The sequence below is a fragment of the Vibrio sp. 1-Bac 57 genome, from assembly GCF_037546855.1.
Classification (GTDB): Bacteria; Pseudomonadota; Gammaproteobacteria; order Enterobacterales; family Psychromonadaceae; genus Psychromonas.
Genome location: NZ_JALAAC010000014.1, coordinates 1 through 112627 on the forward strand (window position 1 = coordinate 1; position 112627 = coordinate 112627).

94 protein-coding genes, 1 other RNA gene and 1 pseudogene are annotated in these 112627 nt (G+C 38.2%); 67 read left to right on the forward strand and 29 right to left on the reverse strand.

Annotated features, from left to right (window positions below):
* Positions 1-455 precede the first annotated feature (455 nt).
* The 5 genes from MT391_RS10625 to MT391_RS10645 all read right to left on the reverse strand — a co-directional run bounded on the left by MT391_RS10625 (position 456) and on the right by MT391_RS10645 (position 5735).
* Positions 456-956 (reverse strand): TIGR00645 family protein, encoded by a 501-nt coding sequence (locus tag MT391_RS10625; protein WP_299663926.1) that lies wholly within the window; start codon positions 954-956, stop codon positions 456-458.
* Between the two features lie 410 nt (positions 957-1366).
* The gene (locus MT391_RS10630) at positions 1367-2815 is read right to left on the reverse strand and encodes a DUF3360 family protein (RefSeq protein ID WP_499498041.1); all 1449 of its coding nucleotides are present in this window, start codon (positions 2813-2815) and stop codon (positions 1367-1369) included.
* Positions 2816-3307: 492 nt separating this feature from the next.
* Entirely contained in the window at positions 3308-3895 is a 588-nt protein-coding gene (locus tag MT391_RS10635) for a GNAT family N-acetyltransferase (RefSeq protein WP_499497954.1), read from the reverse strand.
* 57 nt (positions 3896-3952) lie between these two features.
* On the reverse strand, positions 3953-4465 hold the full coding sequence (locus MT391_RS10640; protein WP_499497956.1) for a DinB family protein: 513 nt from the start codon (positions 4463-4465) through the stop codon (positions 3953-3955).
* A 157-nt stretch (positions 4466-4622) separates the two neighbouring features.
* A complete protein-coding gene (locus MT391_RS10645) occupies positions 4623-5735 on the reverse strand; it encodes a PQQ-dependent sugar dehydrogenase (RefSeq protein WP_499497958.1) in 1113 nt (370 codons plus the stop codon).
* 480 nt (positions 5736-6215) lie between these two features.
* Here MT391_RS10645 and MT391_RS10650 point away from each other — a divergent pair, with 480 nt between their 5' ends.
* Positions 6216-7394, forward strand: coding sequence for a hypothetical protein (locus MT391_RS10650; RefSeq protein WP_499497960.1), 1179 nt, complete (start codon positions 6216-6218; stop codon positions 7392-7394).
* Between the two features lie 143 nt (positions 7395-7537).
* Here MT391_RS10650 and MT391_RS10655 read toward each other — a convergent pair whose 3' ends face one another.
* A complete protein-coding gene (locus tag MT391_RS10655; protein WP_499497962.1) occupies positions 7538-8437 on the reverse strand; it encodes a bile acid:sodium symporter family protein in 900 nt (299 codons plus the stop codon).
* 145 nt (positions 8438-8582) lie between these two features.
* On the reverse strand, positions 8583-8981 hold the full coding sequence (locus MT391_RS10660) for a DUF2061 domain-containing protein (protein ID WP_366944157.1): 399 nt from the start codon (positions 8979-8981) through the stop codon (positions 8583-8585).
* Positions 8982-9340: 359 nt separating this feature from the next.
* Here MT391_RS10660 and MT391_RS10665 point away from each other — a divergent pair, with 359 nt between their 5' ends.
* The 5 genes from MT391_RS10665 to MT391_RS10685 all read left to right on the forward strand — a co-directional run bounded on the left by MT391_RS10665 (position 9341) and on the right by MT391_RS10685 (position 15620).
* Positions 9341-9679 carry a hypothetical protein gene (locus MT391_RS10665; protein WP_499497963.1) on the forward strand — a complete coding sequence of 113 codons (339 nt, stop codon included), beginning with the start codon at positions 9341-9343 and terminating at the stop codon, positions 9677-9679.
* 281 nt (positions 9680-9960) lie between these two features.
* Positions 9961-11784, forward strand: coding sequence for a protein adenylyltransferase SelO (locus MT391_RS10670; protein ID WP_499497964.1), 1824 nt, complete (start codon positions 9961-9963; stop codon positions 11782-11784).
* Between the two features lie 794 nt (positions 11785-12578).
* On the forward strand, positions 12579-13571 hold the full coding sequence (locus MT391_RS10675; RefSeq protein WP_499497965.1) for a DUF1852 domain-containing protein: 993 nt from the start codon (positions 12579-12581) through the stop codon (positions 13569-13571).
* Positions 13572-13702: 131 nt separating this feature from the next.
* The gene (locus MT391_RS10680) at positions 13703-14731 is read left to right on the forward strand and encodes a methionine synthase (protein ID WP_499497966.1); all 1029 of its coding nucleotides are present in this window, start codon (positions 13703-13705) and stop codon (positions 14729-14731) included.
* A 277-nt stretch (positions 14732-15008) separates the two neighbouring features.
* Positions 15009-15620 (forward strand): Fic/DOC family protein, encoded by a 612-nt coding sequence (locus MT391_RS10685; protein ID WP_499497967.1) that lies wholly within the window; start codon positions 15009-15011, stop codon positions 15618-15620.
* Here the strand turns inward: MT391_RS10685 and MT391_RS10690 are convergent.
* Together MT391_RS10690 and MT391_RS10695 are read right to left on the reverse strand one after the other, a co-directional pair.
* Complete coding sequence (locus MT391_RS10690) at positions 15609-15761, reverse strand: hypothetical protein (RefSeq protein WP_499497968.1); 153 nt, start codon at positions 15759-15761, stop codon at positions 15609-15611. The genes MT391_RS10685 and MT391_RS10690 overlap by 12 nt on opposite strands.
* A gap of 366 nt (positions 15762-16127) precedes the next feature.
* Positions 16128-16961, reverse strand: a complete 834-nt coding sequence (locus MT391_RS10695; protein ID WP_499497969.1) for an enoyl-CoA hydratase/isomerase family protein — start codon at positions 16959-16961, stop codon at positions 16128-16130.
* Positions 16962-18030: 1069 nt separating this feature from the next.
* On the opposite strand from MT391_RS10695, the gene MT391_RS10700 reads away from it, so the two are divergent.
* Complete coding sequence (locus tag MT391_RS10700) at positions 18031-20748, forward strand: TrlF family AAA-like ATPase (RefSeq protein WP_499497971.1); 2718 nt, start codon at positions 18031-18033, stop codon at positions 20746-20748.
* A gap of 360 nt (positions 20749-21108) precedes the next feature.
* Here the strand turns inward: MT391_RS10700 and ubiG are convergent, their stop codons facing one another.
* Positions 21109-21813 carry a bifunctional 2-polyprenyl-6-hydroxyphenol methylase/3-demethylubiquinol 3-O-methyltransferase UbiG gene (gene ubiG, locus MT391_RS10705; protein ID WP_499498042.1) on the reverse strand — a complete coding sequence of 235 codons (705 nt, stop codon included), beginning with the start codon at positions 21811-21813 and terminating at the stop codon, positions 21109-21111.
* A 476-nt stretch (positions 21814-22289) separates the two neighbouring features.
* On the opposite strand from ubiG, the gene gyrA reads away from it, so the two are divergent.
* The 12 genes from gyrA (at position 22290) to tldD (ending at position 40732) form a co-directional block, all read left to right on the forward strand.
* Positions 22290-25025, forward strand: a complete 2736-nt coding sequence (gene gyrA / locus MT391_RS10710; protein WP_499497972.1) for a DNA topoisomerase (ATP-hydrolyzing) subunit A — start codon at positions 22290-22292, stop codon at positions 25023-25025.
* A gap of 77 nt (positions 25026-25102) precedes the next feature.
* On the forward strand, positions 25103-26191 hold the full coding sequence (gene serC, locus MT391_RS10715) for a 3-phosphoserine/phosphohydroxythreonine transaminase (RefSeq protein ID WP_499497974.1): 1089 nt from the start codon (positions 25103-25105) through the stop codon (positions 26189-26191).
* 175 nt (positions 26192-26366) lie between these two features.
* Positions 26367-27488, forward strand: a complete 1122-nt coding sequence (gene hisC, locus MT391_RS10720; RefSeq protein WP_499497976.1) for a histidinol-phosphate transaminase — start codon at positions 26367-26369, stop codon at positions 27486-27488.
* A 13-nt stretch (positions 27489-27501) separates the two neighbouring features.
* A complete protein-coding gene (gene aroA / locus MT391_RS10725; RefSeq protein ID WP_499497978.1) occupies positions 27502-28794 on the forward strand; it encodes a 3-phosphoshikimate 1-carboxyvinyltransferase in 1293 nt (430 codons plus the stop codon).
* Between the two features lie 598 nt (positions 28795-29392).
* A complete protein-coding gene (locus MT391_RS10730) occupies positions 29393-30430 on the forward strand; it encodes a rod shape-determining protein (protein ID WP_166369702.1) in 1038 nt (345 codons plus the stop codon).
* Positions 30431-30479: 49 nt separating this feature from the next.
* Positions 30480-31361 carry a rod shape-determining protein MreC gene (mreC, locus tag MT391_RS10735; RefSeq protein WP_166369704.1) on the forward strand — a complete coding sequence of 294 codons (882 nt, stop codon included), beginning with the start codon at positions 30480-30482 and terminating at the stop codon, positions 31359-31361.
* On the forward strand, positions 31345-31827 hold the full coding sequence (gene mreD, locus MT391_RS10740) for a rod shape-determining protein MreD (RefSeq protein WP_499497980.1): 483 nt from the start codon (positions 31345-31347) through the stop codon (positions 31825-31827). The genes mreC and mreD overlap by 17 nt, the downstream gene beginning before the upstream one ends.
* A gap of 2 nt (positions 31828-31829) precedes the next feature.
* The gene (locus MT391_RS10745; RefSeq protein WP_499441479.1) at positions 31830-32390 is read left to right on the forward strand and encodes a Maf family protein; all 561 of its coding nucleotides are present in this window, start codon (positions 31830-31832) and stop codon (positions 32388-32390) included.
* A gap of 4 nt (positions 32391-32394) precedes the next feature.
* On the forward strand, positions 32395-33867 hold the full coding sequence (gene rng / locus MT391_RS10750; RefSeq protein ID WP_166369710.1) for a ribonuclease G: 1473 nt from the start codon (positions 32395-32397) through the stop codon (positions 33865-33867).
* Between the two features lie 95 nt (positions 33868-33962).
* Positions 33963-38051: a YhdP family protein gene (locus MT391_RS10755; protein ID WP_499497981.1), complete on the forward strand. Its 4089-nt coding sequence runs from the start codon at positions 33963-33965 to the stop codon at positions 38049-38051.
* Positions 38052-38389: 338 nt separating this feature from the next.
* The gene (locus MT391_RS10760; protein ID WP_499497983.1) at positions 38390-39268 is read left to right on the forward strand and encodes a carbon-nitrogen hydrolase family protein; all 879 of its coding nucleotides are present in this window, start codon (positions 38390-38392) and stop codon (positions 39266-39268) included.
* Positions 39269-39286: 18 nt separating this feature from the next.
* Positions 39287-40732: a metalloprotease TldD gene (gene tldD, locus MT391_RS10765; RefSeq protein ID WP_166369716.1), complete on the forward strand. Its 1446-nt coding sequence runs from the start codon at positions 39287-39289 to the stop codon at positions 40730-40732.
* Between the two features lie 114 nt (positions 40733-40846).
* Here tldD and yjgA read toward each other — a convergent pair whose 3' ends face one another.
* Complete coding sequence (yjgA, locus tag MT391_RS10770; RefSeq protein WP_299663979.1) at positions 40847-41356, reverse strand: ribosome biogenesis factor YjgA; 510 nt, start codon at positions 41354-41356, stop codon at positions 40847-40849.
* A 126-nt stretch (positions 41357-41482) separates the two neighbouring features.
* On the opposite strand from yjgA, the gene pmbA reads away from it, so the two are divergent.
* Positions 41483-42808, forward strand: coding sequence for a metalloprotease PmbA (gene pmbA, locus MT391_RS10775; RefSeq protein WP_499497984.1), 1326 nt, complete (start codon positions 41483-41485; stop codon positions 42806-42808).
* A gap of 76 nt (positions 42809-42884) precedes the next feature.
* Here pmbA and punR read toward each other — a convergent pair whose 3' ends face one another.
* Entirely contained in the window at positions 42885-43790 is a 906-nt protein-coding gene (punR, locus tag MT391_RS10780) for a DNA-binding transcriptional activator PunR (RefSeq protein ID WP_499497986.1), read from the reverse strand.
* 99 nt (positions 43791-43889) lie between these two features.
* Here punR and punC point away from each other — a divergent pair, with 99 nt between their 5' ends.
* Positions 43890-45107 (forward strand): purine nucleoside transporter PunC, encoded by a 1218-nt coding sequence (punC, locus tag MT391_RS10785; RefSeq protein WP_499497988.1) that lies wholly within the window; start codon positions 43890-43892, stop codon positions 45105-45107.
* A 295-nt stretch (positions 45108-45402) separates the two neighbouring features.
* On the opposite strand, the gene MT391_RS10790 is transcribed toward punC, so the two are convergent.
* The gene (locus MT391_RS10790) at positions 45403-46449 is read right to left on the reverse strand and encodes an alkene reductase (RefSeq protein WP_499497989.1); all 1047 of its coding nucleotides are present in this window, start codon (positions 46447-46449) and stop codon (positions 45403-45405) included.
* A 567-nt stretch (positions 46450-47016) separates the two neighbouring features.
* Between MT391_RS10790 and MT391_RS10795 the strand changes: the two genes are divergently transcribed.
* On the forward strand, positions 47017-48771 hold the full coding sequence (locus MT391_RS10795) for a methyl-accepting chemotaxis protein (RefSeq protein WP_299663989.1): 1755 nt from the start codon (positions 47017-47019) through the stop codon (positions 48769-48771).
* A gap of 280 nt (positions 48772-49051) precedes the next feature.
* On the opposite strand, the gene MT391_RS10800 is transcribed toward MT391_RS10795, so the two are convergent.
* The 5 genes from MT391_RS10800 to rsfS are packed head-to-tail and all read right to left on the reverse strand — an operon-like array spanning position 49052 to position 53642.
* Positions 49052-49843, reverse strand: coding sequence for a septal ring lytic transglycosylase RlpA family protein (locus MT391_RS10800; RefSeq protein ID WP_166369730.1), 792 nt, complete (start codon positions 49841-49843; stop codon positions 49052-49054).
* Positions 49844-49850: 7 nt separating this feature from the next.
* Entirely contained in the window at positions 49851-50954 is a 1104-nt protein-coding gene (gene rodA / locus MT391_RS10805) for a rod shape-determining protein RodA (RefSeq protein WP_499497991.1), read from the reverse strand.
* A 2-nt stretch (positions 50955-50956) separates the two neighbouring features.
* Entirely contained in the window at positions 50957-52843 is a 1887-nt protein-coding gene (gene mrdA, locus MT391_RS10810) for a penicillin-binding protein 2 (protein WP_499497993.1), read from the reverse strand.
* 2 nt (positions 52844-52845) lie between these two features.
* Positions 52846-53316 carry a 23S rRNA (pseudouridine(1915)-N(3))-methyltransferase RlmH gene (gene rlmH / locus MT391_RS10815; RefSeq protein ID WP_028869769.1) on the reverse strand — a complete coding sequence of 157 codons (471 nt, stop codon included), beginning with the start codon at positions 53314-53316 and terminating at the stop codon, positions 52846-52848.
* Positions 53316-53642 (reverse strand): ribosome silencing factor, encoded by a 327-nt coding sequence (rsfS, locus tag MT391_RS10820; RefSeq protein ID WP_137297296.1) that lies wholly within the window; start codon positions 53640-53642, stop codon positions 53316-53318. The genes rlmH and rsfS overlap by 1 nt, the downstream gene beginning before the upstream one ends.
* 299 nt (positions 53643-53941) lie before the next feature.
* Between rsfS and mraZ the strand changes: the two genes are divergently transcribed.
* The 16 genes from mraZ (at position 53942) to lpxC (ending at position 72309) form a co-directional block, all read left to right on the forward strand.
* Complete coding sequence (gene mraZ / locus MT391_RS10825) at positions 53942-54403, forward strand: division/cell wall cluster transcriptional repressor MraZ (RefSeq protein WP_028869771.1); 462 nt, start codon at positions 53942-53944, stop codon at positions 54401-54403.
* Complete coding sequence (gene rsmH, locus MT391_RS10830) at positions 54404-55351, forward strand: 16S rRNA (cytosine(1402)-N(4))-methyltransferase RsmH (RefSeq protein ID WP_499497995.1); 948 nt, start codon at positions 54404-54406, stop codon at positions 55349-55351.
* A complete protein-coding gene (ftsL, locus tag MT391_RS10835; protein WP_028869773.1) occupies positions 55352-55666 on the forward strand; it encodes a cell division protein FtsL in 315 nt (104 codons plus the stop codon).
* Entirely contained in the window at positions 55663-57492 is a 1830-nt protein-coding gene (locus MT391_RS10840; protein ID WP_499497997.1) for a peptidoglycan D,D-transpeptidase FtsI family protein, read from the forward strand. The genes ftsL and MT391_RS10840 overlap by 4 nt, the downstream gene beginning before the upstream one ends.
* On the forward strand, positions 57492-59063 hold the full coding sequence (gene murE / locus MT391_RS10845) for a UDP-N-acetylmuramoyl-L-alanyl-D-glutamate--2,6-diaminopimelate ligase (RefSeq protein ID WP_499497999.1): 1572 nt from the start codon (positions 57492-57494) through the stop codon (positions 59061-59063). Before MT391_RS10840 ends, murE begins: the two co-directional genes overlap by 1 nt.
* Positions 59060-60652: a UDP-N-acetylmuramoyl-tripeptide--D-alanyl-D-alanine ligase gene (locus tag MT391_RS10850; RefSeq protein WP_499498001.1), complete on the forward strand. Its 1593-nt coding sequence runs from the start codon at positions 59060-59062 to the stop codon at positions 60650-60652. The genes murE and MT391_RS10850 overlap by 4 nt, the downstream gene beginning before the upstream one ends.
* Before the next feature lie 48 nt (positions 60653-60700).
* Positions 60701-61783 carry a phospho-N-acetylmuramoyl-pentapeptide-transferase gene (mraY, locus tag MT391_RS10855; RefSeq protein WP_299664008.1) on the forward strand — a complete coding sequence of 361 codons (1083 nt, stop codon included), beginning with the start codon at positions 60701-60703 and terminating at the stop codon, positions 61781-61783.
* A 1-nt stretch (position 61784) separates the two neighbouring features.
* The gene (murD, locus tag MT391_RS10860) at positions 61785-63110 is read left to right on the forward strand and encodes a UDP-N-acetylmuramoyl-L-alanine--D-glutamate ligase (protein WP_499441462.1); all 1326 of its coding nucleotides are present in this window, start codon (positions 61785-61787) and stop codon (positions 63108-63110) included.
* 2 nt (positions 63111-63112) lie between these two features.
* The gene (gene ftsW, locus MT391_RS10865; RefSeq protein WP_499498003.1) at positions 63113-64492 is read left to right on the forward strand and encodes a putative lipid II flippase FtsW; all 1380 of its coding nucleotides are present in this window, start codon (positions 63113-63115) and stop codon (positions 64490-64492) included.
* Between the two features lies 1 nt (position 64493).
* Positions 64494-65567, forward strand: coding sequence for an undecaprenyldiphospho-muramoylpentapeptide beta-N-acetylglucosaminyltransferase (gene murG, locus MT391_RS10870; RefSeq protein WP_499498004.1), 1074 nt, complete (start codon positions 64494-64496; stop codon positions 65565-65567).
* Between the two features lie 15 nt (positions 65568-65582).
* A complete protein-coding gene (gene murC / locus MT391_RS10875; RefSeq protein WP_166369752.1) occupies positions 65583-67043 on the forward strand; it encodes a UDP-N-acetylmuramate--L-alanine ligase in 1461 nt (486 codons plus the stop codon).
* Complete coding sequence (locus MT391_RS10880) at positions 67043-67963, forward strand: D-alanine--D-alanine ligase (RefSeq protein WP_499441458.1); 921 nt, start codon at positions 67043-67045, stop codon at positions 67961-67963. Before murC ends, MT391_RS10880 begins: the two co-directional genes overlap by 1 nt.
* A gap of 3 nt (positions 67964-67966) precedes the next feature.
* Positions 67967-68710: a cell division protein FtsQ/DivIB gene (locus MT391_RS10885; RefSeq protein ID WP_166369756.1), complete on the forward strand. Its 744-nt coding sequence runs from the start codon at positions 67967-67969 to the stop codon at positions 68708-68710.
* Between the two features lie 68 nt (positions 68711-68778).
* Positions 68779-70023 carry a cell division protein FtsA gene (gene ftsA / locus MT391_RS10890; protein WP_166369758.1) on the forward strand — a complete coding sequence of 415 codons (1245 nt, stop codon included), beginning with the start codon at positions 68779-68781 and terminating at the stop codon, positions 70021-70023.
* A gap of 70 nt (positions 70024-70093) precedes the next feature.
* Positions 70094-71293 (forward strand): cell division protein FtsZ, encoded by a 1200-nt coding sequence (gene ftsZ / locus MT391_RS10895; protein WP_499498044.1) that lies wholly within the window; start codon positions 70094-70096, stop codon positions 71291-71293.
* An 86-nt stretch (positions 71294-71379) separates the two neighbouring features.
* Positions 71380-72309 (forward strand): UDP-3-O-acyl-N-acetylglucosamine deacetylase, encoded by a 930-nt coding sequence (gene lpxC, locus MT391_RS10900; RefSeq protein ID WP_166369760.1) that lies wholly within the window; start codon positions 71380-71382, stop codon positions 72307-72309.
* 208 nt (positions 72310-72517) lie between these two features.
* On the opposite strand, the gene MT391_RS10905 is transcribed toward lpxC, so the two are convergent.
* Entirely contained in the window at positions 72518-73051 is a 534-nt protein-coding gene (locus tag MT391_RS10905; RefSeq protein ID WP_240923559.1) for a DciA family protein, read from the reverse strand.
* 60 nt (positions 73052-73111) lie between these two features.
* On the opposite strand from MT391_RS10905, the gene MT391_RS10910 reads away from it, so the two are divergent.
* The 3 genes from MT391_RS10910 (at position 73112) to mutT (ending at position 77415) form a co-directional block, all read left to right on the forward strand.
* Positions 73112-74137, forward strand: coding sequence for a M23 family metallopeptidase (locus MT391_RS10910; protein WP_166369762.1), 1026 nt, complete (start codon positions 73112-73114; stop codon positions 74135-74137).
* A 41-nt stretch (positions 74138-74178) separates the two neighbouring features.
* On the forward strand, positions 74179-76902 hold the full coding sequence (secA, locus tag MT391_RS10915) for a preprotein translocase subunit SecA (protein WP_499441453.1): 2724 nt from the start codon (positions 74179-74181) through the stop codon (positions 76900-76902).
* A gap of 126 nt (positions 76903-77028) precedes the next feature.
* Positions 77029-77415: an 8-oxo-dGTP diphosphatase MutT gene (gene mutT / locus MT391_RS10920; protein WP_166369766.1), complete on the forward strand. Its 387-nt coding sequence runs from the start codon at positions 77029-77031 to the stop codon at positions 77413-77415.
* Here the strand turns inward: mutT and MT391_RS10925 are convergent.
* Both MT391_RS10925 and nadC read right to left on the reverse strand, forming a co-directional pair.
* Positions 77399-78334: a DNA ligase gene (locus MT391_RS10925; protein ID WP_499498007.1), complete on the reverse strand. Its 936-nt coding sequence runs from the start codon at positions 78332-78334 to the stop codon at positions 77399-77401. The genes mutT and MT391_RS10925 overlap by 17 nt on opposite strands.
* A gap of 72 nt (positions 78335-78406) precedes the next feature.
* Positions 78407-79261, reverse strand: a complete 855-nt coding sequence (gene nadC, locus MT391_RS10930) for a carboxylating nicotinate-nucleotide diphosphorylase (RefSeq protein WP_499441449.1) — start codon at positions 79259-79261, stop codon at positions 78407-78409.
* Positions 79262-79382: 121 nt separating this feature from the next.
* On the opposite strand from nadC, the gene coaE reads away from it, so the two are divergent.
* The 7 genes and pseudogenes from coaE to MT391_RS10965 all read left to right on the forward strand — a co-directional run bounded on the left by coaE (position 79383) and on the right by MT391_RS10965 (position 83441).
* Positions 79383-79997: a dephospho-CoA kinase gene (gene coaE, locus MT391_RS10935; protein ID WP_499498008.1), complete on the forward strand. Its 615-nt coding sequence runs from the start codon at positions 79383-79385 to the stop codon at positions 79995-79997.
* A gap of 54 nt (positions 79998-80051) precedes the next feature.
* Positions 80052-80783, forward strand: a complete 732-nt coding sequence (gene zapD / locus MT391_RS10940) for a cell division protein ZapD (protein WP_166369774.1) — start codon at positions 80052-80054, stop codon at positions 80781-80783.
* Positions 80784-80833: 50 nt separating this feature from the next.
* Positions 80834-81028 carry a DNA gyrase inhibitor YacG gene (gene yacG / locus MT391_RS10945; protein ID WP_499498011.1) on the forward strand — a complete coding sequence of 65 codons (195 nt, stop codon included), beginning with the start codon at positions 80834-80836 and terminating at the stop codon, positions 81026-81028.
* Positions 81029-81364: 336 nt separating this feature from the next.
* Complete coding sequence (locus tag MT391_RS10950) at positions 81365-81904, forward strand: hypothetical protein (protein WP_499498013.1); 540 nt, start codon at positions 81365-81367, stop codon at positions 81902-81904.
* Positions 81880-82104: a hypothetical protein gene (locus tag MT391_RS10955; RefSeq protein WP_499498015.1), complete on the forward strand. Its 225-nt coding sequence runs from the start codon at positions 81880-81882 to the stop codon at positions 82102-82104. The genes MT391_RS10950 and MT391_RS10955 overlap by 25 nt, the downstream gene beginning before the upstream one ends.
* 271 nt (positions 82105-82375) lie before the next feature.
* Positions 82376-82863, forward strand: a pseudogene (locus MT391_RS10960) (GGDEF domain-containing protein).
* 233 nt (positions 82864-83096) lie between these two features.
* On the forward strand, positions 83097-83441 hold the full coding sequence (locus tag MT391_RS10965; protein ID WP_299664045.1) for a HopJ type III effector protein: 345 nt from the start codon (positions 83097-83099) through the stop codon (positions 83439-83441).
* A gap of 119 nt (positions 83442-83560) precedes the next feature.
* Here the strand turns inward: MT391_RS10965 and yciH are convergent, their stop codons facing one another.
* Positions 83561-83887, reverse strand: coding sequence for a stress response translation initiation inhibitor YciH (gene yciH / locus MT391_RS10970; protein ID WP_166369782.1), 327 nt, complete (start codon positions 83885-83887; stop codon positions 83561-83563).
* Between the two features lie 230 nt (positions 83888-84117).
* Here yciH and MT391_RS10975 point away from each other — a divergent pair, with 230 nt between their 5' ends.
* From MT391_RS10975 to MT391_RS11030, 12 genes are all read left to right on the forward strand, one after another.
* Positions 84118-84342: a FeoA family protein gene (locus tag MT391_RS10975; RefSeq protein ID WP_166369784.1), complete on the forward strand. Its 225-nt coding sequence runs from the start codon at positions 84118-84120 to the stop codon at positions 84340-84342.
* Between the two features lies 1 nt (position 84343).
* Positions 84344-86635, forward strand: coding sequence for a Fe(2+) transporter permease subunit FeoB (gene feoB, locus MT391_RS10980; protein ID WP_499498017.1), 2292 nt, complete (start codon positions 84344-84346; stop codon positions 86633-86635).
* A gap of 11 nt (positions 86636-86646) precedes the next feature.
* Positions 86647-86877: a FeoC-like transcriptional regulator gene (locus MT391_RS10985; RefSeq protein WP_166369788.1), complete on the forward strand. Its 231-nt coding sequence runs from the start codon at positions 86647-86649 to the stop codon at positions 86875-86877.
* A gap of 228 nt (positions 86878-87105) precedes the next feature.
* A complete protein-coding gene (gene rlmN / locus MT391_RS10990) occupies positions 87106-88224 on the forward strand; it encodes a dual-specificity RNA methyltransferase RlmN (protein ID WP_166369790.1) in 1119 nt (372 codons plus the stop codon).
* A 144-nt stretch (positions 88225-88368) separates the two neighbouring features.
* On the forward strand, positions 88369-89151 hold the full coding sequence (pilW, locus tag MT391_RS10995) for a type IV pilus biogenesis/stability protein PilW (protein WP_166369792.1): 783 nt from the start codon (positions 88369-88371) through the stop codon (positions 89149-89151).
* Entirely contained in the window at positions 89144-89731 is a 588-nt protein-coding gene (locus MT391_RS11000; protein WP_499498019.1) for a helix-turn-helix domain-containing protein, read from the forward strand. Before pilW ends, MT391_RS11000 begins: the two co-directional genes overlap by 8 nt.
* A gap of 290 nt (positions 89732-90021) precedes the next feature.
* Positions 90022-91131: a flavodoxin-dependent (E)-4-hydroxy-3-methylbut-2-enyl-diphosphate synthase gene (ispG, locus tag MT391_RS11005; RefSeq protein ID WP_166369796.1), complete on the forward strand. Its 1110-nt coding sequence runs from the start codon at positions 90022-90024 to the stop codon at positions 91129-91131.
* A 228-nt stretch (positions 91132-91359) separates the two neighbouring features.
* The gene (hisS, locus tag MT391_RS11010) at positions 91360-92637 is read left to right on the forward strand and encodes a histidine--tRNA ligase (protein ID WP_499498020.1); all 1278 of its coding nucleotides are present in this window, start codon (positions 91360-91362) and stop codon (positions 92635-92637) included.
* Positions 92638-92672: 35 nt separating this feature from the next.
* Positions 92673-93353: a YfgM family protein gene (locus MT391_RS11015; protein ID WP_299664061.1), complete on the forward strand. Its 681-nt coding sequence runs from the start codon at positions 92673-92675 to the stop codon at positions 93351-93353.
* Positions 93354-93367: 14 nt separating this feature from the next.
* Positions 93368-94567, forward strand: a complete 1200-nt coding sequence (bamB, locus tag MT391_RS11020; RefSeq protein WP_299664063.1) for an outer membrane protein assembly factor BamB — start codon at positions 93368-93370, stop codon at positions 94565-94567.
* Between the two features lie 76 nt (positions 94568-94643).
* Positions 94644-96119 carry a ribosome biogenesis GTPase Der gene (der, locus tag MT391_RS11025; protein ID WP_499498022.1) on the forward strand — a complete coding sequence of 492 codons (1476 nt, stop codon included), beginning with the start codon at positions 94644-94646 and terminating at the stop codon, positions 96117-96119.
* Position 96120: 1 nt separating this feature from the next.
* On the forward strand, positions 96121-96348 hold the full coding sequence (locus MT391_RS11030; RefSeq protein WP_166369806.1) for a zinc ribbon domain-containing protein: 228 nt from the start codon (positions 96121-96123) through the stop codon (positions 96346-96348).
* Between the two features lie 203 nt (positions 96349-96551).
* On the opposite strand, the gene MT391_RS11035 is transcribed toward MT391_RS11030, so the two are convergent.
* The 4 genes from MT391_RS11035 to MT391_RS11050 form a co-directional block, all read right to left on the reverse strand.
* Complete coding sequence (locus MT391_RS11035) at positions 96552-97136, reverse strand: BON domain-containing protein (RefSeq protein ID WP_499498023.1); 585 nt, start codon at positions 97134-97136, stop codon at positions 96552-96554.
* Between the two features lie 260 nt (positions 97137-97396).
* Positions 97397-97984: a D-sedoheptulose-7-phosphate isomerase gene (locus MT391_RS11040; protein WP_182690220.1), complete on the reverse strand. Its 588-nt coding sequence runs from the start codon at positions 97982-97984 to the stop codon at positions 97397-97399.
* 8 nt (positions 97985-97992) lie between these two features.
* Entirely contained in the window at positions 97993-98361 is a 369-nt protein-coding gene (locus MT391_RS11045) for a YraN family protein (RefSeq protein WP_166369810.1), read from the reverse strand.
* Positions 98330-100411: a penicillin-binding protein activator gene (locus MT391_RS11050; RefSeq protein WP_499498024.1), complete on the reverse strand. Its 2082-nt coding sequence runs from the start codon at positions 100409-100411 to the stop codon at positions 98330-98332. The genes MT391_RS11045 and MT391_RS11050 overlap by 32 nt, the downstream gene beginning before the upstream one ends.
* A 120-nt stretch (positions 100412-100531) precedes the next feature.
* Between MT391_RS11050 and rsmI the strand changes: the two genes are divergently transcribed.
* The 6 genes from rsmI to MT391_RS11080 all read left to right on the forward strand — a co-directional run bounded on the left by rsmI (position 100532) and on the right by MT391_RS11080 (position 108049).
* The gene (rsmI, locus tag MT391_RS11055; RefSeq protein WP_499441426.1) at positions 100532-101392 is read left to right on the forward strand and encodes a 16S rRNA (cytidine(1402)-2'-O)-methyltransferase; all 861 of its coding nucleotides are present in this window, start codon (positions 100532-100534) and stop codon (positions 101390-101392) included.
* 313 nt (positions 101393-101705) lie between these two features.
* Positions 101706-102079, forward strand: an RNA gene (gene rnpB, locus MT391_RS11060) — RNase P RNA component class A.
* 37 nt (positions 102080-102116) lie between these two features.
* The gene (locus MT391_RS11065; RefSeq protein WP_499498026.1) at positions 102117-103634 is read left to right on the forward strand and encodes a DUF6538 domain-containing protein; all 1518 of its coding nucleotides are present in this window, start codon (positions 102117-102119) and stop codon (positions 103632-103634) included.
* A gap of 310 nt (positions 103635-103944) precedes the next feature.
* Positions 103945-105447 (forward strand): GIY-YIG nuclease family protein, encoded by a 1503-nt coding sequence (locus MT391_RS11070; RefSeq protein ID WP_499498028.1) that lies wholly within the window; start codon positions 103945-103947, stop codon positions 105445-105447.
* A gap of 323 nt (positions 105448-105770) precedes the next feature.
* Entirely contained in the window at positions 105771-106109 is a 339-nt protein-coding gene (locus MT391_RS11075; protein WP_499498030.1) for a hypothetical protein, read from the forward strand.
* Positions 106109-108049, forward strand: a complete 1941-nt coding sequence (locus MT391_RS11080; RefSeq protein WP_499498031.1) for a tetratricopeptide repeat protein — start codon at positions 106109-106111, stop codon at positions 108047-108049. Before MT391_RS11075 ends, MT391_RS11080 begins: the two co-directional genes overlap by 1 nt.
* A 353-nt stretch (positions 108050-108402) precedes the next feature.
* Here the strand turns inward: MT391_RS11080 and MT391_RS11085 are convergent, their stop codons facing one another.
* The 3 genes from MT391_RS11085 to MT391_RS11095 all read right to left on the reverse strand — a co-directional run bounded on the left by MT391_RS11085 (position 108403) and on the right by MT391_RS11095 (position 111302).
* Entirely contained in the window at positions 108403-109077 is a 675-nt protein-coding gene (locus MT391_RS11085; protein ID WP_499498033.1) for a hypothetical protein, read from the reverse strand.
* 451 nt (positions 109078-109528) lie between these two features.
* A complete protein-coding gene (locus tag MT391_RS11090; protein WP_499498035.1) occupies positions 109529-110587 on the reverse strand; it encodes a hypothetical protein in 1059 nt (352 codons plus the stop codon).
* An 88-nt stretch (positions 110588-110675) separates the two neighbouring features.
* Entirely contained in the window at positions 110676-111302 is a 627-nt protein-coding gene (locus MT391_RS11095) for a recombinase family protein (RefSeq protein WP_499498037.1), read from the reverse strand.
* Positions 111303-111674: 372 nt separating this feature from the next.
* Here MT391_RS11095 and MT391_RS11100 point away from each other — a divergent pair, with 372 nt between their 5' ends.
* Positions 111675-112418 (forward strand): endonuclease, encoded by a 744-nt coding sequence (locus MT391_RS11100; protein WP_499498039.1) that lies wholly within the window; start codon positions 111675-111677, stop codon positions 112416-112418.
* The last annotated feature ends 209 nt before the right edge of the window (positions 112419-112627 follow it).

Sequence of the window (112627 nt, forward strand, 5' to 3'; positions counted from 1 at the left end):
TATGAAAGAAGCAGCATAAAAATTAGCTAATGAGTGCCAACTGTCTTGAAAAACACCGGCTTCACGAAGGACACGAAGAAAAAATTTATAAAATTTTATCTTTTGACCTAACCTTCTTTTAACTTCGTGCCTTCGTGGTTAATCGCTTTTGACCTTATCTTTTATCAACTTAGTAACTTCATAGTTAATCGCTTTGGATCTTATGCTTTTTCAACTCAGTAACTTCGTGGTTAATTGCTTTTGATCTTATCTTTTATCAACTTAGTAACTTCATGGTTAATTGCTTTTAACCTTATTTTTTATCAACTTAGTAACTTCATAGTTAATCGCTTTGGATCTTATGTTTTCTCAACTCGGTAACTTGGTGCTAAAAAAACTAGGTAATAAAAAAGGCCTTGGTTTTAACATCAAGGCCTTTTCTAAATAAATTTAAAATTTCACGTCTTAATCATTCATTAATATTTTTTATTCTTCTGCGATACGCTATCCAAATATCCCATTACAAAAGCAGAAAGCACAAATGTTAAGTGGATTATTACAAACCACATCAGCTTATCATTGGCAATATTTTGCGCATCCATAAAAACACGTAAAAGGTGGATTGATGAAATAGCAACAATTGCTGCTGCAACCTTATTTTTCAGTGAGCCAGAATCGATAGTCCCTAACCAAGCAAGTTTCTCTTTATTCTCGTCAATATCCAATTTAGAAACGAAATTTTCATAACCTGCAAACATTACCATCACAAGTAATCCGCCTACTAATGTCATATCAATCAGTGATAACAATAATAAAATAAGGTCATTTTCAGTCACGCTTAAAATATTAGGCAATAAATGAATTAATTCCTGAAAAAATTTAATTGTTAAAGCTAATAAACCCAATGATAATCCCGCATATATAGGGGCCAATAGCCAGCGAGAAGAGTAGATAAGGTTTTCAATAAAACGTTCCATAAAGCCCAACTTAGTAAAGTAAAAAAAGATGACAATATATACACCTATTGAAAAGATGCAATGATAAAAGAGGTTAGATATAGCAATAATTGGATAGGAAAATAGGTTGCTTTGAGATCATCATTGGTAAGTGATTTGTTATTGATTAAAGGCGTGAAAGCTTAATAGGCGATATTGTTGCTTTAGCCCTGAATGATGACATAAAGCTGATGGCAGCCTTGAGCTGATGATAGAGAAGAGCGGAGGATAGTGCAGAGTGGAAAAATGTAAAATGGGTGAGGAGATGTCAGTAAAGCCAGTGTAAAATTAAATATCGTCAATTTCTTGATCGTTTTAACTTTACACTGACGTTTATGACTCTTTATTAACGTTTCTAAAGAGTCGTTATTCTATGTTGAATAATCCTTAGATCATTGACGGAAGCTTGATATTAAAGCTGGAATACCAGGCAACATACCTACTGCCGCCATCACCGTTGTTAACACCACAAACATAATTCCCGGTATGATCCACCGATTCATCTTACTCAATTCAGAGCTACGCTCTTTACAACCAATCAAACCAAGGTTATCAAGTAACATAGTAATCGACCAACCAAAAGCAGGGTTCACTAATGCAGAAGCAAAAACAACAATCGCTGCTGATTGAGTTGTTTTACCTTCGCGTGTCATCTCCATTCCAGCTTCAAGTAATGGAATAAAAACCCCTACGATTAATGCAACGCATAACACTGGCTGCCAGATGGCTAAATCCATTGGATAACCCCATATTGCTGCTATTACACAAAATAGTGCAGTTAATAAAGCACCAGCGGGAATAGGGCGCTTAGCGATAGCTGCAGGTATTAAATAAGTCCCCCATGATGAAGTGAAGTTAGAACCACCTAAAAGAGAACCAAACACTTGACGAATAGAGGCCGTGGTCATCGTATCGTCTATATTCATTTGTACTTTTTCAGTACGCTCTGGGTAACTGATCTTTTGAAATACTTGATGCCCCAAGAAATCTGGTGACCACATTGCCACCGCTAAGATGGCAAAAGGTAATACGACTACAAAATTTTCTATTGTAGGCATACCTAACATCCACCCCGTATCCTCTCCCCACCAATACATCGGATTCAAGTTAGGTAAACCAGGGCTAGTCATAAACTCAAAAGGGGCACCCATAGCAAAAGCCAACGAACCACCTAACAAACAACTCAAAGGAACAGCCAACCAACGTTTCCGCCAATGCTCAAGTAAAGCGTACAATATAATGGTGCTAATAATAACGATAAAAGGAATGTGCGACATACCAATGTCGTCTCCCCAAGCAAGCAATTTTTTAACTTGTGAAATAGTGCCTACAAAACCGAGATACAGTAATAACCCACCACAAACCCCTTTACTGGTCAGGTTAGCTAATCGACTTCCTCCTTTACTAATAGCCAAAATCAAACCAAATGCACCAATCAATAACCCAAATGCCATTGGATGCCCGCCTGCTGCCACTACAATAGGAATAAGCGGAATCAGTGGCCCGTGAGTACCCGCTAAGTTAGCCGTGGGCAGTAGAAAGCCGGAAAAAAGAACAATAAAAATGGAAACGATTAATAACTCATAGCGTACGTTTTCTAAAATAAAGCCATCATCAAGTCCGAGTGGTCCTGCAAAAGTTGCAGCTATTGCTCCGACCATTACGATTTTACCAATTGTGGCTGCCATCGCAGGTATGGTGTCTTCTATCTCAAATCGATAATCTTTGAAGGGTAAATTGGGGCGCCAACGTTTAGGCGCCATGATTTGTAATTCGTGCTCTAAGTATTCTTCTCGTGTATCAAATTCTGAGCTCGGCTTATGTTTTTGTGCATAATTCATTTTATCTAGACTTTTTTGAGATGTTGAATCTTGTTCAGGTGCGGCGTTAGAAGCATTGTGCATTATTAGTCCCTATGGTCACTATTAAAAAATAACTAAGAATTTCAATGCTGTAAACTAACTCAAGGTGATGCTTATTACTAACAACGATATACAAGCATTAGCACTAGCTCATGTTTTTAATTAATTTATCGTTATCTTTTTAATACTATTTTTTTATCAAGTTGGCCATGAAGTTAATCGTTTAGAGGGGAGAAGTTTCAATCTAGAGCCAGTTATTCTAATTCAGAGCCAGCTATTTCAATTTATAGACAGTTATGTTTTATTTTAGGGAAATAACAACAGGAGAGGTCACTTACAGTGGATAAACTACTTTATAAAGAATGATTAGATTAACAATGCATTTTTGTTTATCTAATCATACAAGTTTATAGGTGCACGTATTTTTGTTTCGCTGTAATACTTTTAATACTTTTAATACTTTTAATACTTTTAATATTTTTCCATCTTAAATATCAAATTCTTTTTAACCGCTACCCATTCAATGTTGATGATAGAAAATACCACTGTATCTCTGTAAGCACCATCGGGCATTTTTTGATGATTCCTTAATATACCGTCTTGCTTTGCACCCAAACGTGCAATTGCCGCACGTGACTTTTGATTGTGCCAATGCGTTCTAAACTCTACGGCAATGACATCAAGGACTTCGAATGCATGCTGTAATAGCATGAGTTTACATTCGCTATTTATTGATGAGCGTTGATAGCTTTTTGAATACCAAGTGTAACCTATCTCGAGACGACGATTGACAGGATCGGCATTACAAAAACGTGTTGAACCAATGATTTTACCGCTGTGTTTAGCAACAATAACAAAGGGTAACGAGAGTCCTTTTTCTTGTTGTGCTAAGGCCGTGGAGATATAATCATTAATAGACGCTGAAGAAGGAACTGAAGTGAACCAGAGATCCCAAAGGTTACCATCTGATGCTGCCTCGACCAAAGCGTCGGCATGTTCGCGACGTAATGGCATTAACGTTACGGAATGAGATGCTAACTCGATTTCTTTTAAAAACATGTTTTACCCTTTACCCATTGCGCTTAATGAAGTTAGTCAAATTATTTAACGTCTATATTAAATGGCATTACGCTCTATAGCCTGTGGCAACCAAATTAGATCTGTCACACCGTAATCCTTACCACATTGATTTAATAATGTGCTTAATTGACCACGATGGTGTGTTTGATGGTTGAAAAAATGTGTAACTGCAAACCAATATTCGTATTGTCTAGGTTCGGGGTTAACAATGCTTGTGTAAATCAATTGTCCCGATAACACCTGATCGGAGAGTGAGTTTATCCACGCTAAAATTGCTTCATCGGTTTCTTTGCGTGCAAGAGTTAACTGGTTAAAATCTTGATAGAGCTCCTGATCAAGTCCATCTATTAGAAAAGGGGTACCTAAGAATCGACCAAGCCAGAGTTTATCGGCCAGCAATAGATGATTAAGCGTGCCATGGATTGATTTAAAAAATGCCCCTTTATCACTTCGCCTCTCGGCATCAGGTATATCTGCACAAACTGAATAGATGCGTTCATTCATCCATTGATTATATAGCGCCATATCTTTAGCTTGTTTCAGATGCATCTTCTTTCCTGTTATAAATGGATATAAAGTTTCTATTTAACGGGTGATATCTTCACCTTATGCCTGAATAGAAAGTAAGTAAATAGAGTTAGTTCATCACGAATTAGAAGCTGCACAGGTAGTAGTAATTGCTTGTCATTATTTGCAATTAGCTGTTTTAAGGTATTAATCTTAGGATCCCTTTTCCATCAATACCCAAGTAAATATACCCATCACTACCTTGAATCACATTTCTGACTCTACCGATACCAACCAACAACTTAGTTTGTTTGACAACGCTTTCGTTGTTTAACTCTAATAACACTAAATACCCAAACTTCATTGAACCAAGTAATATTTTACCTTGCCATTGAGGGTATTTATTACTGCTAATATAGGCCATGCCAGAAGGCGCAATTGAAGGATCCCAGTACAGTTTAGGTTGCTCCATCCCGCTCTTTTCAGTGATGTCAGTATAATTAGTACCAATATAATTAACACCATAGCCGATAACTGGCCAACCATAATTTTTACCCGATTCAATCAGATTAACTTCATCGCCGCCTCTTGGACCATGTTCGTGTGACCAAACTTGGTTGCGATCAGGCAGATTAATTAGCCCCTGAGGGTTCCTATGCCCATAGGAGTAAATTGCTTTTTTAGCGTTAGCTTGTTGATAAAAAGGGTTGGAGGTTGGGATGCTACCATCAAGATTTAATCGATAAATTTTACCACCATCCAATGATAAATTTTGAGGGTTTTTATCACGTTGTCCGCGGTCACCGATTGAAAAGTAAATAAACTCATCAGTGATGGCAATACGGCTACCGTAATGCTGGCCCTTATTTGAGTCACCTGTAGCAAGGTATAAATTTTTCTTCTCAATTAACTGATTATTCTTAGGATCTAACTTAGCTCGCATTAAAGCTGTATTGCTGCCCGCCGCATTTTTATTGGAATAGGTGAAAAAGATAAGCTGATTTTTTGCAAAGTCTGGATGCAATGCAATATCAAGTAAACCACCTTGCCCATTGCCATGTATTTTGGGCAAACCTGTAATCTCAATTGACGATTTTCCTTCAGTTAATAGCCATAATTTGCCTGAACGTTCCGTTGCTAACATTTTTCCATTAGGTAACTGAACCATTCCCCAAGGAATTTTTATATCAGACCAGATCGTTTCTGTTTTGTATTGGGTTTTATCTTCAATGATTGAGAGTGGTTGCATAGCCTGTGATGAAGTCGCTATAAGGCTTAGATAAATGAACAGTAGTCGATACCAATACTTCATATTTTCTCCTTCATAGATGGGAGTAAGCGCTTACTAAAATAGTGATTGATGCTGGTGGTTGAATTTTAGTCACTTCACTATACGAATCTAGCATGAAGTTTACAAGGTTGGTTTTAAAAGTCCGGAAAGGTTAAAATTCTGAGCTTTAGATAATACGAGCCTCTTTTTTAACCTATCTATATTCAATTCTATGCTAAAAAATATCTTTTTAATTATGCCTATAAATTTTCATTGACTTTTTGTTTGATATAAAAATTATATTTTTGACATGTGACTCAGTATCTATTGAAGTAATTGTTTATCTTTTGAATCGGTATGTGTTTTAGTTTGTATGAGGCATTATTTTAGTGCCTTTTAAAATTTAATTCTTCTAGGGAGCAGCTAATTTACAGGCTTAAAGGGATAAGCTTATGAAAGTAATAGATCTATTAACTTTGTACACTAAAAATATAAAATTTTCTAAATTAAAAGGAGATCGTTATGAAAAACATTTATCTTTTATTATTAGGGGCAACATTATCTTTAACGGGTTGTAATAGCAGTAATAATGACTCGAAGACAAATGAAGGCAATTTTTTAGACAGTGCTGTAATAAATATAGGTTATAAAACAGATACATTAGAAGGTGTAACAGATGCTTTTGGTAAGTTCGATTATGTAGAAGGAGAGTCAGTAATATTCTTTATTGGTGATCTAGAATTCCCCCCTGTACTAGCATCCCCCACAATCACTCCATTAGATATCGCTGCTTCTAACGATACATCAGATCCTAAGGTTGTTAATATTTTACGCTTGCTTCAGACAATCGATGAGGATGGAGATCCAAGTAATGGTATTACGATTACTGAAACAGCAAAAGAAGTTGCAACTCCCGTCAACTTCAATCTACCCGTAGATGAGTTTGCGTCCTCTGAAAGTGTAATTGGATTAGTTAATAATTCAGGTTCGAAAAAAACTATTTTAGTTTCTCAAAGTGAGGCCATCGCACATTTTGAAACAACATTACTTGATGAAGGTGTAGAGTTTATTGCTAATTCCACAATTGTCGGTACTTGGAGAGCAACTGACAATGTAAATGATTTATTATTATTTATTTTCTTTGATGATGGCACATATATTCACGCAGAAGTTTATACAACAGAACTCGATGAAGACAGCGGAATGGAATGGGGAACCTACACCCTAGATAGTGAAACCGGTCTTATCACTTCGACTCAAAATTTTGATTCAAATGATGATGGTGGACTTAGTGATGTCGAAACAATAACAGCACAAGTTTCAGGTAACCAATTAACACTTATTGCAAGTGATGTTAGTGAGCCCATTGAGTTTGAACGTATTACATCAGAAGGTATATTAGGTACTTGGGTTGCAGATGTAGGTGATGACCATTTGTTATCTTTTGTATATTTAGATGATGGGTCATATGTCCATTTAGAAGTAATAGATCAATTCGCTGGAGTGGAGTGGGCTAATTATTCACTAAATAGTGAAACAGGCGAATTTAATATTACAAATCTTATCTTTGATGAAAACGGAGAAGCAGGTTTAACTGATATCGATTCTTTGGTTATCGATGTTACAGAGGATGTTATGACCTATGAAGTCACTGAACCAGGAGAATCAGATAGTCACACTATAGAGTTTGAGCGTAAATAATGATTTTATATTAATTATTTATTCTAATAAAAAACTATTGCATTAATTGCTTATTATATTCATAGCTACCTTTCATTAATGATATCGAGTCTTAATGTAAGGTAGCTATTTTGTTAGCTGACTACTTATTTTTATTATTGATTCTAAGGAGTTACCTTGATCGGCATAATCACTTTCTCTTTGTTTAGAAGCAAATATACAAAAATGAACGCAGGTATATTCATTAACAGTCCATACATTAAAGGGATCGTCGCTAGTGCGGGTTGATGCATGATAGTGAAGGCAATCATCATCGCGGTGCCCGCATTTTGAACGCCCACTTCTATGGCAATGGTTTTTCTATCGGTGTCGTTAACATTCAACTTTCCTGCAATAAAATAAGCAATGATTAGCGCTAGGCTACACAAAGTTATCACCGCAAAACCCTGTAAAGAAAGCATCGCAGGAATGATTTTTAAGTTTGTTAAAACAAGCGCAGTAACCACTAATAACATGGCAATTGTTGAAACCTTTTTCATAAAAGGAATAACAGACTGTGACCATTGATCTGCGAAATAACGAATGCACATACCAATCACTATTGGTAGCAAGGTGACGACGGTAAGTTGTTTGATGGCAGGTAATAAAGGTAAGTTAAAATGTTGGTTATCTGCGCTACCGCTATAATGAATAAAGCCAACAAAGGCGATAGGGATAATAAATGGCGATAACATACTCATGACACTGGTTAAGCAGACACTTAAGGCGAGGTTACCTTTGGCAATAAATGAAAATAAGTTTGATGTCGCACCACCGGGACATAAAGCCAACAAAAAAAGTCCGGCTGCCGCTGTTTGATTAAGGGAAAAAGCTTTAATAATAAACAATGCTAATATTGGTAGTAAAAGTAATTGCAATAAAAAACCAATGATGGCGACTTTAGGCGCTTTTAATACCGCTTTAAAATCTTTTACTTGTAAACTTAATCCCATCCCTAACATCACAATACCCAATACAATAGGTAACATAACTTGAGAAACAGTTTTAGCGATAATTGGATCCATAACACCCCTTAATTTACGTAGTTTAGGAACGACTCAATGACGTTAATATTACTGGATGTTTTGGTTTTTCATTTTGATATGGCGCATTCTTTATTGTTTTTCTAAAAGGTATTTCTACACTTTTACTTGTATTTTGGGTATTTCATTAAGCACGCAGAGGATGTTCAATGTTGTGCTCCGCATTTTTCTTTTTGAAAACCCAGGCTTTTTCATGAAAGAAATAAGCAAAAGAGTTGATCGTTGGTTCAATAGTTGCCATTAGTCCACCTAAGAAAGCGTCGCCAGTTAAAAGGTAAGTGACAATGAAAGCAACATTAAAGTGAATAATTGCAAAGCTCACTGTTTTGACTTTTGTCATTGATTCTCTCTTTTTAAGGAACGGTGTATGTTGCCAAACTTTTTCATGAAAATAGAAGGCGACAGTATTAACCGCAGGTTCGATAATCGCGATCAAACTACCTAATAAAAAATCGCCTGTTAAAGCAAAAGCAACTAAGGTTGCGATGCTGAAATGGATCACTGCAAAAGTCATTGTTTTAATCATTGTGTATCCCTCATGGTCTATTTTCTTTCTCTGTAAACATTATTGATAATCATTATCATTTAGTCAAGGTGAAAATTCCTATATTATTGATAGGTTTTACTGTTTCTTTTGGATTTTTTAATCGAAAATTTTATTTTTTAACGGTAACCAATTGAATAATTTGCATTATTGATGCTGGCTAGCTAGATAATCGATGGCGTTTGTAAGGAATGGATATTGTTAGGCCCAATTTGTGGATGTTCCACACTTGATTCGTACTTAGTTATTGCAGGCAATGTTAATAGTTAATGGAATTATTGTTTTCCTGTTAGGGTTAAATATAATGATTCACCTAATCAATCCAAATTGAAGTTAATAATATGATACCCATGGGAAGTGTTGTTACTGCGTGTATGTTCGCAGGTTTAATCGTTGCCGTACCACCAATGGCAAAAGTATGTCCTCGCCCGATCCGTCTTAGCATTGGCGTTATTTTACTCTCCGCAGGGTTATGGAATATATTGTGGTATGCGAGCCAACATTTCAGAGAGTTTTGGGGGCTTGCTGCCTTCTGTTCTGGTGTGTTAATGGTGCTGACTTCACTCTATATTGTTAAAGCAAGCTGGCTACCGTTGTTTTTGCGTCGTGCAAAACCAGTTGTGTTATTAATGCTATTGGGTTTTGCGGCACTCTATGCAATAACTATATATCGATTATAAACTTAAACCTCTGTGAGGAGGTTTTGTCTCTTACCTTAAACATACGTGTATGAGCTTCACCATGAAACGATTTATGCAACAGCGAATAAAAATCAAACAGCCTTCACCAGCCTAGAGGGGGCAACATAACTATGGTTTTCTGAAACATTTTGAACAAGTAGAGAACTCTATAAAATAACAGGTTAAGATAGTAAGCATTAATACTTATTTCTATGAACCTTTATTTCTATGCACCTTTATCTCTATTAACCCTTATCTCTTTAACGCAGGTATAAAAAATTATGACAAATCGACTGCCTCAGAAAAACAACTCGACTGTATCTGCTATACCTACTAAAGATATTAGATCTACTACTCCAACGCCTGCTATTTCTACATTCGATGATCTGGCTAAACAGGCAAATTATTCCCTGATGGATACACTCAATTGCGATCCTGATGCGACAGAAAACGGCAATGATCATAGCGCACGACAAGTATTCTCAGGTCACTATGTTCCTGTTAATCCAACACCTATTAAAAAACCTGAATATGTTGCGCACAGTAATACTTTTTTTGCCGAACTTGGCTTAGCTGACTCGATGGCAGAGTCTGCTGATTTCATGCGCATGTTTTCCGGTGACATTTCTCAAGTGCCAGAGCCGATGCGCAAGGTTGGTTGGGCGACGGGATACGCACTTTCTATTTACGGTATCGAATACACTCATCAATGTCCGTTCCAAACTGGCAATGGTTATGGGGACGGGCGTGCAATTTCTGTACTTGAAGCTGTCATTAACGGTCAACGCTGGGAAATGCAGCTAAAAGGCGGTGGCCCAACACCTTATTGTCGCGGTGCGGATGGTCGTGCTGTTTTACGGTCTAGTATTCGTGAGTTCTTGGCGCAGGAACACATGCATGCTCTTGGTGTTCCTACTTCACGATCTTTGAGTTTGTACGTATCAAAAACGGAAAAGGTAAAGCGTCCGTGGTACTCGGAAGGTTCGCGTTTGGAAAATCCGGACATGATGGTGTCTGAAGCCGTCGCCATTTCGACACGTGTTGCACCGTCATTCATTCGTGTTGGCCAACTCGAACTTTTCGCTCGCCGTACTCGTGAAGATGATCTGCTCGATGAACAACTTCATGCGATGCAAGAACTCGAAAAAATGGTGTTGCATTTGATTGACCGTGAATACGCAGATGTTGTCGATAGTCAGCTACCTATGCCAGAAAAAGTGCTGTTGTTGGCGCGCGAATTTCGTAGCCGCCTGACGTCGCTGATAGCGAATTGGATCCGTGTTGGCTTCTGCCAAGGTAACTTTAACAGTGATAATTGCGCAGCTGGTGGCTTTACACTTGATTATGGTCCCTTCGGATTTTGCGATGTGTTCAACCCGTATTATCAACCTTGGACGGGCGGTGGTAATCACTACTCCTTCATGAATCAACCTAAAGCAGCGCAAAGCAACTTCGAGATGTTTTGTTCGGCGTTACGTCCGTTACTGGCATCAGTTCAAGACGACTTGCTAGTACTTGATGAGATTCAAAGTGAATTCTCGACAATCATGCATTCAAAAATGCAAGATATGTGGGCTGCCAAGTTAGGCCTTAGCACGCTAGAACCCACTGCACACAAAGCATTACTTAACGAATTACAAATGTTAATGATGCAAACGCCTATCGATTATACTATTTTCTTTCGAGAGCTATCGTTGATACCCAAGGATATTCGTCCACTCAAAAAAAGCTTTTATAATAGTTCAAGTGATCTAAACGACTCAGACTCCCACCAAACGGACACACGTTGGATGGAGTGGTTTGTTAAATGGAAAACACTCCTCAATCGTGACTGTGATGCAAATGCGATTGCGCCGAGAACACTTGAACAAGTCTCTAGTCAGATGAAGCTAGTTAATCCAAAATACATTTTACGAGAGTGGTTCGTTAAGCCTGCTTACCAGCAAGCAGCGGTCGGGAATTACGCTTTAATTCGAGAATTACAAGAGGTGATGACACAGCCCTATGCAGAACAATCGCAGGAAGTAGAAGATAAGTACTATCGATTGAAGCCGCTTGAGTTCTTTAAACTAGGAGGCGTATCTCATCTTAGTTGCTCGTCGTAAACCTTTAGGTTTATAGCAAAACCTGACCTACAGATCTTGTTGTAGGTTGGGGGATTTAGCGGCTGGACTAGCGAGCTACTGTGTTAACTCGTCTGAGCTCGTCCAGTCACTTGGATGTTAATTTGCTTTGGGTATCGCCCTGTCGGCGGACAAACTTTTTTATCAGAAAAGACTTTTTACCCACAACGTGCAAAGAAACTGACACCGACTCGCTTTCTGATCCAAATAATAAATTGCTTTTTTAACGCACCAGCTGTTACTGGCCATCCTTGGTCAGAACGAGCCTAAGCCAAACATCCTGTTTGGATTTGCTAAAAGCAATTGATGATTTGGGAAAGCTCAACGGTGGAGAGTTGTCGTCGCATTGCGTCTCGACATTTCCAATCACTCATTGATATACCTATTTTAATTGTATGTGGGACAGCACGGAGATGTTCAAAACAATGAACAAATAGGCCCGACGAGTACAGACGCGTCAACCAAAGCCAACCCAACACCAATCCTAAGCTAATCCAACTTCAATCTTCATAAACCGTCCAAGCTTATCGCTAATTTTATCCTGCACTATTCACAACCAAAATATTTATATTAGTTTTATTCATGTTTATTTGAAAATCAATCATTTTTATTCATGATTGATTTGACGTATAAAATACACACTGCTTTGAATGCTAGGCGATATTACCGTGAGTTTTTAATTTAGCGTCGTAAAAATCGGTAAGGTTGTTGACTAGAAAATCCTGAGTGAACAGGGAATGTGCAGATTTTATGATAGAAAATTGGAGCTAAAGACGATGAAGACAGATTTTACATTTACGATTAAGAGCACTTGTTTAAATGAACATTATCAGCCAACTGACAATACACGTGCGACGACTAACTTTGCCAATTTAGCGCGCGGCAAAAACCGCCAACATAATCTTCGTAATGCGTTAACAATGATCGACAATCGATTTAATGCTTTAGCTAATTGGGATAACCCACAGGGTGACCGTTATGCAGTGGAGCTTGAGATTATTTCTGTTGAAATAGACATTGAGAATAGCGGACAAACATTTCCATCCATTGAAGTTTTAAAAACTAATATTGTGGATCATCAAACCAACCAACGTATTGAAGGCATTGTTGGCAATAACTTTTCATCGTACGTGCGAGATTATGACTTTAGTATTTTGTTGTCTGAGCATAACAAGAATCTATCTTCATTTAGTGTTCCAGATGATTTTGGTGAACTGCATGGCAAATTATTTCAGTCCTTCTTAAATTCAGCGATTTATAAAGCGCATTTTAATAAACCGCCTGTTATCTGTTTAAGTGTGGCGGAAACTAAAACTTATCAGCGAACTGAAAATCAACATCCTGTGTTAGGTGTTGAATTTCAGCCTAATGCATCTTCTTTAACGGAGCAATATTTCAAAAAGATGGGCTTACAGGTGCGTTACTTTATGCCTCCCAATAGTGCTGCGCCGTTAGCTTTTTATTTTGTTGGTGATTTGTTGAATGATTATACAAACCTTGAATTGATAAGCACTATCAGCACCATGGAGACGTTCCAGAAAATATATCGTCCTGAAATTTATAATGCCAATGCGGTGGCTGGGCAAACTTATCAACCGAATCTAAAGAACTTAGATTATTCATTAACACATATTGTTTATGACCGAGAAGAACGCAACCGATTAGGCATTGCGCAGGGCAAGTTTGCTGAAGCGCACTTCATCAAACCGAATAAAAATGTACTTGAGCAGTGGTCTGCAAGTTATAGCCAGCAACCATGTGTAGCTTAATGAAACGACAAAGCTAAATAACCAAAGCTAAATAGCCAAAGCTAAATAATAAAAACTAAGCAACAAAAGTTAAATAATAAAAAGCTAAGTAATAAAAGCGCTAAATACCGAATATAGGAAAAATATTGATTATGAAAAAATTATTACCAACGTCTACCGCAGGCAGCTTGCCTAAACCCTCTTGGCTTGCAGAATCTGAAACATTATGGTCTCCATGGAAACTACAGGATCAAGCATTAGTAGATGGTAAAAAAGACGCGTTATGTGTGTCATTACACGAGCAACAACAAGCAGGCATAGATATAGTCAGCGATGGTGAACAAACCCGTCAACACTTTGTGACCACTTTTATTGAGCACCTTAATGGCGTTGATTTCGAAAACCGTAAAATCGTTAAAATTCGTGATCGTTATGATGCAAGTGTACCCACGGTAGTTGGCCCTGTGAGTCGACAAAAACCAGTGTTTGTTGAAGATGCTAAGTTTTTACGTCAACAAACTGATCAGCCAATAAAATGGGCGCTGCCAGGTCCAATGACTATGATCGATACGCTGTATGACGATCATTATAAAAGCCGTGAGAAACTCGCTTGGGAATTTGCGATCATTCTTAATCAAGAGGCCAAAGAGTTAGAGGCCGCTGGCGTTGATATTATTCAATTTGATGAGCCAGCTTTTAATGTGTTTTTTGATGATGTTAATGAGTGGGGCATTGCTTGCTTAGAAAGAGCGATTGAAGGGCTTAAGTGTGAAACCGCTGTCCATATTTGTTACGGCTATGGCATTAAAGCCAATACCGATTGGAAAAAAACCTTAGGTAACGAGTGGCGTCAATATGAGCAAGCTTTTCCTAAGTTACAAGCATCCAATATCGATATTATCTCGTTAGAATGTCATAACTCTCATGTGCCGATGGATCTACTTGAGCTTATTCGCGGTAAAAAAGTAATGGTAGGTGCTATTGATGTAGCAAGCAATACGATCGAAACGCCAGAAGAAGTGGCGGCCACGTTACGAGAAGCTCTTAAGTATGTTGATGCAGATAAACTTTATCCTTGTACTAACTGTGGCATGGCACCGTTATCGCGTGAAGTAGCAAGAGGCAAGTTAAAAGCCCTCAGCGCGGGTGCTGCCATTGTTCGAAAAGAGCTTTCTGTCTAACTTTTTAAGCGGTAACGTTTTGGACGTGCATCCATACGCTAGCCTCAACTAAGCCAAACGTTCTGTTTGGCTTTACTAAAATGAATTGGTTGATTGGAAAAGGTTTAACGGTGGAGAGTTGTCGCCGCATTGAGTATCGACATTTCCCATCACTCTTTGATATCCCTAGTTTCATTGTATGGGGCCAACACTTTTCTTTTATGTGTAATTTACTATGTTGCTTAATATAACTATTAACTTATAGTGTTATTAATTGTGCAAGAGACTTTTAAATTAAATGTCGAAATATGAGTTAGATGATAAAATTTTAGGTTACCAACCAAACTCTAATGAAAAGGTTTTATTAAATAAGCATTGCATTACCGACGAAGAAGAAATCAATAACATTGAAACTTTTTTGTTGCTTAAGCTTTATGAAAAAGAGTTTGCTTCAATTGTTCCGTCTCACTTAACATTTATGAACATCCTCAACTGGCATCGACAATGGTTAGGAAATGTTTATGAATGGGCTGGAAAGCTTAGGTATTACAGAATGTGGAAAGGGGACTTTGAGTTTACACTGCCTCTTCAAATTGAAGCTGATATTGCTGTTTTCGAAACTAAATACTTGTCAAATTTGCATAAAATCAAACATTTTGATTACGATGATTTAGTGAGGTTTTTATCGGAAAGTCATGTTGATTTCATATTATTACATCCATTTAGAGAAGGTAACGGTAGAATTAGCAGGCTATTAATGGACTATATGTGTGATGTTGCGGGTATAGGTCTGCTTGATTATAGTCTATGGGATGAAAACAAAGATTTTTATGTTAAATCTATACAAGCAGGATATGCAGGAAATTACCAACACATGGAAAGATTAGTTCGTGGTATTCTAAAAGGCTAATGTATACTTACTGTATTTAGCTTGTTGTTTTTTCAGCTTTTTTTCAATTTCTATAATTGATTCACCAGTTTCTAAAGCCGTTGAACTTGCTACTGATCTATAAATCATTTTTTTTGTAACTAATTTTCTAGTTGTATTCATACAACCTCCTGTAAAATTCTCTTTGATTATAATTAAATTGTCATTAACACGCAATTAGCATCAATCTTTTTACCCGTTTAAATCATTTCTTATTTATCTAAGATTACGTGAGTAATCGATAATCATTTTTATAGCTAGTGATCGAATCATTATTCATTAAAGCAGATGTAACAAACTCCTCTATTCAGGTTGGCTCAAATAACGTTATTGCTTCAGCCTGCTAAAGGCAATCATTGATATAGAAAAACTCAACGGAGGGAATGGATATAGCCAAACTGAGCACGATTTTTTCATTAACTCATTGATGTTGTTAATTTCAATGTTTGGGTGCAGCACTTCGTATTTCCCGTTCAGTCTAATGCAATCTTACTTTCCATTTTTTTGCTTTTCTATAAACGTTGCAATAGCTGCATGTATATCGGGGGAAGTTGCAAGTTGATCAAAGGTAAGTTGATCATTGATAAGTGCCTCTTTAAACGTCTCGCTAGAAGAAAGCGCCATACGTTTTTTAAACTGTGCAAGGGCTTTCTTATCTAGGTTGTCATTTAATTGCTGGGCTAAACTAACCGCTTTTAAAACCACCTCAGAATCAGGAACCACTGTTGTAACTAAGCCAATAGAGAGTGCTTCAACAGCTCCGACATAGCGACCTGTTAGCATTATTTCCATAGCGCGACTTTGCCCAACTAAGCGCGGAAGCCTTTGCATTCCACCAAAACCAGGAATCAATCCCGCTTGGAGTTCGTGTTGGCGGAACTGAGCACTTTTACCTGCGATTCGAATATCGCAAGACATAGCAAGCTCATTACCACCGCCTGCACTTATACCTGAAATTGCGGCGATCACTGGCTTTGGAAAGCTCTCAATGCGGTTATAAACTTTATGTGCAATGGCTGCATGCGTTATCTCACCTTTATCTACACCTTTGAGGCTTTCACCACCCGCTCCAGCGGAGAAAACTTTATTTGTTCCTGTAATAACAACCGCGCCAATATTTTCATCATTTTCAGCTAAATTAAGGGCTGCATTGATCTCCGTTAGTACGGCTTTTGAAACTGTATTACGGGGAGGTACGTTGATACTCAGTAATAAAACATTGTGTTGTTTAGTTACTTCAATATTTTCAAATGTAGTTTCGGCTACTTGGGCAGTAACGGCTGAACTCATTGTAAATAGTAATATAATCAATAGCTTTTTCATCACTTTCCCTTTGATATTTAATAAAATTTATCTTTCTTTCTATTTCAGTGGCTACGGGACACTACACTCAGTGCAACGTTTAATAATCGATGCTTTTCATGTTTTTAATATTGAGCATTGTTGATTGCTAACATTATTGATGATGAATGATAGGCGAAAAATAAAGTAAGGGGTAAGGAGAAACAACCCAATAACAATGGGCTATTTTACCCACAATGATATGTGCTTGCTTAGATTTTTGAGGTGTGTTGGAGGCGTTTTCGAGTGAGCTATCTTAGTTGAAAATTTGTTTCCTTTTTGATCGCACTATTGATTACCTTTTTAGGTAAAAATGAAAAAGTAGATAAACCAAGTTATTAAATGAAAAAAAGAGCCGAAAATTAAATGAAAAAAAGAGCCGAAAATTAAATTGAGTTAAATCTTATTGTAACCATCTGATATTAATTATTTAAATGTGTGGGTGCCCAGTGTTTTGTTTTTTCCAGCACTTTGTTTTTCCTCGTCTGTGCTCGTCGGGGCAGTTTTGTATTTATTAGCTTTGTTTTCGCCCTGTCGGCGACCAAACTTTCTTTTATCAGAAAAGAAAGTTGGCAAAGAAACTGACCACCGAATCACTTTCTGATCCAAATCATTCATTGCTTTTATAACGCACCGGCTCTTGCTGGCCATCCATGGCCAGAACGAGCCTAAGCCAAACATCCTGTTTGGCATTTGCTAAAAGCAATAAATGATTTGGGAAAGTTCAACGGTGGGGAAGTCGCAACCACATTGAGCAAGGTTTTATCGTAACTATTTGATTTTTATTAATTCAATGAGTGGGTATCCAGCACTTTGTTTTCAACGGGAGGAGTGGACGTAATTACATTGACTAAGGTTTTATTGTAACTGATTGATTTTTATTGATTCAACTAATGGGTCCAGCTTTATTATTCCTAATGGGTGACCCTCGAATTTCTGCGTAATATTCAGTATTTTTTGTGGTTTTTTTTATTTCTAAGTGGGTTAATGTGATAAGTTAAATCCAAAATATTAATTCACTTCTGAAGTTGCATCAATAAAGGAAATATTAATGATTGGATCTATATGGAACAAGTGGGATTTACATGTCCACTCACCTCTTACACATCAAAATAATCAATTTAATGGCGCAACAATTGAAAATTATGTTGATGTATTAATTGCCAATCAAATATCACTCGTTGGTGTGACTAATTATTTCTATTTTGCTGAAAATGAACTTGAAATTATTCGAAATGAAGTAGCCAAAAGATCTGCGGAAATTACGGTGTTAGGTAATGTTGAATTTAGGATTACCCAACCGAATAAAGATGGTGAATGGATAAATGTCCACTGTATTTTTGCCGAGCATGTCACCACTGCTCAAATTAATGAAGCTTTAGCACGATTTGAAATTGCCAATACAGGCGGTTTTCAAAAAGCAATTTACTGCTGCAATAGCTCATTCGTTCAAAATGGTATACAACCTTCCGATGTAATTGTTGACTTTGATAAACTCATTGAACACATGAAAAAAAGCTTTCGATTTGGTGTGGATTATTTGATCGCTGTTTGCCCAAATGGTTATGGAGGCTTTAGACCTGATGTTGCGGAAAATAGGTCTCTTAAAGTGGCAATAGAAATAGAGAAAAAAGGACAATTGTTATTAGGTAGAAAAGAAGATAGAGGTTTCTTTTTACACTATTTAGCAAGGTATGAAGGCGCAGTACCCAAACCTGTTTTTTGTTGCTCAGATGCACATGGTTTTACCAGCGATCCACAAAATGGAAAATTTTCCGTCGGTGAAAATTATACATGGGTAAAGGCAAAGCCAACATTTGAAGGGCTAAGACAGGCATTAATTGAACCAGAGGCAAGAGTTCAACAAACTGATGACTTTATTGAAAAAACGTTTATTAAACCTAAATTTACATCTATTCAGTTAGACGGTGAAATTTTTACTGGTCAAGCAATTAAATTCCAACCGCAAACTATTCTATTAAACCCTAATATGGTCGCTATTATTGGAGGGCGTGGTACCGGAAAAAGCTTGTTTCTAGATTCAATGCACTCAATGTTTAATCATCAAGCAGTATTCAATAATGCTCGAAGCGTTGATGTTAATAGCTTGAAAATTACTTTTGATCAGGGGGACGGTACTGAACTGGTTTTTAATTCACAAGATGATACCTACTCATACTTGCATGTATCTCAGGGAGATATTCAGAACTTTAGCCAAGAACCAAGTAAGTTAAGTGATGAAATCAAACGAATGTTAGGAATTCTCGGTGTTAACTTTAATACTGTGACCACTAATGCCATTACTGAAAATATCGGTAAATATAGAAGCTTTGTGCAGTATTGGGAATTATCTGATGTTGACGGTAATAGGTTGAACACACCAGAGCACCAAAATGCCATTAAAGCAAAGTTCACTAAGTTAATGGCAACTATTACTAATCCACAAAACCAGCTGCATATAGAGCAATATCAAAATAATTTGAAGTTAGCAAACGAAAAGCAAACGGTTATTAATGAGTTGGAAGAAGTTCAGGCTGTTATCGTAAGGTCAATACAAGAAATTAATTCAAGTTTAGGTGGAATTAATCAAAAGTTACTAGTACCGAATCATGTTCCGCTGTTAATAACAGAAGTAACAGAACAAAAAATTACCGCCAATATTTCACAATTTAAAGGTGAAATTTCTCAGTTGCAAACGAATAATTTGACTATTGTATCAGCTTTTAAGCAGCAAGGTATTAATCAAGATATATCTTCACTATTGGATAAAATTTCTGAATATCAGTTGGCTATTGATACTTCCGATGCAAAATTACAAGAAATACAATTAAGGACACAGCAATATCAGGAGTATGTTCAAACTAGGGCTAATCTAGCGTTAACATACCGTGACTATTTAAATGCAGAAAAATTAAAAGTAGATAATAAATTTCAGTCTTTGAAAGTCGATAAAGCGCATTGGAATGACGAACAAAATGCTCTAGTTGCTTCAATGCTTGCTGATATAAGTATTAACGGTAATATAATCTTTGATGATAAGAGATTTTATGAAGGGCTTGAAGGTTGCTTAAATAGAGGAAAATTTAGAGCTACACAAGTTCAAACCACGGCAAAACGCTTAGAAGAAATGTTTGCGATAAAAGGTATTGATGATTTCTTCAATTTGATAAATGGTAACCAACAAATTGCATGCGAAGGTGATGTTGATGCTCAAGGTCAGCAAAATAAAATAGCTATTGAAGGTTTATTCTGGAAACCGGAATACTTTAATCAGGGTGGAAGGTTTGAGCTACTAAACTATTTATTCTCACCTGACAGCATTAAAAACTACCTCTATGTTAATGCTGAATTTGAATACAAAGGTAAAACGGTTGATAAGCTAAGTGTTGGTCAACGAGGTACATTTTATGTTTGCTTGAAACTAGCAACAGACCCATTTGGTAGCCCATTTGTTTTCGACCAACCAGAAGATGATCTAGATAATGACTTTATAATGGGGGAGTTGGTTCCGTTGTTTAGTAAAATAAAAAAATATCGTCAGGTTATAATAGTTACTCATAATGCTAACCTCGTAGTAAATACAGATGCAGAACAGATCATTGTAGCTTCTAACGAAGGTGAAGTAATAAGTTATGAATCTGGTGCATTAGAGGATGGCAGTGTAGTCCGCAATCAAGGTACCAAAGCTAGCATTTGTAATATTTTAGAAGGTGGCAGCTATGCTTTTGAAAAGCGTGAGCGGAAATATGGGATACAAGCTTTAGTTTGATTTTAAACCAGAAAAGTACAAAGCACGAGACATTCAAACCTTACTCAACGCGGCTACAACATTCCCCCGTTAAGTTTTTCTGAATCAATCACTGCCTTTAGCAAGCGAAGGCAGGGATGCCGTTGCTAGCTCAGTTCGAGACATGGATGTCGAGTCTGAGCGGTGCGTTAAGAAGGCCGTTATTTATTCAGATTAAAAAACGATCGGGGCCAGTCTCTTTGCTTACTTTCTCTGCTGGCAGAGAGAAAGTAAAGTCGCCGAAAGGGCGAAATACAAAGCTAATAAACATCAAAGTGACCGGACGAGCGCAGACGAGCTAAATATTGAAAGTGTAAAGTAAGAACTCAAAAGGGTAGCTCGCTACCCAAACTTCGTACACTTCAACATATAATTCACATCCACATTCTGCGTGATTTTAAAATCATTCATCAACGGACTATACTCAACCCCACACAAATCATCACAATGTAACTGGGTTGCATCAATCGCACTTAACAACTGAGAAGGGCGAATGAATTTCTCATATTCATGCGTACCTTTAGGTACCCAACGTAACACATGCTCTGCGCCTAAAATCATCATTACATAGGCTTTCCATGTTTTATTAATGGTCGAAAAATAAACTGTGCCACCGGGTTTGACTAAATCACAACAGGCTTGAATAACAGAGGCTGGATCGGGCACATGCTCTAACATCTCCATGCATGTTACTAGATCAAACTGCTGTGGATGCGCATGCGCAAAATTCTCTGCGGTGGTTTTTTGATAATCAACCTTAGTTTCAGTCTCTAAAGCATGTAAACGGGCAATTTGTAATGAGGCATGTGCCATATCAATGCCTGTTACGTCAGCACCTTTAATTGCCATGCTCTTTGCTAAAATGCCGCCGCCACAACCAACATCGGCTACTTTTTTGCCAAATAACCCATCAACACCTTGCTCTATATATTCTAGACGTGTTGGGTTTAGCATATGTAACGGCTTGAAATCACCTTCTAAATCCCACCATTGCTCCGCCATTGCAGAAAACTTTTCAATTTCTTGCTGATCGACATTCGCTTCCAGCGCATTATCTTGTAATGAGGTCGTTTGTGCTGCGTTATTCTGTGATGGGGTGTTTTCAGCCACGCTATTGTCATCCTATTGAGTTGCGATTTTTATCCCCATGATACTTCAAGATGCAAAATCAACAAACCAAATTGTGCTTAGTCGCTAGGTTTAAAATTGAACTTTCGAGAGATTAACTTGGTTAACCTTGTATCGTGAGAATCGTTAAAAGGTATGACCAAATTGAGAATAACGCTCATAACATGACAACAATAACGAAGAGGAAATTTATTTTGCGATTCTAAGGGGCTTAAAATGCCACAAGAGGCTGCATGAAAAATGAGCAGTTAGTTAATAAATGCCCCATATTGCGCCATAAAACGATTCTCAGGCGATTTTGCCCATTAAAACGCTTCTGCCAAGGTGCATTTGTGCTACTATCGGCCTCTTACTAAATTCAGTCTATTTCCACTAAATTAAGGATTTCAGTTTCTATGAGCGAATTTGCCTCTGACGTTTCTCCAATTAATATTGAAGATGAATTAAAAAATTCTTATCTTGAATACGCAATGAGCGTGATCGTAGGTCGTGCATTGCCCGATGTACGTGATGGCCTAAAACCCGTTCACCGTCGTGTTCTGTTTGCCATGAATGTACTACGTAATGATTGGAACAAACCTTATAAAAAATCAGCACGTGTTGTTGGTGATGTAATCGGTAAATACCATCCACATGGCGACACTGCGGTATACGATACAATCGTTCGTATGGCGCAAGACTTCTCTCTACGTTACATGTTAGTTGATGGTCAAGGTAACTTTGGTTCTGTTGATGGCGATAGCGCCGCGGCGATGCGTTATACGGAAATCCGTATGCAGAAATTAGCGCATGAATTATTAGCCGATTTAGAAAAAGAAACCGTTGATTACGTACCTAACTATGATGGTACTGAGTTCATTCCTGAAGTATTACCAACAAAAATTCCGAACCTATTAATTAATGGTTCATCGGGTATTGCGGTTGGTATGGCAACGAACATTCCACCTCATAACTTAGGTGAAGTGATTAGCGCTTGTTTGGCATTAATCAAGAATGAAGATATTACTATCAATGAGTTGATTGAACATATCCCAGGCCCTGACTTCCCAACGGCTGGTATTATCAATGGCCGTAAAGGTATTGTTGAAGCTTACCATACGGGTCGCGGTAAAATTAAAGTACGCGCTAAAGCTGACATTGAAGTTAATGAAAAAACTGGTCGTGAAACGATCGTGGTTCATGAACTACCGTACCAAGTTAATAAAGCCCGCTTAATTGAAAAAATTGCTGAATTTGTTAAAGATAAAAAAATTGAAGGTATCAGCGCACTACGTGACGAGTCGGATAAAGATGGTATGCGCATGGTGGTTGAAGTTAAACGTGGCGAAGTGGGTGAAGTAGTTTTAAATAACCTTTACGCACAAACGCAAATGCAAGTGACATTCGGTATTAATGCCGTTGCACTTGACCACGGTCAGCCAAAATTATTTAACCTAAAAGAGATGTTAGAAGCGTTTATTCTGCATCGTCGTGAAGTAGTTACTCGCCGTACGGTATTTGAATTACGTAAAGCGCGTGACCGTGCACATATCCTTGAAGGGTTAGCGATTTCATTGGTTAACATTGAAGCCATCATTGAAATGATCCGTAAATCTCCAACACCAGCTGAAGCGAAATTAGCGCTACAGTCTCGTGGCTGGGATTTAGGTGCTGTTGATTCAATGCTTGAAGCAAGTGGTGTTGATGCTGCGCGTCCTGATGGTTTAGCTATTGAGTTTGGTATTCGTGATAACCAATACTTCATGACTGAAATTCAAGCACAAGCGATTCTAGATTTACGTCTGCACAAGTTAACTGGCCTTGAGCACGAGAAAATTTTAGGCGAGTATAAAGAGCTATTAGAAATCATTGCTGCTTTATTATTCATTCTTGAAAGTCCTGCTCGTTTGATGGAAGTGATTGAAGAAGAATTAGAAGAAGTACGTGATAACTTTGCTGATGAACGCCGTACTGAAATTACTGAATCTGAATCTGATTTATGTATGGAAGATTTGATCGTTGAAGAAGATGTGGTAGTAACACTTTCTCACGAAGGCTACGTTAAGTACCAACCGTTATCAGATTACGAAGCACAGCGTCGTGGTGGTAAAGGTAAAGCAGCGACTAAGATGAAAGATCAAGATTTTATTGAGAAACTGTTAGTAGCAAGTACGCACGATACGATTTTATGTTTCTCTACGCGTGGTCGTCTGTACTGGTTGAAAACATTCCAATTGCCATTAGCGTCTCGTCAAGCTCGTGGTCGTCCGATTGTGAATATTCTGCCGCTTGAAGAGGGCGAACGTATTACCGCAATCTTGCCAGTACGTGAATATGAAGATGATAAATATGTCTTCATGGCAACGGCTAACGGTACGGTTAAGAAAACGGCATTAAGTGCTTATAGTCGTCCACGTTCAAGTGGTTTAATTGCGATTAACTTAAATGATGACAATGAATTAATTGGTGTTGCGTTAACCGATGGTACTAATGAAATTATGTTGTTCTCGGATGCGGGTAAAGTAGTTCGCTTTAAAGAAGCGGAAGAAAGCGAAGTAACCGATGAAGAAGGTAATGTTGTATTAGATGAAGAGGGTAACCCTGAGATTAAATTCAAAGGTGTTCGTCCAATGGGTCGTACGGCAACGGGTGTTCGTGGTATTAAATTAAATGAAGGCGGTAAAGTCGTTTCATTAATCGTACCAAATGCAACGGGCCACATCTTAACAACAACAGAAAATGGTTACGGTAAACGTACGCCATTAGAAGATTACTCATCTAAGAGTCGTGCAACACAAGGTGTTATCTCAATCAAAGTGAGTGAGCGTAACGGTAAAGTGGTTGGTGCAGTACAAGTAGATGATAACGATGAAATCATGTTGATCTCTAACCGCGGTACGTTAGTACGTACACGTGTTTCTGAGGTTTCTGTGGTCGGTCGTAATACACAAGGCGTGACATTAATACGTACAGCTGAAGATGAAAAAATCGTTGCATTACAACGTATTGAAGAAATCAAAGATGTACCTGTTTACGATGAAAATGGCGAACTAGTTATACAAGAGCCAGCGGTAGTTGAGGGTGAAGTAGAAGAAAGTGAATCAGAGGCATTAGATAATGTCGAAGAGCAACCAACAGACGCACCTGAATAACAGTTAATTACAATTTAATAAGCGGCAATAGCCGCTTATTTTGTTTTAAAAGAGTCAACTTTTTAAGAGAATTAGCAATGACAAAAATATATAACTTTTGTGCGGGTCCCGCGATGTTACCTGAAGCTGTAATGCAACAGGCGCAAAGCGAGTTTTGTAATTGGCAAGGTTTAGGTGTTTCGGCGATGGAAGTGAGTCACCGTAGTCCTGAATATGTTGCTATGGCAAAACAATCTGAACTTGATTTACGTGAATTAATGGCTATTCCTGATAATTATAAAGTGCTGTTTTGTCATGGTGGCGGACGCGGCCAATTCGCTGCTGTACCGCTTAATTTATTGGGTGATAAATTAGACGCTGATTATATCGTTACTGGGCAGTGGTCTAAATCTGCCGTGGCGGAAGCTAAAAAACACGCTCGCATTCATGAAACCGATATCATGCTAACCACAGAGCAAGGTAAAGTTGCAGTTAAACCAAGTGCGGATTGGAATGTTAATGCCGGTGCGGCTTATGTGCATTATTGCCCTAATGAAACCATTGAAGGCATCGAAATATTTGATGTGCCTGAAACGGGTGTCGTGCCGTTAGTGGCGGATATGAGCTCAACCATTTTGTCGCGCACCATTGATGTTTCAAAATTTGGTGTTATTTATGCCAGCGCGCAGAAAAACATTGGTCCATCTGGTTTGGCGATTGTGATTGTACGTGAAGATTTAATTGGCCATGCACGCAAAGCGATCCCGTCTATTTTTGATTATCAAATTCAAAGCGACTTTGACTCAATGTACAACACACCGCCTACTTACTCATGGTATCTAGCCGGTCTAGTGTTTAAATGGTTATTAGCGGAAGGTGGCATAGCGGCTATTGAGCAAAAGAATATTGCTAAAGCAGAGTTGCTTTATAACGCAATTGATAAGTCTGCTTTTTATACTAATAATGTTGATGCAAGTGTTCGTAGCCGTATGAATATTCCTTTCACATTAGCTGACGATAGCTTGAATGAAACCTTCTTAAGTGAAGCTAAAGCTGCGGGTCTATTAACTTTAAAAGGGCATAAATTAGTTGGCGGAATGCGCGCTAGCATTTATAACGCAATGCCGATTGAAGGCGTACAAGCTTTAGTTGATTTTATGGCTGTTTTCGAGAAGAAATACGCCTAAGTTAAGGTCCAAAAATCATCTGTTTTTAAAGTGTTATGTTTGAGTCATTAAACTAGCACTTTTTTTACATGGTTTTTATAAGTCATGCGTTACACCACACTCTTTAAAGAATCGCTTTTAAGAACACCTATAAAGAGCAGATTCAAAGAAAAATAAAGCATTGTAAGGAACTGGAATGAGTAATGATTTTTTAAGCTTGGCCAATGTTGGAGTACAAAAATTACGCCCGTACCAAGCAGGTAAACCAACCGATGAGTTAGAACGTGAATTAGGTATTACTGATATTGTAAAGCTTGCCTCAAATGAAAACCCGCTCGGGTTAAGCGAGTCAGTTAAATTAGCATTACAAAAAGAGTTAGCGGAATTAACGCGTTATCCAGATGCTAATGGTTTTTATCTAAAGCAAGCACTTGCCACTAAGTATTCGGTTAATAACGATCAAATTACTTTGGGCAATGGTTCAAATGATCTGTTAGAACTTATTGCGCGTGCTTTTGTTGATAGCAGTCACGAAGTGATGTTTGCAGAGCATGCATTTGTGGTTTATCCGTTAGTGACACAGGCGATTGGCGCGACAGCAGTCGTGGTTAAAGCGAAAGACTATGGTCATGACTTAAGTGCGATGGCCGCCGCTATCACCGATAAAACCAAGCTTATCTTCATTGCTAACCCAAATAATCCAACGGGTACGTTTTTAGAGCAAACAGAAATCAAAGACTTTTTAGCAAAAGTACCGACGCGAGTATTAGTGGTATTAGACGAAGCTTATTTTGAATATGCAGACAATACACGTCGCGGTAATGCCATTGCTTGGATTAAAGAGTTCCCTAACTTAATCGTTTCTCGTACTTTCTCAAAAGCCTATGGTTTGGCGGGATTACGTGTTGGTTACTGTATTTCACACCCTGAAATTGCTGATATTTTAAACCGTGTTCGTCAGCCCTTTAATTGTAATGCACTAGCGTTAAAAGCCGCTGAAACTGTTTTGCAAGATGAGCAATATCTAGCTGAAGGTGTGGCATTAAATAATGCCGGTATGCAGGATTTATGTGCTTTTTTTGATACGAATAATTTAGATTATATTCCATCAATGGGTAATTTTGTAACGGTCAAAGTTGCGCGAGAAGATGATCAACAATCAGGTGATGAGGTTTACCAGCAGTTATTACTGCAAGGTGTGATTGTAAGACCTGTTACCGGTTATGGTTTGCCTAACCATTTGCGTATCAGTATTGGTACAGAAGCGGAAAATCAGCGCTTCAAGCAAGCACTTACTAAAGTTTTAAATTTGCAATAAGAGAACGAATACTATGGAACAGTTATTATTAAACCCGATTAAGAAAGTCGATGGTGAGATTAATTTACCGGGCTCAAAAAGCTTGTCGAATCGTGCCTTATTGTTAGCGGCATTGGCAAAAGGTACAACCACGTTAACCAACTTATTAGACAGTGATGATATTCGTCATATGTTAAATGCGTTAACCAAGTTGGGTGTAAATTACCAATTGTCAGCAGATAAAAAGCAATGTGTCGTGGAAGGGTTAGGACATGCGTTTAATACTCAAGCGTTAGGTGATATTGAGCTGTTTTTAGGTAATGCAGGTACGGCAATGCGCCCATTATGTGCGGCATTATGTTTAGGTCAAGGTGAATATACTTTGACAGGTGAACCGCGTATGTTTGAGCGCCCAATTGGCTCTTTAGTGGATTCATTAAAGCAAGCTGGCGCAGACGTGACTTACTTAAAAAATGAAAACTACCCACCATTAAAAATCAAAGGAACTGGCCTAAAGGGCGGTACTATTTCTATTGATGGTAGCGTTTCAAGTCAGTTTTTAACGGCGTTTTTGATGTCTGCACCGATGGCTTCTGAAGATACAACCATTAATATCGTGGGTGAATTAGTATCAAAACCTTATATCAAAATCACGCTACAAATTATGCAAGACTTTGGTGTTGAAATAGATAATGTTGATGGTAATTACCATACCTTTGTTATCAAAGGCGGACAAACTTACCAAGCACCGGGCGCCTATTTGGTAGAAGGTGATGCGTCATCGGCTTCTTATTTTTTAGCGGCAGCGGCGATTGGCGGCGGCAGTATTAAAGTGACCGGAATTGGTAAAAAATCAGTTCAAGGTGATATTCAATTTGCTGATGCATTAGAAGCAATGGGCGCTAATATTGAATGGGGTGACGATTACATTAAAGCCAGCAAAGGTCAGCTTAAAGCCATTGATATGGATATGAATCATATTCCTGATGCGGCAATGACCATTGCGGTAGCGGCTTTGTTTGCTGAAGGTACTACCAAAATTACTAATGTTTATAACTGGCGTGTGAAAGAAACCGATCGCTTATACGCGATGGCGACTGAGCTACGTAAAGTGGGCGCAGAAGTAGTTGAAGGGCATGACTTTATCGAAGTGACAGCACCTACACAAATCAAACATGCTGAAATTGATACCTACGATGATCACCGTATCGCGATGTGTTTTTCATTAGTTGCTTTAAGTGGTACACCAGTAATCATTAACGACCCCAAATGTACTTCAAAAACATTCCCAGATTACTTTGAAAAATTAGCATCAGTTAGTTTTTAATTGTGTTCATTTGATGCAACAAAAAAGCGTTTATATTCACTGTTCTTAAATGCTTAATAAAAACCTACTTCGGTAGGTTTTTTATTGCCTTAGCATTTATTATCTCAGTATTTATTACCTCTGTATTCATTACTTAAAGCTTTCCTGTTTATTTCACGAGACGCAGTTTAAATTTCATCAGGCGCTATTTTAAATTGATTAGACGCTGTTTAAATTTCATCAGGCGCTATTTTAAATTCATTAGACACTATTTAAATTTCATCAGACATTATTATGAATTTTATAAGTACTAATGATTAGTGCTGTAAAAACGAATAGTTAATGTTGTCAGCCCTAATTATTCAATTAAGCACTCACTTACCGCAATATTTTGCCATTACTTTTTTAAAAGTCAGATGTCTAAATTGTCAACATTTTGTCAGTTATTTTTATATCTTTGTTAACATCTTTTAAATATCGAACTGGCATTGGGGAAATCTATCCCTTTAGGGCGTTGTATCGCTCTTTAAACAAGCTTTTCGCTTTCTTTTCTTGCTGTATTTTTAGTGGGTTGGTAGAGTACGCGAATTACTTTTATTCGCTTCTTTTGGAAATCTTCATGTTTAAAATGTTCCGTGGTATGTTCTCTAACGATTTATCAATCGATTTAGGAACTGCAAATACCCTTATTTATGTAAAAAACCAAGGTATTGTATTGGATGAGCCTTCAGTGGTTGCAATCCGTATGGATAAAAATGGCAAAAGAGTTGCTGCTGTTGGTAGTGCTGCAAAGCAAATGTTAGGGAAAACACCTGGAAATATTCAAGCGATTCGTCCTATGAAAGATGGGGTAATTGCTGACTTCTATATTACTGAAAAAATGTTGCAACATTTCATCAAGCAAGTTCATAACAACAGCTGGATGCGTCCTAGCCCACGCGTTTTAGTGTGTGTGCCTTGTGGCTCAACACAAGTTGAACGCCGTGCTATTCGTGAATCTGCAATGGGCGCTGGTGCGCGTGATGTGTTTTTAATCGATGAGCCAATGGCTGCTGCAATCGGTGCTGGTATGCCAGTGTCTGAAGCAAAAGGTTCAATGGTTGTTGATATTGGTGGCGGTACGACGGAAGTTGCTGTTATCTCATTAAACGGTATTGTTTACTCTGCTTCTGTGCGTATTGGTGGCGATAAGTTTGATGAAGCGATCATCAATTATGTACGTCGTAATTATGGTTGTACTATCGGTGAAATTACCGCTGAGCGTATCAAACATAGCATTGCAATTGCTTACCCAATTGACGAAATTAAAGAGATTGAAGTACGTGGTGTTAATGTTGCTGAAGGCGTTCCTCGCAGCTTTACATTAAACAGCAACGAAATCCTAGAAGCATTACAAGAGCCATTAAGTGGCATTGTCGCTGCTGTGATGGTTGCGTTAGAGAAAACACCACCGGAACTGGCTGCTGATATAGCAGAGCAGGGTATGGTATTAACAGGTGGTGGCGCATTGTTATGTGAAATAGACCGATTGTTGTCAGAAGAATCTGGCATTCCCGTTATTATTGCTGATGATCCCCTTACCTGTGTTGCACGTGGCGGCGGTATGGCATTAGAGATGATCGATACGCATGGCGGCGATGTCTTTAACGGAGATTGATATTTCTAGCGCAGGCTAAATCCTGCGCTCTGATTCAATAGAAATACCCATGAAAACAATTTTTACCCGCGGTCCTTCTTTTACGTTAAGGCTATTCATTGTAATAGCCTGTTGCGTAGGTTTGCTGATCGCTGATAGTCAGTTTAATCTTTTCTCCTCCGTACGTGTTTACCTCAATTCTATTGTTTCTCCTATTCAATATGTTGCCGATGCGCCACAAAAATTGTTCAGTGCCTTCTCTGAAAATATTATGACTAGGCAAGCGTTAGTGGATCGCAACCAACAGCTTGAGAAAGATAATTTACATTTAAAAGCAGACCGTTTGTTACTTGGCCAGTTGCAAAGTGAAAACAAGCAATTACGAGAATTATTGAACTCTAAAAAACAATTTAAAAACAAACGTATGATCACCGAAGTGATGAGCTTACGTTCAGACCCGTTTACACATCAACTATTGATCGATAAAGGGGCCATTAATGGTGTCTATCTCGGGCAACCGGTGATTAATGAACAGGGTGTGGTTGGCCAAGTGTCACAAGTGGGTAGTACCACCAGTCGCGTTGTGTTAATTGTTGATGCTAGCCATGGTATTCCTGTACGCGTGCAGCGTAACGATGCAATTGCTGTGGTACATGGTAGTGGTGCATGGGATAAGTTGAATGTGCCTTTTGTACAAAGTAATGCCGATATTAAAGAAGGTGACTTGCTGGTGACATCGGGATTAGGTGGGCGTTTTCCTGCTGGTTATCCTGTTGCTAAAATTAGCCGTTTTGAATATCAAGAAGGTGAGTTATATGCAACGGTGACGGCGACGCCTGTGGCGGACTTAGATAGAAGCCGTTATTTATTATTGTTGTGGAATAATGATCCGTTAGCGGGTGCAGATTTAACCTTAGACTCGCCGGAAATGTTCGATGAACCTGTTCAATAGTTATAAAATAATTTATTTCACATTTTTTGTTTGTTTGGTTGCTGCTATTTTTCCGCTACCGATCATACTTAATGCGTTTCGTCCGGATTGGATGGTGTTAGTTCTGTGTTATTGGATCATCGCTTTACCGCACCGAGTGAATATAGGACATGCTTTTATTCTAGGTCTATTTTTAGACCTGTTGCTCGGCTCGATCCTTGGTATGCATGCCATGCTACTGTCGTTACTCGCCTATATCACCAGTATTAACTTTCAACGTTTTCGAAACTTCACCTTAGTACAAACAACGTTACTGTTAGGTGCGTTTATTTTTATGTCCAAACTTGCCTTGTATTGGATCGCATCGAGTATGCAAGAGATCGTTTTACACCGTCATTATTTTTGGTCAGTGTTTACTTCCATGTTGGTTTGGCCATGGTTTTTTCTGTTTATGCGTTTTTTACGTATCCGCTTTAAGGTCAGCTAATAATGCCTATCTTCCTTGCCTCGAATTCACCCCGCAGAGGTGAATTATTATCGCAAATTAATATTCAATATGAACGAATTACAGCAGGTATTGACGAAGTTCAACAAGCTCATGAAAGTAGCTCAGAATACGTGCAACGGTTGGCATTAGAGAAAGCATTAGCGGGTTTAGATAACAATAATCAGCAAGGTGTGGTGTTAGGAGCGGATACTATTGTAGTTTGTGCTGAAACTGTGATGGAGAAGCCAAAAAATAAGCAACATGCTCGACAAATGATGACATTATTGTCGGATAATACTCATCAAGTGTTAACTGCGGTTGCGGTTGTTTCTGCACATCAACAGCGCGTTAAGTTAGTTACCACTGATGTCACATTTAAAGCATTAACAGAACAAGAAATTTCGGACTATTGGGAAACAGGTGAACCACAGGATAAAGCGGGTGGTTACGGTATTCAAGGTATTGCGGGTCAATTTGTGACTCATCTCTCCGGTAGCTATAGTGCTGTGGTAGGGCTTCCCCTCTACGAAACAGCTCAACTGATCAAAAGTGTTAAAGGATAACAGCATGTCTGTTGAATTATTAATGAATATTACCCCAACTGAAACGCGTGTTGCGTTAATTGAAGGGGGAGTTTTACAAGAGTTACATATTGAACGCCAGGCGAGTAAGGGCATTGCAGGTAATATTTATAAAGGCAAAGTGACACGTGTTCTCCCTGGTATGCAAGCGGCTTTCATTGATATCGGTTTAGAAAAAGCGGCTTTTTTACATGCGTCAGATATCGACCCTCGTACTGAATGTGTTGCAGATCCTGAAAGAGATAAATTCAAAGTGGCTGATATTTCGACCTTAGTTCGTCCGGGGCAAAATATTATTGTGCAAGTGGTTAAAGATCCACTCGGTACAAAAGGCGCACGCTTAACGACAGATATTACGTTACCTTCTCGTTATTTAGTGTTTATGCCCGATACACAGCATGTCGGTGTGTCACAGCGTATTGAAAGCGCTGAGGAAAGAGAGCGTCTTAAAGAGATTACTCAATCCTGTGTTAACGAATTAGGTGGTTTTATCATTCGCACCGCTGCTGAAGGTGCACCTGAAGAAGAATTAAGAAATGATGCCGCTTTTCTGCAGCGTGTGTGGAATAAAGTGATCACACGTAAACAGCGTACTCAAACTAAAAATAAGATGTTATATCAAGATCTTGGATTGGCATTTCGTATTCTGCGTGATTTTGTAGGCAATGAAATTGATCGTATTCGTATAGATTCAAAGTTGAGCTTTAAGCAACTTTCTAAATTTAGCGTGGAGTTTGTCCCTGAATTAGCCAAAAAAGTCGAATATTATGATGGTGCAAGTCCTATTTTCGACCTGTTTGATGTTGAAAATGAAGTGCAGCGAGCATTAAATAGAAAGGTTGAATTAAAATCTGGTGGTTATTTAATTATTGACCAAACGGAAGCGATGACTACGGTAGATATCAATACCGGTGCGTTTGTGGGACATCGTAACCTTGAAGAGACCATTTTTAATACTAACATTGAAGCAACCTTAGCAATTGCACGTCAATTAAGATTACGTAATTTAGGTGGGATCATTATACTCGATTTCATTGATATGAAGCTTTTAGAGCATAGACGCCGTGTATTTAATAGTTTAGAACAAGCTTTATCTAAAGATCGTGTGAAAACACATATTAATGATTTCTCGCCGCTGGGTTTGATTGAGATGACTCGTAAGCGCACTCACGAAAGTTTAGAGCATATTTTTTGTGGCGAATGTAGTACTTGTAATGGCCGTGGTTACGTTAAAACAGTAGAAACCGTTTGTTATGAAATATTGCGTGAAATATTACGTGTTGACCGTGCCTTTACTGCTGAGCGTTTTGTTGTTTATAGCTCTGTTGGGGTTGCTGAAGCGTTACAGGGCGATGAGTCCTATAACCTTGGCGAATTAATTGTGTTTATGCAAAAACGCGTAGAAATTCATGCTGAACCTTTATATGGTCCAGAGCAGTTTGATGTCGTTATGATGTAGTTATTATACGGCTATAGTAAGGCTATAGTACGGTTATAGTGCCGTTAGTATGTAGCTATGAAGTAGGAGAAAGTAGGTTTAATGGGTTATCATTTTTGAAACATGTCACCTTTAAATGGTTAAAGCGACTCTGGGTACTGCTCGCTGCCAAATTAATTATTATTGCAGTGTTATTGACCATTGCACGCTTTGCTATCAATAGCGTTGATGATTATAAAGAGCAGCTAGTAGAGTGGGTGGCAGCGGAGCAGAATATCAATGTTAATGCTGAAAAAGTCTCGGCAGGCATTGACTTTTCTGGCTTAGTATTAACCTTAAAAGATGTGACCTTGATTGATACTCAAGTATTACCCTTTGAGTTAAAAATTGAACATCTATTTTTACATTTCGACTTTATTGACAGCTTAACTAAGCAAAAGCTTATCTTTAATGATATTTCATTAAAGGGAGCAAATTTATCATTAAAATCAGCACAAAAGCAGAACCCAGTTGTTTCTGCGAATTCTCAGCAATTAACTTCTCAAGCTATTGCCACTCAATCTGCCGCTAGTGCATCGGTTTCATCTCAAACGATTGCTAGCCAGCCTGCATCACCTACATCTGCAGAAGATCAAGCACAATCAGAGTTAACGCTTGATGCACTTAAAAATATATTTTTATTGCACTTGAGTTCATTTTCTATCACCGATAGCCAAATTAATTTTATCGATCATCTAAATAATAAAAAGACTATTTTAATCCAAGATCTTAGTTGGGTTAACGATGACAAACGCCATCAAGGTGTTGGTAAAGCATCATTACCTAATACACAGGGTGAGAATACATTACAGTTTGTGATTGATATTACAGGTGATGCAGAAGCCGAGAATGACCAGTTGATTGGTCGTTTTTACGCACAGGCTGAAAACCTAAATGCAACCGAATACTTACAACCTCAAGTAAATCCATTAGCAGAGCTTAAAAAAGCCATTGTTTCTTTTGAAGTTTGGAGTGACTTTGATTTTAATGGACCTAAGAGCATGCAGTTGCAATGGGGTAATTCAGAGATTGCCTGGTCGATGTTAAACCAATCTCATGAATGGCAAATTAATGATGGTTTATTACAATTTACGGATCAAGATAAACATTGGTTATTCGATAGTTACGATTTAAATATTACCCACAATTACATTCCGCTTAATGATGCTAATTTTTCTGGGGCGGGTATTGATAATGAATTTGGTGAATTTGACCTAGCAGGCGTTAATGTTAATTCAATCGTGCCCTTTGCTCTTTTATTTTCAACATTGCCTGAAGCGAATATTGAGCAAATACTAGCCCTTGAGTTGGGTGGCGATGTAAATAAAGTAGGATTATTAGTGGATCAATCCGGCGAATATTCAATAAGTGCGAATATTGATGCCTTTAACAATCAAGCGGTGGGTGCATTTCCTGGTATTAGTGATGCTAATATTTCATTAGTTAGCAATCAACGAGCTGGTCGCGCTAGTATTCAACTTGGTCCTCAATCTATCCTTTTTGATAAGCAGTTTAGTCGTAGTATGCCATTGCAAAAAGGGCAATTTGAACTGCGTTGGGGGAACCAACAAGATGGATTCAAACTGGTCAGTGATAAAAGTATATTAGTGACCGATGAACTTGATAGCAGCAGTCAATTTACACTGTTTTTTCCAAACGATAGCAAGACGAGTAGCCCATTTTTGAGCTTGTATACTTATGCCTCTTTAAGTGATGTAGAAAAAGCACAATACTACCTGCCGATGTTAGCTATGGGTAAAGATGTTTTTAATTATTTACAACCGACCCTTAAAAAAGGCTCTGTTTCTGGCGCCAAAATTGTATGGCATGGTGCGTTATCGGATTACCCTTACCAAAATAACCAAGGTGTTTTTCAAGCATCAGTACCCGTTAAAAATGGTCAATATGACTTCTATCCAGGTTGGGAAGGGTTAAGTGATTTAGATTTAGACCTATTATTTGAAAATGACTCATTATCAATGAGTAGTGATAAAGCGAAATTAGGCGATATGCAAGTCGATTCATTATCGGCTGTAATTGATCATTTAAGAGCCGATGGGATATTGACTATCGATGCTAAAGTCGCAGAAGAGTCTACATCAATTGCTGATTACCTGATCGCTTCTCCACTGCAAAACAGTGTTGGTAAGGTGGTGCAAATGATCCGTCTTGCTGGCCAAGTGACAGGTGCTTTAACCTTAGAAATTCCATTGGATTCCACGGCTAAAGAAACCGTTGCTAAAGGTAAGCTGGATTTAAACGATAATGATATTGATATTGAATTAACCAGCGATGTGATCCTGCCATTTAAACAAGTAAAAGGTCAGTTTAGTTTCATTAATGGTGACTTAACGGCCAATGGCCTGACCGCTACTTTATTTGAGCAACCGGTTAATTTATCCTTTTCCAGTAAAGAATCAGTGGAACAATACCAACTCACTGCCAACCTTTCTGGGCTTTGGGATGTCGCGAAGTTAAGTCGCTATGAAAAACAGTTAGCACCGCTGCAGTCTATTGGTAATTTAGATTGGCAGGGGCAACTCGATTTTACTCAACGTCCAAATAACAGCTATCAATTTGCCGTGAACTTATCGTCTCAATTACAAGGAGTTAAGGTCGGGTTACCCGCACCATTTAATAAAAATTCATTACAAGCATGGCCGACCTCTATTAAGATCAGCGGTAATCAACGTGCGACACAATGGGATGCTCGGATTAATAATAAGTTGAAATCCGAAGGGGAAATATTACACCCGCTGAATTCTAATGATGAAAGAGTACCAGTGCTTAAATACCTTTATCTAGGACTTGGCACTGGACAATCGATTGACGTTGATAAGAGTAAAAATATTGTTCGTATTAGCGGTGACAATATTAACTTAACACCTTGGGCCGAGGTGGTGAATAATTGGTTTGCTAGCAATAAAAGCGAAACAGCTGATAAGCAAGCAATGTCAAAGGAACCATCAATATTTAAAATTAATGACGTTTATGTGGATATTAGACACGCGGAGTTATTTCAACAACCTTTAGTTAACCTTGATGCAAAAGCCAGTTATAACAATGATTTTTGGGCGGTTAAACTTAATGCCGATAATTTACAGGGCAATATAGAATATCGACAGGGCGTACCTGAACGTTATGATATTAATATTAAAAAAATGGATTTTAAGTTGTTTGATATTGACGGCTTACAACAATTATTGGCACAACCGGAAACGACATCATTACCTAAGATCAGTGATAACTTACGAAAAGACTATCCAGAAGTATTTTTAGAATGTGTGCAATGTAACCTTGAAAAAATGCAATTGTCACCGCTTAAAGCACATGTGTACCCGAGTAAAACAAGCTTTAATATTGATTACTTAAAGATAGGAAAAGAAGGTCAGGCAACCAATATTTCAGGTGTTTGGGACCAGCGCCGTACAAATATTATTGTGGATAGCAAAGGTAACAGCGATAACAGTATTGTTCATCGTTTAGGCTATAGCAGCCCAATGGTTTATGAACAAGCGGCGCTAAATGGTGCGTTAAATTGGATTGGTGCACCTTGGAAGTTTAACTTAGATTCGTTGAACGGTGAGCTTTCAGTGAAAGCTGAGAATGGCCAAATCACTGAAGTTGATGATAAAGGTGCTCGCCTCTTAAGCTTCTTAAGCCTTGATGGTATTCGCCGTAGTTTGAACCTAGAGTTTGGTAATATTTTTTCTAAAGGACTAGGTTTTGACGATATGTCGCTTTCCGCCAATATTAGTAATGGTATTTTGAAAAATGATGATTATTTTTTAAATGGTTCGGCGGGGAAAATATCAGGCGAAGGTTTAATTGACTTACCCAACCTCAATGTTAACTATCGTTTTAGTTATAGTCCCGCTGTGACCTCTAGCTTACCGGTGTTGGCTGCCTTTGCTATTAACCCATTAACTGGCGCTGCGGTATTAATGATGACCAAAATACTTGAACCGGTTGTGGATAGTATTATTCGTGTCGACTTTTCTGTTAAAGGTGCGTTAGAGGATCCAGACGTTAAAATAGAAGACAGACAAAGAGGCGTGGTTAAACTGCAAAATAGCGAAGTGTTAGAAGAGATTGAAGATAGTGTTGTTGGCAATAGTAATGGTAAGGTTAAAAACAGCGCTGCCGTAAGTGACGTCAAAAAATAGATGTGTTCGACGCTAAGAGTTAAGTACTAAGTGACAGGTGTTAAGTGTTAAATAGTAAGTACCAAGAGTTAAGTGCTAATACTTTGAAGCGCATTGTTAACGCACCGCATAAGTAAAAATTTTATGAGGAGTACAAATTTCAGGACAGAGGAAAATTTTGCAGTGGGTCAATAGACACAATGTTAATCCTTTGCTGTTAACTACTTGCTTTTCACTACTTGTTTACGGCTGTCATTTTTTGACGTATTTTGCTGTAGGCTACTACTATAAAATGTCACTATAAACTTTCACACTAAACTATCGTTACAAATTATCACCTGAAAATGAGGTCATGTTAAATGAGCACTAAAAATAGTCACACTGCAACATGTCAACTGGTTGCCATTCAAGTAGTAAGCAATGATTGTATTGAAGATAATTTTCAACAGATTATTGAGCAATTACAGGCACTACCTGAATCAGAAGAAGTGGTAAATCGATTGGTGTTATTACCAGAAAATGCACTTAGTTTTTCCAGTAGAAAGCATTATTTAAGTGTCGCTGAAGTGTTAGGTGCTGGGCCTATTCAAAGCCGATTAAGTGAATTGGCTATTCAGTATCACTGTACCTTAGTCTGTGGTAGTTTTCCGATTCAAAGTGAACAATCAGAAAAAATATATACAAGTAGTTTGGTTTTTTCGCCGCAGGGTGAATTGATCGCACATTACAATAAGATACACTTGTTCGATGCCGATGTGGCAGACACTCAGGGGGCATATCGAGAGTCTGATACCTTTATCGCAGGAAAAGAAATTAAGGTCATTGATTGCGGTTTTGCGAAAGTTGGCCTCGCTATCTGTTATGATTTACGTTTTCCAGGATTGTTCCAGCAACTTAGAGAGCTTGAGGCTGATATTATCTTATTGCCAGCCGCTTTTACTAAGGTAACGGGTGAAGCACATTGGCAAGCCTTATTACAGGCTAGAGCCATTGAAACCCAGTGTTACTTTATTGCTGCTAATCAAGGTGGGGAGCATTTTCTTAATCATGCTCACTTCGAGCCGCGTTATACTTTTGGGCATTCCATGATCATAGATGCGTGGGGAAAAATAATGACTCAGCTGACCACTGGTAAGGGTGTTATCTATGCCAATTTTGATCAAGAAAAATTACTCGATATAAGAAAAATAATGCCTGTACAGCAACATAATAAATTTAGCTGTACACAAAAACTTTAATAGAAATAAGGATCGTCAATGTCTTTTGAACAAGTAGTAGACAATTTTTTAGCACCTGCTGATATGCAAATTAGTGATTTAGAATCACAACTGAGTCAAATTTCTGGAGCTCAAATTGACTATGCTGATTTTTATTTTCAAGCAAGCCGACATGAATCTTGGTTGTTAGAAGATGGGATTGTCAAAGAAGGCAGTTATAACATCGAAAAAGGCATTGGTATTCGTGCTGTGTCTGGTGAAAAAACCGGCTTTGCATATTCTGATCATATCTCTAAAAAAGCCATTACTGAAGCCGCTAATGCTGCCAAAAGTATTGCTAATTCAGGGCAAGAAAAGTCAGTAAAGCTAGTCATGCCAACAGCACAACCTATTTATTATGGTTCAGCGGATCCTTTGCAAAGCATGAGCCGCGACAAAAAAATTGAGCTATTGAAACAAGTTGATACCTTCGCGCGCGCTCTAGAGCCTTCTGTTAGTGAAGTTACTGTGTCATTAAACGCCGTTTATGAAGAAATATTAGTAGCTGCAAGCGATGGTACATTAGCGTCAGATATTCGCCCTTTGATCCGTTTTAGTTGTTCTGTGTTAATTGAGAAAAATGGTAAACGCGAACGAGGTAGTGCCGGTGGTGGTGGTCGTTTTGATTTAGATTATTTTACCGATACGCAAGAAGGTGAACTTAGAGCCTTCTCTTATGCGCGCCAAGCTGTTCGTCAGGCTCTCGTTAATATTGATGCTATTGCTGCTCCTGCAGGAGCTATGCCGGTTATTGTTGGTGCTGGCTGGCCTGGTGTATTGTTACATGAAGCAGTAGGGCACGGTTTAGAAGGTGATTTTAATCGTAAAGGTTCATCTGCATTTTCTGGAAAAATAGGCCAGCAAGTTGCTTCTAAGCATTGCACTATTATCGATGATGGTAGTATTGCTGATCGCCGTGGTTCAGTGAACATAGACGATGAAGGTACTAAAGGTCAGCGTAATGTTCTCATTGAAAATGGTATTTTAAAAGGTTACATGCAAGATAAACTCAATGCACGTTTGATGGGTGTTGCGCCAACGGGGAACGGACGTCGTGAATCCTATGCGCATTTACCAATGCCACGTATGACCAATACCTTTATGTTAAATGGTGAGTATGAGCATGATGAGTTAATTGAAAGTGTTAAAAAAGGTATCTACGCGCCTAATTTTGGTGGTGGGCAAGTGGATATTACTTCAGGTAAATTTGTATTCTCTGCCTCTGAAGCTTATTTGATTGAAGACGGAAAAATCACCGCCCCGATCAAAGGCGCGACATTAATTGGTAATGGCTTTGATACCATGCAGCAAGTGTCTATGGTGGCTAATAATATGTGCTTAGACCCAGGCGTTGGTGTTTGTGGTAAGGAAGGGCAAAGTGTACCGGTTGGTGTTGGTCAGCCGTCACTTAAAATTGACCAATTAACCGTTGGTGGAACTAATTAATTTACATTTTTAAGTTTGATTAACTTCAAATAAAGATATATAAAAAAAGCCTGTCCAGTTTTCACTGCACAGGCTTTTTATTTAGCTTTGTTAATGTTTTATAAAGACAGCTACTTATAAACAGTTGGTTTTTAAGTAGACAAACAGCTCTTTAGCAGTTTTAGCTGGTTTTTCTAATTTCTTTTCTTTATTCGCTTGGCGAATCATTTGGCGTAGTTTTTGACGTTCAAGTTGTGGGTACATCTCTAGCGCATCATTTACTTTAGGGTCGCCTAATTCAATCAACTGATCTGTTAGCAACTGTAAATGCGAAATCGCATGGGTACGTTTACGGTTGTTATCATTGAGAATATCCAACTTAGCAGTGATTTTTTCCATATCTTCGGTACGTAATACTTTCCCGATATATTGTAATTGTCTGCGTAATGCTTCATGTTTAGTGGATATTTTATGCGCTACTTTAATCCCTTCCATCAAGGTATCACTGCCAGGGATTTGTGCTAATTGCTTTGCATTTAAGGCCACTAATTGGCGACCAATATCTTTTAAAGCTTCAGCTTCACGTTTAATTTGCGACTTACTGATCTCGTCTTCTTCAAAGATCTCTTCAACTTTTTTATTCATAGCTTATGGTCTATCACGTTAGGGATTAAATAATTAAGCGCATCATACCATCATCACAAGATGCTTACCTTAATCCATGTTATTATTTCTTATCTTAAATTTAATTATACATTGTGGTGCTTAAACATGATTGAACAGAAACAGTTACTAGAAAATGCCGTTAATACGGCGCTTAATATTGCCAATGATTTAGGTGTAAGCCAAGCTGAAGTTGCGTTAGGGAAAAGTGCTGGGATTTCTGTGAACACCCGTTTAGGTGAAGTTGAAAACATTGAGTTTAACCACGATGGAGCAATGGGGATCAGTGTTTATGTTGATCACCGCAAAGGAAGCGCTTCTACCGCTGATTTAAGCGAAGAGGCGATTGCTGCGAGTGTTAAAGCGGCGGTTGATATTGCCAAGTATACAAGCCAAGACCCCTATGCAGGCTTATTAGATAAACGCTTTTTAGAACAAGCTCCCATTGATTTAGATTTATACCATGCAAGTGATAAAAATACCGACCAACTGTTAGCTTTAGCCAAACAATGTGAAGATATTGCGTTGAATTTAGATAAACGCATTGTTAATTCAGATGGTGCAGGTGTTAATAGCCATACTAGTTTGCAGGTGTACGGTAACAGCAATGGTTTCTTAGAAAGTTATGGCAGCAGTCGCCACAGTTTAAGTTGTGTCTTAATTGCACAGGAAAACGGTGAGATGCAACGTGATTATAGTTATACCAGTGCCCGTGATATGGATGACCTCTTTTCTGCACAATGGGTTGCTGAACAAGCAGTGAAGCGCTCGGTTGAACGTTTAGGTGCCCGTAAAATAGCCACACAGGAAAGCCCTGTATTATTTTGTCCTGAAATGGCAAGTGGCTTATTTGGTCATTTAGTGAGTGCGATTAGTGGCGCAAGCTTATATAAAAAATCTTCATTTTTATTAGACTCAATTAATACTCAAATATTCCCTGACTGGTTGTCAATTTCTGAAGACCCACATATCGTTAAAGGGATTGCTAGTTCACCCTTCGATAGTGAAGGCGGACGTACTATAAAACGCAATATTATCGACAATGGCTTTTTACAAACTTATTTATTAACGGGTTATGCTGCACGTAAAATGGGTCTAGAAAGTACTGGCCATGCTGGCGGTATCCATAATTGGTTTGTAAAGGATGGCGGACTTGATTTAGCTGGTCTATTAAAAGAGATGGGCTCCGGATTATTTGTCACTGAGTTAATGGGGCAAGGCGTTAATATGGTGACCGGTGATTACTCTCGTGGTGCGGCGGGCTTCTGGGTCGAAAATGGTGTGATTGCTTACCCTGTTCATGAAATTACTATTGCTGGTAACTTGAAAGAGATGTTCATGGATATTAGTGCTGTTGGTTGTGATACCGACCCAAGAAGTAGCTTACAAACGGGTTCTATCTTAATTAAAAAAATGAAGATAGCTGGCGCATAAATTACACATTTTAATTCTTTGTATGTTTAGATTTTATTAACAGCTGGCAGAGAGTAACTGACAGCTGTTTTTATGTTTATGCCAACCATTGTTGATGTAATTTTTCACTATCTCCTAAATAGTTTAATAACCACTTTATTGCCGGTGGTAGAACACCATCACGCCACGCTAAGCAACAAGGGCTATTATCTTGAGCACCAAAAGCTAACGTTTTCTTTACTAATAGTCCTTGTTTGATTAATGGCGTTGCACGATGCGTAGGCATTAATCCAACTCCTAATCCTGCGATAAAAATCTGTTCTGCACTATGCCAGTTAGGCACTACTAACCGACGTTGGTTATTGAGTAGCCAGGTGGTACGCTTTGGCAATATGCGCGAAGTGTCTTCTAAACAGATACTTGGATAGGTAATTAGTTGTTGTTCGGTCAAGGCTTCGTTTTGCTTTGCTAAAGGGTGATTTTTACTGACGACAAAGTCCCATGATAACTCCCCCATACTCCGGTAAGCCACACCGCCATCAATCGGTACTGCAGAAGTTGCACCAATGGCGATATCAGCACGGCCATCAACCAATGCATCCCAAACACCATTAAACACTTCCATGGTGAGTAATAATTCAATATCTGGGAATTGCTGATAAAAATCTGCAACCAGTTGATTTACCGACGCCTCCCTTACAACATTGTCTAGTGCTATAGAAACACTACTTTGCCAGCCATTAGCAACTCGCTGTGTTTGTACTTTCACTTCCGACATCTGTTTAAGTAGCAAACGTGTTTGTGAGACAAAGTACTCACCCGCAGGTGTGAGCTGTACTTTTCGGTGTAGGCGCTTAAACAGCAATACGTCTAATTTATTTTCAATTAATTTCACCGTGTAGCTGATTGCACTGGGCACTTTATGCAACTCTTCCGCGGCACCAGAGAAGCTTCCGCGGCGGGCAACTGTATCGATAACAATCAAATCATGGTGAGAAAACATACACGTCAACTTTTTTGATGGTAAAGGTTAAAATATACCGTTTTAATCTCGTTTTGTACAAGAATATACTGTCGCAAATTTATTATATAGAGCACTTAAATGATTAAACAACAGGTTAAAATTCCTTATATTTGGTTATCTGGATTGAGCATGCTAGGTTTCCTTGCAACTGATATGTACCTCCCGGCTTTTGATGTATTACGCCAAAATTTAGCAACAACAAATCAGATGATCGGTTGGTCATTAAGTATCTTCCTGTTAGGTATGGCGATAGGTCAGCTTATTTATGGGCCATTAAGCGAACGACTTGGTCAAAAAAAAGTGCTTATTTCTAGCTTAGCTATTTTTAGTATTGGTACAGTTATCTGTGCAATATCGGGTAATGTAGAACAATTATTAGTAGGGCGTTTTATACAATCTTTAGGTGCTGCGGGGGCGACAGTTATTTGGCAATCTTTTGTTATCGAAAAATATGATGATAAAACTTCTCAGCATATTTTTGCTACAGTTATGCCGTTAGTCGCATTGTCTCCTGCATTAGCACCATTATTAGGCGGTTTACTTGAAGTTCAATTTGGCTGGCAGAGCATTTTTTATTGTTTACTTTTAATTGGTGTTGTTTGGGCGATCCGAAGTAGTTTAATCGATTTTAGTAGTAATAACGTTACTCAGCAAAAGGTAACTGATCAACCTTCAATCTCGATTTTAAAACAGTATGTTAGTATTTTAAAATCAAAAAAATTCAGCGGTAATATGATCATTTATGCGGCTTGTTCAGCAGCCTTTTTTGCATGGTTAACCGGGTCTCCTTTTGCAATGAGTGCAATGGGTTATTCAGGTACTGATATTGGTTTGAGTTATGTACCGCAAACTATCGCTTTTATCATTGGTGGATATACTTGTCGGACATTACTAAATCGCTATAACACTGAGCAAATACTGCCATTGTTACTGAAAACTTTCATTTTAAGTGTGATTGCAACTTTTGCAGTTGCGGTGGTAGGCACTGGTAATAGTATTGTTCCCTTGCTAATTCCGATGTGTTTTATGGCAGCAGCCAACGGTGCAATTTATCCGATTGTAGCAAATAATGCATTGGTATCTTTCAAAAGTAGCAGTGCGTCAGCATCTGGCTTATTGAACTTTTTACAGATGATGTTGTGTGTACTAGCTAGCGCAATGGTGTCACTGTTCAGTGAGTATGGTGTAATAGCCATGAGCGCAGTCATGGCATGCCAAGGGGTATTTGTTATTGTTGGTTATAGTTTGATAGCAAAAGACCGTAAAGTGATAGAATTAGAGGCTAGTGCCGCTTAATTTAGAGATTGTTTCCTAGCGTTTTTTATCGTACAGCAAAATCGCTAGGATATTTATTTTGTAACTTTTCTAAAAGCGCCTATGCCTCTTTTCACTGTTTAAAGGACCTTATCGCAAGTAATAATTTACTTTTTCTTTAACTGCTTGCGAAGTTATTAGATATTGAACATAAAAATATTCAATAAAAAAGACAACCGAAATTAATGCAGGTTGTCTTTATTTATTGCCTTTATTTTAAGCTTGGTTTTATAGGGTATATACATACCCGTTACATAGAACAAAACCAGATCTGCTATTATTTTAATTCTGTTAGCATTTCATCGCTATAAGCAAGGGTCTCTTCACCATGAATCATTTTGCTAATGTAATCTGGATTAGCAATAAACGGACGACCAATTGCAATTAGGTCAAACTTATCGTCATTAATAGCCTCTTTTGCACTTTCAAAGCTGTAACTTCCTACACCGACTAAAGTACCCTTTGAGTAACCTGCACGTAAATATTCAGACGTTGTTTTACCCTGTAATGAGTCAAAACGTGTGCTGTCATCGAAAATTCCACCGTGTAAGTAAGCTAAGTTTCTACTCTCAAGTTGCGCTAATAAGTAATCAAAAATAGCTTGATCGCGATTATCTTCGCTCATATTAAAGTACGCACCCGGCGTTAAACGTAATGCAGTACGATCGTTACCAATTGCTGCGATCACCGCATCAACTACTTGTAGTGCAAAGCGAGACATATTTTCAGGTGTTTGACCGTATTCATCGCCACGTGTATTGGCTGCATAATGTAAAAATTGGTCGATCAAATAGCCATTTGCACCATGTATTTCTACACCATCAAAACCCGCTTCTATTGCATTCTCAGCCGCTTTTGCATAATCAGCTATTAAGCCTTGAATATCTTCAATCGTCGCAGCTTTAGGCGTGATATAAGTTAGCTCACGCATGCGCGGAACAGAACCTTCAACTGCAATCGCAGAAGGGGCTAACACTTCACCATCGAAAAAGTGTGGATGTGCGACACGACCTACATGCCATATTTGCGCAAACATTTTACCGCCATTTTTATGTACGGCATCAGTGACTTTTTTCCAACCTTGAATTTGTTGTTGGGTAAATAATCCGGGAGTATTAGGGTAGCCTTGTGCATCGGGGCGAATAATAGTCGCTTCACTAATAATTAAGCCAGCATCAGCTCGACGTGCATAATAATCAACCATATCCTGTGTAGGGACTAAATCATCATCTGCCATACAACGGGTCAGTGGTGCCATTAATATTCTATTACTTAGCGTGATCGTGTCGTTTAATTTAAACGGTGAAAGTAAATCAATAGCCATTATATGTTCCCTTGTTGTAATTAGTTGTTGTTACTAATCGTTGTAATTAATTGTGTTAAACAAAATTATTTGTTGTAACCATAGTTAAGTAATGGGGATGGTTTAATGCTTATCAAGGCTTATTTGAATGATTGTTCAAATAAAATTGTAAAAATTTAAGATGTGTTTAAATAACCTGCGTAAAGCAATAAATTCGACTTATAAATAGTTGTCTTTTATTTGATTAAAAATTATAGGTTAATGTTTTTATCCTTTTAAAACAATAAGTAAGATTGCTTTTTTTGTGATCTTCTCTGCATTTGTAGATGTTAATTAAATGTAACCAAGCTTTTAATTAAAAAGTTACTACAATCAATCTAGTCGTGAGTTGTGAACCCATCTTATTAATTTATCAATTGAATATGTTTGCACTACTTTTAATATCAAATCCGTTTATTTAGATTTATTTGCAGCGGATTTTGATGCTGCCCAAGCTAGGCATTAAACGAATAAGTCTGAGCATATCGAAACAGTTGAGCTACATAAGTCAGTAAATAAGCAATTAACTAAAAGCAAGCGAGTAATTACATGCAAAATAGTTTTAAGAAAATTCCATTCAAAGCAAAAATATTAACATTAGTTGTTGCCATCATTACGATTTCAGTAATGATTTCATTCTTAAGTGCAAATTATTATATTAAAGAATACATTTATAAAAATGACACCCAGAATATTCAAGCTCAGCTTAATCTCGTTAAAGATCAGTTGATTAATGATTTTGAAAATAATGTAAAACTTGCTCGTAATAGTAATTTTAGTTTTACGGAAATACAAAAGGCGGTCGACTCCACTGGTTTTAGCAATATTATAAAATATAAGTATGGGTCGGTATTTGATAAACAAGGCAGTATTGATGAGCCGTCAAACAACGAAAAATATATCGCACAAATTGCTAATGCAAAAGATCCATTATCAATCAGTAATGTCTATTTTGAAAATCAGATCCCTTACATCAATATTACTAAAAAAGAAGCTGATGATGCCGGTGATATTTTTGTCATTGACCTTACAAAAATACGTCGTCTTTTTGAAATGTCTGCCGTAGATGGTAGTTACGTTGAATTAAAAGACTCTGTGGGCACTGTTTTATTCTCTAACAAAATAGATGGTGATTTAACGCCTATTAGCAATACCTTTAGCATTGAAGGTAACGAATGGGCGCTGACCGGTTACATCGATAATAGTTATATACAAGGTAATACCGATAACCTCAATAATTCCATTACTATCGCATTATTAATCGCTGCTGCCGTGATTATTCCACTTAGTGTCTTAGCTCTAAATATTGCCTTCCGTCCTGTTGTGACATTAAGAAATGTGATCACAGACTTAGCTAATGGCAGTGGTGATTTAACACATCGCCTGAAGGTTGAAACAAGTGATGATTTAGGTAAGATTGCTGATGGTATTAATAAATTCATAGAAAACCTACAGCTTATGATGCTCGATGTTTCTCACTCTAGTGTCAACATTAACAATCAGATAAATACCTTAGAAGACTTGACCAAGTCGAGCCATCGCTTATTGCAATCGCATAGCGAAGAGATGGAAATGGCGGTGACTTCTATTCATGAAATGAGTGCGACAGCCGATGCAGTGGCAGAAAGTGCAGCTAATGCCGCGAAACAGACAGAGGCGACCAATAGCGAAGCAGAACAATCTAAAGTAGCGGTACAACAAGCTGTTCAGAGTGTCACGGATTTAGTCGATGAGGTTGAAGATACCGGCAAGACAATTATATCAATGAGTGAAGATAGTGCTCAAATTAGTAGTGTTTTGAATGTGATTGGTGAAATTGCACAGCAAACTAATCTACTTGCATTAAATGCCGCGATAGAAGCCGCAAGAGCCGGAGAACATGGTCGTGGTTTTGCCGTGGTGGCCGATGAAGTAAGGGCACTTGCCGCGAGAACAAGACAAAGCACGATAGAAATTAATACTATGCTAGAAAAGTTAAGTGTTGGTTCTGAAGCTGCCGTAGTTAGTATGGATTCAACTAAACAAAGTTGCCTCAGTACTGCAACTACAACTTCTAAAGTCTCTTCTTCGCTTGATTTAGTGACTGAAGCTGTACTTAATATTAATGACTTAGTAGGGCAAATAGCAACGTCTGCAGAAGAGCAGAGTTCTGTGAGTGAAGAAATTAATCGTAATATGACGGCGATTCAAGGTATGGTCGATACACTCAGTGTTAATGGTAAAGAGACGGTCAATAGCACCCATCATTTAACTGAATCAAATCTACAGTTAGTGGCTATTATCAATAAATTTAAACTTAAATAATAGGACAATAACGTTGCTGGAGTGTTTAGGAAATACTTGAAGTATTGACTTAAATAGCTAAGCTTTTTTGGAATTACAGTAAAATAAAGTAATAAAACTAATTGTCATAAAAGTAAGTGTTATAAAAGTAAAATGCCGCGTTGAATATAATCCATTCAACGCGGCATTTTTATTTTCTGAGCAAGCTTTCCTGATTTTAGAAAAGCGACGCCATCTTAAAAAGGCATATTATCTTAAAAGTATGCTCTGTCAAAAAGCAGTTAATAAGTCTGCGTTAATATTAAGGCTCTTGATGAATAATGTAAGCTTTAGGGTAGTCTTTTTGAATAGTTTTTAATAAAGCTTCTGTTTTTGCTTCACTACTTAAAGGACCTATACGTAGATAATAGAGGTTATTTTTTTGTTCAAAAAAAGTCGCTACGTTATGTTTAGTTTTTAATGCGTTGGATAGTTGAGTTGCCTTTGCTGCACTTGATGTCACTAAATATTGAATGGTAAAGGTACCGTAGATACTCTCATTTTGTTGTTTGTCTAATAAGCTAGTACTTTCATCTTCAGAAAAGTGGATTAATTTAATTTCAACTTGTCCTGTACCTGCCTGAATAATATCTAGTTTTTTAGCCGCCGCGTAGGACAGGTCAATAATACGCCCTTTATGGAAAGGACCACGGTCATTCACTCGCACAATAATTTGTTTTTTATTCGCTAAGTTAGTGACTTGCACGTAACTTGGTAAAGGCAGGTTTTTGTGCGCTGCACTCATTGCAAACATGTTATAACGTTCACCATTGGAAGTGAGGTGACCATGAAACTTATTACCGTACCAAGAAGCACCGCCAGTTTCCGTTAGCTCGGTAATATCACGCCATACTTTGTAGTCGATACCACGTACGCGATAGTCTTTGTTACCACCTCGAGATTGTGGCTCATAGCGAGGATTCACATCTTCTATATGTGCTAATGGTGGAATAGCCGTAGGCGCATGATCATCACTATATTGATAGCGTTTTTGCTCACTACTACAGGCACTTAACAAAATACAGGTTAAGCTGAATAGGATTAAATTCTTCATTGTGGGGTCACCGTTTTATATTAAAGCGTTTATGAGTGTGAATAGACATTAGAATGCCAAATCCTGCCAGTAGGGTAACAATCGACGTCCCGCCAAAGCTGATCACTGGAAGTGGAACACCTACCACAGGTAATAATCCGCTCACCATACCAATATTCACAAAGATATAAACAAAAAAGGTCAGGATGATACTGCCTGCGATCAGTTTGGTAAAGGCATCTTGCGCTTGATTAGCAATCCACAGGCCACGACCAATAATCAAAATGTAAATACTCAGTAATAACAACACCCCCATAAAGCCAAACTCTTCTGAAAATACTGAGAAGATAAAGTCTGTATGTCGTTCCGGTAAAAACTCTAGTTGCGATTGTGTGCCTTCTAGCCAACCTTTTCCCCATTGTCCGCCTGAACCGATGGCAATTTTAGATTGGATAATATGGTAACCGGCACCTAAGGGATCCGCTTCTGGATTAAGTAGGGTTAATACTCGCCCGCGCTGATAATCGAGCATTAAAAAATACCATAGAATAGGAATAAATCCGATCACACCAGCCAGAGCAATAGCAATGTATAACCAAGAAATACCCGATAAAAACAGTACAAATAAACCCGAAGAGGCGACTAAGATAGAGGTACCTAAATCCGGTTGTTTAGCGATTATTAATGTCGGAATAATAACAATGATAAGGGCAACAAGGGCTTGTGTAAAACGTGTTGGAAGTGTGTGTTGGCTGACATAATACGCGACCATTAAAGGCATGATCAGTTTCATAATTTCTGAAGGTTGAAACTTAGTAAAGCCTAAATCTAGCCAACGTTGTGCGCCTTTTCCGGTATGACCTATTACCAATACGGCAATCAATAACATCACACAAATAATAAATATACCGGGTGTCCAGCGTCGATACCATTCCGGTGGTATTTGTGCAATCACAATCATCACGGTTAAAGCAATGGCGAGACGGACCAATTGACGATAGACCATTTCATAGCCGGCCACTGAATATAATACCGTTAAGCTAATACTCATTAGTGCAAATAAACCCAGCAATAGGTACGGGTCGATATGCAAACGATAAAAAATACTTTTTTGAGCTTGGGTGCTAACCATAATTATGAATCCGGTGCAGATTTAGGTGCGATTGGATGTATGTTTTTAAAATATTCATCAAATAATTCACGCGCGATAGGTGCTGCATTACTACTGCCTCCACCTGCATTTTCTAATACAACTGAGACCACAACTTCAGGTGATTCAAAGGGAGCAAAGGCAACAAACATCGCATTATCACGGTGACGTTCATTAATTTTATCGGCATCATAAACTTCATCTTCTTTGATATTGATGACCTGAGCTGTACCCGATTTACCTGCAACTGTATAAGGTGCATCACCAAAAGCACGATAAGCGGTACCAGAACGTTTACTGGTTACGCCTTGCATGGCTTTTAACGCAATATCCCAATAACGGCTACTGTGTAATTTGATGATCGGTGCGGTTTCGTACACTGGCGTTGAGGTTTCTCCCGCAGCAGTTATCGAGCGTAATACATGCGGTTTAATATTTTCTCCACGCCTTGCCAGAATAGCCGTTGCTTTTGTTAACTGAATAGGTGTAACCGTCCAGTAACCTTGTCCAATACCAATCGAGATAGTATCTCCATCGTACCAAGGTTGATTAAAGCGGCCTCGCTTCCAATCACGTGATGGCATAATTGCCTTTGTTTCTTCTGCAATATCTAAGCCGCTGTACTCACCAAAGCCAAATAAGCGCATAAAGGGCTCGATGCGGTCAATCCCTAACTTATAGGAAGTATCATAAAAGAAGGTATCACAACTTTGTTCAATAGCATGGAACACATCAACTAAACCATGCCCCCAGCGTTTCCAGTCACGAAAACGGCGTTTGGAGTTAGGTACAATCCACCAACCAGGATCTTTTATTTTAGTTTCTTCGGTGATCACTTTTTCATCTAACGCTAATAACGCCATTTGTGGTTTGATGGTCGAAGCTGGAGGGTAGCGGCCTTGAGTCGCACGGTTTATTAATGGGCGATCTCGAGAGGACAGTAAAGATTGATATTTTTTCTGGCTGATCCCTGTTACAAATAAGTTTGGATCGTAACTTGGTGCCGATACTAAACTTAATATTGCACCGGTTTTTGCTTCCATTAATACAATGCTACCGCGGTTATCACCCAATAGCTCTTGTGCTTTTAATTGTAAATTAATATCAATATTAAGGGTGATATCTTTACCCGGTGTTGGTGCTGTAAATTGCAAGGTGCGGATCACTTTACCCCAGCTATCCACTTCCACCTGGCGTTGTCCTGGCTGACCGTGCAAAATATCTTCGTAATAACGTTCGATACCTAATTTACCGATGTAGCGAGTACCTTGGTAACGTGCGCGTTCACCGCGTTGTTCAATTTTTTCTAAATCTCGAGTATTAATTTTTGCGATGTAACCTAAGACGTGTGTGAATGCATTACCAAAAGGATAATAACGTTTTAAGCTAGCTTGAATTGAAAAACCTTTAAAGAGATGTTGGTTAACGGTAAATAGTGCGACTTCTTCAGGCGTTAACTGATCGCGAATAGTGATCGCTTTAAAAGATCGTGAATAACGATTTTGGCTTTTAAATTTAACTAATTCTCTATCTGTTAAAGATAAAAGTTTGGTTAGCCGTTCAATATCTTTTGTTAAGTTATTGGTTTTATTGGCAATAACTTGCAAACTATAAACCGGTCTATTTTCAGCGAGAATAACACCGTTGCGATCGTAGATTAAACCACGATTGGGCGGCACTGTTTGTACACTGATCCTGTTGGCATTAGATCGTGTTTTGTAAGTATCGAAGGAGTTAATTTGTAGGTAATACAAATTGGAGATCAAAATACCCACTGCAAGCAGTATTGCTAAGAAAACAACTAGAGTTCTACGTAAAAAGAGGGCTGATTCAGCACTGTGGTTACGTATGCTATTACGCTTTCTCTTCAACTTTATTCCCTGTGATAAGGGTGGTTAATGGTTAGCGTGAAAGCTCGGTATAAGCTTTCAGCAACTAAGATTCTTACTAATGGATGCGGTAGGGTTAATGCAGAAAGAGACCAGCGTTGCTCTGACTGTTGAATGCATTCCGGTGCTAAACCTTCAGGCCCGCCAATTAATAGGCTAATATTTCGCCCATCGTGCTGCCACTTAGTCATTTCATTCGCTAATTGTTCTGTTGTCCACGATTTCCCTGTCACTTCTAACGTGACAATTTTATTACCTTTTGGAATCGCTTCTAAGGTTAATTCACCTTCTTTTTTCAAAATACGCTTAATGTCCGCGTTTTTTCCACGTTTACCTGCGTTAATTTCTAATAACTCAAGTTGCATCTCTTTTGGGAAACGCCGTGCATATTCAAGGTAACCTTTTTCAACCCAGTCAGGCATTTTAGTACCCACTGCAATTAGCTGAATTTTCATTACGCTGTTTCAGTCCATAGTTTTTCTAGTTGATAAAATTGACGAGTTTCATCTTGCATTACATGTGCAACCACAGTACCCATATCAATTAATACCCACTCACTACCTTCAAGGCCTTCAACGCCTAGTGGCACTTCACCCGCGTTTTTTGCTGCTAATGCAGTTTGTTCTGCAATTGAGCGTACGTGGCGTTTTGAAGTACCAGTACATATGATCAAAGTGTCAGTGACATCTGAGATACCTGCAACATCAATAGTTACGATTTCTTTTGCTTTCATGTCTTCAAGTTGATTGATGATAAAAGCTTTTAATTGTTCGTCTTGCAAAGGAATTTCCTTCCGAGTTTATTGGTTAAATTGTATTAAGCGGCGGAGTATATCACGCAACTTATTAATTGGTCGCCTTTTGAGGATAATTTCACTTTTTTATTAACCGATATAACAAATAAATAAAATACCTAGCCGAGGAAAGTGTGATTGTGATCCTCATTTTAAAAGATCCATTGCTTGCAATAATATCGCAGAATATTAGACTGGGTGTCCAAAAGTGGGAAAAAGTGTCGTTTTGTGGATCTTTTTCTTATAAAATGGATCTTTCACCCATCAATCAATGGAACTGAACCGTCATGTTGCGTGGTGCAAATGCGATCAATCTCGACACAAAAGGACGTATAGCGATCCCTACTCGGTATCGTGATTGGCTATCTGACACTTGTCAGGGGCAGTTTGTGTGCACGATTGATTTTCAAACGCAGAACTGTTTGTTGCTTTATCCATTACATGAGTGGCTATTGATTGAAAATAAATTACGTGGTTTATCAAGTACCAACCCACAGGAAAGACGTATACAGCGATTAATTTTAGGCCATGCCAGTGAATGTGAGTTAGACAAAAATGGCCGTACTTTAATTGCGCCCACCTTACGCCAGCATGCAAAGCTAGATAAAAAAATAATGTTAGTCGGACAATTAAACAAATTTGAAATTTGGGATGAGCAAGTGTGGCATCAACAAGTTCAGCAAGATCTACAAAGTGACATGTCATTAGGCATGGAATTAAGTGATTCTCTCAAGGAGTTCTCGTTCTAGATGAGTGAGCATATAACTGTATTATTAAATGAAGCCGTTGATGGACTAGCGATTAAACCCGATGGGATTTATGTCGATGGGACATTTGGACGTGGTGGACATTCACGACATATCTTATCGAAACTAGGGCCAAATGGCCGTTTAATTGCGATCGATAGAGATCCGCGTGCAATTGCTACCGCAGAAGCTTTACAAAAAGAAGATAGTCGTTTTCAAATTGTTCATGGACCTTTTTCAGGTTTGGCTGAATATATTAAAGACCTTGGCTTGGCCGGTAAGATAGACGGTGTGTTATTGGATCTTGGTGTTTCTTCGCCACAACTTGATGACGCAGAGCGCGGATTTAGTTTTATGCGCGATGGACCATTAGATATGCGCATGGACCCGACATCGGGTATTAGTGCCGCAGATTGGTTAGCAAAAGCAGATGTTGATGATATTGGCTGGGCCTTAAAAACTTTCGGTGAAGAGAAGTTTGCCTACCGCATTGCACGCGCGATTGTCGCAGATCGAGTAGAAACTCCGTTTACTCGCACATTGCAATTAGCACAGTTAATTGAGCGTTTATGTCCTAAGCGTGAAAAGAAAAAACACCCTGCAACGCGGAGTTTTCAAGGCATTCGTATTTATATCAATAGTGAATTAGAAGAGATCCATAAGGTATTAGACGGTGCTTTAGATATTTTGGCGATTGGTGGTCAACTTTCGGTGATCAGTTTCCATTCTCTGGAAGATCGTATTGTAAAACGCTTTATTCGTAAGCAGGAAAAAGGGCCTGAGTATCCGCCTGGTTTGCCTTTAACTGACGCACAAATGCAAGTGGGTAAAAACGTAAAAGCGGTGGGTAAAGCGATTAAACCAAGTGCTGAAGAAATTGCTGTCAACACACGCGCTCGTAGCTCGGTATTGCGTATTGCTGTCAAATTGAGACAGCCAGAGGTTAACTAAATGGTGGCTTCTCGTGAAAATTTATTATTACTGATATTAGCGGACTTACGTCAAAACGCGATCCTTGTGATCCTAGGAATCGTGATATTAATCAGTGCTTTGTATAATATTTACATCACTCATGAAACACGAGAATTAGTGACAAAAAAAGAATTCTTATCTCAACAAAAAGATAACTTAATGATCGAGTGGAAAAACTTGCTGATCGAAGAACATACACTCGATGAACATAGTCGCATTCGTTCAGTTGCAACCAAACAGTTATCAATGTCGCAACCAACCAAACAAAATAGTGTATTAGTGGAAATTCGATGAATAAAAGACGGACGACATCAAGGGCAAAGGGAAGCTCACAAACAAGAAAGAAAAAAATCTACCTGAGTTATTCCTCGGGTAGATATGTTTTTGTTGCTGTGACTATTTCATTAATTGCATTAGCCTTAATCTCACGCCTTGCCTTTATACAAATCTTAGAACCTGAGTATTTAACCAATGAAGCTGACAAACGTAGTTTGCGTGTCACTAAATCCGTGGTGCATCGAGGTAATATTGAAGATCGTAATGGTGAAGAGTTAGCGATCAGTGTACCTGCATTTGCTATTTGGGTTGACCCTAAAGAGGTTAAAAAACATTTTGCTTTCACCCTTGAAGAGTGGGCTGATAGTGTTGTTGTCAATCCCAAAACAGGGTTAGAGCGACATACCAAAAAATACTTTTATGAATCAAAAAAATGGTCTGCGTTAGCCGAAGTATTAGGCATTGAACGTGAAGCTATTGCTAAAATAATTCAACGACCTAAGGCACGTTTTGCTTATTTAAAACGTCAAGTTAACGATCCTATGGTGCAATATGTTAAGCAGTTAAAACTGTCGGGGATTGCTAGCCAATTAGAGTCTCATCGTTTTTATCCTACCGGTGAAATTAATGCCAATATCTTAGGGTTAACTGATTTAGATGCACAAGGTATTGAAGGTATTGAAAAAAGTTATAATGATTACTTACAAGGACAAACCGGTAAAAAACGTGTTCGTAAAGACCGTTTAGGTAATGTTATTGATAATATTGAAGTACTTAAAGAGAAAAAGTTAGCTGGCAATTTACAGCTTACTATTGATCAGCGTATTCAAGCTGTTGCTTATACTGAATTGAAACGTTCAATTAAAATGAATAACGCAACTTCAGGTTCTATTGTGGTGTTAGATGTTCACACCGGTGAAATCTATGCGATGGCCAATTACCCCTCATTTAATCCAAACGATCGTACTCAATACCAAGCTTACAAATTACGTAACCGAGCGATTACTGATACCTTTGAACCAGGCTCAACGGTTAAACCTTTAGTGGTTGCTAGTGCATTGATACACCATAAAACCGATGTTGATGAAGTGATTGATACTTCTCCTGGTTGGATGACCATTGGTGGTCGTCGCGTTCGCGATGGTCGCAACTACGGAAAAATGGATTTGGCTAAAATTTTGAAAAAGTCCAGTAATATTGGGGTAAGTAAATTAGCCTTACGTTTAAAACCAGAGCAATTGCAGCAAACTTTTGCTGATTTTGGTTTTGGTAATGATACTGGTATTGCTTTGATTGGTGAAAGTGTTGGGCGTTTACCTATTCGCCATCGTTGGTCTGATTTTGAATTAGCCACTATGTCCTTTGGATATGGTATTACCTCGACAACGCTACAGCTTGCTAAAGCTTATGCCATCTTAGGTAGTGGTGGTATGCAATATCCTTTGTCTATTATCAAAGGTCCAGAATATCCAGGCGAACAAGTTATTCCTAAAAATATTGCGCTTGAAGTCGTTGCAATGATGGAAGGGGTTAGTGAACCTGGCGGTACCGCAAAAAAAGCCAAAGTTGAAGGTTATCGTATAGCCGGTAAAACTGGGACTTCTCGAAAAGCTGAAGCAGGTGGTTACGGTGATGATTATGTTGCTGTCTTTGCAGGAGTTGCACCGGCTAGTCGTCCTCGTTTTGCAATTGCTGTGATGATTAATGAACCACAGGGTGATCGTTACTATGCCGGCGATGTGGCTGCGCCTGTATTTTCTGCCGTGATGAAAAGTACTTTGTTATTAACACATGTATTACCCGATGGTGGAGATCAAAGTTACACCTATTTGGAGGCTAAATAATGGTTAAAGAAACGCAACCGGTGCCAGCAAAGAATGTAAAAAGTGTGCTTAATCAACACCAAGATAATATCGACATTACTTGGTTGCTAGCGCCTTGGTTAACTGTTTCATTAACTCAGTCTTTATCTGGCATGACCTTAGATAGTCGTGAAGTTCAGCAAGGTGACTTATTTGTTGCTTTGCAAGGGGCAATTAATGATGGCCGCAGGTTTATCAATAATGCCATTAATGCTGGTGCTGCAGTGGTGCTTGCTGAAACTACCGATAAAACAGCCAATGGCCACATCCGCTTTGAAGCAACGACGCCTGTCATAAATATTTATCAACTAGGCAAACATCTTAGTGCATTAGCTATGCGCTTTTACTTTCCTCAACAAAATCTACATGCGGTTACGGCTATTACTGGTACGAACGGTAAAACCACCATTGCTAGTTTGCTAGCAAATAGCTATATGCTATTGAATCAGCAAAGTGCGCAAATGGGGACCATAGGTAATGGTTTATATGGAAAGTTAACAAGCAGTTTAAATACTACTTTAGATGCCATTTCAGTTTGCCGTGAATTGCAACATTATCAATCCCAAGGTGCCAAACATACAATTATGGAAGTGTCTTCACATGGTTTGGTACAAAGACGTGTCGCTGCTATCCCTTTTGAAACCGCTATTTTTACTAACTTAACGCGCGATCACCTTGATTATCACGGTACGTTAGAAGCTTATGCTCTCGCTAAAAAGACATTATTTACTGAGTTCCCTCTGCAACATCGTATTATTAATGCCGACGATGCAGTAGGACAAGCTTGGTTAAAAGAATTCCCAAAGGCCATTGCTTATGGCGTGAATGCGCAGCAATATTTTTCAAATCGACCTTTCTTCAGCATTAAAAAAGTACAGTACCTCGCGCAGGGAATTAGTTTTGAATTTGCCTCTAGTTGGGGTGATGGTGTTATCAATGCTCCGTTTTATGGTGACTTTAATGTTTCAAACATTGCCGCAGTCTGTTGTGCGTTACTGGCGGATGGTTTTTCGATTAAACAAATTGCAGACGTGATAGCTAAGTTAACTGTTGTGCCTGGAAGAATGGAGCAATACTTTTTTGCGCAACAACAGGTCACGTTTGTGGTTGATTACGCTCATACGCCTGATGCTTTGCTGAATGCTTTAAAAGCGTTGCAAAATCATAAACAAAAGGGGCGTATTATCGCTGTCTTTGGTTGTGGTGGTGATCGTGATAAAGGTAAACGACCTGAAATGGCTAAAATGGCGGAGCAAGGTGCAGACCAAGTGGTGATTGTTGATGACAACCCACGGAGTGAAAATGCCCAGCAAATTGTTGAAGATATTAAAAAAGGCCTAACTCAACCTGAGTTAGCCTTGGTGATACATGATCGTAAGCAAGCCATTCTACATTTACTACAATCAGCACAAGCTAACGATATTATTTTAATGGCTGGAAAAGGGCATGAAGATTATCAAATCTTTGGTGATAAAAAAGTGCATTATAGCGATCGAGAGTGTTTGAGCGACTTGATTGAGAACAAAGATAAACAGCAGGAACAAAGCGTATGATACCAATCACCGTAGAACAGTTATGTGAAGCGACTGATGGTCAGCTTAATTTAGATAGCCTTAATTTAAATAGTATTAATGTAGATAATCAGAAATCAGATAATCTGACTTTAGCGCAAATTAATTCTGTTGTGATTAATAATGTCAGTACTGATACTCGAACTATCAGTGAAAATGACCTGTTTATTGCATTAAAAGGCCCAACTTTTGATGCGCATAACATGCTACAAAGCGCCATTGATAAAGGTGCCGCAGTCCTATTAGTTGAAAAGAGCTGGGTTGAAAAAAACAGGGGTGAAAAAAACTCGGTTAAAAATAGTTGCAGTGAAAACAACAGCTTAACTTTTTCTGATGATTGCATTGTGGTGATGGTTGCAGATACAAGAATTGCATTAGGTTTATTAGGACGTTATATCAAGCAGCAAATAAAAGGCCTTAAGTGTGCTGCGATAACGGGTAGTAACGGCAAAACCACCTGTAAAGAATTATTGAGTGCCATATTATCCGCACATAACGGGAACTCGGACAAAGTATTAGCGACTGCCGGTAATTTTAATAATGATATAGGTTTGCCATTAACGCTATTGAGATTACAAGCACAACATCAATTTGCTGTACTTGAATTAGGGGCTAATCATATTGGTGAAATCGCCTATACCTCAGCACTCGTTGAACCCGATGTGGCACTAGTAAACAACGTAATGCCTGCGCATTTAGAAGGTTTTGGCTCGTTGCAAGGTGTGGCGACTGCAAAGGCTGAAATTTGGTCTAGCTTAAATAAATCTGGTATTGCAGTAGTGAATTTAGATGCAGATTTTGCTGCAGATTTTGTGCGAAACTTAACTAATCAAGAGCAACGCTTTATTACTTTTTCAGCTGAACTTAAAAGTACAGATAGAGCAAAAAACATAGCGGAACCGGATCTATTTGCATCTGAGATTACACATAATCAACTCGGGCAAGCGAGCTTTACATTAAATCTTGCAAATACATTAATAAATAACCTCAATTGTTTGCCAAACATACGCATACAATTGAACCTTCCTGGGTTACATAATGTCAGTAATGCACTAGCAGCAAGTACCATGGCGATTGCCTTAGGATGCACCTTACAGGATATTAAACAGGGCTTGGAAACTGTCCAACAGGTAGCTGGTCGAGTGAATTGCTCTGTAGTTTCAGATCGCTTAACAGTGATTGATGATACTTATAATGCAAACTCTGCGTCGGTTAAAGCGGGTATTGATTTATTAACGCAATATGACGCGCAACAAGTGTTGGTTTGCGGTGATATGGGAGAGCTAGGCGAATTCGCGGAACAGGAACATAAAAGTATTGGTGAATATGCTCAACAACAGGGCATTCAGCAATTATTTACCGTAGGAAATTTGAGTCAACTCGCAACCCATGCGTATAATGCGGCTGCGAAAAAAACAGTGGCAGAACATTTCTCAGATAAACAACAACTTAAACAAGCTATCTGTGCTTATTTAAGTGATAAAGAATCTAAAATAGTGATGCTTATAAAAGGGTCGCGTAGTGCAAAAATGGAAGAGATCGTTGCTTTTATTAAACAAACCACTGCGTAAGACGTCTACATTAGCTGTACAACAGCTTTATATAAATAGGATTTAACAATGGTAGTCTGGTTAGCGGAATTACTTTCAAGTCATTACACTTTTTTTAATGTGTTGACATACTTATCCGTGAGAATGGTTTTAGCTGTTTTGACTGCACTTGCATTTTCATTGTGGGCTGGCCCTAAATTGATCCGTTTTTTACAGAGTCAGCAGATCGGTCAAATTGTACGTGATGATGGGCCCGAATCTCATTTCAGTAAGGCTGGAACACCAACCATGGGTGGTGTACTCATTTTAGCCGCGATCGTATTAAGTACCTTGTTGTGGGCAAGATTAGATAATCTATATGTTTGGATTGTGCTGTTCACTACCATTGCTTTTGGCGCGATTGGCTTTATGGACGATTACTTAAAAGTGGTGCGTAAACATCCCGATGGATTAATTGCACGCTGGAAGTATTTCTGGCAATCAGTTGCTGCGCTAGCCTTAGGTATCGTTTTATATATGACAGCACAAGGTGATGCACAATTAACTTTAGTGGTCCCTTTTTTCAAAGAATATATGCCGTACCTAGGTTTATTATTTATTCCATTGGTTTATTTCACCGTGGTGGGTAGTAGTAACGCAGTCAATTTAACCGATGGCTTAGATGGTCTAGCAATTATGCCAACGGTGATGGTAGCGTCTGCTTTTGCATTGATAGCGTATTTAACGAGCCATGTTAACTACTCTCATTACCTATTTATTCCATATATTCCACAAGCAAGTGAATTAGTGATTATTTGCGGTACCATTGCCGGTGCTGGTTTAGGATTTTTATGGTTTAACACTTACCCTGCGCAAGTCTTTATGGGTGATGTGGGTTCACTGGCCTTAGGCGCTATCCTTGGTGTGATTGCAGTATTGGTTCGTCAAGAATTTTTATTAGTGATCATGGGCGGTATTTTTGTACTGGAAACCGTCTCGGTGATTTTGCAGGTGGGCTCTTATAAAATGCGTAAGCAACGTATTTTTAGAATGGCGCCTATTCACCACCATTACGAGAAAAAAGGCTGGCCAGAGCCACGTGTAATTGTTCGTTTCTGGATCATTACTATCGTATTAGTGTTGATTGGCTTAGTTACGCTGAAGGTTCGCTAATATGGTTGCTAAGCGTATTGCTATTATTGGTTTGGGAGCAACTGGCCTCTCTTGTGTCAATTTTTTCCGTAAAAAAGACATTGTAGTTACTGTCTTCGACACTCGTGCAGTTCCGCCTGGCAAAGACCAACTTGACGCAACAACAAAGCTGATCAGCGGGCCTTTATCTACGCAACTTTTATGTCAATTTGATTGTTTAGTGGTTAGTCCTGGCATTGCAATTGCGACGCCAGCAATTGATGCCGCTATCAAGTCGGGTGTGGAGGTGATCGGTGATATTGAGTTATTTGCGCGTGAATTAAAAACAGCACCTTATCAACATGCAAAATTGGTTACCATTACTGGCTCAAATGGCAAAAGTACGGTGACTAGCTTACTTGGTGAAATGGCTGTTGATGCTAACGTTAATGTTGGGGTGGGTGGTAATATTGGTGTACCAGCCTTAGATTTATTAAGCGCCGATGTTGCACTTTATATTTTAGAATTATCTAGCTTCCAATTAGAGACGACCGAGTCTCTGAATGCTGATATCTCTACTATTTTAAACATCAGCGAAGATCATTTAGACCGTTACCCAAGCTACCAAGCTTATATCGATGCAAAACATAAGATTTATCAACAAAGTCAATCGGTTTTGATTAACCGTGACGACCCATTAACCTTTACTGAAAAACAACCTCAATTAAGCTTTGGTTTTGACCAACAGCATTATGGTTTAATGGTTCAAAAAAATGAACATTATTTAAGCCTTGAGCAACAACCTTTATTAGCTTGTTCTGCTTTGAAATTGAGTGGTAAGCATAATTGGATGAATGCATTAGCTGCGCTCGCTTTAGGGCAACAAGTTGATTTACCTATGACGAGTATGTTAGCTACATTACAAACCTATACTGGACTCAAACACCGTTGTGAGTTTGTTAAAGAAGTGCAAGGTGTTCGTTGGATCAATGATTCTAAAGCCACTAATATTGGTGCAACCCAAGCAGCGCTATTAGGCTTGTCTGATACCATTCAAGGTAAAGTGCATGTTATTTTAGGTGGTGACGGTAAAGGCGCTGATTTCTCTGAATTAAAATCGGTATTACAGGAAATAAAAGGGCAGATTGTTTGTTTCGGACGTGATGCTGCATTAATTGCAGAACAGGATGCTCGAACCATTATTGTTGAAAATTTAGATCAAGCGATTTCACATATTAATCAACAGGCTGAAGCTGGTGATTTAGCTATTTTGACACCTGCCTGCGCCAGTTTAGATATGTATAAAAACTTCATGGCACGTGGTGATCATTTTATTGATTTAGTTAACGCTCTTACTGGAAAAATCTAGCCATGTTTAGGGCTATTAGTAATAAGTTAGCATCTGTCTTTAGAACACTAACTTTTCAGTCGTCGCTGCAGCCGCAAGCTTATGATCGTTCTTTATTGGTGTTAGTGCTTACACTTATGGGCGTTGGCTTAGTGATTGTCGCCTCTGCTTCAATGCCAGAAGGAATAGCACTTTCCGATGACCCATTTCGTTTCTTAAAACGTCACCTTATTTATATTATTTTATGCTTATTTATATTAGCTGCGGTGGTGTCGATCCCAATTACACGCTGGCATAAATACACGCCTTTGATCTTATTACTTTCCACTTTAGCTTTATTTTCAGTGTTATTAATTGGTACTGAAGTGAATGGTTCCTTACGTTGGTTGCGTTTTGGACCCTTGAATATTCAACCTTCTGAGTTTGCAAAGCTGTCTGTGGTGTTGTTTATTTCGAGCTACCTTTTACGTCGGCAAAAAGAGGTGATTGATACTATTAAAGGCTTTATAAAGCCTCTAGCAATATTAGCATTATTAGCTTTATTGTTGTTATTACAACCTGATCTAGGTTCAACCGTGGTGATCGTAGTGATCATGATGGGCATGTTATTCATTGCTAATGCGCGCATGATCTCTTTCGTGGGGATCGCGGTGGCTTTGTTATCTGTGATCATATTATTAATTGTTACCTCTCCCTATCGTATGGCAAGGGTTTTTGGTTTCTTAGATCCCTGGGCTGATCCATTTGGCCGAAGTTACCAGTTAACACAGTCTTTAATGGCTTTTGGGCGAGGCGGTTGGTTTGGTGAAGGGCTAGGTAACTCAGTACAAAAACTTGAATATTTACCTGAAGCACATACTGACTTTATTATGGCTATTCTCGCGGAAGAGTTAGGTTTTATTGGTGTTAGTATTGTTATTATTCTTGAGTTTATTCTCGTTTATAAAGCTTTTTCGATTGGTAGAAGAGCGTTACAACAAAACTTCGTTTTTGCTGGTTATGTTGCTATCGGTATTGCAATTTGGTTCGCTTTTCAAACTGCCGTTAATATTGGTGCCGCTTCCGGTGTCGCACCTACTAAAGGTTTGACCTTACCTTTGATTAGTTACGGTGGTTCGAGTTTGATCACGATTGCTATTGCTGTGGGATTGGTATTGCGTATTGATTTTGAAACGCGTTTAAGCTCTGCACAGGTGCGCATTACAAAGAAGGTCAAAAAGAAAAAATCGAAACCCAAAAATGTATCTAGCGATAAACCTAGCTTTGCACCTAATACTGTATCCAGTATTGATTTCGATACGGAATCAAACAAGACGATTGACAACACTGCCGACAACACATCCAGCAAGGTATCTAAAAGTGTGCCTGACAATGCATCAAGTAATGACCTAAAGGTTGAATAATATGAATAAAACTAAAACCTTATTGGTGATGGCTGGCGGTACTGGTGGGCATGTATTTCCGGGCTTAGCGGTCGCAGATAAATTAAAAAGTGAAGGCTGGCAAGTTAGTTGGTTAGGTACAGCTGCAAGAATGGAAGCAAGGTTAGTACCTGAACACGGTTATGAAATCGACTTTATTGATGTGGCTGGAGTTAGAGGGAATGGCATCAAACGTTTGCTAGCAGCTCCTTTTCAAATTTTGAAATCAATTTTTCAAGCACGTAAAGTCTTAAAAAATAGACAAGTAGATTTAGTATTGGGTATGGGAGGCTTTGCCAGTGGACCAGGTGGCATTGCGGCTTGGACTTTAGGTATTCCAGTTGTTTTACATGAGCAAAATGCAACCGCTGGAATGACCAATCGCTTACTCTCTTATTTCTCAAAAAAGGTATTAATGGGCTTTAGTGGTGCATTTTTGAATGAAAAAGCTATTTTAGTCGGTAATCCAATACGCAAAGATCTTTTGGCTCTACCTGAAAAGCAATTTTCAGCATCCTCTTCTAGCTTAAGGGTACTCGTAATTGGTGGAAGTTTAGGCGCACAAGTTTTAAATGAAACAGTACCTCAAGCATTAATGAACTTTGACGCGACAAAAGTGTCTATTTTGCATCAAACTGGAAAAGGCTTTTCTGAGTCTGTTTTAGCACGTTATGAAGAAACTCAAGTAGAGTATAAAGTACAAGATTTTATTACTGATATGGCAGCCGCTTATGATTGGGCGGACGTTATTATTTGTAGGGCAGGGGCGCTTACAGTTGCTGAAGTTGCTGTGGTAGGGTTACCTGCTATTTTTGTTCCTTTACCGCATGCGGTAGATGATCATCAAACAAAAAATGCACAAAGTTTAGTCAATGCAGAGGCTGCAATATTACTTCCTCAAAAAGACTTAAATGCAAAAAAATTAAGTGAATGTTTGGCGACATTAAGTCAAAATAGGCAGTTGCTTGTTGATATGAGCACAAACTGTAAAAATATAGCAATTAGAAATGCAACGGAGCAAGTGGCTGCGGTTTGTAATTCCTTAGTGAAAATATAGTGAAAGTGAATTCCGATGACAAAAATTGAATTAGCAGAAATCCGTACCATGATCCCAGAAATGCGCCGTGTAAAACAGATCCACTTTGTGGGGATAGGTGGCGCTGGTATGGGGGGGATTGCTGAAGTATTAGCCTATGAAGGCTATAAAATCACTGGTTCTGATATTGCTGAAAATACCGTCGTTAAACGTCTGCGTACCATTGGGGCAGAAATCTTTATTGGTCATGCACAAGAGAATATCTATGGTGCTTCAGTGGTGGTTGTATCAACAGCCATTAATAAAGAAAACCCTGAGTTATTGGCCGCGCAGCAAGCGCGTATTCCCGTGGTTCGTCGTGCTGAAATGTTAGCCGAGTTAATGCGTTATCGCCATGGTGTTGCTGTGGCGGGTACGCATGGAAAAACCACCACAACTAGTTTGATTGCGAGTATTTATCGTGAAGCAGATTTAGATCCTACTTTTGTGATTGGTGGTTTGCTAAATAGTGCTGGTACTAATGCTAAATTAGGGCAAAGCCGCTATTTAATTGCCGAAGCAGATGAAAGTGATGCTTCATTCTTGCATCTACAACCCATGGTGTCAGTAGTGACAAACATTGAAGCTGATCACATGGATACCTATCAAGGTGACTTTGAAGTTTTAAAAGATACTTTTGTGCAATTTATTCAAAACTTACCTTTTTACGGTACTGCGGTTGTTTGTTTAGATGATCAAGTGGTTGAGAGTTTGATCCCGCGTTTTGCTCGTCAATGTGTGACCTATGGTTTTCATGAGCAAGCCGATGTGCGTATTTCTAACTTTCAACAAACGGTTAGCAGAAGTGAATTTTTAGTACACCGTAATAATCGCCCTGATTTAACGATCCAGTTAAATTTACCGGGTAAACATAACGCATTGAATGCTGCTGCGGCAATTGCTGTAGCGATGGAAGATGATATTGAAGATGCGGCTATTTTAGCTGCATTACAAAGTTTTGAAGGCATTGGTCGTCGCTTTGAGCAATATGGTGAATTCGAAACCGGTCGTGGTAAAGCGATGTTAGCAGATGATTATGGTCATCACCCAACGGAAGTACAAGCAACCATTAACGCAGCACGAGCAGGTTGGCCCGAAAAGCGCCTTGTGATGGCGTATCAGCCGCATCGTTATACACGTACTCGTGATTTATACGAAGATTTCGCGCACGTTTTATCGCAGGTTGACCAACTATTATTATTAGATGTTTATTCCGCAGGGGAGACGCCAATCGCAGGTGCAGATAGCCGTTCGCTATGTCGCACGATTCGCCAACAAAGTGGTAAAGAGCCTATTTTTGTTGCCTCACCTGAAGCTTTGCCGGGTGCATTAGCAAAAGTGATTCAAGAAGGTGATCTGGTTCTTACTCAAGGTGCGGGCAATATTGGCGCAGTTGTTAAAACCTTAGCTGAATTAAAATTAGATATTGAAAAAATGACACAAGTGAGCGCAAGTTAATGGCGATAGATTTTGGAAAAGTAGCAGTTCTGTTTGGTGGTAATAGTGCAGAACGAGAAGTCTCTTTAATGTCAGGCAATGCCGTTTTAAATGCGTTAATTCGTCAAGGTGTTGATGCGCATGCCGTGGATCCTAAAATTGATGATATTTCACAAATTAAAGCGTTAGGTTTTGAGCGAGCTTTTATTGTATTGCATGGTCGTGGTGGCGAAGATGGCACTATTCAAGGCTTTTTAAATACATTGAATATTCCCTTTACGGGCAGTGATGTATCGAGTTCTGCAATTGGTATGGATAAAGCCAAAACTAAGCAAATTTGGCAAAGTTGTCAGTTACCTACTGCAAGCTATCAAATTATTATCAAAGAAAACTTTGAACCATCAACCGCTACCGATATACTAGCTTCCTTATCGGGTGCTGTAATGGTTAAACCGGTACACGAAGGCTCAAGTATTGGTATGGCTAAAGCAGAAAATGCAGAACAATTAGTGGCTGCTTTAGAAGAAGCCTTTAAGTTTGATAATAAAGTATTACTTGAATCTTGGATAACCGGTGATGAATTTACTGTTTCAATGCTAAATGGTCGCGCATTACCGGCTATTAGTATGAAAACAACTAATCAGTTTTATGATTACCAAGCAAAATATCAATCCACAGAAACACAATACTTGTGTCCCTGTGGGCTGTCAGATAATGAACTAATCGAGTTAAACCATATCGCTGAAGAAGCTTTTAAAACTATTGGTTGTAGCGGTTGGGGACGTGTTGACTTTATGCGTGATGAAAACAAAAACTGGTTCCTATTAGAAGTGAACACAGTACCGGGCATGACTGAAACCAGTTTAGTACCAAAAGCAGCGAAGCAAGCTGGTATTAGCTTTGATCAATTAGTGTTATCTATTTTAGAGCAAACTTTATAATTTATGTGGCATAAGTTAAAACAAGTCAAAATAAGCAAATGGATTGGTTTCTTTGTTTTTGTACTTTTAATGTATGCCTTACAGGATAGCTTTTTTAAATTAAAATTTTGGTTAACGGACCACCAATCATCACCATTAACGGCATTAGTGCTCACGGGCGACCGTGAGCATATTACTGAAGATGTGGTGAGAGAGGTGCTAGCAGACCAAGAAGATAGGTTAAATTTCTTTACTTTAGAAATAGCTGAGATACAAAAACAATTAGAGCAAAAGCCCTGGGTTTATTCTGCATCGATTCGAAAAAATTGGCCCGATACATTAAAAATTCATATTGTTGAGCAATCGATTGTTGCTTCATGGAATCAGAAGTCATTATTAAATCGGTTTGGCGAAATTATCGATGTGTTACCTGAGCAGGACAATAATTATATTGCGCTGTCAGGTGATGATAAACATTCTGAACAAGTGCTGAATACATATTTACAATTAAATCAGTTATTGTTGCCGAGTCATTACAGAATTGCTGCTTTACATAGTGACCAACGTAATGCCAGTGAATTAGTGTTAAGAAATGGCATTAGTTTGAAGTTAGGTAAAGAACAAAAATTAGAACGTATACAACTATTTTTAAATGCATTTCCAAGAATTGCACAAAAATATGAAATCAGCTCCATCGATTATGTTGATCTTCGTTATGATACTGGGTTGGCAATTGGATGGAAGAAAACAGAAAATAATAAAACCTAATATAATAATTTTATGCTCATGTTGAGTTAATTCTTCTCTCTTAAAATAGAGAAAATGGTGATAGACGAATGGAAAGTAATTACACAGTTGGTTTAGACATTGGTAGTAATAAAGTGGTTGTCTTAATCGGTGAGTTATTAGCAAATGATGTAATTAATATCGTTGGAGTGGGCAGTGCCCCGTCCAAGGGAGTTGATAAAGGCTCTGTAACGAACTTAGATGCAGTCGTTGAGTCGATCGCAAGTGCGTTAAAACAAGCAGAAGATATGGCTGACTGTCGAGTCTCGTCAGTTAACTTATCAGTTTCAGGTTCGCACATTGAATCAATGAATGAATCGGGTACTTGGGCGATTGATGCACACGAAGTGACTAACTATGACGTTGAAAGTGTGATCCATAATGCGCGTTCAGTGAAAATTCGTGATGAACAGCGCTTATTACATGTCATTCCTCAGGAATACTCTATTGATTCCCAAGGGCACATTAATAATCCTATTGGATTGTCGGGTGTTAAGCTAAAAGCAAATGTACATTTAATTACTTGTCATAATGACCTAGTTAAAAATTTAGAAAAAGCAGTTGAACGTTGTGGTTTAGTGATTGACCAGTTAACATTTTCAGGTGTTGCATCAAGTGAAGCTATTCTTAGTGAAGATGAAAAAGAGCTAGGTGTCTGTATGATCGATATGGGGGGTGGTACAATGGACCTTTCTATCTATATCGCAGGTTCATTACAGCATAGTATGGTACTTGATTATGCGGGTAACTCAGTGACTAACGACATTGCCATTGCATTTAGTGCTCCACCAACGTCAGCTGAAGCAATAAAAGTCAAATATGGGTGTCTAAATAAACGCTTAGTACTAGATGAAGAGACTATCGATTTACCAAGTGTCGGTGGTCGACCTGCACGTAGTTTGCAGCGTTCAATATTAGTAGATGTTATTGAGCCACGATATAGTGAGTTATTAACTTTAGTTAAGAATGAAATCTTTAAATTGAATGATAAATTTGCGCGTGAAGGTTTAAAGCAACAATTAGCGGCGGGTGTTGTCATAACAGGTGGTGCTGCTCAAATTGAAGGTTTGGTTGAAGTTGCTGAAGAAGTATTTGGTAATATTCAAGTTCGAATTGGTAAACCGGAGCATATTCAAGGGTTAGCTGATGATGTAAACTCACCAGCTTACTCTACGGCAGTAGGTTTATTACGTTATAAAAATGACGAGTTTGCAGGTGAAGAGGATGCTGAGCCTGAAAATCGTTTTGCAAGTTTATTCAGTAAAATAAAAAACTGGATAAAAAAAGAATATTAGTTATCAAGTTACATGGATTGGGTGGTAACAGACGATGTCACAAGAAAATAATAGAGTGGAAGAGAGTCAAATGTTTGAAATAATCGATGATGAAGACCATTCAGCACAAGCCATAATTAAAGTTATTGGCATTGGTGGTGGTGGTGGTAACGCGATCAATTATATGATCGAAAAAGGTCTAACTGGCGCTGAATTTATTGCTATGAATACGGATGCGCAAGCATTACGTTCATCAAAAGCAGATATTCGCTTACAATTAGGAGCTAATATCACTAATGGTTTAGGTGCCGGTGCAAACCCTGAAATTGGTTATAAATCAGCACTTGAAGATAAAGAGCGTATTCGAGAAATCGTTACTGGTGCCGATGTTGTATTTATTGCTGCTGGTATGGGTGGTGGAACAGGTACTGGTGCTTGTCCAGTTGTTGCTGAAATCGCTAAAGAGGAAGGTGCATTAACCATTGGTGTGGTTTCAAAACCTTCTTTGTTTGAAGGCCGTAAGCGAATGAATTACGCAACGCAGGGGATTGCTCGTTTATCTGAAAATATTGACTCTTTGTTGATTATTCCAAATGATAAACTACAAAAATCTTTACCACGTGGTATCTCTTTCTTAGATGCGTTACGTGCTGCGAATGGCGTACTTTATGATGCGGTTTCTGGTTTTTCTTCAATCATTAATAATGAAGAAAGTACTATCAATATCGATTTCGCGGATGTACGCACTGTAATGACAGAAGCGGGCACTACTGCGGTAATGGGAATTGGTGTTTCTTCTGGTGAAAACCGTGCTGAAGAAGCCGTTGAAGAAGCTATTTCATGTCCATTATTGGAAGATGTCGATCTATCAGATGCACGCGGTGTCCTTGTACATATCGTTGCTGGTATTGATTTCAGTTGGGATGAATACCACACTGTGGGTGATGCGTTAAAACAATTCGCTTCCGATGACTCTCAAAACATCATTGGTGTAACTGTTGACCCAACTTTAGAGACGGGTGAATTACACGTTACAGTAATTGTAACGGGTATTGGTGAGCGTAAATCTGAATTAAATGTAGTTAAAAACCCTACGCTTAATACTCAGAAAGCACCAGAAAGCGTTGAAAAAGCGCCTGAAGCTGAAGTTGTAAAAAGCAATGTTGAAGCTGAAGATGCTAGTCAAGCAGAGCCTGAAATAGTAGAACCAATTGCTGAAGTTAAAGATAAAACTAGCACCGAAAGTTACTTGGATATTCCTGCTTTTTTAAGACGTCAAGCAGATAACTAAATTTAAGCTAACGATATAACAGTTTGTGATATTGATCTCAAACTGTTATCATTGGTCGCAGATATCATCGTAGTGGAGGTCATTTTATGATTAAGCAAAGAACATTAAAACAAAGTGTTAAATCAACGGGTGTTGGTTTACATTCAGGGAACAAAGTAACAATTGAGTTGCACCCTGCACCTGTTAACACGGGTATTGTTTATCGTCGTATTGACCTTGACCCGGTGGTTAGCTTTAAAGCACATGCACAAGCAGTGCAAGAAACGCTTTTATGTACTTGTTTAGTAAATGATCAAGGGCAGAAAATTTCTACTGTTGAGCATTTATCTGCTGCATTGGCTGGTTTAGGTATTGATAATATTATTATCGATGTTGACGCACCAGAGATTCCAATCATGGATGGTAGTGCGAGTCCTTTTATTTTCTTGCTTCAATCTGCTGGTATCGAAGAGCAAAATGCAGCTAAAAAATTCATCCGTATTAAAAAAACAGTACGTGTAGAAGATGAAAAAGAAGGTAAGTGGGCTGAATTGCATCCTTCTGATAATGGATTCAGTTTAGATTTTAAAATTCATTTTGATCATCCTGTATTTGAAGGTCAAAACCAACATGTTGAAATGCAGTTTTCAGGTGACTTATTTGTTAAAGAAATCAGTCGCGCACGTACTTTTGGTTTTATGAAAAGCGTTGAGTATCTACAATCTAATAATCTAGCATTAGGTGCAAGTTTAGATAATGCGATTGGTTTAGATGAGTTCCGTGTATTAAACCCTGAAGGTTTACGTTACGAAGATGAATTTGTTAAACATAAAGTATTAGATGCTATCGGTGATTTATATTTATCTGGTTACAGTATTCTTGGTCATTTAAAAGCCTTTAAAACTGGTCATGCCTTAAACAACAAGCTTTTGTGTGCGTTGCTTGCTGATCAAGAAGCATTTGAAATGGTGACCTTTGAAGAGCCTGTTAGTGAATCACCAATACAATACATCGAACCTGTTTTTGTTACTGCTTAAAATACTTAATTAAGATTGAATAAGTGTTTAGTTAAGTAAATATAGACTTCAATAAAAACCACTTTATTTTTAAAGTGGTTTTTTTTTGCATTTTTTAGACGGGGGATAAATTATCGTGCCCTTTAAAATCTGCAGCACAGAATTGGTTTACTTTAAGCGTAGAACTGAATAGAACTCGAATTGAATAGTTTTGGTTAGTTAATCGCTATTATTCACTTTTATTGGTTGAAAATTTAGCTAATGATTGTAGTGCTTTTTTTAATTTAGGATCGGCATTTTCAGCTAATGCTAAAAAAGAGTCTGCAATATCTTTACTCATTTTTTGGGCGCGTTTTTTTACTGGTTTGTTAGTTTTTAGTTGTGATGGGGTCACTTTTGCAAGGGCTGGGTTAACTTTGACCTTGATGCTAATCAAAGACGAATGATGGGTGCGCAATTCGCTGAGGAGATCACTTCGTATAAATTGTAAACGCTGAAGCCATAGTGAGGTCGGACTTTCTATAATCAAAGTCCCATTTTCAATATTTCCTATACGACATCCACTGATGTTGTGTTGTTTTAAAAGCCTTTGTAGTACCATATCCAACTTAGTTATCAAGGATGTACTTTTCTGATAACTATTTTTTTCTAATAATAGTGCAATGGGTTTAGGTTGTTTCTTGTAAGATTTCATAGCAGCCATCAATAGTGAATTAAGTTTATGAGTATAACGGTTATTTATAATAGGAAGGAGACTGAACATAGCTTTTCTATAACAAGATCGACATTTATTTTCGTGTGCATATTGATTGTCGCGATCTTGATGACGAGTGCTTGGCTGTTACAATCGCATTACCATCAACAATTAACCCAACATAAAATACAAGCTCTCAGTGAGCGAGACCTCATTAAGCAACAATATTTAGACACCTTACAATCTCAAACCAACCAACAAGTGCAAGCACTGGCTGTTAAAATAGGTCAATTACAGGCACAGAGTATTCGCTTAAATAATTTAGGTGAACGTATTGTCGATAAATCAAATTTTCCCAAAGAGGAATTTGAGTTTGATATTAACCAATATATTGATCAAGGGCTTATCCTTGATGCCGATAACCTAGATAAAAGTCTAGATCAAAGTTCAGACCAAAGTTTAGAGCAAAACCTAGACCAAAATGTAGAGTCTGACAACGAGCAAGTCGTCGAAGAGGCGATTGACCATGAGCCAATTGATAATATATCTGCAAATGCAGAGTCAGTAGATGAAGAAATTGAGCAGCCAGTGCCGTTAAATGTTGTTTCCAATGTAAAAGCATTAGACACTTCAGACCTAGCAAAACTTCATAAAAATGTATCACTCCTCGCATATCAGTACCAAAAGAATCAAAATTTACTGCAACAACTTGAAATTACATTAACTAATCTCCATCTTACAGATGAGTTATTCATTTCTGGTCGCCCTGTTCCAATTCAAGGATCTTGGATATCTTCCCCCTTTGGGACTCGAACAGATCCATTTACGGGGCGTTTACGTCGTCACAAAGGCGTTGATATTGCTGGACATACAGGTATGCCGATTAATGCTACTGCCGCAGGGGTAGTAACAACATCAGAAGCACGCACTGGTTATGGTTATGTGGTAGAGATCAATCACGGTAGTGGTTTGAGAACACGCTATGCACATGCTTCATCGTTACTTGTAGCGGTGGGGGCTGTTGTTGAGAAAGGCCAACAAATAGCAGTAATGGGAACAACAGGCCGCTCTACAGGGCCACATGTGCACTATGAAGTCATCAAAGATGGCACCCAAATAGACCCAGTTTATTATATACAAAGATTACCAAGCTAAATTACAACTTTTATCCGACTTTTTACAATGAGAAAAGCAAAATGATCACATCGCTAATAACAAAAATAATAGGCAGTCGAAATGACCGTTACCTTAAAAGCCTACGTAAAGTAGTAAATGAAATTAATAAACTTGAACCGGAGATTAAAGCGCTATCGGAAGAAGAGTTAAAAGCTAAAACCGCTTATTTTAAAGAGCGTCTCGCTAAAGGCGAAACCATCGATGATATTTTGGTTGAAGCTTTTGCCGTAGTCAGAAGTGCTTCTGAACGTGTATTTGGAATGCGTCACTTCGATGTGCAGTTGATTGGCGGTATGGTATTAAATGAAAACAAAATTGCAGAAATGCGTACTGGTGAAGGTAAAACCTTAACAGCCACATTACCTGCTTATTTAAATGCGTTAACCGGTAACGGTGTGCATGTTATTACCGTGAATGATTACCTAGCGCGTCGTGATGCGGAATGGAATGCAACATTATTTGAATACTTAGGATTAACGGTTGGTATTAACTTGTCGGGTATGACGGGTGAAGAAAAACGTACTGCATACGCTGCCGATATTACTTACGGTACGAATAACGAATTCGGCTTTGATTACCTACGCGATAACATGGCTTTTGAAGCATCACAACGCGTTATGCGCGGTCTCCATTTTGCTATCGTCGATGAGGTTGATTCTATTTTAATCGATGAAGCAAGAACACCATTGATTATTTCAGGCCCTACCGATGGTGATGCAACGCTTTATACTAAACTAAATTCAATTATTCCTTTACTGACTCAGCAGGATAAAGAAGATACTGAAGAATATGTTGGTGAGGGTGACTTCACTGTTGATGAGAAAAGCAAGCAAGTATTATTAACTGAACGCGGTCAAGAAAAAGTTGAACGTATCTTACAAGAACGTGGGTTATTAGAAGAAAATACTTCTTTATATGCGGCATCTAGCATCAGTTTATTACATCATGTGAATGCAGCATTACGTGCTCATACTCTGTTTGAAAAAGATGTTGAATACATTGTAACAGCACAAGGTGAAGTCGTTATTGTTGATGAACATACCGGGCGTACTATGCCTGGTCGTCGTTGGTCTGAAGGCTTACATCAAGCTGTTGAAGCAAAAGAAGGGGTTAAAATTCAAAATGAAAACCAAACTCTTGCCTCAATTACTTTCCAAAACTACTTCCGCTTATATGAAAAATTAGGTGGGATGACAGGTACAGCAGATACAGAAGCATTTGAATTCCAGTCTATTTATGGGTTAGAAACTATTGTAATCCCTACCAATCGCCCTATGGTTCGTAAAGATGGTGGCGATTTAGTTTATTTGACTGAGATCGAAAAGTATCAAGCTATTATTGAAGATATTAAAACACGTTTAGAGCGTCGCCAACCAGTGTTAGTGGGTACAGTTTCGATTGAAAACTCTGAATTACTTTCTGAGTTGATGACCAAAGCCAATATTAAACACAATGTTTTAAATGCTAAATTCCATGAAAAAGAAGCTGATATTATCGCACAAGCAGGGGCGTTAGGATCAGTTACTATCGCAACTAACATGGCCGGTCGTGGTACAGATATTGTATTAGGTGGTAATTTACAAAACCGTCTAGAAAAACTAGGTGAGTTGACTGAACAACAAATTGTTGCTGAAACCGCTGCATGGAAAGAAGATCAAGCGGCAGTGTTAGCTGCTGGAGGCTTGTACATTGTAGGTACTGAGCGTCATGAATCGCGTCGTATCGATAACCAATTACGTGGTCGTGCGGGACGTCAAGGTGACGCCGGTGAAAGTCGTTTCTACCTGTCGATGGAAGATTCGTTAATGCGTATCTTTGCTTCTGAAAAAGTGTCTAATATGATGAAAAAATTAGGCATGGAAAACGGCGAAGCGATTGAACATCCTTGGGTAACTCGTGCTATTGAAAATGCACAACGTAAAGTAGAAGGCCGTAACTTTGATATGCGTAAATCATTGTTGGACTTTGATGATGTTGCCAATGATCAACGTAAAGTCGTTTACCAACAACGTAATGGTATTATGGACAGTGATAATATCACTGAAAACATAGAGCAAATGTGGGCAGACGTATTCAATACCTGCATTGACGAATATGTACCGCAACATTCGTTAACCGAGCAATGGGACTTAGCTGGATTAGAAGCGCGTCTGAAACAAGACTTCTTGATCGAGTTACCCGTGCAACAATGGTTAACCGACGATGCGAATATACAAGAAGAAACCATTCGTGAAAATATCGTAGATCATGCGCGTAATACTTACCAAGATAAAAAAGAACAAGTGGGCGAGTCTATTATTGCTGGATTTGAAAAATCAGTAATGCTGCAAACTATTGATATGTTGTGGAAAGAGCATTTAGCCGCGATGGACCATCTTCGTCAAGGTATTCACCTACGTGGTTACGCTCAAAAAGATCCAAAACAAGAATATAAACGTGAATCTTTTGAACTGTTTATTGCGATGTTAGAAAACTTGAAAATGGATGTAGTAGGCATTTTATCTAAAGTACAAATTCAAAGTAAAGAAGAAGCCGAAGCAATTGATCAACAGCGCCGAGAAGCGGAAGAGAAAGCGAAAATTCAATATCAACATGCACAGGTCAATAGTGATGGTGAAGCTGAAAAAGAAGCTGATGAAACGGCTGATACCTTTATTCGAGAAAACAAAAAAGTGGGTCGTAATGAGCCATGTCCTTGTGGATCAGGTAAAAAATTCAAGCAATGTCATGGTAAATTAGGGTGATCAAATATCGGTGTTATTTAGATAACACCAGTGCAGCATGACATAAAAGGTGGTACTTCTTTGAAGACCACCTTTTTCTTTTTAAAGCGTAAACAACCTTAATCGATACAAGTAAGTGTGAATATTATGATAGAACAACAAACCATCAGTATTGCCATTGTACAAAATGAACAGAAACAATTACTTATTAGCCGCCGTCAACAAGGTAAGCACCTCGCTGGAAAGTGGGAATTTCCGGGAGGTAAAGTTGAACAGGGTGAGTCGCTTGAAAGCGCAATGTTACGCGAGCTAAAAGAAGAAGTAGGATTAAGCGCAACCCAGTTCACTTTATTTGATTCACTTAACTTTCAATATGACCAACTAAACCTGAGTTTGCATTTCTATTTAGTCAAAGCCTATGAAGGCGAACCTGTGTCTTTAGAAGGACAGGAGATAAAATGGGTTAGCGCATCTCAACTCATTGAATATGAGTTCCCTAAAGCTAATTTAACTGTGATTAATAAATTACTCTAACGCGCATGAATGAGGCAAATCGTGGCACATTGTTACGCGTTTTGCCGGTAAAACGATAGCTAATAGTTGCGCCAATTGGCGGTGGATTTTGGCGTTCTTTATCACTAAAACCAGAGCCTATCTTAAAGGTGATACCATCTTCGGTTTTTACTAATAAAGAACCCAGTTTTCCTTTATATTTACCTTTGCCGGGGAGATGTTCAATCACCGTCGCTTCAGCATCTTCAAATTTTTTCAGTTTCATCAAGTCTCTATTACGTTTATGTTGATACAAAGCCTGTTCATGGTGCAGCATTAAGCCCTCTCCATTTTCAGCTACAACCTTATCTAGTAATGCGTATAAAGCAGTAATAGAGATTAATTTTTGTTGCTTTATGATCTGTAAATAGGGGCTCTTCGCTTGATCAACTAATTGTTGCATCTGCTGAATGCGTTGTGAAAATGGTGCTGGGCTGAGTGGTAGATCAAAGATCATAAACTTTACCTGTTGCCATCGAGGATTATTTATATCTTGAGTACGCACAATACCTGACACTTTTTCAAATTGTTGTCGTGATATCCATAACTCACCATCAAGTGCAGTAGTGGGGAAATCGCGTGTAAACCAAGCTGGGGCAGTGAAACGGTTACCCTGCTTAGATATAAGTTGCTCTCCATCCCAGTAAGCACGTAACCCATCTAATTTTTCACTGACAAAATATTGTTCAATATTAATGTCTTGACGAAAGGTGGTTGCAAGTTGGATTGCCGGTGTCTGGGCATAGCAAAAAGTTGTGCTAAAGAAGATGATTATCAGTGGGCTTGTTTTAGTCAGTTTGGAGCGAATGAGGCCGTTGTATGATATATAATAGTAGTTTATTAATCTTTTTATCGTGACGACAAATAGGCAGGGAGTGAAGCGATTAATCGTATTTATCATAAGAACCTCCAACACAGTAAAAAAACAAAGACTTTTACAAGTGTAGGAAGTTTTTAGCAGTTAGGTTATTTTTTATTCTTGGATAAAGCGCATTGATAAGTCGACAGCATGTACGTGTTTAGTTAATGCACCTACAGAAATATAGTCAACGCCGGTTTCGGCATAACTTAAAATAGTCGTGTTATCTACATTGCCTGATACTTCTAAGTCTGCTTGACGTGAATTACCTTTATTAATGGCTACAGCTTCTAACATCATTGCAATGCTGAAGTTATCTAACATAACACGTTGCGCACCTGCATCTAATGCCTGTTTAAGTTCATCAATACTTTCCACCTCAACTTCTACCCAACGTTCAGGGTGTTGTTGATTAGCAACTGTTATTGCTTGTTTAATGCCACCACAGGCCATAATGTGGTTTTCTTTAATTAAGTAGGCATCGTAAAGGCCAATGCGATGGTTAAAACCACCTCCGCATACCACAGCATATTTAGAGGCATTGCGTAAACCGGGTAATGTTTTACGCGTATCTAATAATTTACATTGAGTTGAAGCAATTAAGTCTGAGTAGTACTTGGTAGTTGTTGCGATACCAGATAACGTCTGAATAAAGTTTAATGCTGTACGTTCGCCTGTTAATAACGTTCTTGCTGGCCCCTGTAATGTGAACAACGGGCTATTAGCGAGTACAAAATCTCCGTCCTTAACATGCCAAGTGATAGTCACTTGATCACCTAATTGGCGAAATACTTCTTGGGTCCAAGCCTTACCACAGAAAACTGCATCATCACGTGTAATTACTGTCGCTTTTGAGCGTTTATCTTCAGGAATTAAATTAGCGGTAATGTCACCTTCAGCTGCTGATAATCCATTTAAATCTTCGTTTAACGCTAAGCTAACACTTTGTGCAATTTCTTGTTCAATCATGGTAAATTTCCAGACGGGGATAAAAAATGAAATATTACCCTAATGGCCTTTGAATACCAATGACCTTAATGCTTAACTCTTATAAAATAAGAGATACAGATCAATATAAAGAGAAGATATAATGCAAGTGATTATTGGCTTAACTGGCGGTATTGGCAGCGGGAAATCAACCGTAGCAAAAGAATTTACCGCTTTAGGAATAGATATTGTTGATGCAGATAAAGTTGCTCGGCAGGTAGTTGAACCTGGACAACCTGCATTAGCTGAAATTGAACTTTATTTTGGCCGCGATGTCTTAAATGCTGCAGGCGAACTTAATAGAGCTAAGCTGAGGAAACTTATTTTTCAATCTGAAACTAAAAAACAATGGTTAAATGCATTATTGCACCCCATTATTCGGGATACATTATTAGCTCAACTAAACATGGCTAAGAGTGAATATGTGATGTTGGAAGCGCCATTATTACTGGAAAATAAACTGACTCAATATACTGACTATACGCTAGTCGTTGATGTAGACGAAAAATTGCAAATCGAGAGAGCAATGCAACGAGACGACAATTCAAAATCTCAAATTCAAGCCATTATGGATGCGCAGATTAGCCGTTCGCTTCGCTTACAACAGGCTGATTATGTTATTGACAACACTAGTGTTGATCGCGTGGCTTTAAAACAACAAATTAAATCGTTACATTTGAAATTTTTATCCCTAAAAAAGAAGACATTTAATTCTTAGTTATGCCTTTTAATGTAACCTTACTTTTTACAAAACAAATAAATAGACTATTTTATGATCTCTTTTGAATACCCCCTAACAGAAAAAAGTCGTTGTTACTTACGCTTTGAGTCACTTTTTTTACAAATTAAACAAAGCATGGGTTTGGATCATGAAAGTGATGCTACTGCCTATTTCAAATCATTATTTGAATTAATAGAATTAAGTGACCGCAGTGATATTCGACATGATTTAATTAAAGACTTACGCGCTTTATTAGAAGATATGCAATCATGGTTGGCTTGGGAGCAGGCAGACACTGAAGCCATTAAGGCATTAATGGTAGAAATAAGTGAATTGATTAGTACCTTATTAGTAATGTCAAAACAATTGAAATTCTTTAAAGATAGTCGTTTTTTAACATCGTTAAAACAACGTTTTTTCATTCCAGGTGGTTGTTGTAACTTTGATTTACCGCAGTTTCATTTCTGGCAAGCACAGCCTATTTCGGTACAAAAAGCAGATGCTCAAAAATGGTTTGAACATTTTGATGTATTAGAACGCGCGTTAACATTATTTTTGAAAATGAAACGTCATCAAGGTATTAAGTCTAAACAGCGTGCTAAAAATGCTTTTTACCAAGGTGAAGTTGAACATGCCTTGTTTATTATCATTAATGTGGATCCTGCGCTACAGGTATATCCTATGATATCAGGGCATAAACATCGTTATTCGGTTCGTTTTATGAATGCCAATGCTGAAAATAGTCACGCTGATTATATAGAGTTTGAACAGATTTTTTGTTAACAAAAAGCGATTAAAGTTAAAATAAAAGATTAAATATGTAAGGAAGAACGATGAAAGTTAATTGTCCAACTTGTAAAAAACAAGTTGTTTGGGATAAACAAAGTTTGTACCGTCCATTTTGTTCTAAACGTTGCCAGCTTATTGATTTAGGTGAATGGGCCGACGAAGAAAAACGCATTAAAGGGGAATCAGTAAGCCCCGAGAATCTTCCTCAAAATAAAACGATTTATTTTGAGGAAGATTAAATAAAACTATTTATTGTTAATAAATGATTAGAAAAACTTCTTTTTTAATCGAATCAACAAAATATTTTATACTACCAAAAAAAAATCAAAACTTAATACTGTAAAAATTCAGAATGCTAGCGTAACTTAGGGTACATTCTGAATGTTTACAGTCCATCCTAAACATTCATTAAATATCCATCAGCGCTTCACCTTTATGATCAGTATTTTATGCTTAGTATTTTTTACATCAAGGTTTGCTGATTTAGTATCTTAAGAGAAATGTAGTCGTACAGTAGTCGGTATATGGCTCTATTCAAAAAGGGGACCTATGAACGAATATAGACGAAGTTTATTGTGTTTTATTGTATTTTATTTTGTTTGTTAATTCTGAGCTATGCGTTATATGGCGCCTATGCAGGGTATACAAAGGAGAAAGAAGCAGTTCGTTCGCGTATAGCCAATACCAGCTTCCTGGTTACTGAATGGCTAAAAGGAGAGTTTCAAGCATCAGATTACGTCCTATTAGATATAATGAGTCATCTCTCTTCAGATGATTTGATTTACCCTCACCCGGATCCTCAACAGCAACAAGCGAGCACCAAATTTCTCACCTCCAAACTACAAACTTTACCTAATTATTATACTGGTGTGGGTACTGCAGATAAAAATTGTATTCTTACTCATGCTTATAATTATCCTCCGCGATTATCTTCACTGGGCTTTGATGGAAGCCAACGAGACTGGTGTGTTGAGCACAAAAATGATGAAAACTCTGGACAAGTTGTGACACCTGCTTTTATTAGCACTACTGGTAACATTGGTGTAGTGCAGAGTCGCGCCTTTCGTGGAGGCTCAAAAAAGTGGCTGGGGTGGTTGCTTTTCAGGTGGAGCTAAATTTATTTTCAACATTCATTGAACAAGTCACATTAGATAAACACGGTGTAATTGCTGTAATTGCTGTAATTGCTGTAATAGATAGTAATATGATGCTATTGGCTCGAAGCCCCAATATTTCGGAAAAAATCGGGGTACAAGTTAAAGGGGAAGTTGCGGCTAAATATTGCTTCCAAGCGTCAAACTTTAATGACATTTAACTATCTCTCTCCACTGGATAATCAGAACAGATTTTATGGGTTGCGCAAAGTAGATACTTTACCTTTTTATGTTTTAGTGGGTGAAGCCAACGAAGATTGGTTACAAAGTTGGTATTTAAAAACACTGATGATGTTCTGTGTTGTGAGCATTTTATTGATTATGTCAATTTTATTGCTCATGAATCATTGGAAAAAGCTTGATCAAGCAAAAAACCTATTATTGTCAGCACAGACAGATCCGCTTACTAAAACATTAAATCGGCGTGGTTTTATGTTGCAAGCTAAAAAAGAATTAGAGGTAGTGCATCGATATGAAACAGACCTAGCTATTTTTGCTCTGGATATTGACCGTTTCAAAGTAATCAACGATACGCATGGACATGCTACAGGTGACCGAGTAATGGTTGCTTTTACAAAAGTGTGCTTTGACAAATTGCGTGGTGTAGATATTTTTGCCAGAATCGGGGGGATGAATTTATTATTTTATTACCGCACACCAATTTTAAACACGCGCATATTGTCGCTGAACGTATCAGGCAAGCAGTGCAGGCATGTATTGTTATGAACGATAGCAATAAGTCGGTAGCAGTTACATTAAGTATCGGTGTTGCAATGATTGTTCCTGAAGTTGAAAGTGTTACTGAGATTATGGGGATAGTTGATAAAGCACTTTACTCTGCAAAACAGAATGGACGTAATCAGGTACAATATATTGAAAATGATTATACCTATCTCTCAAATCGCTTTGATCAGATATAAATAATTATTATTACAGACCACGTGAATAGTTATTATTATTCATTTGTGCACTTCATTTTTTTTACTTCACCTATTCAACTTATTAACGGTTAGATTTTAATTATAAAAGCTTAACTTGATTCAAAGTATATTCAAGGTCATGATCAAAACATGCTATTGAAACAGATATTATGTATTTCAATAAATATTGAACAAACATTGAAGCAACATCGTAGATAAAAAAAGGGAATATAATGACGTTACAAGACTTTATAAAAAAATTGCAGACACAACCACAAGTGATTGAGTTTGCGGATACAATGGCTGTTATTGAAGAAAATTATAACTTTACTGAAACGTCGTTTAGTAATGGGCAACAAAAAAACGCTGCTGGCGAAAATGCAGGCTCATGTAAGATTTTTTCATTTGCACAATTAAATAACTTATCTAAAGAACAGACCTTGGCTTGTTTTGGTGTTTATTATCGCGACCATGTTTTAGGTCATCCAGATGCTACGGATCATCAGAATATTCGTCAATTTATGGCCAATGGTTGGGCGGGTATTAATTTTGATAGTGTGGCATTAAAGCCTTTATAAGGTGATGATTGCTGTTATTTAATGAGTAACAGAAGTATCAAGCTGTAATAAAAAAAGCAATAAAATGGGGTTAATTCATAACCCCATTTTTGTAGCGTATTACAGGGTAAAAACAACGCTTAACTGCCTGCTAACTTAACTTGGTAACCTTGTTTTTCTAATACCGATTTAATAATGTCACGTTGATCGGTTTGGATTTCAATCACAAAATCTTTAACTGTACCACCACACCCTGTTCGCTTTTTAATCTCTTTTGCCAATGCTTTAATGGCTTTATCGTCCAGTTGCAAACCTTTAATCAAGGTCACTCCCTTACCTTTACGTCCTTTAGTTTCACGATGTAGACGAATAATGCCGTCACCCTCAGGTGCAACCTGCTTTTGCTTGCTTTTTTCTACTTTGCCACCGTCTGTAGAATAAACTAAATTTAAATCACCAAAATCCATCATCATCCCTACCTATTCAATTTTTATCTATTTTATACCGGTTAATACGGTAGATGCAAAAATCAATACAAAGCTCATTTAAGGTGACAAATTGATCTAAAACAAGAGTCTTGTTTATAGCGGCCATTTTAGTCTACTTTACGTTGTTAATGATAATAGTTTGTATTACCTTGTTAGTTAGTAACAAGCATTGATTGATGCATTCAGTGCAGCAGTGGTGAGGTATAAAAATGGTATTATCTGAATTAAAAATAGGCCAAATGGCAAGTATTGTGAACATCAATGCTATTGAGCCTATGATGCGCAAAAAATTACTCAATTTAGGCTTTTTACCAAAAGCAAAAATACAATTATTACGTGTTGCTCCGATGGGGGATCCGATTGCAATTCGCTGTGCAAACAGTTCTATCGCGTTACGTAAAAGCATCGCTAATCAAATCATAGTGGAGCGCTAAAATGAACTTAAATATCGCAACTATTGGCAACCCTAATTCAGGGAAAACAACGTTATTTAACGCGCTCACTGGTAGTAATCAACGAGTGGGTAACTGGAGTGGTGTAACGGTTGAGAAAAAAACGGGGCATTTTAATTTAGATAAACAGCAATCCGTTAAAATTATTGATTTACCGGGTATTTATAATCTGGATCATGACCAGTTTGGATCATCACTAGACGAACGCGTTGCATTTGAGTACATGATGCAAAGTGAACCTGATATTGTAATGAATATTATTGATGCGAGTTGCTTAGAAAGAAGCTTATATTTAACCTTACAACTATTGGAATTGGGGTTGCCGGTATTAGTGGTACTCAATAAGATGGACCTTGCAGATAAACAACACTTAGTGATTAATGAGAAAGCTCTCAGTAAGCAATTAGGTTGTCCTGTGGTGTCATTATCGGCGCATGATCAACAAGCAATAAAGCAATTAAAACGCACTTTTATGGAACTGGATTTAACTGCTCTAAGTAATGATTTCTCGCTTGATTATGGTCCTCAATTAAGCCCTGTCATCGAACAAACATCGCAATTATTCCCTGCTAATACTCGCTTAAAACCACAAGCATTAGCCATTAAATGTATTGAAAATGACCACTCAATACTAAAAGGCTTTAATCAACAAGAGAAACAGAGTATTCAACAACTGCGAGATTCATTGGCGATTGATATCGATTTGCAAGTCGCAGATGTACGATACACTTTTATTTATGCACTAACACAACAAGCAGTCAGAACGAAAGGGCACCTTAGCCAAACTCTAACAGAAAAAATTGATGCTATTACCTTAAATCGATTCACTGGTATTCCTGTATTTTTATTAGTGATGTACTTGATGTTCATGTTTTCTATCAATATTGGTAGTGCATTTATTGATTTCTTTGACATTGCTGCAGGTGCCTTGTTTGTAGATCAAACTGCGCAGTGGTTGAGTCTTGTGAATACACCTGAATGGCTTATTAATGTCCTCGCTTATGGGGTTGGAAATGGCATTCAAACCGTCATGACATTTATTCCTGTGATTGCTTGCTTGTATCTGTTTTTAGCCGTCTTAGAAAGCTCAGGATATCTTGCTCGAGCGGCTTTTGTTATTGACCGTGCAATGCAATTTATTGGTTTACCGGGTAAATCCTTTGTGCCGATGATTGTTGGTTTTGGTTGTACAGTACCGGCTGTGATGGCGGCAAGAACCTTAGAGAAAGAGCGTGAACGTTTATTAACCGTGATCATGTCTCCGTTTATGTCCTGTGGTGCTCGGTTACCTGTGTATGCTTTATTTGCCAGTGCGTTTTTTCCAGACCAAGGTCAGAATATTGTTTTTCTACTGTATTTAATCGGTATTTTAGTGGCGGTATTGACGGGCTACGTATTAAGTCGAACGATTTTACCTGGTAAAAGCGAAAATATGTTTTTAGAAATTCCAGATTATGAATTACCGACGATTAAAAATACCTTAATTAAAACCTGGCAAAAACTTAAAGGGTTTATATTTGGTGCTGGGCAAACCATTGTCTTAGTGGTGACATTACTTAACGTAGTGAATTCTGTGGGTATTGACGGTAGTTTTGGTCATCAGGATAGTGAAAGCTCATTGCTTAGCCAAGGGGCGCAGATTATCACACCGATTTTATCGCCACTGGGTATTAATGACGATAACTGGCCTGCAACGGTAGGTATCGTCACGGGGATATTTGCTAAAGAGGCCGTGGTAGGCACGCTCAATAATCTCTATTCAAGTCAGACAGCAGGCACTGAAGCTGAATTAAGTTTATTAGAAAAGCTTAATCAAGCATTGGCCACTATTCCTGAAAACCTTATGGGCATTGATGTTAGCGATCCATTAGGTATAAATGTCGGGGAATTAGGAGATTTAGCTACTGCAGCAGATGAGCAAGGTGTTGACCTGACTATTTATGGCAACATTCAGCAAGCCTTTGTGAGCCAAGAAGCGGCCTTTGCTTACCTGCTGTTCATTCTACTTTATGCACCTTGTGCTGCCGCTATGGGAGCGATCGTCAGAGAAGTTGGGATGAACTGGGCACGATTTATCGCCGTTTGGTCTACCGCTATCGCTTACATTGTGTCGGTTGCTTATTATCAAATGGCAACTTTTGTATTGCACCCAATGGCGAGCTTAGCTTACCTATTAGGTTCAGCTTTGATTATTTTAATCGTGCTATATAAATTAAAACTAAAAGGCAATTTGTTGGCTGATGTCTCTATTACTTCTAAACAATCTTTGGTGTAAAGGAGTAAAACATGATTTTAAAACGTTTATCTGACTATATTGAAACGCAACAACGTGTCGAAGAAGGCACAATATTAAAGCATTTCAGATTACAAAAAAATGGACTCGCACCGATGATTGAAATACTGATCCGAGCAGGACATATACAAAAAACAGTCAATCAACGCGGTGATAAACTACCACCACAGGTTTTCTATAGTTGGCATAAACAACAAGTTATCCCTATGACAACGTTATTATAGCCACACAATATAAGCCGCTTAATAACAGAAATAGGGTGTTTAAGCTTGTTTCGCTGATCATAACTTTTAAATTTATTATTTTGGTAATAAACCTTACACAACAATTACCTGATGCAGTAACTTGCTCAGGTATTTTTTTAGTTAAAATTTGTGACTAGCATCAGTTATTCAAAATATGTACAATCCACCTCCGAATTTATACCAGAATTAGTCTAGTTGAGGCATTCCATGAGTCAGAAAAAAGTAAACCTGTTAGATTTGAACCGTCAAGGTTTACGTGATTTTTTCACCGAAATGGGTGAAAAACCGTTTCGTACCGAACAAGTAATGAAATGGATTTACCATTTTGGTTGTGAAGATTTTGATCAAATGACCAATATTAATAAAGCATTGCGTGAAAAATTAAAGCAACGTGCAGAGATAATTGCGCCTGAAGTTAAAGTTGAACAACGCAGTGAAGATGGCACTATTAAGTGGGCAATGACAGTAGGTAACCAAGAGGTTGAAACTGTTTACATTCCTGAAAAAGATCGTGCTACGTTATGTGTTTCATCACAGGTAGGTTGTGCTCTAGCCTGTGATTTCTGCTCTACAGCTCAGCAAGGATTCAACCGTAACTTGACCGTGTCTGAAATTATCGGCCAAGTATGGCGAGCAGCTAAAATTATCGGTGTGATGGGTGAAAGTGGAACTCGACCTATTACCAACGTGGTAATGATGGGAATGGGTGAACCGTTATTAAATTTAAACAACGTTATTCCTGCAATGGAATTAATGTTAGATGATTTAGGTTATGCGTTATCGAAACGTCGCGTAACATTATCTACATCGGGTGTTGTACCTGCGTTAGATATTTTAGGCGACCGTATTGATGTGGCATTAGCGATTTCATTGCATGCGCCAAATGATGCGCTACGTTCTAAAATGATGCCTATTAATGACAAATATGATATTGCCGACTTCTTAGCGGGTGTAAAACGTTATATTAGTAAGTCGAATGCAAACCGGGGTAAAGTGACCGTGGAATATTTATTATTAGATCACGTTAATGACTCTACGGATCAAGCTCACGAGTTAGCGCATTTATTAAAAGATACGCCGTGTAAAATTAATTTGATCCCATTTAATCCATTCCCTGGTAATGACTATACTAAACCAAGTAATAGTCGTGTTGACCGATTCAATAAAGTGTTGATGGAGTATGGTTATACGGTGATCGTGCGTAAAACACGCGGTGATGATATCGACGCTGCTTGTGGGCAATTAGTGGGTGATGTTATTGACCGTACTAAGCGCACCATGAACAAACGCCAACATGGCGAAAACATCAATATTCAACAGAGTTAATAACAGAAAGCCTAAATTCTGTTCTTGAACAAGACGATCCAGTTCAAGAACAGTTAAAAAAAGCATGCATCAAACAACAAGTTACTTCACAATAGAGATGCTTGAAAGACATTTCCTGCACGACTTTTCGTTCTTGAGGAATTTATGCGTTTTATATTGATTAGCTTAGTCTCTTTATTTTTTATTTCAGCTTGTGTCTCAAGCGAAACAACTAAAACCATTAATAGCCCCAACGGTCAAAAAATGGCTTTTAATCCTGAACGCGCTGCGGATACACGTTTAAAATTAGCTTTGTTATATCTAGAAAACAAGCAGATGCAGCAAGCCAAAGAAAATCTTGATACCGCCTTAAAATACCAACCTAATAGTGCCAAAGTCTTTCGTATCTACGCTTATTATTATCAAAAAGTAAACGAAAACGATAAAGCAGAGCAATTTTATAAAAAATCCTTAGCCTTAGATGATGATAATGGCGATACTTATCATAACTATGGTACTTTCTTATGCGCACAAGGTAAGTATGAAAAAGCAGAAGAGGCTTTCTTAAAAGCAATTTCATTACCACATTACACGCGCGTTGCCCGTACTTACTCCAATGCGGCCGTATGTGCAGAAGAGGCAAAAGATAATAAGAAAGCCATTTTCTATTATGGTTATGCTTTATCACATAGCCCTAATAGTATTGGTATTAATTTATCTTTAGCTAAGTTAAATATTACTGAAAAAAATTATAAAGCGGCTGCAATCAACTTATTTACCTTTCAACGTAGCTCACCTGCAACGGCAGAAAGCTTATGGCAATGGGTTCGTTTGAGTTATGCTTCCGGCAAAAAAGCAAGTTTAGCAAGATATTCGGCACAACTTTTAGATAAATTTCCTACCTCTCAACAAGCTTTGAGCTATTTAAATAATGAGCACTATGACTGATCAAACTCTACAGATGGAAACGACAATGACACTCGATAAAGTTCTTAAAGAAAGTCGATTAGCGGCTAATTTATCTATTGATGAGCTTGCTCTTAAACTCAATTTGAAAGAAACCGTTATTTTAGATATTGAAAATAATTTAGAGCAAGTGATTGCTGAAAATCGATACCCGATCATTTATTTACGTGGTTATATTGCCAATTACAGTAAAATGGTGGGGGTGACTGATCTAAAATCTTATCCTGAATACCAACAATTAATACACCCTGAAAAACGTGTAACAACCTTAAAAAGTCCGCATATTCTCAGGGCAAAAAAAAGCTCAGCAAAAAAAGTGCTCTGGACAATCTTCCTACTGATGTTACTCACCGCCACAGGATTGGCTGTGTTTTGGAATTATTCTGTTTTGTTTTCTATGGTAAAACCAGGTGTTATAACTGAAAATAGAGAGATGCGCTTGCCTGAACAATCTGATGAAAATGAGCCTTTGTTTAATGACCAAGATACTTTGCCGGCTGAGTCGATAGCGCAACCTGTGACAGCTGATGAACAAAGTGTTGAAACAGAAAGCGCACAGTAATGATCAGCAAGATAGAGCAATAGCGACTACCAATCTAACTAATAAATAATATTAGACGCACTAATATGTGAATGAAAAGTCGTTAGTTAATACTTGCAGGAGCGGCTCTATTTCAACTAAAATTAGCGCAATCTATATTGCGGCGAAGTTTCTATTAAATGATGTTAAATTGGTGCGAGTAAGCAACTAATTGTCACTTCGTACAGTCATAATTCAGTCATAATAATTCGACAATAAAAGCGATATACTAACGTATCACCTTGAACCTTTAACTTTAAAGAGTAATTACAATGAGTCATACCTCTTCGATAATACGCCGCGTATCTAAACAGATCATGGTGGGCAATGTCCCTGTGGGTGGTGGTGCACCAATTACCGTGCAATCAATGACTAACACGTTAACAACAGATGTGGATGCAACCGTTGCACAAATCAGACGCTTAGAAGCGGTTGGTGCCGATATGGTGCGAGTTTCTATTCCTACTATGAATGCGGCTGAAGCGTTTCGTGAAATTAAAAAGCAGTGCAACATTCCTTTGATAGCCGATATTCACTTTGATTATCGTATTGCGTTGAAAGTGGCTGAGTACGGTGTAGATTGCCTACGCATTAATCCTGGCAATATTGGTAATGAGCAACGAATCCGCAGTGTTGTGGATTGTGCACGTGATAAAAATATCCCTATTCGAATTGGCGTTAACGGTGGTTCTTTAGAGGTGGATATTCAAGAGAAATATGGTGAACCGACTGCGCAGGCATTAGTGGACTCTGCGTTACGTCATGTGGACATTCTAGATCGCCTTAACTTTGATCAATTTAAAGTCAGCGTAAAAGCATCTGATGCACTATTAGCCGTTGAATCATATCAACTATTAGCAAAGCAAATTATTCAACCTCTACACCTTGGTATCACTGAAGCCGGCGGTTTACGTAGCGGTAGCGTTAAATCAGCGGTAGGTCTTGGTATGTTATTGTCGCAAGGCATTGGTGATACATTGCGAGTGTCATTAGCTGCTGATCCGGTAGAAGAGATCAAAGTAGGTTTCGATATTTTAAAATCCTTACGCATTCGTAGCCGTGGCATTAATTTTATTGCTTGCCCAACCTGTTCTCGTCAAGAGTTTGATGTGATTGCAACGGTTAATGCCTTAGAAGAACGTTTAGAAGACGTAGTCATGCCGATGGATGTATCGATCATTGGTTGTGTTGTAAATGGACCTGGTGAAGCATTAATATCTGACATTGGTATTACTGGCGGCAAAAACAAAAGTGGTTTTTATGAAGATGGAACACGCCAGCGTGATCGCTTTGATAATGACAACGTGATTGACCAGCTTGAAGCAAAAATTCGTGCTCGTATCAGCCGTACTGACCAAAGTAACATTATCGTTAAAGGTTAAAAATAACCGGAGCTTAATAAATTAAGTCTGTGTTAATCAACACTTTTAGTGAAAACTTCGTAATAAGCCCAACTGTTTTTAATATTTGGGCTTTTTATTTACCTTAAACGCGGCAAACCTCTGCAGTATTGTTCCATCTAGACACAAACTTCCTTATAATGACTGATAATTTTATTAACAATACATACTGTATGTATTTTTATTCATCGACAGAATTCGGAAATCATTGTGGCAAAGAAGATACAAGCTATTCGTGGTATGAACGATACCCTTCCTGAACAAACCCCTGTTTGGCAGAAATTAGAGTCATTAATTAGACAAACCGTCAGTAGTTACGGCTATTCTGAAATTCGTATGCCGATTGTAGAAAGTACCCATCTATTTAAACGTTCGATTGGTGAAGTGACCGATATCGTTGAAAAGGAGATGTACACCTTTGAAGACCGTAATGGCGACAGCTTAACCTTACGACCAGAAGGGACTGCCTCTTGTGTGCGTGCCGGTAATGAGCATGGTTTACTTTATAACCAAGAGCGTAGAATGTGGTACATCGGACCGATGTTCCGCCATGAACGCCCACAGAAAGGTCGCTACCGTCAGTTTCACCAAGTTGGAATAGAAACCTTTGGTATTGCAAGTGCAGATATCGATGCAGAAGTTATTTTATTATCTGCACGTTTATGGAAAGCACTTGGCATTGAGCAACATGTTGAACTGCAATTAAATTCTTTAGGTAGCAATGAAGAACGTAATGTTTATAAAGCGAAATTAGTTGAGTTCTTGCAGTTACACGAAGATAAACTCGACGAAGACAGTAAACGTCGTATGTTAACCAATCCATTACGTGTGTTAGATAGCAAAAATGAAGCGGTTCAAGCAATCTTAGAAGATGCTCCGAAACTATCTGATTATTTTGGTGACGAAACAGCAGCACATTTTGCCAAAGTACAATCATACTTAGATGCAGCGGGCGTTAAATACGTGATCAATGAACGTATAGTACGTGGTTTAGATTATTACAACCGTACTGTATTTGAATGGGTAACAACTAGCCTAGGCTCTCAGGGAACAATTTGTGCTGGTGGTCGTTATGATGGTTTAGTTGAACAACTTGGCGGTAAAGCAACACCTGCAGTGGGCTTTGCAATGGGGTTAGAACGCATTATTTTAATGCTAGAAACCCTAGAATTAAATGAAGATGTTAAAGGTGATGTTGATATCTATAGCATTCTTGTTGGTGAAGGTACTGATATAGCTGGCTTTAAAGCTGCTGAAATCGTACGAGATCAATTACCACAATTAAAAATGATGCATCACTGTGGCGCAGGTAACTTTAAAAAGCAGATGAAGCGTGCCGATAAAAGCGGTGCAAAAGTTGCGTTGATTATTGGTGAAAGTGAATTAGAGAGTGGTTGCGTCACAATTAAAGACTTGCAAGGAAACTCAGAGCAACAAACCGTTGCAATTGACAGCTTAGTTAAGGTATTACCTACCTACTTTGCATAGTGTATTGATAAAAACAGAATAAGTAAGGAACACACGTGGTTGATATTATTGAAGGTTACGAAACAGAAGAACAACAAGTTGATGCCATTAAAAAGTGGTGGAGCGAAAATGGAACCATGTTGGTTGTGGGCGCTGTTGTTGGTTTAGCGGGTCTTTGGGGATGGCGTTATTACGGTGAAACCGTGACGACAAATCAAGAAAAAGCATCGACTGAGTTTCAGCAAGTATTAAGCAAGTTTGAAGCCGACGGTGAAGATCAAAGCAGTACTGAAATGCGTACCTTCATTGCCGAAAACAAAGACAATAACTACGCGACATTAGGTGCATTATTATTAGTTAAAGAAGCCGTTCAAGCTAAAGATTTTGCATTAGCAAAAACACAGTTGACTAATTTGTTAGCCAGCAATAGCTATGAACCGTTAACACCAGTTATTCAATTACGTCTTGCACGAGTAAATAGTGAGTTAGGTGATTATCAAGCGGCATTAACAACGTTAGACAAAATCACAGCAAAAGGCTTTATTGTTAAAGCGAATCAAAGTAAAGGCTTAGTTTATTTAAAGCAAGGCGATCTTGAAGCTGCTCGTAGTGCATTTCAAACAGCAGTTGATGCAAGTGAAGGCCGTGTTGATCCTTTATTACAATTACAATTAGATGATTTAGCCGTTGCTAAAGCAGATGTTGCTCCTGCACCTAAGTTAGATGCTGCGCAATAAATTGAGATAATACAATGATTAAATGGGTTAAAAAGCTGACTGTCATCACCACAACAACACTCGTGTTAAGTGGCTGCTCTATTTTCAGTAGTGAAGATGATGTTGTTAAAATGGCTGAATTGCCAGAGTTTGAAGCGACTTATGAACCATCTATTGCTTGGACAAGCAGTATTAGTGATGGCGTAGATAAATACTACTCACAATTACAGCCTGCCGTGGACAGTAATGCCGTTTACATTGCTGCCCGTGATGGTGAAGTAAAAGCACTGACGGTTAAAAATGGTAAAAAACTATGGTCAATTGACCTAAGTGACCATGAGTCTAATGATTCTAATCGTTCTGCGCGTTTATCTGGTGGTGTTAGTTTAGGTGGCGATACACTTTATATCGGTACTGAAAATGCACAAGTATTTGCACTTGATGCCACTAACGGTGACATTAAATGGATGAGCAAAGTCTCTGGTGAAGTGGTCGCACAACCTATTTATGATAATAGCCTAGTGGTAGTGCATACTTCCCGTGGTGAATTAATTGCGCTTGATAGCTTAACCGGCAAGGAAATGTGGAGCTTAACGAATGCTCAACCTAAACTTACCTTGCGTGGCAGCGCAACACCAAGTATCTCGCAAGGCGGGATCATCTATGGTCGTGCTGATGGTTATTTGGCTGCTGCACTATTAAAAAATGGCCAACCATTGTGGCAAGTTCCGGTTTCAAGGCCTTATGGCGCAACTGAGTTAGATCGTTTATCCGACGTTGATATGAAGCCTGTTATTGTTAATGGTACGGTTTATGCCTTGGGTTACAATGGTAACTTAGTTGCAATTGACCTGTTAAAAGGTGAGTTGTTATGGTCTAAAAAATATTCAGGCTTTAAGAATTTAACGGTATCTGGTCGTGATATTTTCTTAACCGATTACCGTGGTTATGTGTTTGCTGTCAATCGTAATGACGGTGAGCAACGTTGGATGAATAAAGAATTAGCTTACCGTAATGTTACAGGGGTAACCGTCGCTAATGAATATATTGTAGTCGGTGATGCAGAAGGTTATTTACATTGGATTGACCGTGAAAGCGGACAATTTGTTGCACAACAAGATCTAGACTCTGATGGTTTGTATATCGAACCGATCGCAACGTCTACGCATCTTTATTTACAAACACGCAGTGGTGATTTAATCGTCATTGAAAAACCGATATTAAATGTAGAATAATTTAATACGTTTTTACGCTATACTGTAGCCCCTTGCTGTGCATGGGGCTTTTTTAGTTTATAGGATTTCAAAAAATATGTTACCAGTCATCGCTTTAGTAGGTCGCCCTAATGTAGGTAAATCTACGCTTTTCAATCGTTTAACTCGCACCAGAGATGCGCTAGTTGCCGATTTCCCCGGTTTAACGCGTGACCGTAAATATGGTCAAGCCAAAGTTGAAGAACTTGAATTTATCGTGATTGATACCGGTGGTATTCAAGGCGATGAAGAGGGCATTGATGCGTTAATGGCCGAGCAATCATTAATTGCGATAGAAGAAGCCGATGCCGTATTATTTTTAGTAGATGCACGAGTAGGTTTAACCGTTGCCGATGAAGCGATTGCAGCACATTTACGTAAACAAAATAAAAAAGTCATGATCGTTGCTAATAAGATTGATGGTATTGATGCTGATTCAATGTGTGGTGAATTTTATGCCCTAGCATTAGGCGAAGTTTATCAAATCGCAGCAGCGCATGGTAAAGGTGTACGTCAAATGATTGATGCTGCTCTAGAAGAGTTTCATCAAGAAAACCCAGTGTCAGATGAAGTCGATGAGTATGAATTTGCACTAGATTACGATGATGAAGACGAAGATGAAATCGCTAAAGAGCAAGAACGTTTAGCTGCTTTACCGATTAAACTTGCACTGATTGGTCGTCCTAATGTTGGTAAATCAACACTGACTAACCGTATTTTAGGTGAAGAGCGAGTATTAGTATTTGATATGCCTGGTACAACGCGTGACAGTGTTTATATCCCTATGGAACGTGATGGCCGTGAATATATCCTGATCGATACCGCTGGTGTACGTAAGCGTAAAAAAGTTAATGAAACCGTTGAAAAATTCTCTGTTATTAAAACTTTAAAAGCGATTGAAGATTCAAATGTTGTTATGTTGATCATTGATGCGCGTGATGGCATTTCTGATCAAGATTTAAGCCTATTAGGTTATACCTTAAATTCAGGCCGTTCATTAGTGATTGCAGTGAACAAATGGGATGGCATGACAGAGTATGATAAAGAGCGAGTTAAAACAGAATTGGATCGCCGTTTAGGCTTTATCGATTTTGCTAAAATTCACTTCATCTCTGCATTACACGGTACCGGTGTTGGGCATTTATTTGAATCAGTAGAAGAAGCTTACATATCTTCAACGAAACGAATCTCAACGGCGATGCTAACGCGTATTATGGGTATGGCGACCGATGACCACGAGCCACCAATGGTTGGCGCACGTCGTGTTAAATTGCGTTATGCGCATGCGGGTGGTTATAACCCACCATTGATCGTTATTCACGGTAACCAAGTTAAAAAATTAGCGGACTCTTATAAGCGTTACTTAATGAACTATTTTCGTCGCACGTTAGGGATCATGGGAACACCGATTCGTATCGAGTTTAGAGAAGGAAGTAACCCATTTGAAGGTCGTCGTAACAAATTAACGCCGCATCAAATGTATAAACGTCAACGTTTAATGCGTAACTACGCTAACAGTAAAAATAAGAAGTAATATGCAGTTATCTTGTCCAGATTGTGAATCAGAGTTAGCAAATAGTGGCGAATTAAAACGCCACTGCCCAAGTTGCAATAGTGACTTTGTAGTTAACGTTTGTTGTCGTGAATGCGGGCAACCATTGCAGCGTCTAAAAGCCTGTGGTGCGGTGAGTTTTTGGTGTGATCATTGTAATGAGCTCAAGAGTAAATCGACAGCCATTTACAACTTAGTAAAACAAGCATAGCGCTTGCTATATTTTAAAATAAGCTAAAAGCTAAACTAAAAATAGCGATAAAAAAAGGGAGTCTCTACATTAATGTAGTCACTCCCTTTTTTATACTTTCAATATTAAGAACTATATAAGGACAGACGTTACTAAACTCAATCTTTAAGCTCAATATTTTAGCCCAGTATCTAAGATTAGTAACCTGAGTCTTCAATCCTTGTTTATTTTTTATCTGGTATCGTTTCAAACACTCTGACTACTTGTTTAACACCCTCAACATTACTGGTAATGTTGGTCGCAAAGTCAGACATCTCTTTGGTTACTTGACCAATCAAAAATACTTCTGCATTTTCGGTAACCACTTTAATTTTTAAAGGATCTACTTTATCGTGTCCGGTAAGCTTACTTTTGACTTTAGTGGTCAGCCAAGTATCTTGTGTTTGTCTGATTAAGCCGATGGTTTGACCGATACGTAGTTGGTTATAAACCCCTTTAATACCATCAATATTAATCAAGATATCTTCTATTTTATTACTATTCGCTTGACTATCTGCTTGCCCAATTAATAAAATAAAACTGTTATTAGTGACGATATTAATACGCATATTTTTGTTATATACATCTGAATTAACGACTTTATCAATGGCTACCATGGATAAACGATCATCTTCAATTTGTTGAGAAAGAGTGCGTTCATCACTATTTACCGCGACAGCGGTGCCAGCAGCAACAATCAAACCACTTGCACAACCTTGTAACAGTGCAAAACACAATAAAGCGGGTAAAAAACGGGTCATAAATTTCATAATTTTTCCTAGAGGCGGTGAATCTTGCAAGTATATTTTACAACGAGTTTCTGGCTTTTTATATAAGCCTAGGCTGATGACCGGTAGTTAGTGCACATAAATAAGTAAAAATGCAGTATAAATAGTCACTTAACCACAAACTTCGCATCACCACAGAGGTATTGAGCTTTATTGGCGAACACTACTTGAATAAGCAGACATTCTTTGTCTGCTTCGATCAAAACATCTCATGGTGCACAAAACAAAAACGATCAGCAGGCTTAATACTGAGGGAATAATTGTTGATCGATTAAGTCACTTAAACAGTTAACCACGAGTAAATGAATCTCTTCAATGCGCGCACCTTTATCACTTGGTGCACGTATTTCAATATCATCTGCTCCTAATAAGCCTGCAATTTCGCCACCATCAACTCCCGTCATGGCAACAATTTGTATGTTTTTACTTAACGCTGTTTCAACGGCTTTCACCATGTTACGGCTATTACCGCCATGGCTGATAGTAATTAATACATCACCTGGCTGAGCTAATGCAGATATTTGGCGAGCATAAATTTGGTCAAAATGGCTATCGCTGGCAATCGCTGACACTAACGATGAATCTGAAGTGATCGCGATGGCAGGTAAAGCAGGGCGATCCGTTTCATAGCGATTAAGCAAGTGTGATGCAAAAATCTGCGCTAAACCTGCTGCGCCACCATTGCCACAAACCAGTAGTTTATGGCCATTGATTAAACAATCTTTAAGCAATAGTGCTGCTGCTTCTATCTGCTCTGGCAGCGCTTCTGCTGCAACGATCTTAGTTTGAATGCTCTCTGCAAAATGAGCTTGAATTTTTTCATTAATCATGTGACATGTTACTCTTGAAATGCATCTTGTATCCACTGCGGTGTTGATGTTTTTTCACTGATCGCGACCACATCAAAACGGCAATAGGGTTCACTATTAAGTTGCGATAAATAATGCTTTGCTGTTTTAATTAACTTCTGTTGTTTTTGATAGGTTACGGATGCCGTTGCGCCACCATAATCTTGATTTTTTCTATACCGTACTTCAATAAAAACTAATGTATCTTGGTCTGACATAATCAAATCTATTTCACCGAATCGGCAATAGAAATTCTGACATACGAGCAATAAGCCTTGCTTCTGTAAAAAAGCCAAGGCTTGTTGTTCGTATTTTACGCCACTGCTATTACTGTTCTGAAACAGACGAGGTAACTTCAACGAGTTCGCCTTGTTGATATTTTGCCCAGTGTAACTTACTACGTAAGGTATTGCGCTGATCTAATGTTAACTCGCCCACCAAACCTTGATATTTATATCCTTCAATAACTTGCATTTGTTTTAACTGCTCAATCAAGTTGTAGCTGTCATACCCAAGTGCAAATAAACGTAATGTTCTAAAGCTTTGGTGTGGCCAGATTGCTTGAATATTTTTATTCATTTGACTGTCGTCATCCATTAAAAAGGCAATATCTGAAAAAGTCAGTTCAGAAAGCTCTTTATTTTGAATATTGGCCAAATCAGAAGCATGGCTACGTGAACTTGCATAAAGAGGAATACTCTCTGCAAAAGGGCTCACTGTCACTGCAATAAAAGGTTTCAATAAAATTAATTCACTACGGCTACTAATAATATAGATAGCATCCACATCACGACGGCTTCTAAGCTCCGAGTCAATACCATAGCCAATGACCGATCTCATCTGGTTAATACGTTGTTGGCTTTTATCTGTTTGTAATGCAGCTGATATTAACTTTGGATACTCTGATTTAGCTGCAAAATAATGCGTTTCAGCTGGATAACCCTCTATGCCATTATCAGATTCTGCTTGTTGCTCTTCATTTAACGCTTTCCAACGCGCTTCAAATGCAGCGGCAACACGCTCACCAAATTTAGATTTTGGTGCTAACAATAAAGGTTTTTTATGATTATGTTCAAAAATAGTTTCTGCCGCTTGCTCTGCTTCATTCTCCGGAGAAAGTGGAAATGCGTAATGAATTGATGAGCTTGCCGCCGCTGATTCATCATCTTCTTGGAAGCGATTTAAAGCTAATACGGGAATATCTGTAATTAAAGGTAATAACTGATCAATATTAGATTTTACTAAAGGGCCGATTACAAAATCAATACCTTGAGCATGTAGTTGGTCCGCAATCGATTGTGCAGTTTGTTTTGTTGTGTCAATAAACAGCAAATCGGCCGGAGGCGCTTTTAACTCACTCGGAATAATGATTTCAGGTGTATAAGCCATTGACGGATCAGACTCTTTAAACTGTGCCTGTTCGCTATCTAACTGCTTTTCTAATGCTAATTTATTATAAAAAGCATGGCTGATGCCATATTGTATTGCTTCTGCTGGTTTCTTAAATCGACCTGATAACGGTAATAACACCGCAATTTTATGTGCTTCGTAAGGAATTGCCTCTTCAATATTAGTTAATTGCGTTGGCATATAATCAATAACAGGGTGAGTTGAATAAGCTAACTTCCAAGCATCCACCGCTTGCAGTAATTGGTTATTGCGTAATTGATAGCGTTGATAAACGCTAGCTAATGCATACCAACCATGTACAAACATCTCTTTTTGCTGTGTAGCAAGTGCTGTTTGTGCATTTGCATTATCACCAGTTGCATCGCTGATTGGTGCCTCATTTGAGAATATTTCTGCGCTTGAGGTAACTTTTTTAAATTTGTTTAAAATGCTTGGGTCTAATAGCGATAACTCATTTAATAACAAATCATTGTAAGTTTGTTTCTCTTGACCTGTAGTTAATAGAGGTGTTAATTCCAGCAATGTGTCGGACGCTGCTTGATGTTCTTTATTACTAACTTGCAAATCAACTTTTATCTTTAAGTAATGGAAATTTGCAGGTGCACTTAATACATTCTGATCAATCTTTTTAAGTGTTGTATAGGTGTTATCAAATTGATTAAGCGCGTAGTCATTTTCAGCAATCAATAACAATAAATGATTTTTTTGTTGTGTTGTCAGTGTTTTCTTTTGTAAATGCTCAATCACAGAATCTGCTAAAACAAATTTATTTTCCTGTGTTAATGCTTGTACAGCCGCTAATTGCCATTGCGTATTGTTAGCTTCATCGAGCTTATCGGCTTGTTTTAATAAATATTGTGCTGATTCATTAAACTCAGTAAACAATGTTGGTGCAGTACTTTTATCTGGCTCAATGACAGAACAAGCAGACACAAACAACATGCTCAAAACCATGAGAGGAAAGTATAAAGCGCGTTTAGATAAGATTGCAGTGTTCAAATTTTTTGTCCTTTTTAATCAAACCAATCTCAGATCAGTTTTCAGATAGGTATCAAGATGCCTATAGTGTAATATTGCCGACTTAGTTAAACAATCCTTAACACTTTAATAGAGTCGAATATGTCTGAAAATAATCAATTAAATAACGAAGTAAGCGCAAAACTGTATATTGTTGCCACTCCTTTGGGCAATATTGGAGATATTACTTACCGCGCCATTGAAATATTAAAAAACGTTGATTTAATTGCAGCAGAAGATACTCGCCACAGCGGTAAACTATTAAGTTACTACCAAATAAGTAAGCCTACTTTTCCATTACATGATCATAATGAACGTCAACGCGGCAGTGTGTTGATTGAAAAGATAAAAGCAGGGCAGTCTGTTGCTTTGATCTCAGATGCAGGTACTCCGTTAATTAGTGATCCTGGTTACCATTTGGTTAATGAATGTCGTGAAGCGGGTGTTGATGTTGTGCCTGTCCCCGGTGCATGCGCTGCTATTACTGCGCTTTCAGCAGCTGGTTTACCCTCGGATAGATTTTCATTTGAAGGTTTTTTACCGGTTAAAGAAAAAGCAAAAACAGAGAAACTGACCGCATTAGCAGAAGAAACACAAACCATGATCTTTTATGAATCACCACGTCGTATTCAAGATACAGTGAAACATATCATTAATATCATGGGTGCGGATCGTAAATTAGTGATTGCACGTGAATTAACTAAAATGTTTGAGTCGTATTACGTGTTACCAGCTGATGAAATGTTGGATTGGTTAGGACAAGATACCAACCATTGCCGTGGTGAATTTGTATTGATGGTAGCAGGTGCGAGCAAAGATAAAGATGCACTCTCGGTAGAGGCGATCAAAACACTGACTTTATTGAAAAAAGAGTTACCACTTAAAAAAGCTGCCGCTATCACTGCTGAAATTCATCATCTTAAGAAAAATGACCTTTATAAATGGGGCCTAGAAAATTTATAGGTCGAATAAAGCCCGTACCAGTTTTTCTACATCACCTTTCAAACTATAAATCTGCCTTTAGTAAGTAAAGCCAGGTTTATAGTTCTTCGTTTAGTTCGTGTATTACTTTAAATATTTGATAGCCCTTAATCTATAACTGCTTTTAATCTATAAATACCTTTAGTCTATAAAATGATTTAATTTGTTAATGCAAGTCGTTTGAAAAATGAAATAACTTACATGTTTGCTTATTATTTGAACCTAAGAATTATTACAACAATTATAATTGCTTTAACTACTTGTAGTGTGATCGCTTTACCGTATAATACGCCGCGGAGTTGGCCAGATCGTCGCCGCTTTGATTGCTTTAGATGTATTTCTAGAGTATTGAAAAGGGGAGGAAAGTCCGGGCTTCAAAGGGCAGGGTGCCAGGTAACGCCTGGGTAGCGCGAGCTAACGACAAGTGCAGCAGAGAGGAGACCGCCTGCTAATTTATTAGTAGGTAAGGGTGAAAGGGGGCGGTAAGAGCGCACCGGCTAGTGGGTAATCATTAGTGCAAGGTAAACTCCACCCGAAGCAAAACCAAATAGGCTTCCTGAGGCATGGCCCATGCTGGAAGCGGGTAGGTTGCTTGAGCCTGTGAGTGATTGCAGGCCTAGACGAATGACGATTCAACGACAGAACCCGGCTTATCGGCCAACTCTAATCCTTTGTATTACAGGGTTTCGCAGCTATGCGAGGCCCTGTGAAACAAACTGTGCAACAATCTGTGTTACAAAAAATTCCCCATACTTATCAGCGAAATGGTATGTATTACTTCTGCTATCGCGTACCTAAAGTTATCAGAACATTTTATGCATTCCCTTCTATGATTCGACAGAGCCTCCACACTCGCTCAGCTAGTATTGCTTCTTCTATGGTGAATTCTTTCGTTTCTGCATTTAATGAGATCAAGGTGCATTGCGTGACCAAGAAAATAAAAAAAAATATTAAACAGGAATTTATATCTATCCCTACTTTTTTGGGTGATCTAATAATTGATCAGGGAAATGGAGATATTGAAGCTGAAAAAGTTGCTGCGAAAGAGATTCTTAAAGATAATCCTCACCTTACCGATCCCGATAGCGCAAGACAAGTGGCTGAGATTAAGGCTAAACTAGTCACGAATGAAAATGATGCTTCTTTCAATCAAAAAATTAAACAGAAAAAAAACTTTAAACCAACCATTAAAGATATGTATCAAAAGTGGGAGGCTTCATGGGACGAACAGGGCTTAATCGCTAAAGAGCAAGAGAACCATAGACGAAATATGGCAATCTTGTTGTACTTATATGGTGACAAAGAACCGGATTCAATAACTCCAAAACAAGCGGATGAAGTTTTATCAATTGCTAAGCGTATGCCAAGAAGTAATATGAAGCCATATAATAGTATGGTTAAGCCCTATTTCAGCAGAGAGCTTAAATATGAAGGATACATCCAAAGAATTAAAATGGCGTGTAATAATGAGGTTCCGGAATCAGATCGAGTAGCCAATTTTTCACCTGTTTTAAAATCCTGCCAAGGCTTTTATAATTGGATGGCTTCAAAATATATTGTAAATGATAAACCATTTAATGAACGACGAATTAAGAGTTCAAAAAAGAATAAAAGAGGGGCATTTACGGAATCACAATTACAGCGAATAGTTGATTTTAGTTCCCAACAAACAGATGCAAATAAAAAGTGGATTCCACTGATCATGGCTTATACCGGGATGCGTAACTCCGAGATCGAAGGGCTGGAACGGAGTCAGTTTAAGGTTTGTGAAGATAGTGGCCTATTTCATATCCAAGTAGGGATCACCACTTCAGAAGTTGGTAAAGCAAAAACTGAGGCAGGTATTAGACGTGTTCCTTTAGCGCAACCCTTGATAGATTTGGGCCTTATGGAATACATTAATTCATTTTCACAGCCTAATGAGCGAATTTTCTCTGTGCCTGATAAATGGTTAACAAGGTACTATGGAAACACGCTTAAACATGAATGTAAGTTACCTGACCATGATAGCTCCGGTCATACGTTATCAATGTATTCTACTAGACATAGTGTAGTGACCTTAATTCGTTCACAAGGGGCTAATGAAGCCATATCAACAGCAATTGTTGGTCATGAGAGCGGTACTACAATACATGATGGTTATACAAAGAGAGCACTCTTCCCATTAAAAGAGCTTAAGGTATATGTTGACGGGCTTCCATGGAAGATTAACTCGTCAAACTAAACCCTCAATTTATTCAATAAGTCCCTTTAGAAGTGATGAAACCGGTAAATATTTGTGCCGGTTTCTCAAAGTCTGCTAAAAGCCCTTCCTCGATAATCTCAAAGCATTTTTTAGATAGTATCAATATCAAAATCATTACACGCTTATTGTTAATAGTAAAATTTTAGCTACTTAAAAATAGAACTATAACACCAATATCAATATCACTAAGCACTTACTTAACTAGTTGATAATAAAGGCTAATTTTACTTTTGTTTTGTTTGGTTTTGTTTCTTAATGCTAACTTCATTAATGGTAGGGGGAAATAGGTATGAAGTTAAAAAGCATTAAGTATGAGGACAAAGAATGGGCTGATTATAAAGAGTTAGTTGCCCATTCTAATCGACGTAAGCAAGGCTATAAGCAAATAAGCTGCGCACAATTCGATGCTAAATGGAGAAAGTGGCAAATAGGCAACCCTGATCTTGAACCTACAGATGAACTTATATCTGCTTGGTTAATACCTCGTGTAGCTGCTAATTCTATTTCTTACAAAGATATTCGATACAACGGCCCAAGAGCTCTGTACGAGGCTAATAAAGATATTGCCAATATTAGCTTTAAAGCATTTCACTTTAATCTAAGAAGTAATCTAACTGATATAGATGACGATTTTATTACTGCATGTTTAAAAGGAACAAGGGTCGTTAGTAACGAAGGAACTCGGATTTCAAAGTATCGTAAAATTTGGCAAGATAAAGAAGAGCCCAAAGTAAAATGGCCTAGGGTTAGTCAACAGATAACAACTCACCGAAACGTCTTTGATAGTGAGCCTACCGAACAAAACGTGGAAGACTATTGTGTTAGGCATGATACTCAATGGCTTGATAAAGGTAGCCCAAACTTTGGGCTCAGCAGAAAGAAATTCTTTGAGTCTCTTACAACCATCCAATTTAAGTGCTCGTTTAAATCATGGAAAACAAGGATTAGTCGTTATATTAAATTAACAGAGTCCATAAATGAGTCTACCGCCATAAAGCTTGCTGAGATGCATTTTAATATAGATTGCGCTGTCGTTATCGGTACCCTCTATGAAGTAACAAACTCAGTTAACGACAAAAAGTATGTTGGCATTACTATACAGACATTAGATGAACGTAAACGTGGGCACTTCAGACAAGCTATTCGTAAAAGCTATTCTTCTGGTTCATTTCAAGAGGCTATTATCCAATTGGGTACAGATAGTTTCATATTTAGTGAAGTTGGTAAATTTAACTCGATTGATGAGTTAGAAAAGGCGGAAATACAACGAATAAGCGAAGAGAATACTCTTTCACCATATGGTTACAATTTAGACCCCGGTGGCAAAGGTGTAAATGGATTTTATAACCCAAGGGTTTACCGAGGTGTAACATATCAGAACCTGCCATCATTAGCTGAAAGGCTTAATTTAAACCCCAAACGACTTGAAAGTAGGTTACGACAAAACTGGACTTTAGAAGAGGCTATCGAAGTACCGAAAGGTATGGTCTTAAAAACATATCAAAATGGCCATAAAATCCCATTAAAAATAAAAGCTCAGAATGCCGGTATCCCATACAAAAAATTCCTTGAACGGCTGAACGCAGGGTGGACTGAAAATGAAGCTCTTGAAAAAGAGCCTCGATGTTATCGAAGAGCTAATGCAAAGCCTATAACTGTAAATGAGAGGTATTTTAACTCAATCCGTGAGGCAGCCTTATTTCATAACATACCAGAAGGAACAGTTCGTAAAAGGTTAAAGCTTCAGTGGCCGATTGAAAGGGTGTTTCAGAAAAGTAATCTAGTATGCTGACGAAATTTTATAAATAGTGATAGTGAGTTAAATAAGTGAATAACTTTTTGAATTGTATCTATTGATACACCGAACACTGTTGCTTCTAATCATTATTTTCAATTCATAGGCTAGATTAATGCCTTAACTTTCTCCGGCGGTAAGATCACAAAGAGCCTCAAAAAATAATAAAAACACTTGGCAGCAACACATAAAAATTTAGGTTCAAATTAACTCAGCCAACGTAAACCAAACGCTATACTGTAAATTGTGATAAAACCATATCTATTTATCAGAAAACAAAATAGTATAAATACCATCATTAAAATATAAATAGAGTGGTTATGGCTAATTTCTATCAACAAAATCAGCATATTCAAAATCAATACAATGCAGAAATAATTAATTTTAGTAATGTGAAAGATATAGAGGACTTTACCTCGGCATTACAAAAGCTTCAAACCGAGTTAAATCGAGCTATTGAAGAAAAAATAATAGTAGGTGAGTCAGCAATTGATGCTGAAATGAGCGTTAAAAAAGCAATATTACAATCAAAAGAATCCATACCAGACAAAAATAAATTAGTAAATTACCTTCAAACAGCCAAAGTGTTGGCTAGTAATGTAGAAGGCCTAGTTACCTCTCTTACTAACGCAATCAGTAGAGTCGGTAACCTTTTCTAATGGCTGATTTCGACCAAAAAAATCAAATTGTAGATACTCAGTATAATACCGAAGTATTATATACTGGCGTGCCATTTGAGATGTACCGACACGACTTGCGAGAAAAGGAACAAAAAATTGAAAAGTTGCTTATTGAAAAAGTATTAACTCACAAGGAAAAAGTTGATTTAGAGCAGATGATCTTAGTAGTTCAAAAACATCGGGCTGACGAGAAAACTAGTTATGAATCTCATGTTCAAGATTTAGAGAAACGTATTGCACGGATTGATCCCTTAGTTTTAAATATACCTGAACAACTAGCCGTTGAAGCTAAAGTTGCACTAGCCAAAGGTGATAATGTTCTCGCAGATAGTCTGTTTAGTCGTATTGAAGAACAGGCTCAATCACATATTGTTGCAATGGCCGAGGTAGCTTACCAAAGAGGTAAGTTAGCAGAGGACGACCTATCTTTTCGAAATGCTAAAGCACATTATGAGCGAGCTATTCAGTTAATGCCTCAAAACTATGATTATCTACAAGCAGCAGGGGCTATTACTGACAGATTAGGTTTATATGATGATGCAATTGATTATTACCAAAAAGCATTGGAATTTAGTCGTGATATTTTGAATTTAGAAGATCCTTTTATTGCGGCTCTTTATAATAACATTGGTAACTCTTGGAATTCGAAAGGTGAGTTTGATAAAGCGATATACTTTTATGACAAAGCGATTTCAAGCGATCACTTAGGTTCTGGAAAACGTCACCCTCAGTATGCCATTTATTTAAATAACTTAGGAGTTTCATGGGAAGCTAAAGGTAACTATAGCAAGGCTATTATCTTTATAGAAAAAGCACTGAATTGTGACTTAGAAATGTTCGGCATACTTCATCCTAGGGTGGCACAGAAGCGTAGCAATTTAGGTGCAATATGGAGTTCTAAAGGGGAGTATAAAAAGGCCATAGCATGCTATGAAGAGGCTTTACATTGTGACTTAAGCAGCTTTGATAAATCACATCCCGTAGTAGCTGTTCACTACCACCGTTTAGGTGACGTATGGTTGCAAACAGGTGATAGTAAGAAGGCTATTAAATATATAAATCTAGCTTTTGAAAGTGATCTGAATACGTATGGACGAGAACATCCTGCAGTAGCGTCATGCTACAACAGCTTAGGTCTTATATGGCGAGCTGAAGGTGACTACACGAAAGCTATTGAATATTTTAATAAAGCATTACACATTGATATTAATACGTACGATAGTTCTCATCCTAGCGTTGCAGCTAAACGCATCCATTTGGCCGGTGCTCTGCTAAAGTCTGAGAAATATTATGAGGCAATAAGGCTACTTGAAAATACACAAAATACTTTACTGCTTGCTTTAGGCAAAAATCATCCTCTTGTTATAGCTTGCCTTCACCATCTAGGTTTTGCTTGGTCTGCGAAAGGTGACACAGATAAAGCAATCAATAACTATGAAAAAGCGATCACTCGTGGAATTATCACTTTAGGAAGTAATCACCTAAATGTTGCTATCTCTCGCGTTAGTCTTGGTCAAATATGGTACTTAAAAGGTAATAATAAAAAAGCTATTGATTGTTTTAAGCGAGCACTACCTTGCTTAATTAATTCCTATGGTGATTCTCACCATGAAGTTATAAACCTTTATTATAACATGGGGTTATCAATGCACTCGAAAGGAAAACTTAACAAAGCAATAACTTACTTTGAAAAATCGATTTGTAATGCCCTTCGGATTTATGATGAGCATCATTTAATGATAGCTAATTCTCGTTGCAGGCTTGGCTATGTATGGTTAGACAAGCACGAATTTACTAAAGCAGTTAATTATATTGAGATGGCTCTCGCTACTTATAAATCAACACTGGGAGTTCATCATGCCGATACAATCGATGCCACGATTAATTTAGATAAAGCAAAAAAATCAATGAATAATTAAAAACGCTCTAAGTCCATAATATTTGGATTCAGTTAGAATTAAATTGCTGTTATTTCTGTTAGTAGTAATCCCAAGCATAAAAAGGGAGTTTACGGCTTAGTCAAATGAGAAGAAGCGATTAAATTTTTTATTCAATGAATGTCCAAACTTTAGCTTAATAATTACTGCGATGATTTGTATAAGAGCGGTTTAAACCAAACAAACTAAATGAGAACACTATATTGGCACTTACACTAGTAGCAGTATTACATATACAGCAAAGCTTCTAAATGCGATTTAAAGCGCCCTAAGTTTGTTATTAATACATATTGCTTCACAACTAAGAACTCTTGTTACAGGGCGATTATATTGCTCTATGCTCTACTCTGACCTTCTCTATTCAATAGCAATGTTGGAAATGCAGAACTAGCAACACCAATCATTAAATACTCTAAAAACGTAAGCCTTGTCTTACCGAAATTTTCCCATATACCATCGATATTTCTATCCCATGCCTTACACCAGAAATATGTTTGTTGCTTCAGCTCTGGATTATTACATGGGTAGTCTACAAATAAGGTATTAGCCCAATCCACGTATTTATTTGACTGTTTTATTTTGTGATGGCCAGGAACCGCAACGGCGCTAAGATCACCTATATGATATTTATAACCATTACCCCAGCGAGCAAATTTACTTTTATCACTTCTTAGATTTTTTATGTTCACTGATAACCGGTTACTCCTACCTTTCGACTCTGTTTTCCCTATGTAGAGTGGCTTAACCAAACCTCCTTCAATAAAGAACATCATATAGATTAGACCATCGTATTGGTGGGTGATGTTATCTATATCAGCGGTGAGCAATTCCGTCTGTTCTATAATGAGAGATTCCATGCTTTTGCTACGTGAAAGGATCTTACGCTTATCGACTCTACCAACCTCATGTGTGTTAACCGTCAGCTCATCGCTTGTTTCAAACAACGGCGCAGCTTGATCAACCACCTTCTGCCGTGAGCAGAAACTGTTCCATATATCTTCGTGGTTCATCTAATCCCTTTAATTCATAACTAAGGTGGTGGATGTATAAGGGTGCCATAAATTGACTACTTATACAGCCTTGACTCCATATACATTCTTCGGATATTTCTAGGACTCCGCATGTTACATAGGTTTGAGCTTAGAAGTAATTCTCTATTTGGTTATTATGCATTCACCAAGGTAAAACGGTTTAATGTAAAACCACCCGTTCTTTCAGTTTTTAAATGTATAACGCTTACCGAACTTAATTCATTGCCCTTAATGCTATCTAATAGCGCACCTAATGCTATCTAATATAGTTTTTTTTAAAAGGAAAACCTGTTTTTAGGTAGCATTAAGGTAGCGTTTAGGTAGCATTGTTTATTGCGGTAAGTCAGCGATTACATCTTTAGTAACTCATCAAGAGACTCAGGATAATGTTTTTCCACTTGCTCCGAAGGTTACAATTTTTGCTTAGCTTCTATTGAATTATGTAAGTATATGATGGCTTAGCTTTCCTTTCAGTAGGCTTAGGGTTTGTATCCGCGGTCACTTCATCTTTGCTTTCAGTAGGCTTAACATAGTCACGTATAACTTCAGCCCATGCTTTTGTAATGAGATCAAAACGAGGGGAGTTATCACACCAATCACTGCATGATCTTAATCTCTCATATTCCGCATATAAGTTATCATTGATACATACAGCATCAACCGCGAGTTTTTTAGTTCTATGAATATTATTAGGTGTATTACGATCACAAATGATGTACTCAGACCAATGCTCTTGAGACCAATGATCTGTCAATGGTTCACCAATATTTAACATATGACCGTATGGCTTATTTAGATCGGGTCGATTTTTATTAATTGCCGCTATAGCAAATCTATATTCACTCGTTCTTTTATCGCTCTTATTTATCTGTTTCTCTCGGGTCTCTGTGAGGCCGCATGCTCGTTTTAAAATGTCATATATGGCTTTTACTGCTGTGAAGTTCTGAGGGTCATAGAAAGACGCAGGCAAACGTATACAGCCATGAATATGCCGACAGTTTTTTTTATCATTAGGGTTTGACTCTCCAGTAATCACGTAATAGTATTCCGGTTCTATTTTAAGGCCCATAAGAGCGTCATTTAAGCTTTTGTTGAATTTTTCTGATAATTTGTTATCTGAAGCTAGAAAGAAGCTCTTATTGCTTCTGAGAGGCCATAAAGAGAATGGAAAGACAAAGTCATCACTTCCTTCTTTTATTATATTAAGGTGCATCGTTAAGTGAAAAAGCTGAGCTTTTTGTTGGACCGCCTGATTTTTATCCCACTTAAGAAACTCTATGTCTGTGTTGTGTCTAATACCTCTCTTATTAAGGAATTTATGTAGGTACTCATAATATGTGTCTCTACAGCTTAAGTAATTATTTGCTGAGTTCGCTCTGCGAATAGACCACGTAAGGGCTGAAGCTCTAATCACGTTAGGGCGTTTTTCAGAAGAATTTAAGTTTTTGTTTTTTTTTCGTCTGTTTTTGCGTGTGTTATAATTTGTCATATATTAGATTTTTGTTAAAAATGATACGTGAAAAGAGGCGCTAGAACGCTTCTTTTTTTTGGTTAAATTTTATCTATTATTTTGATGCCTAATTGTCCATCGATTTCTTCCAACGATAATAGGTTGCTCTTCCTACCCCATATCTTTTTAATGCATCGTTCAGCTTTTCAATTTCGGCCGATACAGCTTTAAATACTTTCTCACATTTATTTGCTGTTTCCGGATCAGCTTTTCGTCCTTTAAATTTATCTCTATTTGCTTCGATACCTTCTTGTTGTCGTCTACGACGATCTTCGTAATCTTTTGAAGCCGTTGCTGCCAATATCTCAATCAACATACTATTAACAGATTCAAGAATACGCTGTTGCATTTCATCTTGATTGGGGTTGAGCACTTGAAAGCTTGTAGGTACATCACAAGCGACAATATTTAAACCTTTGCCATCGATAGCCTGTTTTAACTCTTTCCACTTAGATGATGTTAAACGAGTTAGCCTATCAATCTGCTCAAGTAGAATAATGTCGTTTTGCTTTGAGTCATTTAAAAGCTTTGTTAATTGTGGCCTTGCTACTTTACGGCCTGAGTAATTTTCAACGTAATACACCGCATGATCTAGGTCCAATTTTTGCTTCTTAGCTTCCGCTATGATGTATTCTTTAGCTCGTTCGGCATCTTGGTCTGAAGTCGATGCTCGTAAATAGATTCTGATAGTCATTACAACTCCTTTGTCTCAATTGAATAACCCAAATGATACATTATCTTTTGAGTTGTTGCAATGTGGTAAATGAGACTAATTTGGATAAGTATCAAAGGTTCTGGCTAAGTATACTCAAATGAGATTGTCCGCTAGCTAAGGCATTTAACTTTTACATGTTCAGCATTCCTTTACCTTTACTCATCACCCTCGTTATTTGAGTAGTTGTGAGCCAAGTACTTAATAGGAGGTGGGTGACACCATATTATGTAATTTGGCTCTCTGGTTTATTTCCCACTTACGTTTAAAATGTTAGAGAATAAACTTAAGCACCACTACCATTTTTCTAATGGGGTGACTTGTTTCAAACTTCAATTAAGAATGGACATTTATATGAAGCCACTACCAAAGTCATTGTTCAGCATACTGCTATTAATACCCGTTAGCTCATTTGCGGCTAACGAGACTATTCAATCATTCAGTAAAGCAAAGAAAATACTCGAGCGAGAAGTCTATCAAGACCACCGTACAACGTTGTATTGCGGAGCTGAGTTTGATGATAAAAAACTCGTGACAGCGCCGGAGGGGTTCGCAACTGATAAATACATTAAACGTTCCAAGAAAATTGAATGGGAGCATGTTGTCCCTGCAGAGAATTTTGGACAGACATTTAAAGAGTGGCGCGACGGTGATACTCAATGTGTTAATAGTAAAGGCAAGGAGTTTAAAGGGCGTCGTTGTGCAGAGAAGATTAACCTAGAGTATCGCTACATGCAGTCTGACATGTTTAATTTATACCCTGCTATTGGTGCGGTGAATGCTTTGAGAAGTAATTACAATTTTACTATGCAACCAAGTGAAGAAAGTGACTTTGGTAGTTGTGAAATGAAGATAGCAGATCGTAAAGCTGAACCACCAGCAAGAGCGAGAGGGCGCATAGCTCGCACTTATTTATATATGGATGATACCTACAAGAGATACAACATGAGCCGTCAACAGAAACAGTTAATGGGTGCTTGGGACAAAATGTACCCAGTTGACAGTTGGGAATGCTTAAGAGCTAAAAGAATATCTGAATTGCAAAACAGTAAAAATAATATTGTACAGAGTAGGTGTGTAGCTCAAGATCTTTGGTAAAGGGAGGCAGCTAGAATATTGTAAAGCCTTTCTATTGCCTCAATACGAACGTTTAGGTTAGTTACATTTTATATCCATATAATACCAGTTCATTGTTACACCAATCGGAGTGGTACCCTCGACGATGTTTTGATTAACCACGAGCGGATTAGAACAATTAGGACGAAGTGTTTTTATTATAAAAAGGCGGTCGTCTAGGTTATTAGTAT

Coding starts and splice junctions, on each gene's coding strand:
- rsmH (WP_499497995.1), top strand. CDS start 54,404: ATGAGTGAGCATATAACTGTATTATTAAATGAAGCCGTTGATGGACTA.
- aroA (WP_499497978.1), top strand. CDS start 27,502: ATGGAACAGTTATTATTAAACCCGATTAAGAAAGTCGATGGTGAGATT.
- MT391_RS10625 (WP_299663926.1), bottom strand. CDS start 956: ATGGAACGTTTTATTGAAAACCTTATCTACTCTTCTCGCTGGCTATTG.
- MT391_RS10670 (WP_499497964.1), top strand. CDS start 9,961: ATGACAAATCGACTGCCTCAGAAAAACAACTCGACTGTATCTGCTATA.
- MT391_RS10700 (WP_499497971.1), top strand. CDS start 18,031: ATGATTGGATCTATATGGAACAAGTGGGATTTACATGTCCACTCACCT.
- serC (WP_499497974.1), top strand. CDS start 25,103: ATGACAAAAATATATAACTTTTGTGCGGGTCCCGCGATGTTACCTGAA.
- MT391_RS10665 (WP_499497963.1), top strand. CDS start 9,341: ATGATACCCATGGGAAGTGTTGTTACTGCGTGTATGTTCGCAGGTTTA.
- MT391_RS10795 (WP_299663989.1), top strand. CDS start 47,017: ATGCAAAATAGTTTTAAGAAAATTCCATTCAAAGCAAAAATATTAACA.
- MT391_RS11030 (WP_166369806.1), top strand. CDS start 96,121: ATGCAGTTATCTTGTCCAGATTGTGAATCAGAGTTAGCAAATAGTGGC.
- MT391_RS11070 (WP_499498028.1), top strand. CDS start 103,945: ATGAAGTTAAAAAGCATTAAGTATGAGGACAAAGAATGGGCTGATTAT.
- MT391_RS10760 (WP_499497983.1), top strand. CDS start 38,390: ATGAGCACTAAAAATAGTCACACTGCAACATGTCAACTGGTTGCCATT.
- gyrA (WP_499497972.1), top strand. CDS start 22,290: ATGAGCGAATTTGCCTCTGACGTTTCTCCAATTAATATTGAAGATGAA.
- MT391_RS10880 (WP_499441458.1), top strand. CDS start 67,043: ATGGCGATAGATTTTGGAAAAGTAGCAGTTCTGTTTGGTGGTAATAGT.
- MT391_RS10840 (WP_499497997.1), top strand. CDS start 55,663: ATGAATAAAAGACGGACGACATCAAGGGCAAAGGGAAGCTCACAAACA.
- MT391_RS10925 (WP_499498007.1), bottom strand. CDS start 78,334: ATGATAAATACGATTAATCGCTTCACTCCCTGCCTATTTGTCGTCACG.
- MT391_RS11100 (WP_499498039.1), top strand. CDS start 111,675: ATGAAGCCACTACCAAAGTCATTGTTCAGCATACTGCTATTAATACCC.
- tldD (WP_166369716.1), top strand. CDS start 39,287: ATGTCTTTTGAACAAGTAGTAGACAATTTTTTAGCACCTGCTGATATG.
- MT391_RS10635 (WP_499497954.1), bottom strand. CDS start 3,895: ATGTTTTTAAAAGAAATCGAGTTAGCATCTCATTCCGTAACGTTAATG.
- murE (WP_499497999.1), top strand. CDS start 57,492: ATGGTTAAAGAAACGCAACCGGTGCCAGCAAAGAATGTAAAAAGTGTG.
- ftsL (WP_028869773.1), top strand. CDS start 55,352: ATGGTGGCTTCTCGTGAAAATTTATTATTACTGATATTAGCGGACTTA.
- mreD (WP_499497980.1), top strand. CDS start 31,345: ATGAACCTGTTCAATAGTTATAAAATAATTTATTTCACATTTTTTGTT.
- mraZ (WP_028869771.1), top strand. CDS start 53,942: ATGTTGCGTGGTGCAAATGCGATCAATCTCGACACAAAAGGACGTATA.
- MT391_RS11075 (WP_499498030.1), top strand. CDS start 105,771: ATGGCTAATTTCTATCAACAAAATCAGCATATTCAAAATCAATACAAT.
- MT391_RS10655 (WP_499497962.1), bottom strand. CDS start 8,437: ATGGATCCAATTATCGCTAAAACTGTTTCTCAAGTTATGTTACCTATT.
- bamB (WP_299664063.1), top strand. CDS start 93,368: ATGATTAAATGGGTTAAAAAGCTGACTGTCATCACCACAACAACACTC.
- feoB (WP_499498017.1), top strand. CDS start 84,344: ATGAACTTAAATATCGCAACTATTGGCAACCCTAATTCAGGGAAAACA.
- pilW (WP_166369792.1), top strand. CDS start 88,369: ATGCGTTTTATATTGATTAGCTTAGTCTCTTTATTTTTTATTTCAGCT.
- MT391_RS10885 (WP_166369756.1), top strand. CDS start 67,967: ATGTGGCATAAGTTAAAACAAGTCAAAATAAGCAAATGGATTGGTTTC.
- nadC (WP_499441449.1), bottom strand. CDS start 79,261: ATGATTGAACAAGAAATTGCACAAAGTGTTAGCTTAGCGTTAAACGAA.
- MT391_RS10630 (WP_499498041.1), bottom strand. CDS start 2,815: ATGAATTATGCACAAAAACATAAGCCGAGCTCAGAATTTGATACACGA.
- MT391_RS11085 (WP_499498033.1), bottom strand. CDS start 109,077: ATGAACCACGAAGATATATGGAACAGTTTCTGCTCACGGCAGAAGGTG.
- rlmH (WP_028869769.1), bottom strand. CDS start 53,316: ATGAAAATTCAGCTAATTGCAGTGGGTACTAAAATGCCTGACTGGGTT.
- MT391_RS10650 (WP_499497960.1), top strand. CDS start 6,216: ATGAAAAACATTTATCTTTTATTATTAGGGGCAACATTATCTTTAACG.
- ftsZ (WP_499498044.1), top strand. CDS start 70,094: ATGTTTGAAATAATCGATGATGAAGACCATTCAGCACAAGCCATAATT.
- MT391_RS11080 (WP_499498031.1), top strand. CDS start 106,109: ATGGCTGATTTCGACCAAAAAAATCAAATTGTAGATACTCAGTATAAT.
- MT391_RS10685 (WP_499497967.1), top strand. CDS start 15,009: ATGTCGAAATATGAGTTAGATGATAAAATTTTAGGTTACCAACCAAAC.
- ftsW (WP_499498003.1), top strand. CDS start 63,113: ATGTTTAGGGCTATTAGTAATAAGTTAGCATCTGTCTTTAGAACACTA.
- MT391_RS10975 (WP_166369784.1), top strand. CDS start 84,118: ATGGTATTATCTGAATTAAAAATAGGCCAAATGGCAAGTATTGTGAAC.
- MT391_RS10910 (WP_166369762.1), top strand. CDS start 73,112: ATGACGAGTGCTTGGCTGTTACAATCGCATTACCATCAACAATTAACC.
- punC (WP_499497988.1), top strand. CDS start 43,890: ATGATTAAACAACAGGTTAAAATTCCTTATATTTGGTTATCTGGATTG.
- MT391_RS10680 (WP_499497966.1), top strand. CDS start 13,703: ATGAAAAAATTATTACCAACGTCTACCGCAGGCAGCTTGCCTAAACCC.
- MT391_RS10645 (WP_499497958.1), bottom strand. CDS start 5,735: ATGAAGTATTGGTATCGACTACTGTTCATTTATCTAAGCCTTATAGCG.
- lpxC (WP_166369760.1), top strand. CDS start 71,380: ATGATTAAGCAAAGAACATTAAAACAAAGTGTTAAATCAACGGGTGTT.
- MT391_RS10850 (WP_499498001.1), top strand. CDS start 59,060: ATGATACCAATCACCGTAGAACAGTTATGTGAAGCGACTGATGGTCAG.
- MT391_RS10730 (WP_166369702.1), top strand. CDS start 29,393: ATGTTTAAAATGTTCCGTGGTATGTTCTCTAACGATTTATCAATCGAT.
- MT391_RS10660 (WP_366944157.1), bottom strand. CDS start 8,981: ATGATTAAAACAATGACTTTTGCAGTGATCCATTTCAGCATCGCAACC.
- MT391_RS10790 (WP_499497989.1), bottom strand. CDS start 46,449: ATGGCTATTGATTTACTTTCACCGTTTAAATTAAACGACACGATCACG.
- murD (WP_499441462.1), top strand. CDS start 61,785: ATGGTTGCTAAGCGTATTGCTATTATTGGTTTGGGAGCAACTGGCCTC.
- zapD (WP_166369774.1), top strand. CDS start 80,052: ATGATCTCTTTTGAATACCCCCTAACAGAAAAAAGTCGTTGTTACTTA.
- yjgA (WP_299663979.1), bottom strand. CDS start 41,356: ATGAATAAAAAAGTTGAAGAGATCTTTGAAGAAGACGAGATCAGTAAG.
- murC (WP_166369752.1), top strand. CDS start 65,583: ATGACAAAAATTGAATTAGCAGAAATCCGTACCATGATCCCAGAAATG.
- MT391_RS10965 (WP_299664045.1), top strand. CDS start 83,097: ATGACGTTACAAGACTTTATAAAAAAATTGCAGACACAACCACAAGTG.
- hisC (WP_499497976.1), top strand. CDS start 26,367: ATGAGTAATGATTTTTTAAGCTTGGCCAATGTTGGAGTACAAAAATTA.
- MT391_RS11035 (WP_499498023.1), bottom strand. CDS start 97,136: ATGAAATTTATGACCCGTTTTTTACCCGCTTTATTGTGTTTTGCACTG.
- yciH (WP_166369782.1), bottom strand. CDS start 83,887: ATGGATTTTGGTGATTTAAATTTAGTTTATTCTACAGACGGTGGCAAA.
- mreC (WP_166369704.1), top strand. CDS start 30,480: ATGAAAACAATTTTTACCCGCGGTCCTTCTTTTACGTTAAGGCTATTC.
- MT391_RS10745 (WP_499441479.1), top strand. CDS start 31,830: ATGCCTATCTTCCTTGCCTCGAATTCACCCCGCAGAGGTGAATTATTA.
- MT391_RS10690 (WP_499497968.1), bottom strand. CDS start 15,761: ATGAATACAACTAGAAAATTAGTTACAAAAAAAATGATTTATAGATCA.
- mraY (WP_299664008.1), top strand. CDS start 60,701: ATGGTAGTCTGGTTAGCGGAATTACTTTCAAGTCATTACACTTTTTTT.
- murG (WP_499498004.1), top strand. CDS start 64,494: ATGAATAAAACTAAAACCTTATTGGTGATGGCTGGCGGTACTGGTGGG.
- rodA (WP_499497991.1), bottom strand. CDS start 50,954: ATGGTTAGCACCCAAGCTCAAAAAAGTATTTTTTATCGTTTGCATATC.
- MT391_RS10985 (WP_166369788.1), top strand. CDS start 86,647: ATGATTTTAAAACGTTTATCTGACTATATTGAAACGCAACAACGTGTC.
- secA (WP_499441453.1), top strand. CDS start 74,179: ATGATCACATCGCTAATAACAAAAATAATAGGCAGTCGAAATGACCGT.
- yacG (WP_499498011.1), top strand. CDS start 80,834: ATGAAAGTTAATTGTCCAACTTGTAAAAAACAAGTTGTTTGGGATAAA.
- ftsA (WP_166369758.1), top strand. CDS start 68,779: ATGGAAAGTAATTACACAGTTGGTTTAGACATTGGTAGTAATAAAGTG.
- coaE (WP_499498008.1), top strand. CDS start 79,383: ATGCAAGTGATTATTGGCTTAACTGGCGGTATTGGCAGCGGGAAATCA.
- punR (WP_499497986.1), bottom strand. CDS start 43,790: ATGTTTTCTCACCATGATTTGATTGTTATCGATACAGTTGCCCGCCGC.
- rsmI (WP_499441426.1), top strand. CDS start 100,532: ATGTCTGAAAATAATCAATTAAATAACGAAGTAAGCGCAAAACTGTAT.
- der (WP_499498022.1), top strand. CDS start 94,644: ATGTTACCAGTCATCGCTTTAGTAGGTCGCCCTAATGTAGGTAAATCT.
- MT391_RS10675 (WP_499497965.1), top strand. CDS start 12,579: ATGAAGACAGATTTTACATTTACGATTAAGAGCACTTGTTTAAATGAA.
- rlmN (WP_166369790.1), top strand. CDS start 87,106: ATGAGTCAGAAAAAAGTAAACCTGTTAGATTTGAACCGTCAAGGTTTA.
- MT391_RS11000 (WP_499498019.1), top strand. CDS start 89,144: ATGACTGATCAAACTCTACAGATGGAAACGACAATGACACTCGATAAA.
- MT391_RS11090 (WP_499498035.1), bottom strand. CDS start 110,587: ATGACAAATTATAACACACGCAAAAACAGACGAAAAAAAAACAAAAAC.
- mutT (WP_166369766.1), top strand. CDS start 77,029: ATGATAGAACAACAAACCATCAGTATTGCCATTGTACAAAATGAACAG.
- rng (WP_166369710.1), top strand. CDS start 32,395: ATGTCTGTTGAATTATTAATGAATATTACCCCAACTGAAACGCGTGTT.
- ispG (WP_166369796.1), top strand. CDS start 90,022: ATGAGTCATACCTCTTCGATAATACGCCGCGTATCTAAACAGATCATG.
- MT391_RS10800 (WP_166369730.1), bottom strand. CDS start 49,843: ATGAAGAATTTAATCCTATTCAGCTTAACCTGTATTTTGTTAAGTGCC.
- MT391_RS11095 (WP_499498037.1), bottom strand. CDS start 111,302: ATGACTATCAGAATCTATTTACGAGCATCGACTTCAGACCAAGATGCC.
- pmbA (WP_499497984.1), top strand. CDS start 41,483: ATGATTGAACAGAAACAGTTACTAGAAAATGCCGTTAATACGGCGCTT.
- MT391_RS10640 (WP_499497956.1), bottom strand. CDS start 4,465: ATGCATCTGAAACAAGCTAAAGATATGGCGCTATATAATCAATGGATG.
- MT391_RS11040 (WP_182690220.1), bottom strand. CDS start 97,984: ATGATTAATGAAAAAATTCAAGCTCATTTTGCAGAGAGCATTCAAACT.
- MT391_RS10905 (WP_240923559.1), bottom strand. CDS start 73,051: ATGTTCAGTCTCCTTCCTATTATAAATAACCGTTATACTCATAAACTT.
- MT391_RS10695 (WP_499497969.1), bottom strand. CDS start 16,961: ATGAAAAAGCTATTGATTATATTACTATTTACAATGAGTTCAGCCGTT.